Source organism: Bradyrhizobium sp. B039 (assembly GCF_038965675.1).
In the GTDB taxonomy this organism is placed as follows: domain Bacteria; phylum Pseudomonadota; class Alphaproteobacteria; order Rhizobiales; family Xanthobacteraceae; genus Bradyrhizobium; species Bradyrhizobium diazoefficiens.
The window spans coordinates 8466263-8578950 of sequence record NZ_CP152416.1 but is presented as its reverse complement, the minus strand read 5'-3'; the positions used below and the strand labels follow the sequence as shown (position 1 = coordinate 8578950).

104 protein-coding genes and 2 pseudogenes (2 of these 106 running past the window's edge) are annotated in these 112688 nt (G+C 65.3%); 53 read left to right on the top strand and 53 right to left on the bottom strand.

Going from position 1 to position 112688, the window contains the following annotated elements:
* Positions 1-299, bottom strand: the start of a protein-coding gene (locus tag AAFG50_RS40505; RefSeq protein WP_028172664.1) for an AMP-binding protein. 1252 nt of this gene lie to the left of the window's left edge; the window shows 299 of its 1551 coding nt (coding positions 1-299); its start codon is at positions 297-299; its stop codon lies off the left edge, out of view.
* An 18-nt stretch (positions 300-317) separates the two neighbouring features.
* The gene (locus AAFG50_RS40500; RefSeq protein WP_028172665.1) at positions 318-1475 is read right to left on the bottom strand and encodes an iron-containing alcohol dehydrogenase; all 1158 of its coding nucleotides are present in this window, start codon (positions 1473-1475) and stop codon (positions 318-320) included.
* Between the two features lie 403 nt (positions 1476-1878).
* Between AAFG50_RS40500 and AAFG50_RS40495 the strand changes: the two genes are divergently transcribed.
* The 3 genes from AAFG50_RS40495 to AAFG50_RS40485 all read left to right on the top strand — a co-directional run bounded on the left by AAFG50_RS40495 (position 1879) and on the right by AAFG50_RS40485 (position 7725).
* The gene (locus AAFG50_RS40495; RefSeq protein WP_028172666.1) at positions 1879-3096 is read left to right on the top strand and encodes an efflux RND transporter periplasmic adaptor subunit; all 1218 of its coding nucleotides are present in this window, start codon (positions 1879-1881) and stop codon (positions 3094-3096) included.
* Positions 3093-6257 carry a multidrug efflux RND transporter permease subunit gene (locus AAFG50_RS40490; RefSeq protein ID WP_011083817.1) on the top strand — a complete coding sequence of 1055 codons (3165 nt, stop codon included), beginning with the start codon at positions 3093-3095 and terminating at the stop codon, positions 6255-6257. The genes AAFG50_RS40495 and AAFG50_RS40490 overlap by 4 nt, the downstream gene beginning before the upstream one ends.
* 274 nt (positions 6258-6531) lie before the next feature.
* Positions 6532-7725, top strand: a complete 1194-nt coding sequence (locus tag AAFG50_RS40485) for an ABC transporter substrate-binding protein (RefSeq protein ID WP_028172667.1) — start codon at positions 6532-6534, stop codon at positions 7723-7725.
* 106 nt (positions 7726-7831) lie between these two features.
* Here AAFG50_RS40485 and AAFG50_RS40480 read toward each other — a convergent pair whose 3' ends face one another.
* The 4 genes from AAFG50_RS40480 to AAFG50_RS40465 are packed head-to-tail and all read right to left on the bottom strand — an operon-like array spanning position 7832 to position 12430.
* Positions 7832-8218, bottom strand: a complete 387-nt coding sequence (locus AAFG50_RS40480) for an MAPEG family protein (protein WP_028172668.1) — start codon at positions 8216-8218, stop codon at positions 7832-7834.
* 27 nt (positions 8219-8245) lie between these two features.
* A complete protein-coding gene (locus tag AAFG50_RS40475; RefSeq protein ID WP_028172669.1) occupies positions 8246-9328 on the bottom strand; it encodes a lipocalin-like domain-containing protein in 1083 nt (360 codons plus the stop codon).
* Complete coding sequence (locus AAFG50_RS40470) at positions 9318-11780, bottom strand: FtsX-like permease family protein (RefSeq protein WP_028172670.1); 2463 nt, start codon at positions 11778-11780, stop codon at positions 9318-9320. The genes AAFG50_RS40475 and AAFG50_RS40470 overlap by 11 nt, the downstream gene beginning before the upstream one ends.
* Positions 11777-12430 carry an ABC transporter ATP-binding protein gene (locus AAFG50_RS40465; RefSeq protein ID WP_011083822.1) on the bottom strand — a complete coding sequence of 218 codons (654 nt, stop codon included), beginning with the start codon at positions 12428-12430 and terminating at the stop codon, positions 11777-11779. The genes AAFG50_RS40470 and AAFG50_RS40465 overlap by 4 nt, the downstream gene beginning before the upstream one ends.
* A gap of 145 nt (positions 12431-12575) precedes the next feature.
* On the opposite strand from AAFG50_RS40465, the gene AAFG50_RS40460 reads away from it, so the two are divergent.
* On the top strand, positions 12576-13910 hold the full coding sequence (locus AAFG50_RS40460) for an MFS transporter (protein WP_028172671.1): 1335 nt from the start codon (positions 12576-12578) through the stop codon (positions 13908-13910).
* A 206-nt stretch (positions 13911-14116) separates the two neighbouring features.
* Here the strand turns inward: AAFG50_RS40460 and AAFG50_RS40455 are convergent, their stop codons facing one another.
* From AAFG50_RS40455 to soxX, 11 genes and pseudogenes are all read right to left on the bottom strand, one after another.
* A complete protein-coding gene (locus tag AAFG50_RS40455; protein ID WP_028172672.1) occupies positions 14117-15835 on the bottom strand; it encodes an amidohydrolase family protein in 1719 nt (572 codons plus the stop codon).
* A gap of 195 nt (positions 15836-16030) precedes the next feature.
* Positions 16031-17239 (bottom strand): MFS transporter, encoded by a 1209-nt coding sequence (locus AAFG50_RS40450; protein ID WP_028172673.1) that lies wholly within the window; start codon positions 17237-17239, stop codon positions 16031-16033.
* A gap of 306 nt (positions 17240-17545) precedes the next feature.
* A complete protein-coding gene (locus AAFG50_RS40445) occupies positions 17546-17728 on the bottom strand; it encodes a hypothetical protein (RefSeq protein WP_028172674.1) in 183 nt (60 codons plus the stop codon).
* 89 nt (positions 17729-17817) lie between these two features.
* On the bottom strand, positions 17818-18855 hold the full coding sequence (locus tag AAFG50_RS40440; protein WP_011083827.1) for an MBL fold metallo-hydrolase: 1038 nt from the start codon (positions 18853-18855) through the stop codon (positions 17818-17820).
* Between the two features lie 286 nt (positions 18856-19141).
* Positions 19142-19583: pseudogene (locus AAFG50_RS40435) on the bottom strand (hypothetical protein).
* On the bottom strand, positions 19580-21331 hold the full coding sequence (gene soxB / locus AAFG50_RS40430) for a thiosulfohydrolase SoxB (RefSeq protein WP_028172675.1): 1752 nt from the start codon (positions 21329-21331) through the stop codon (positions 19580-19582). The pseudogene AAFG50_RS40435 and the gene soxB overlap by 4 nt, the downstream one beginning before the upstream one ends.
* Before the next feature lie 44 nt (positions 21332-21375).
* On the bottom strand, positions 21376-21681 hold the full coding sequence (locus tag AAFG50_RS40425) for a hypothetical protein (protein WP_011083830.1): 306 nt from the start codon (positions 21679-21681) through the stop codon (positions 21376-21378).
* On the bottom strand, positions 21678-22541 hold the full coding sequence (gene soxA / locus AAFG50_RS40420; protein ID WP_342714108.1) for a sulfur oxidation c-type cytochrome SoxA: 864 nt from the start codon (positions 22539-22541) through the stop codon (positions 21678-21680). Before soxA ends, AAFG50_RS40425 begins: the two co-directional genes overlap by 4 nt.
* Complete coding sequence (gene soxZ, locus AAFG50_RS40415; RefSeq protein WP_011083832.1) at positions 22541-22852, bottom strand: thiosulfate oxidation carrier complex protein SoxZ; 312 nt, start codon at positions 22850-22852, stop codon at positions 22541-22543. Before soxZ ends, soxA begins: the two co-directional genes overlap by 1 nt.
* Positions 22853-22862: 10 nt before the next feature.
* The gene (soxY, locus tag AAFG50_RS40410) at positions 22863-23354 is read right to left on the bottom strand and encodes a thiosulfate oxidation carrier protein SoxY (RefSeq protein ID WP_011083833.1); all 492 of its coding nucleotides are present in this window, start codon (positions 23352-23354) and stop codon (positions 22863-22865) included.
* A 25-nt stretch (positions 23355-23379) separates the two neighbouring features.
* On the bottom strand, positions 23380-23733 hold the full coding sequence (soxX, locus tag AAFG50_RS40405) for a sulfur oxidation c-type cytochrome SoxX (RefSeq protein ID WP_028172677.1): 354 nt from the start codon (positions 23731-23733) through the stop codon (positions 23380-23382).
* Between the two features lie 261 nt (positions 23734-23994).
* On the opposite strand from soxX, the gene AAFG50_RS40400 reads away from it, so the two are divergent.
* Positions 23995-24669, top strand: coding sequence for a DUF938 domain-containing protein (locus AAFG50_RS40400; protein WP_028172678.1), 675 nt, complete (start codon positions 23995-23997; stop codon positions 24667-24669).
* A gap of 118 nt (positions 24670-24787) precedes the next feature.
* Here AAFG50_RS40400 and AAFG50_RS40395 read toward each other — a convergent pair whose 3' ends face one another.
* A complete protein-coding gene (locus tag AAFG50_RS40395; protein ID WP_028172679.1) occupies positions 24788-26857 on the bottom strand; it encodes a prolyl oligopeptidase family serine peptidase in 2070 nt (689 codons plus the stop codon).
* A 197-nt stretch (positions 26858-27054) separates the two neighbouring features.
* On the opposite strand from AAFG50_RS40395, the gene AAFG50_RS40390 reads away from it, so the two are divergent.
* Together AAFG50_RS40390 and AAFG50_RS40385 are read left to right on the top strand one after the other, a co-directional pair.
* A complete protein-coding gene (locus AAFG50_RS40390) occupies positions 27055-28302 on the top strand; it encodes an MFS transporter (protein ID WP_028172680.1) in 1248 nt (415 codons plus the stop codon).
* A 220-nt stretch (positions 28303-28522) separates the two neighbouring features.
* The gene (locus AAFG50_RS40385; protein ID WP_028172681.1) at positions 28523-29767 is read left to right on the top strand and encodes an MFS transporter; all 1245 of its coding nucleotides are present in this window, start codon (positions 28523-28525) and stop codon (positions 29765-29767) included.
* 74 nt (positions 29768-29841) lie between these two features.
* On the opposite strand, the gene AAFG50_RS40380 is transcribed toward AAFG50_RS40385, so the two are convergent.
* Both AAFG50_RS40380 and AAFG50_RS40375 read right to left on the bottom strand, forming a co-directional pair.
* Positions 29842-30336 (bottom strand): VOC family protein, encoded by a 495-nt coding sequence (locus AAFG50_RS40380; RefSeq protein ID WP_011083839.1) that lies wholly within the window; start codon positions 30334-30336, stop codon positions 29842-29844.
* Between the two features lie 90 nt (positions 30337-30426).
* The gene (locus tag AAFG50_RS40375; RefSeq protein WP_028172682.1) at positions 30427-30972 is read right to left on the bottom strand and encodes a carboxymuconolactone decarboxylase family protein; all 546 of its coding nucleotides are present in this window, start codon (positions 30970-30972) and stop codon (positions 30427-30429) included.
* A gap of 136 nt (positions 30973-31108) precedes the next feature.
* Here AAFG50_RS40375 and AAFG50_RS40370 point away from each other — a divergent pair, with 136 nt between their 5' ends.
* The gene (locus tag AAFG50_RS40370; protein ID WP_028172683.1) at positions 31109-32308 is read left to right on the top strand and encodes an acyl-CoA dehydrogenase family protein; all 1200 of its coding nucleotides are present in this window, start codon (positions 31109-31111) and stop codon (positions 32306-32308) included.
* Between the two features lie 123 nt (positions 32309-32431).
* Positions 32432-33571: an acyl-CoA dehydrogenase family protein gene (locus AAFG50_RS40365; RefSeq protein WP_028172684.1), complete on the top strand. Its 1140-nt coding sequence runs from the start codon at positions 32432-32434 to the stop codon at positions 33569-33571.
* Between the two features lie 276 nt (positions 33572-33847).
* Here AAFG50_RS40365 and AAFG50_RS40360 read toward each other — a convergent pair whose 3' ends face one another.
* The 10 genes from AAFG50_RS40360 to AAFG50_RS40315 all read right to left on the bottom strand — a co-directional run bounded on the left by AAFG50_RS40360 (position 33848) and on the right by AAFG50_RS40315 (position 45453).
* Positions 33848-34885: an amino acid ABC transporter substrate-binding protein gene (locus AAFG50_RS40360; protein WP_011083843.1), complete on the bottom strand. Its 1038-nt coding sequence runs from the start codon at positions 34883-34885 to the stop codon at positions 33848-33850.
* Between the two features lie 57 nt (positions 34886-34942).
* Positions 34943-35536 carry a L,D-transpeptidase gene (locus AAFG50_RS40355; protein ID WP_028172685.1) on the bottom strand — a complete coding sequence of 198 codons (594 nt, stop codon included), beginning with the start codon at positions 35534-35536 and terminating at the stop codon, positions 34943-34945.
* A gap of 454 nt (positions 35537-35990) precedes the next feature.
* The gene (locus AAFG50_RS40350; protein ID WP_028172686.1) at positions 35991-36965 is read right to left on the bottom strand and encodes a hypothetical protein; all 975 of its coding nucleotides are present in this window, start codon (positions 36963-36965) and stop codon (positions 35991-35993) included.
* 103 nt (positions 36966-37068) lie between these two features.
* The gene (locus AAFG50_RS40345; RefSeq protein ID WP_028172687.1) at positions 37069-37632 is read right to left on the bottom strand and encodes a thioredoxin family protein; all 564 of its coding nucleotides are present in this window, start codon (positions 37630-37632) and stop codon (positions 37069-37071) included.
* A gap of 30 nt (positions 37633-37662) precedes the next feature.
* Positions 37663-38361, bottom strand: coding sequence for a cytochrome c biogenesis CcdA family protein (locus AAFG50_RS40340; protein WP_028172688.1), 699 nt, complete (start codon positions 38359-38361; stop codon positions 37663-37665).
* 489 nt (positions 38362-38850) lie between these two features.
* Positions 38851-39462, bottom strand: coding sequence for a sigma-70 family RNA polymerase sigma factor (locus AAFG50_RS40335; protein WP_011083848.1), 612 nt, complete (start codon positions 39460-39462; stop codon positions 38851-38853).
* A gap of 447 nt (positions 39463-39909) precedes the next feature.
* Positions 39910-40647, bottom strand: a complete 738-nt coding sequence (locus AAFG50_RS40330; RefSeq protein WP_011083849.1) for a response regulator — start codon at positions 40645-40647, stop codon at positions 39910-39912.
* A 10-nt stretch (positions 40648-40657) separates the two neighbouring features.
* Complete coding sequence (locus AAFG50_RS40325; RefSeq protein WP_028172689.1) at positions 40658-42403, bottom strand: DUF3369 domain-containing protein; 1746 nt, start codon at positions 42401-42403, stop codon at positions 40658-40660.
* A complete protein-coding gene (locus AAFG50_RS40320) occupies positions 42373-44451 on the bottom strand; it encodes a HAMP domain-containing sensor histidine kinase (RefSeq protein WP_028172690.1) in 2079 nt (692 codons plus the stop codon). Before AAFG50_RS40320 ends, AAFG50_RS40325 begins: the two co-directional genes overlap by 31 nt.
* A 6-nt stretch (positions 44452-44457) precedes the next feature.
* Positions 44458-45453 (bottom strand): TRAP transporter substrate-binding protein, encoded by a 996-nt coding sequence (locus AAFG50_RS40315; RefSeq protein ID WP_011083852.1) that lies wholly within the window; start codon positions 45451-45453, stop codon positions 44458-44460.
* Positions 45454-45640: 187 nt separating this feature from the next.
* On the opposite strand from AAFG50_RS40315, the gene ugpB reads away from it, so the two are divergent.
* The 12 genes and pseudogenes from ugpB (at position 45641) to AAFG50_RS40255 (ending at position 58375) form a co-directional block, all read left to right on the top strand.
* Positions 45641-46981: a sn-glycerol-3-phosphate ABC transporter substrate-binding protein UgpB gene (gene ugpB, locus AAFG50_RS40310; RefSeq protein WP_028172691.1), complete on the top strand. Its 1341-nt coding sequence runs from the start codon at positions 45641-45643 to the stop codon at positions 46979-46981.
* Between the two features lie 205 nt (positions 46982-47186).
* Positions 47187-48218, top strand: coding sequence for a M4 family metallopeptidase (locus tag AAFG50_RS40305; RefSeq protein WP_011083854.1), 1032 nt, complete (start codon positions 47187-47189; stop codon positions 48216-48218).
* A gap of 35 nt (positions 48219-48253) precedes the next feature.
* Positions 48254-48520, top strand: a complete 267-nt coding sequence (locus tag AAFG50_RS40300) for a protealysin inhibitor emfourin (RefSeq protein ID WP_028172692.1) — start codon at positions 48254-48256, stop codon at positions 48518-48520.
* Positions 48521-48586: 66 nt separating this feature from the next.
* Positions 48587-49522: an aminoglycoside 3'-phosphotransferase/choline kinase family protein gene (locus tag AAFG50_RS40295; RefSeq protein WP_028172693.1), complete on the top strand. Its 936-nt coding sequence runs from the start codon at positions 48587-48589 to the stop codon at positions 49520-49522.
* 406 nt (positions 49523-49928) lie between these two features.
* Positions 49929-51549, top strand: a pseudogene (locus tag AAFG50_RS40290) (ABC transporter substrate-binding protein).
* 245 nt (positions 51550-51794) lie between these two features.
* On the top strand, positions 51795-52808 hold the full coding sequence (locus AAFG50_RS40285; RefSeq protein ID WP_011083857.1) for an ABC transporter permease: 1014 nt from the start codon (positions 51795-51797) through the stop codon (positions 52806-52808).
* Between the two features lie 3 nt (positions 52809-52811).
* Positions 52812-53711: an ABC transporter permease gene (locus AAFG50_RS40280; RefSeq protein ID WP_028172695.1), complete on the top strand. Its 900-nt coding sequence runs from the start codon at positions 52812-52814 to the stop codon at positions 53709-53711.
* Between the two features lie 110 nt (positions 53712-53821).
* The gene (locus AAFG50_RS40275; protein ID WP_028172696.1) at positions 53822-55657 is read left to right on the top strand and encodes an ABC transporter ATP-binding protein; all 1836 of its coding nucleotides are present in this window, start codon (positions 53822-53824) and stop codon (positions 55655-55657) included.
* 15 nt (positions 55658-55672) lie between these two features.
* Positions 55673-55852, top strand: coding sequence for a DUF4089 domain-containing protein (locus tag AAFG50_RS40270; RefSeq protein WP_028172697.1), 180 nt, complete (start codon positions 55673-55675; stop codon positions 55850-55852).
* Positions 55853-55859: 7 nt separating this feature from the next.
* Positions 55860-57254, top strand: coding sequence for an AtzE family amidohydrolase (locus AAFG50_RS40265; RefSeq protein WP_028172698.1), 1395 nt, complete (start codon positions 55860-55862; stop codon positions 57252-57254).
* Position 57255: 1 nt separating this feature from the next.
* Complete coding sequence (gene hpxZ / locus AAFG50_RS40260) at positions 57256-57648, top strand: oxalurate catabolism protein HpxZ (RefSeq protein WP_028172699.1); 393 nt, start codon at positions 57256-57258, stop codon at positions 57646-57648.
* A gap of 4 nt (positions 57649-57652) precedes the next feature.
* Positions 57653-58375 carry a GntR family transcriptional regulator gene (locus AAFG50_RS40255; RefSeq protein ID WP_028172700.1) on the top strand — a complete coding sequence of 241 codons (723 nt, stop codon included), beginning with the start codon at positions 57653-57655 and terminating at the stop codon, positions 58373-58375.
* A 114-nt stretch (positions 58376-58489) separates the two neighbouring features.
* On the opposite strand, the gene atzF is transcribed toward AAFG50_RS40255, so the two are convergent.
* Together atzF and AAFG50_RS40245 are read right to left on the bottom strand one after the other, a co-directional pair.
* The gene (gene atzF / locus AAFG50_RS40250) at positions 58490-60298 is read right to left on the bottom strand and encodes an allophanate hydrolase (RefSeq protein ID WP_028172701.1); all 1809 of its coding nucleotides are present in this window, start codon (positions 60296-60298) and stop codon (positions 58490-58492) included.
* A 217-nt stretch (positions 60299-60515) separates the two neighbouring features.
* Positions 60516-61010, bottom strand: coding sequence for a MarR family winged helix-turn-helix transcriptional regulator (locus AAFG50_RS40245; RefSeq protein WP_028172702.1), 495 nt, complete (start codon positions 61008-61010; stop codon positions 60516-60518).
* Positions 61011-61178: 168 nt separating this feature from the next.
* Here AAFG50_RS40245 and AAFG50_RS40240 point away from each other — a divergent pair, with 168 nt between their 5' ends.
* The gene (locus tag AAFG50_RS40240; protein ID WP_028172703.1) at positions 61179-63035 is read left to right on the top strand and encodes a feruloyl-CoA synthase; all 1857 of its coding nucleotides are present in this window, start codon (positions 61179-61181) and stop codon (positions 63033-63035) included.
* A gap of 409 nt (positions 63036-63444) precedes the next feature.
* Here the strand turns inward: AAFG50_RS40240 and AAFG50_RS40235 are convergent, their stop codons facing one another.
* Positions 63445-63951 carry a MarR family transcriptional regulator gene (locus AAFG50_RS40235; RefSeq protein WP_028172704.1) on the bottom strand — a complete coding sequence of 169 codons (507 nt, stop codon included), beginning with the start codon at positions 63949-63951 and terminating at the stop codon, positions 63445-63447.
* Between the two features lie 83 nt (positions 63952-64034).
* Between AAFG50_RS40235 and AAFG50_RS40230 the strand changes: the two genes are divergently transcribed.
* Genes AAFG50_RS40230 through AAFG50_RS40220 form a run of 3 tightly spaced genes read left to right on the top strand, consistent with a single transcriptional unit; the run spans position 64035 to position 66843 of the window.
* Positions 64035-65243 carry a cytochrome P450 gene (locus tag AAFG50_RS40230; protein ID WP_028172705.1) on the top strand — a complete coding sequence of 403 codons (1209 nt, stop codon included), beginning with the start codon at positions 64035-64037 and terminating at the stop codon, positions 65241-65243.
* A gap of 12 nt (positions 65244-65255) precedes the next feature.
* Positions 65256-65579: a 2Fe-2S iron-sulfur cluster-binding protein gene (locus AAFG50_RS40225; RefSeq protein ID WP_028172706.1), complete on the top strand. Its 324-nt coding sequence runs from the start codon at positions 65256-65258 to the stop codon at positions 65577-65579.
* 52 nt (positions 65580-65631) lie between these two features.
* Positions 65632-66843, top strand: a complete 1212-nt coding sequence (locus AAFG50_RS40220; protein WP_028172707.1) for an ABC transporter substrate-binding protein — start codon at positions 65632-65634, stop codon at positions 66841-66843.
* A gap of 290 nt (positions 66844-67133) precedes the next feature.
* Here the strand turns inward: AAFG50_RS40220 and AAFG50_RS40215 are convergent, their stop codons facing one another.
* Entirely contained in the window at positions 67134-68399 is a 1266-nt protein-coding gene (locus tag AAFG50_RS40215; protein ID WP_028172708.1) for an NAD(P)/FAD-dependent oxidoreductase, read from the bottom strand.
* A 300-nt stretch (positions 68400-68699) separates the two neighbouring features.
* On the opposite strand from AAFG50_RS40215, the gene AAFG50_RS40210 reads away from it, so the two are divergent.
* Positions 68700-69872: an ABC transporter substrate-binding protein gene (locus tag AAFG50_RS40210; protein ID WP_028172709.1), complete on the top strand. Its 1173-nt coding sequence runs from the start codon at positions 68700-68702 to the stop codon at positions 69870-69872.
* Between the two features lie 301 nt (positions 69873-70173).
* Here the strand turns inward: AAFG50_RS40210 and AAFG50_RS40205 are convergent, their stop codons facing one another.
* The 9 genes from AAFG50_RS40205 to AAFG50_RS40165 form a co-directional block, all read right to left on the bottom strand.
* Positions 70174-72045 (bottom strand): sugar phosphate isomerase/epimerase and 4-hydroxyphenylpyruvate domain-containing protein, encoded by a 1872-nt coding sequence (locus AAFG50_RS40205; RefSeq protein ID WP_028172710.1) that lies wholly within the window; start codon positions 72043-72045, stop codon positions 70174-70176.
* Positions 72042-72779, bottom strand: a complete 738-nt coding sequence (locus tag AAFG50_RS40200) for an ABC transporter ATP-binding protein (protein WP_028172711.1) — start codon at positions 72777-72779, stop codon at positions 72042-72044. The genes AAFG50_RS40205 and AAFG50_RS40200 overlap by 4 nt, the downstream gene beginning before the upstream one ends.
* Before the next feature lie 11 nt (positions 72780-72790).
* Positions 72791-73534 (bottom strand): ABC transporter ATP-binding protein, encoded by a 744-nt coding sequence (locus AAFG50_RS40195; protein WP_028172712.1) that lies wholly within the window; start codon positions 73532-73534, stop codon positions 72791-72793.
* Complete coding sequence (locus AAFG50_RS40190) at positions 73531-74529, bottom strand: branched-chain amino acid ABC transporter permease (RefSeq protein ID WP_011083876.1); 999 nt, start codon at positions 74527-74529, stop codon at positions 73531-73533. The genes AAFG50_RS40195 and AAFG50_RS40190 overlap by 4 nt, the downstream gene beginning before the upstream one ends.
* Positions 74526-75401: a branched-chain amino acid ABC transporter permease gene (locus AAFG50_RS40185; protein WP_028172713.1), complete on the bottom strand. Its 876-nt coding sequence runs from the start codon at positions 75399-75401 to the stop codon at positions 74526-74528. The genes AAFG50_RS40190 and AAFG50_RS40185 overlap by 4 nt, the downstream gene beginning before the upstream one ends.
* A 161-nt stretch (positions 75402-75562) precedes the next feature.
* On the bottom strand, positions 75563-76693 hold the full coding sequence (locus AAFG50_RS40180) for an ABC transporter substrate-binding protein (protein ID WP_011083878.1): 1131 nt from the start codon (positions 76691-76693) through the stop codon (positions 75563-75565).
* A 60-nt stretch (positions 76694-76753) separates the two neighbouring features.
* The gene (locus AAFG50_RS40175) at positions 76754-77632 is read right to left on the bottom strand and encodes a shikimate dehydrogenase (RefSeq protein WP_011083879.1); all 879 of its coding nucleotides are present in this window, start codon (positions 77630-77632) and stop codon (positions 76754-76756) included.
* A 144-nt stretch (positions 77633-77776) separates the two neighbouring features.
* Complete coding sequence (locus AAFG50_RS40170; RefSeq protein WP_011083880.1) at positions 77777-78715, bottom strand: LysR family transcriptional regulator; 939 nt, start codon at positions 78713-78715, stop codon at positions 77777-77779.
* A gap of 249 nt (positions 78716-78964) precedes the next feature.
* Positions 78965-79141 carry a hypothetical protein gene (locus AAFG50_RS40165; RefSeq protein ID WP_053815098.1) on the bottom strand — a complete coding sequence of 59 codons (177 nt, stop codon included), beginning with the start codon at positions 79139-79141 and terminating at the stop codon, positions 78965-78967.
* 166 nt (positions 79142-79307) lie between these two features.
* Between AAFG50_RS40165 and AAFG50_RS40160 the strand changes: the two genes are divergently transcribed.
* From AAFG50_RS40160 to AAFG50_RS40130, 7 genes are all read left to right on the top strand, one after another.
* Entirely contained in the window at positions 79308-80036 is a 729-nt protein-coding gene (locus AAFG50_RS40160; RefSeq protein WP_028172714.1) for a LuxR family transcriptional regulator, read from the top strand.
* An 83-nt stretch (positions 80037-80119) separates the two neighbouring features.
* The gene (locus AAFG50_RS40155) at positions 80120-80779 is read left to right on the top strand and encodes an acyl-homoserine-lactone synthase (RefSeq protein WP_028172715.1); all 660 of its coding nucleotides are present in this window, start codon (positions 80120-80122) and stop codon (positions 80777-80779) included.
* A 1-nt stretch (position 80780) separates the two neighbouring features.
* A complete protein-coding gene (locus AAFG50_RS40150; protein ID WP_028172716.1) occupies positions 80781-80999 on the top strand; it encodes a hypothetical protein in 219 nt (72 codons plus the stop codon).
* A 312-nt stretch (positions 81000-81311) separates the two neighbouring features.
* Positions 81312-82229: a branched-chain amino acid ABC transporter permease gene (locus tag AAFG50_RS40145; RefSeq protein ID WP_011083884.1), complete on the top strand. Its 918-nt coding sequence runs from the start codon at positions 81312-81314 to the stop codon at positions 82227-82229.
* A complete protein-coding gene (locus tag AAFG50_RS40140) occupies positions 82226-83170 on the top strand; it encodes a branched-chain amino acid ABC transporter permease (protein WP_011083885.1) in 945 nt (314 codons plus the stop codon). Before AAFG50_RS40145 ends, AAFG50_RS40140 begins: the two co-directional genes overlap by 4 nt.
* Complete coding sequence (locus tag AAFG50_RS40135) at positions 83163-83930, top strand: ABC transporter ATP-binding protein (protein ID WP_028172717.1); 768 nt, start codon at positions 83163-83165, stop codon at positions 83928-83930. Before AAFG50_RS40140 ends, AAFG50_RS40135 begins: the two co-directional genes overlap by 8 nt.
* Complete coding sequence (locus AAFG50_RS40130; RefSeq protein ID WP_028172718.1) at positions 83923-84636, top strand: ABC transporter ATP-binding protein; 714 nt, start codon at positions 83923-83925, stop codon at positions 84634-84636. Before AAFG50_RS40135 ends, AAFG50_RS40130 begins: the two co-directional genes overlap by 8 nt.
* A gap of 200 nt (positions 84637-84836) precedes the next feature.
* On the opposite strand, the gene AAFG50_RS40125 is transcribed toward AAFG50_RS40130, so the two are convergent.
* The 3 genes from AAFG50_RS40125 to AAFG50_RS40115 form a co-directional block, all read right to left on the bottom strand.
* A complete protein-coding gene (locus tag AAFG50_RS40125; protein WP_028172719.1) occupies positions 84837-85250 on the bottom strand; it encodes a hypothetical protein in 414 nt (137 codons plus the stop codon).
* Between the two features lie 333 nt (positions 85251-85583).
* Positions 85584-87020 carry a glutamine synthetase family protein gene (locus tag AAFG50_RS40120; RefSeq protein ID WP_028172720.1) on the bottom strand — a complete coding sequence of 479 codons (1437 nt, stop codon included), beginning with the start codon at positions 87018-87020 and terminating at the stop codon, positions 85584-85586.
* 136 nt (positions 87021-87156) lie between these two features.
* On the bottom strand, positions 87157-88515 hold the full coding sequence (locus tag AAFG50_RS40115) for an aromatic ring-hydroxylating dioxygenase subunit alpha (protein WP_028172721.1): 1359 nt from the start codon (positions 88513-88515) through the stop codon (positions 87157-87159).
* Positions 88516-88630: 115 nt separating this feature from the next.
* Here AAFG50_RS40115 and AAFG50_RS40110 point away from each other — a divergent pair, with 115 nt between their 5' ends.
* Together AAFG50_RS40110 and AAFG50_RS40105 are read left to right on the top strand one after the other, a co-directional pair.
* Positions 88631-89416, top strand: a complete 786-nt coding sequence (locus AAFG50_RS40110) for an IclR family transcriptional regulator C-terminal domain-containing protein (RefSeq protein ID WP_028172722.1) — start codon at positions 88631-88633, stop codon at positions 89414-89416.
* Positions 89417-89487: 71 nt separating this feature from the next.
* Entirely contained in the window at positions 89488-89820 is a 333-nt protein-coding gene (locus AAFG50_RS40105; protein WP_028172723.1) for a PRC-barrel domain-containing protein, read from the top strand.
* A 91-nt stretch (positions 89821-89911) separates the two neighbouring features.
* Here AAFG50_RS40105 and AAFG50_RS40100 read toward each other — a convergent pair whose 3' ends face one another.
* The 5 genes from AAFG50_RS40100 to AAFG50_RS40080 all read right to left on the bottom strand — a co-directional run bounded on the left by AAFG50_RS40100 (position 89912) and on the right by AAFG50_RS40080 (position 92905).
* Positions 89912-90346 carry a VOC family protein gene (locus tag AAFG50_RS40100; RefSeq protein WP_028172724.1) on the bottom strand — a complete coding sequence of 145 codons (435 nt, stop codon included), beginning with the start codon at positions 90344-90346 and terminating at the stop codon, positions 89912-89914.
* A gap of 89 nt (positions 90347-90435) precedes the next feature.
* Positions 90436-90942, bottom strand: coding sequence for a helix-turn-helix domain-containing protein (locus tag AAFG50_RS40095; RefSeq protein ID WP_231166605.1), 507 nt, complete (start codon positions 90940-90942; stop codon positions 90436-90438).
* A 176-nt stretch (positions 90943-91118) separates the two neighbouring features.
* A complete protein-coding gene (locus AAFG50_RS40090; protein ID WP_231166604.1) occupies positions 91119-91268 on the bottom strand; it encodes a hypothetical protein in 150 nt (49 codons plus the stop codon).
* A gap of 69 nt (positions 91269-91337) precedes the next feature.
* Positions 91338-91730, bottom strand: a complete 393-nt coding sequence (locus tag AAFG50_RS40085; protein ID WP_028172725.1) for a group II truncated hemoglobin — start codon at positions 91728-91730, stop codon at positions 91338-91340.
* A gap of 266 nt (positions 91731-91996) precedes the next feature.
* Positions 91997-92905: a helix-turn-helix transcriptional regulator gene (locus AAFG50_RS40080; RefSeq protein WP_011083896.1), complete on the bottom strand. Its 909-nt coding sequence runs from the start codon at positions 92903-92905 to the stop codon at positions 91997-91999.
* Positions 92906-93026: 121 nt separating this feature from the next.
* On the opposite strand from AAFG50_RS40080, the gene AAFG50_RS40075 reads away from it, so the two are divergent.
* The 5 genes from AAFG50_RS40075 (at position 93027) to boxB (ending at position 99323) form a co-directional block, all read left to right on the top strand.
* Positions 93027-94568: a benzoate-CoA ligase family protein gene (locus AAFG50_RS40075; protein ID WP_011083897.1), complete on the top strand. Its 1542-nt coding sequence runs from the start codon at positions 93027-93029 to the stop codon at positions 94566-94568.
* Positions 94569-94698: 130 nt separating this feature from the next.
* Positions 94699-95517: an alpha/beta hydrolase gene (locus AAFG50_RS40070; protein WP_171463734.1), complete on the top strand. Its 819-nt coding sequence runs from the start codon at positions 94699-94701 to the stop codon at positions 95515-95517.
* A 21-nt stretch (positions 95518-95538) separates the two neighbouring features.
* Positions 95539-96057: a DUF309 domain-containing protein gene (locus AAFG50_RS40065; RefSeq protein ID WP_028172726.1), complete on the top strand. Its 519-nt coding sequence runs from the start codon at positions 95539-95541 to the stop codon at positions 96055-96057.
* A 111-nt stretch (positions 96058-96168) separates the two neighbouring features.
* Positions 96169-97857, top strand: a complete 1689-nt coding sequence (gene boxC / locus AAFG50_RS40060) for a 2,3-epoxybenzoyl-CoA dihydrolase (RefSeq protein ID WP_028172727.1) — start codon at positions 96169-96171, stop codon at positions 97855-97857.
* Between the two features lie 14 nt (positions 97858-97871).
* Positions 97872-99323 carry a benzoyl-CoA 2,3-epoxidase subunit BoxB gene (gene boxB, locus AAFG50_RS40055; RefSeq protein ID WP_028172728.1) on the top strand — a complete coding sequence of 484 codons (1452 nt, stop codon included), beginning with the start codon at positions 97872-97874 and terminating at the stop codon, positions 99321-99323.
* 189 nt (positions 99324-99512) lie between these two features.
* On the opposite strand, the gene AAFG50_RS40050 is transcribed toward boxB, so the two are convergent.
* A complete protein-coding gene (locus AAFG50_RS40050; RefSeq protein ID WP_028172729.1) occupies positions 99513-100313 on the bottom strand; it encodes an SDR family NAD(P)-dependent oxidoreductase in 801 nt (266 codons plus the stop codon).
* Positions 100314-100435: 122 nt separating this feature from the next.
* The gene (locus AAFG50_RS40045) at positions 100436-101494 is read right to left on the bottom strand and encodes a polysaccharide deacetylase family protein (protein WP_028172730.1); all 1059 of its coding nucleotides are present in this window, start codon (positions 101492-101494) and stop codon (positions 100436-100438) included.
* A 165-nt stretch (positions 101495-101659) separates the two neighbouring features.
* On the opposite strand from AAFG50_RS40045, the gene AAFG50_RS40040 reads away from it, so the two are divergent.
* The 13 genes from AAFG50_RS40040 to phoU form a co-directional block, all read left to right on the top strand.
* A complete protein-coding gene (locus tag AAFG50_RS40040; RefSeq protein ID WP_011083904.1) occupies positions 101660-103054 on the top strand; it encodes an OmpA family protein in 1395 nt (464 codons plus the stop codon).
* Between the two features lie 2 nt (positions 103055-103056).
* A complete protein-coding gene (locus tag AAFG50_RS40035; RefSeq protein WP_028172731.1) occupies positions 103057-103353 on the top strand; it encodes a hypothetical protein in 297 nt (98 codons plus the stop codon).
* Positions 103354-103555: 202 nt separating this feature from the next.
* Entirely contained in the window at positions 103556-104146 is a 591-nt protein-coding gene (locus AAFG50_RS40030; RefSeq protein WP_028172732.1) for a TetR/AcrR family transcriptional regulator, read from the top strand.
* Positions 104143-105075 (top strand): haloalkane dehalogenase, encoded by a 933-nt coding sequence (locus tag AAFG50_RS40025; protein WP_028172733.1) that lies wholly within the window; start codon positions 104143-104145, stop codon positions 105073-105075. The genes AAFG50_RS40030 and AAFG50_RS40025 overlap by 4 nt, the downstream gene beginning before the upstream one ends.
* A 10-nt stretch (positions 105076-105085) precedes the next feature.
* Positions 105086-105313, top strand: coding sequence for a SelT/SelW/SelH family protein (locus tag AAFG50_RS40020; RefSeq protein WP_028172734.1), 228 nt, complete (start codon positions 105086-105088; stop codon positions 105311-105313).
* A 17-nt stretch (positions 105314-105330) separates the two neighbouring features.
* The gene (locus AAFG50_RS40015; protein ID WP_028172735.1) at positions 105331-105762 is read left to right on the top strand and encodes a GNAT family N-acetyltransferase; all 432 of its coding nucleotides are present in this window, start codon (positions 105331-105333) and stop codon (positions 105760-105762) included.
* 422 nt (positions 105763-106184) lie between these two features.
* Positions 106185-107240, top strand: a complete 1056-nt coding sequence (locus AAFG50_RS40010; protein WP_011083909.1) for a lysylphosphatidylglycerol synthase domain-containing protein — start codon at positions 106185-106187, stop codon at positions 107238-107240.
* Positions 107241-107313: 73 nt separating this feature from the next.
* Positions 107314-108612, top strand: a complete 1299-nt coding sequence (locus AAFG50_RS40005; RefSeq protein ID WP_028172736.1) for an ATP-binding protein — start codon at positions 107314-107316, stop codon at positions 108610-108612.
* Between the two features lie 144 nt (positions 108613-108756).
* Positions 108757-109770 carry a phosphate ABC transporter substrate-binding protein PstS gene (gene pstS / locus AAFG50_RS40000; RefSeq protein ID WP_028172737.1) on the top strand — a complete coding sequence of 338 codons (1014 nt, stop codon included), beginning with the start codon at positions 108757-108759 and terminating at the stop codon, positions 109768-109770.
* 129 nt (positions 109771-109899) lie between these two features.
* Positions 109900-110889, top strand: a complete 990-nt coding sequence (gene pstC, locus AAFG50_RS39995) for a phosphate ABC transporter permease subunit PstC (protein ID WP_028172738.1) — start codon at positions 109900-109902, stop codon at positions 110887-110889.
* A 4-nt stretch (positions 110890-110893) separates the two neighbouring features.
* Complete coding sequence (pstA, locus tag AAFG50_RS39990; protein WP_011083913.1) at positions 110894-111739, top strand: phosphate ABC transporter permease PstA; 846 nt, start codon at positions 110894-110896, stop codon at positions 111737-111739.
* Positions 111736-112557 (top strand): phosphate ABC transporter ATP-binding protein PstB, encoded by an 822-nt coding sequence (gene pstB, locus AAFG50_RS39985; RefSeq protein WP_011083914.1) that lies wholly within the window; start codon positions 111736-111738, stop codon positions 112555-112557. Before pstA ends, pstB begins: the two co-directional genes overlap by 4 nt.
* A gap of 11 nt (positions 112558-112568) precedes the next feature.
* Positions 112569-112688, top strand: partial view of a phosphate signaling complex protein PhoU gene (gene phoU, locus AAFG50_RS39980; RefSeq protein WP_011083915.1) — the 5' end (the start) only. Its footprint extends 597 nt past the window's final position; 120 of the gene's 717 nt are visible here — the first part of the coding sequence; the start codon lies at positions 112569-112571; its stop codon lies off the right edge, out of view.

Genomic DNA, 112688 nt, shown 5'->3' with positions numbered 1-112688 from the left:
AGGATTTTGGACTGGCTGTTGACCAGGAGATAGGCGAGCTCGCCGGGCGTGAGGAAGGAGTTGATGCAGGTGTAGTACAGCCCGGACCGCTCACCGGCGCCGCAGGCCTCGAGATAGCGCGAATTGTTCTCCATGAAGATCGAATAGTGATCGAGCCGCTTCAAACCGTGCTTGCGGAACAGGTGCGCCAGGCGGTTGCTGCGCGCCTCGAGCTCACGATAGGTGACGGTCTCGCCGGTCGCCGCCATGATGAAGGCGGGCTGGAGCGGGCGCAGGCGGGCATGGAGACCAGTGTACATCGATCCTCCGGCTTGAGATTATGCGGCGAGAAGCAGGATTTCGCGCAACTGCGCGGGGCCGTCGATCCTGCGCGGGTTGCGCGGCACCCAGGGCGTGCGCATCGCCTGCTCGGCGATGGCGTCGAAATGCTCGGGCGACACGTGCACCTCCGCGAGGCTGCGCGGCATGCCGAGCGAGCGGATGAAGGCGTCCAGCACGTCGGCGGCGTTGTTGTGGCCGGGAAAGCCCATGGCGGCGGCCACGATCATCTGGCGCTCGGCATTGTCGCGCGCATTCCAGCGCATTACCGCCGGCAGCATGATGCAGGAGGTGTAGCCATGCGGCACGTCGAAGGCCGCACCCAGCACGTAACCGATGCCATGGCTCGCGCCCATCGGCACGCCGGCCGCAAGCGCGCCCATCGACAGCCAGGTGCCGATCTGCGCATCCATTCGTGCGTCGAGGTCGGCAGGATCGGCCTTCACCCGCGGCAGCGCGTCGGCGAGCATGGCGAGGCCCTTGACCGATTGCGCGTCGGCATAAGGGTGCGTCTCGCGCGAGCAGATCGCCTCGACGCAATGGTCCACGGCGCGGATGCCGGTGGACAGGAACAGCCATTCCGGCGTGTGCACGGTGATGGCGGGATCGAGGATGGTCGCGCGCGGCACCGTGAGCGGATGCCGCAGCATCTGTTTCACATGCGTGCTGCGGTCGGTCACGCCCGCGATCGCGCTGAACTCGCCGCCGGCAATGGTCGTCGGCACGCTGATCTGTCGTACGGTCGGCGCGTTCATCTCCGGCGCGACGCCCTTGTGCACGCGGATGCGCTCGATGCCGTCGACATCGTCGATGCCGTTGGCAAGGCAGAGCTGCACCGCCTTGGCGCCGTCGGTGATCGAGCCGCCGCCGACCGTGACGATCAGGTCGGCGCCCACCTCGCGGGCCGCATTGGCGGCGGCGATCACCGCCTCGCGCGGCGTGTGCGCCGGCATGGCGTCGAACACGCCCGCACAGCGTGCGCCGAGCGCCTGTCTGATCTTCTCGATTTCGTCGGTCTGCCGGTTCAGCGTGCCGGAGACCATCAGGAAGGCACGGCGCGTCCCCAGCCGGTCCATCTGCGCGACGATGGCGCCTGCCGCAGGATGGCCGAAGACGACCTCCTCGATCGCGCCGTAAACGACACGTCCCTGGTGCACGTCTGTCCTCCCGGACAATTCGTCTTGTTCTTGTAGAGGTAATCTAGCCGAGCCTGCCCCGCCCGTCATGCGCGAAGACGCTGGCTACTCTTCTCCCTCTCCCCGCCTGCGGGGAGAGGGTTGGGGTGAGGGGGGCTCTCCGCAAGGGAGGTGACAGTTGGACTCGCGGAGACTCCCCCTCACCCGGATCGCAACTTGCGATGCGATTCGGCCTCTCCCCGCAAGCTGGGAGAGGCGAAGGAGCGCCATCTCCCTCCCTGTCAACCCATCATCAGGCTAGGTCCTCTCGCCGAGCGTTGCGCGAGCCATCGTCTTGAAGATTTCATTATGGCAGCCCATCTTGTGTCCCCCGCGGGTAGGCGAGTACCCTGCGTTTTCTGCGGCTTTTATGCGAGGACCTGGGATGAGCGGACCGGATGGAAGCGAGCAACTTGTCAAAACGCACGATTTCGTTCGGCCGCGGCCTTACGCCATCGCCGGCCTTCTCGCCGCGGCGTTTGCACTCACCGGTTGCGGACAGCCGACCTCGCAGGCCGCGGCCCCGCCACCTCCGCCGGTGACGGTCGCCCAGCCGGTCAAGCGCACCGTCACCGATTGGGACGAATTCACCGGCCGCTTCGAGGCCGTGGAGGAGGTGCAGGTGCGCCCCCGTGTCGGCGGCTTCGTCAACTCCGTCGAATTCCAGGACGGCGCCATCGTGCACCAGGGCGATCTGCTCTACGTCATCGACCCGCGTCCGTTCGAGGCGGTGGCGGAGCAGGCGGACGGTCAGCTCTCCGATGCGCGCGCCAAGGTGGAGCTTGCCAAGCGCGAGCTCGATCGCGGCCTCAACCTGGTGCAGACCAGCGCCGTCTCCGAGCAGGTCGTCGATCAGCGCCGCCAGGCCTTGCAGGCCGCGCACGCGGCGGAAGTGCAGGCCGAAGGCGCGCTCAAGGCCGCCAAGCTCAACATCGAATTCACCCATGTGACCGCGCCCCTCACGGGCCGCGTCAGCCGCCATCTCGTCAGCCCCGGCAATCTCGTGCAGGGCAGCGATACCGGCACTTCGACGCTGCTCACCTCGATCGTCGCGCTGGATCCGATCTACGTCTATTTCGACATGGATGAGACGACGTTCATCAAATACAGCAAGCTCTGGTTCGAAGGTAAGCGCCCGAGCTCGCGCGATACGGCGAACCCGGTGCAGGTGACGCTGGCCGGCGAGACCAAGCCCTCGCATGAGGGCACCATCAACTTCCTCGACAACCGCCTCGATGTCTCCACCGGGACCCTGCGCAGCCGCGCCGTGATCAAGAACACCGATCTGTCGATCCTGCCCGGCCAGTTCGGCCGCGTCCGCCTGATCGGCAGCGCGCCCTACGAGGCGCTGCTGATCCCGGATGTCGCCGTTGCGACCGACCAGTCCCGCAAGATCGTGTTCGTGGTCAAGCCTGATGACACCGTCGAAGCGCGTCCCGTGGTGCTTGGGCCGATCGACGATGGCCTGCGCGTGATCCGCGAAGGGTTGAAGGCTGACGACCGCGTCATCGTCAACGGCATCCAGCGCGCCCGCGTCGGCGCCAAGGTCGCGCCGTCTCCCGCGCCAGCGCCGGCCGGCGGCAAGCCCGGTGACAAGTCATGAACCTTGGCCGCCTCTCCATCAACCAGCCCATCCTGGCGATGGTGCTGTCGATCGTGCTGCTGATCGTCGGCGCGCTCGCCTATACGACGCTGCCGGTCTCCGAATATCCGCAAGTCGTGCCGCCGACCGTCGTCGTCACCACGCAATATCCCGGCGCCTCCGCGCAGACCGTGTCCGACACGGTCGCCGCTCCAATCGAGCAGCAGATCAACGGCGTCGAGGACATGCTGTATCTCTACAGCCAGGCGACCTCGAACGGGCAGCTGACGATCACCGTCACCTTCAAGCTCGGCACCGACCTCGACAAGGCGCAGGTGCTGGTGCAGAACCGCGTCGCGATCGCGCAGCCGCAACTGCCGGACGAGGTGCAGCGCAACGGCGTCGTCACCCGCAAGAACTCGCCCGACATCCTGATGGTCGTGTTCATGCTGTCGCCCGACGACAGCTTCGACCAGCTCTACATCTCCAACTACGCGCTGCTGCAGGTCCGCGACCAGCTGCTCCGCATCGACGGCGTCGGCGACATCCAGATCTTCGGCGCGCGCGATTATTCGATGCGGCTGTGGCTCGATCCCGACCGGATCGCAAATCTCGGTCTGACCTCGACCGAGGTGCTGGCGGCGATCCGTGCCCAGAACGTGCAGATCGCGGGCGGACAGATTGCCGAGCCGCCGATCGCCGATCGCGCCTTCCAGCCGAACCTCACCTTCACCGGACGCCTGAAGGACCAGAAGCAGTTCGAGGACATCCTGATCAAGGCCGGCTCCGACGGCCGCACGGTGCGGCTGCGCGACGTCGCCCGGATCGAGCTCGGGGCGCTGGCGTATTCCACCAACAGCTTCCTGTTGCGCAAGTCGGCGGTCGCGATGCTGGTGACGCAGCGACCGGGATCGAACGCGCTCGCGACGGCCAAACACATCTCCGACACGATGACGAAGCTCAAGGAGAGTTTTCCAAAAGGCCTCGACTACAATATCGGCTACAACCCGACCGAGTTCATCGCGCAGTCGGTCCACGAGCTGATCAAGACCATCTACGAGGCCATGCTGCTCGTGGTTATCGTGGTGCTGGTGTTCTTGCAGGGCTGGCGGCCCGCGATCATTCCGATCATCGCGATCCCGGTTTCGCTGGTCGGCACCTTTGCGGTGATGGCGGCGCTCGGCTTCTCCATCAACAATCTCACGCTGTTCGGTCTCGTGCTCGCGGTCGGCATCGTGGTCGATGACGCCATCGTGGTGGTGGAGAATGTGGAGCGCCATCTTGAGCACGGCCTGAGCCGGCGCGATGCCGCGCTGAAGACCATGGAAGAGGTCGGCGGCGCGCTGGTCTCGATCGCGCTGGTGCTGTGCGCGGTGTTCGTGCCGACCGCATTTCTGGGCGGCATTTCCGGGCAGTTCTTCCAGCAATTCGCCGTCACCATTGCGGTTGCGACCGCGATCTCCTGCTTCTGCTCGCTGACGCTGTCACCGGCGCTGGCCTCGCAGATCCTGACGCCGCACGAGGAGAAGCGGCCGCCGGCGAGCTGGAATGTCGTCGCGCGCGGCTGGAATGCCTTCACCGGCGTCTTCAACCGCACGTTCGACCGTCTCGCGCATGGCTATGCCGGCCTTGCCAATTTCGTGATCCGGCACTCGGTGGTGATGCTGCTAATCTATGTCGTGCTAATCGGCAGCGCAGGCTGGCTGATCGGGACGACGTCGCAGGGCTTCATCCCGGCGCAGGACCGCGGCTACGTCATTATCTCAGTGCAGTTGCCGGGTGCGGCATCGCTGGCGCGGACCACCGAGATTGTCCGAGAGATCGAGCGGATCTCGCTGGACACGCCAGGCATTATCCGCGTGGCCGCCTTCGCCGGCTTCTCGGGCGCGACACGAACGCAGGCCGGCAATGCGGCGGCGCTCTTCCCTGTGTTCGATGAGCCCGAGGTGCGGCTGAAGAAGGGCCTGACCGCGAATGCCATCACGGCCGAGCTGCGCAAGCGCCTCGCCGCGATCCAGGGCGCCTTCATCATCGTGATTCCGCCACCCGCCGTGCCCGGAATCGGCACGGGCGGCGGCTTCACCATCCGCATCCAGGACCGCCAGGGCCGAGGGCCCGAGCTGCTGGCATCCGCGACCGACGAGCTCGTCGCCGCCGCCCGCAAATCGCCCTCGCTGCTGGCTCCGACGGTGTTCTCGCCGTTCTCAGCCAACACGCCGCAGCTCTTCGTCGACATCGACCGCACCAAGGCGCAGAAGCTCGGTGTACCCATCGCCAACATCAACGACACGATCCAGACCTATTTCGGATCGACCTATGTCAACGACTTCAACCTGTTCGGCCGCACCTACCACGTCACCGCGCAGGCCGATTTCCCGTTCCGCAAAGAGCCGAGCGATCTCGCGCGGCTGCGCACGCGCAACGCCTCCGGCGACATGGTGATGCTCGGCAGCGTGGTCGACTTCAAGGATGTCTCGGGGCCCGACCGCGTCGCGCGCTACAATCTTTACGCGGCGTCCGAGCTCCAGGGCGAGCCGGCGCCTGGGACGAGCTCGACCACCGCGCTCAACGCCATCAAGAAGCTCGCCGACGACACCCTGCCGAGCGGCTTCACCTTCGAGTGGACGGATCTCTCGTACCAGCAGGTCACCGGCGGCAACGCGGGCCTGCTGGTATTCCCGATCTGCGTGCTGTTCGTCTATCTCGTGCTCGCCGCGCAATATGGCAGCTGGACCCTGCCGTTCGCGGTGATCCTGATCGTGCCGATGTGCCTGCTAGCGGCCACCATCGGCGTCCGCATCATGGGGCAGGACGTCAACATCCTCACCCAGATCGGCTTCGTCGTGCTGGTGGGACTGGCGGCGAAGAACGCGATCCTGATCGTCGAGTTCGCGCGCGACATCGAGAACGAAGGCAAGCCGCGGTTGGAGGCCGTGATCGACGCCTGCCGCCTGCGTCTGCGGCCGATCCTGATGACCTCCTTCGCCTTCATTCTCGGCGTGCTGCCGCTGGTGGTCTCGACGGGCTCCGGTTCGGAAATGCGCCAGGCCGTCGGCGTCGCCGTCTTCTTCGGCATGCTCGGCGTCACCCTGTTCGGGCTTCTGTTCACGCCGATCTTCTATGTGGTGGTGCGCAACCTGGCTGAGGGGAAGAACGACGGGAAGCCGAAGGTCGCAATGTGATGTTTCTCCAGCGTCGTCCTGGCGAAAGCCAGGACCCATTACCCCAGGGAGAAGTTGCGGCGCGAGCAGGTTGCGACCACCGGTCTTCGCCAAATTGCTCCCTGGGGTATTGGGTCCTGGATCTACGCTCCGCTTCGCTGCGCTTGTCCAGGACGACGGTTTTTTGTGGTGCCGCCCTTCATACTAACGACCAACACGCAATGGATGGGCATTCCCGGGGTTCTTCACTAGTATCCGCGCGATTTCAAAACAGAACACTGCTGGGAGCCAACACATGAAATCAGCCCTTTTGGCCGCCGTCGCAACCTCGGCCCTGCTGCTGGCAGCACCGGCCTCCGCGCAAGGCGTCAAGATCGGCATCCTCAACGACCAGTCCGGCGTCTATGCAGACTACGGCGGCAAATGGTCGGTCGAAGCGGCCAGGATGGCGATCGAAGATTTTGGCGGCGAGGTGCTCGGTCAGAAGATCGAGCTCGTCACCGCCGACCACCAGAACAAGCCGGATCTGGCGAGCTCGATCGCGCGGCGCTGGTACGATGTCGAGAACGTCGACATGATCACGGAGCTGACGACCTCTTCGGTCGCGCTCGCGATCCATGAGCTCTCCAAGGAAAAGAAGAAGATCGACATCGTCGTGGGCGCCGCGACCTCGCGCCTCACCGGCGATGCCTGCCAGCCCTACGGCTTCCACTGGGCCTATGACACCCGCGCGCTCGGCGTCGGTACCGGCGGCGCGCTGACCAAGGCCGGCGGCGACACCTGGTTCTTCCTCACCGCCGACTACGCCTTCGGCTACGCGCTGGAGAAGGACACCAGCGAGATCGTCACCGCCAATGGCGGCAAGGTGGTCGGCTCGGTGCGCGTGCCGCTCAATTCCTCGGACTTCTCTTCCTTCCTGCTCCAGGCGCAAAGCTCGAAGGCGAAGATCGTCGGGCTTGCCAATGCCGGCCTCGACACCACCAATTCGATCAAGCAGGCGTCCGAGTTCGGCATCGTCGCCAGTGGTCAGAAGCTCGCGGGCCTCCTGATGACGCTGGCCGAAGTGAACGGCCTCGGCCTGCAGGCCGCGCAAGGCCTGGTGCTGACCGAGGGCTATTACTGGGATATCAACGACAAGACCCGCAATCTCGGCGAACGTTTCCTCAAGCGCACCGGGCGGATGCCGAGCATGATCCATGCCGGCACCTATTCGGCGACGCTGAGCTATCTGAAAGCGGTCAAGGCCGCCGGCACCAAGGATACGGAAGCCGTCGCCAGGAAGCTGAAGGAGCTGCCGGTCGACGACGACTTCGCGCAGGGCGGCAAGGTTCTCGAGAACGGCCGCATGGTCCACGACATGTATCTGTTCGAGGTCAAGAAGCCCTCGGAGTCGAAGAAGCCCTGGGACTACTACAAGCTGCTCGCCACCGTCCCCGGCGACAAGGCGTTCTTCACCGCCAAGGACAGCGGCTGCCCGCTGACGAAGTGAGGCGTAGCGTCATTCCGGGGCGATGCGAAGCATCGAACCCGGAATCTCGAGATTCCGGGTTCGGCGCTGGCGCGCCGCCCCGGAATGACGGCTTGCAATTCATCCCTCACACCAGCCGCGACACCACCGCCCCGATCGCCCCTACCCATAGCGCTATGGCGGCCAGCGCCTGGACCGCAAAGCCCGGGCCGCGCTTTGCGGCGGCCTGCGAATAACCGATGAAATAGACGATGCGGCCGACGATCCAGACCGCGCCGATCCCGGCCGCGACGGCGTCGCTGATATAGATCGCGAACAGCCAGAGCGACGGCAGGAAGATAGGCATCCATTCCAGCGTGTTGACCTGGATGCGGAAGGCGCGCTCGAAGTCCGGGTGTCCTGAGGTCGCCGGCACCTTGATGCCCGTCCTCGCTCGCGCGCGCGAGACGTTGATGGTGGCGAAGAAATAAAACGCAATCGCCAGCAGCGTGACGAGGGCGGTGAGGTGATACATCGCTCGCTTCCTTGAAGAGGTCGCGCTTCAATACCCGGTCAGCTCGAGATAGCCAACACCGTCATGCGTGCCGGCAAAGCTGATCGGCCCTTCCCAATAGGAGAAGCCGGTCCCCATCCAGGCCTTTGGATTGAGCGGCTTGCATTGGATTGAGAACGAGCGCGAGGGGATGGCGATTTGCCACTCCACCGGCAGCTTGCGCCCCGCGACCTCGGCGGTCGCCTTCGGCGTCATCTGGATGTCGCTGCCCGAGATCATCTGCGTGCTGCCGGTGGCGGTGATCCAGTTGCCGAACGGATAGTCCCGGCCGTCCTTCTGCCGCAGCCGGTACAGCATCAGCTTGTCGCCGGATGCAAGATGCAGCGACAGCCAGTCCCAGCCGGTCTGGTCGGCGTCGAGCGGCTGGCTGCTCCACTCGCGGTCCATCCAGGCCTGCCCCGACACATCGACCGGCTTGTCGTCGATGGTGAGCGTGCCGCGCGCGCGGTAGAACGGCTGGCTGTAATAGTAGGAGGCCTGGCCGCGCTCCGACTTGCGGCTGAAGCCGCCGTCACCCTGCAACACCACCGCACGATCGGCCTCCAGCGTCAGCGCATAGCTGAAGTTCGTGCCGGAGGCCTTCAGCGTCAGGGGCGCCAAAGTGCGATCGTTGGTGCGCTCAAGACCCTTCATCTCCCAATCGTCGATCCACGCCGCGAAGGGCTTCGCTTCGACGCCGGCCTGTCCGATCCCGCCGCGCGAAAACAGCTCGCTGAAGCGATGGGTGTCGGCACGCGTCACCGCGGCATGCGCCATCCAGATTTGCTGATTGGCCCAGCCTTCGCCTTGCGGTCCCGGCTGCGCCGCCTGACGGAACAGCGTCCATTGCAGGCCGCAAGCCGCGCCGCTGCTGTCGACGAGGTTCGCCGTGAGATACCACCACTCGATGCGAAATTCCGGATGCGGCCCGTGATCGGCGGGGAAGGCGAACGTCTTTCCCGGCGTGACCTTCGCAAAGCCGTCGGCCGTCTCGCCGAGCCCGGCATAGCCTTGCGCGCCGGCGCGGCGCGCAAGAGCGAGCGCGGCTATGCCGCCGGCAAATGCGCGCCGCGAGATCTTGTCAGCGCTCATTGGCAAACACCTTGACGAGGTTCGCCGGCTGCATCCGCGCCAGCCGTGCGACCGGCAGCAGCGCGGCGAGCAGCGAAGCGATCAGCGCGACCGCGACCAGCTCGACGAGTTGCAGCGGAAACACATGGAACGGCAGCCGCCAGCCGAATGCTTTCACGTTAACGATCGCAATCAGGCACCACGCCACCAGCAGCCCGAGCGGCACGGCCAGCAGCGAGGTGAACAGCGCCACCGACAGCGTCTTGGTCAATTCGATCGCGGCGAGGCGCGGCCGCGTGACGCCGATCGCCCACAGCGGTGCGAGCTGCGGCAGGCGGGAGTTGGCCAGCGTCAAAAGGCTGGTCAGCAGCGCGATGCCGGCGACACCGAGCGTGAAGGCGTTCAACGCCGATGTCACCGCAAAGGTGCGGTTGAAGATGCGGATCGATTCTGCCTTCACCGTCGCCTGGTCGGCGACGCTGCGGTCGTCGAGCGCAAACCGTTTCTGCAAGGCCGCGATCAAGTCCGGAATCTTGTCCCGCGCGACGATGAGGCCGATCCGCGTCTGTGGCGTCTGCGGAAAGTGACGGATCAGCGCCGCGACATTCACGGCCAGCTGTCCCTTGGGATTGCCGTAATCGGCATAGATGCCGACGATGTCGAGCTCCCAGGTCCCGCCCGGCGCCGGCACCTCGACGACGTCGCCGACGCGGACGTTGAGGCGGCGGCTCAATTGCTCGCTGATGAAGGCGGCATTGCCCGGCACCAGCTGGGTCCAGGCGCGTGGCGCAGTCTCCAGCAGCGGCCAGCGCTCGCGATAGAGTGCGTGATCGGGCAGGCCGAACAGCTCCACCGGCTGGCCCTGGACTTGCGTCTCGGCGCGGCCGCCCGACAGGATCGCCTGGACTTCGCTGCGCTCCTTCAGCCAGTTCCGGATCGCGACGCCGTGCGCATTGTCGGAAGCGCTGATGTAGACGTCGGCCGCGAGCCGCCCGTCGAGCCAGCCGACGAAAGTGCGGCTGAAGGTTTCCACCATGGTGGAGACGCCGACATTGACGGCGAGCGCGAGCAGCAGCGCCATCAGTGCCAGCGACAGCCCGGAGAGCTGCTGCCGGCTGTCCGCCCAGAACCACAGCGCGAGCGGTCCTCGCGCGCCGCGCTGGCCTATGAGCAGGATGATGTCGAGGAAGGCCGGCAGGATCAGTGCCGCGCCCAGCATCAGCGCCGCCAGCACGCCGAAGCCTGCGATCAGCGATTCGCCATAGTGAAGCAGCAGCAGCGCAACCGCGAACACCATGCACGCCGCAATGCTTTGCAGGATCAGCCAGCGGCGCTGCCTCTGCTGCCAGGCGTACGGCTGCGCGGTCGCCAGCACCGGCATCCTGATCGCCTTGATCAGGCTGGTCGCCGCCGCAACGAGCGCGCCGGCAACGCTGATGCCGATGCCGGCGAGCCACCATTCGGGCTGCAAGCTGAGTTGCCCCGGGATCTGCGCGCCATAGAGCCCGCGCAGCGACGCCGCGACGTCGGGCAACAGCGCTGCCGCGATGAAATAGCCGCAGACGAGCCCGATCAGTCCGGCGACCAGCGCCAGCGCCACCAGCTCGATCACCAGCACCGTGTTGACGAGGCGCGCCGAGGCGCCGCAGGCCCGCAACGTGCGCAGCATCGGCAGCCGCTGCTCGAAGGCAAGACCCACGGCCGAATTGACGATGAACAGGCCGACGAAGAACGACAACAGGCCGAAGGCGGTGAGGTTGAGATGGAAACTGTCGGTGAGGCGCTCCAGCTCCGTCTCGGCGTTCGGCTCGACCCGTTGCAGCCGGTCGCCGACGACGCTCGCCAGCGGCGCAGGCTTGCCCTTCGGCTTGCCGATCAGCAACCGCGAGATTTGGTCCGGCTTGTTCAGGAGCTTCTGCGCCACGCCGATATCGACCACCAGCACGTCGGGCACGAGCTGCGGCTGCACGTGCAGCGGCGGCAGTGTTGCGCCGCTGCTGATCGGCGGCGCCGCGCCTTCCTGCTCCTGCAAGTCGGCCAGCGTCTCCTTCGCCACCAGCGTCCGGCCGGGCGGCGCGACGAAGCGCGTCAGGTCCGCGGCACCAAGGCGCGGCGCGTTGCCGACATCCACCGGCAGCGTCACCGGCTCGATGCCGAGCAGCCGCACCGAGCGCCCGTTGATCTGGACGCGGCCTTCCAGCACCGGCGAGACCGGCCAGCCCGCGCGGCGGAGCCTGACGAACAGGTCTTGCGAAAAGGTCGCCGCATTGGGTGCGACCAGCATCGGCGTCCGCACGCCGCCGAACGTCGCCGCGGCGCGGTCATAGGCATTGCGGGCCTGCTGGTTGATCGCCTGCACGCCGCTCCACAGCGCGGTCGCGGCGATCAGCCCGATCAGAAGTGTCGCGAACTGCATCCTGTGCCGCCGCCAATGGCTCAGGAGCACCGCGAGGACCCACAGCGCGCGCCTCATGCGATTCGCCCCGCATGCAAAGTGAGGTGGCGGTCGAGCGTACCGGCCAGATGCAGGCTGTGCGTCACCATCAGGAAGCCGCAGCCGGTGCGCGTGACGAGGTCGCGCGTCAGCGCCAGCACGTCCTCGGCGGTCGCTTCATCCAGATTGCCGGTCGGCTCGTCCGCGAGCAGCAGCGAGGGTCTTGTCGCCAGCGCCCGGCCGATCGCGACCCGCTGCTGCTGGCCGCCGGACAATTGCTCGGGATAGCGCTTCAGGAGGGCGCCGAGCCCGAGCCGTTCGACCAGTTCACTGGACCAGGCCGCGTCGTGCCGGCCGGCGATCCGCGCCTGGAAGGCCAGATTGTCGGCCACCGACAGGCTCGGAATCAGGTTGTACTGCTGGAACACGAGGCCGATCCGGTCGCGCCGCAGGCTGGCGCGTCCCGCGTCGGACAGCTTGGTGACCTCGGTGTCTTCCAACCGGATCGAGCCGCCATCGGCGGCATCGAGCCCCGCGATCAGGTGCAGCAGCGTGCTCTTGCCGCTGCCGGATTCGCCGGTGAGCGCGACGCGTTCACCGGCCTTGAGGTCAAGGTCGACGCCGCGCAGCACGTGGACCGGTTCGGCGGCCGAGGAGAACGTCTTGGAGAGATTTCGGATGCTCAGCACGATGAATGGCGCCGGACGGAATTAACGGAAATGCTGCGTAGCACACCTGCCGCGGAAATGCCGGGGTTGCGTTGCCGTCGAAGCCGTTGTTAGCTCCAACAACGGCCAAATCAAAAAACTGCCAAAAAGACAGACGGGGAGAACGATGAGCGCTCAGGGAACGCCCATGGTGGCGGGCAAGACGACGACATCCAGGGAAACACCGAAGGGCGCCTGGACGGTCACCTTTCTGCTGTTTCTGTTCATGCTGGTTAATTTCGCCGACAAGATCGTCGTCGGCCTCGCCGGCGTGCCGATCATGGCGGACCTGAAGCTCTCCCCGGAGCAGTTCGGCCTGCTCGGGTCTTCGTTCTTCTTCCTGTTCTCGATCTCGGCCATCGTGGTCGGCTTCATCGTCAACAAGGTGCCGACGCGCTGGGTGCTCCTGACGCTGGCGGTGGTCTGGGCGCTGGCGCAGTTTCCGATGGTCGGCACCGTCTCCTTCACCACGCTGCTGATCTGCCGCATCGTGCTGGGCGCCGGCGAAGGCCCGGCCTTCTCGGTCGCCGCGCACGCCATCTACAAATGGTTCCCCGACGAGAAGCGCACGCTGCCGACTGCGATCCTGTCGCAAGGCTCGGCTTTCGGCGTCATCCTGGCGGTGCCGGCGCTGAACTGGGTCATCGTCAATCACTCCTGGCACTACGCCTTCGGCGCGCTCGGCGTCGTCGGCCTGATCTGGGTCTGTGCCTGGCTCGCGCTCGGCAAGGAAGGCCCGCTGGAGGACACGCACACCCTTGCGGCCACCGAGGCGAAAATTCCCTATCTTCAGCTTCTCACCTCGCGCACCTTCGTCGGCTGCGTCGCGGCGACCTTCGGGGCCTATTGGGCGCTGTCGCTGGGGCTGACCTGGTTCACGCCGTTCATCATCAAGGGCCTCGGCTTCTCGCAGAGCCAGGCCGGCTGGATTTCGACCCTGCCCTGGGTGTTCGGCGCCACCATCGTGATCCTGACGGGTTGGATCTCGCAACTGATGATGGCCCGCGGATCGACCACGCGCGTCGCCCGCGGCGTGCTCGGCTCGGTCCCGTTGATGGTCGGCGGCCTGATCCTGGCTGCGATGCCGTATGTTCAGGGCGCCGGCCTTCAGCTCGCCTTGCTCGTGGTCGGAACGGGCCTGTGCGGCGCGATCTACGTCGTCTGTCCGCCCATGCTCGGCGAATTCACGCCGTCGTCGCAGCGCGGCGCGATCCTGGCGATCTACGGCGCGCTCTACACGCTCTCGGGCATCATCGCGCCCGCCGTGATGGGCACCGTGATCCAGCGCGCCGGCAGCATGCTCGACGGCTACATGACCGGCTTCACCATCAACGCCGTGATCATGGTCGGCTCCGGCCTGCTCGGCCTGGCCCTGCTCTGGCCGAACAGCGAAAAGGCTCGGCTGACGCGCGCTGCCGCCCCGCAGGCAGCGGCGCTGAAAGGCGCGGTGTCGCCGACGTAAGGGGTGGCAGGCGTTCAAGGCCCGCCACAAACACCGCTGTCGTCCCGGCGAAGGCCGGGACCCATAACCACAGGGAGTGGATTGAGGCGAAGCTGATAACTCCAAGTCTTCGCAAAACAATTGCCGCGGCGTATGGGTCCCGGCCTTCGCCGCGACGACACCGAATGTGAGGCGCTGCCTTCGCGTCTCACATGCATCCTACCGCGCTAGTTCACCACCCCCTGCGCGCCACGAATCAACTTCCCCGGCCGGCGCCCCGTGGCCGCGCCATGCCGCCGCGTCACCACGCCCGACACGATGGTCGCTTCATAGCCGTCGACGTCCTGCAACAGCCGCCGCCCGCCGACCGGCAGATCGTAATGCACCTTCGGCGGATGCAGATGCAGGCGGTCATAGTCGATCACGTTGACGTCGGCCTTGTAGCCGGGCGCGATCAGCCCGCGATCGGTGAGGCCGACCGAGAGCGCGGTCTTGCGTGACTGTGCCGCGACCACGAACGGGATCGACAGCTTCTCGCCGCGCTTGCGGTCGCGTGTCCAGTGCGTCAGCAGATAGGTCGGGAAGCTCGCATCGCAGATGATGCCGCAATGCGCGCCGCCGTCGGACAGGCCCGGCACCGATTGCGGATCGATCAGCATCTCGCGCGTCGCATCGAGATTGCCGTCGGCATAGTTGAGGAACGGCACGTAGAGCATGCCGCGGCCTTCGTCCGACAGCATCGCGTCATAGGCGAGCTCCTCGGGCTTCCGGCCCTGCTTGCGCGCCCGCGGCCCCAGCGCGTTCTCCGGCGGCTGCTCGTAATCGGGAGGATCGCCGAGCAGGAACATCTTGTCGTAGTTGGGCCGGAAGAACAGCGGATCGTCGGTCGCGGTCGCCGTCTCGCTCAGGATCGCCTGACGGATCTCGCTCTGATGCAGCCGCGCCAGCCGCTCCTTCAGCGGCAGATGTGCGATCGCCTTGTAGCTCGGATGGGTCTGGAATGGGTTGCGCGACAGCTCGAGCCCTAGCAGCAGGCCGACCGGGCGCGCCGCGATCTGCGCGGTGATGGAGAGGCCGCGCTGTGCGGCGGCATTGATCTCGTCCAGCGTCTGGCGCCAGCGCTGCGGCGCCTTGTCGTTCTGCGTGATCGAGAACGAGATCGGGCATTTCGTCGTGTCGGCGACCCGCAGCATCATCGGCAGGTCTTCGTCGATGGTGGAGAGATCGAGCACGAATTGCAGCACGCTGCGGCCCTCGCGATGCATCGCACCCGCGATCGCGGTGAGCTCGTCTTCGCCGGCCTTCAAGGTCGGCGTGAAATCGCCGGTGGAGGTGCGGTGGTTGAGCGTGCGCGAGGTCGAGAAGCCGAGCGCGCCGGAGCGGACCGCTTCGCCCGCGAGCTTTGCCATCGCCGCATTGTCTTCCGCCGTGGACGGATCGCGGCGCGCGCCGCGCTCGCCCATGACATAGACGCGCAACGCCGCATGCGGCAATTGCGCGCCGACGTCGATGTCGAAATCGCGCTTCGACAGCCAGCCCATGTAGTCCGGAAAGCTCTCCCAGGCCCAGGGAATGCCGGCGCTCAGCACCGGCTCGGGAATGTCCTCGACGCCTTCCATCAGCTGGATCAGGCGGGTGTGGTCGGCGGGCTTGCACGGCGCAAAGCCGACGCCGCAATTGCCCATGATCGCGGTGGTGACGCCGTTCTGCGAGGACGGCGTGATATCCTGGCTCCAGGTGACCTGCCCGTCATAATGGGTGTGGACGTCGACGAAGCCCGGCGTCACCAGTTTTCCGCGCGCGTCGATTTCTTCTTTGCCCTTGCCGGAGATCTTCCCGACCTCGCTGATTCTGCCGCCGGTGATGGCGACGTCGGCCTCGAACAGCTCGCCGCCGTTTCCATCCGCGACCGTGCCGCCGCGGATCACGAGATCAGGATTGGTCATGGTGTTTCTTCCCGTTTTGTTTTTGTTACACGCAGTTCTCTCGACTCGTCGTCCCGGACAAGCGTCAGCGCAGATACGGGACCCATAACCACAGGGAGTAGTTTGGCGAAGACTCGGAGTGACCAGTCTCGCGCGACAGATTCTCCCTGGGGTAATGGGTCCTGGCTTTCGCCAGGACGACAGTTGAACTTGTGGCTACGCCGCAGCCTGCCGCTTCCGCTCGGTGAACGGCGACAGCACCACCGTCGCCAGCATGAAGATCACGGAGGCGCCGAACACCCAGTGTGGCGCGCTCTGGTCCATGATCCAGCCGAACAAAAGCGGGCTGACGATGCCGCCGAGATTGAAGCCGGTGGAGACGATGCCGAAGGCGCGCCCCGCAGCGCCGGCGGGAGCGGCATTGCGCACCAGCATGTCGCGCGAGGGGGCGATCACGCCGGAGAGGAAGCCCGCCGCCGTCATCGTCGCGGTCAAAGCCCAGCCGGGCAATGTCACCAGTGCGATCAAGAGCACGATCGCCGCATTCGCGGCAAAGCAGGCGGCGGCGACATAGCCGTGACGCTCGGTGTGATCGGCGAGGAAGCCGCCTGCGAGCACGCCCGCGGCGCTGGCGCCGAGGAATGTGGTCAGCGCGATGTTGGCGATCGAATAAGAGGCGCCGTAGCCGCTCATCAGCGCCACCACGCCGAAATTGTTGATGCCGGCCACCGACAGGCTGAGCAGCATGAACAGCGCGGTCAGCGTGATCAGCGCCGGCGTGATGACGGCCTGCTTCGGCGCGCTCTCGTGACCGGGCTTTTTCTTGTGCGCGCCGGCCTCGGGAATGCTCATGGCGACCAGCAGCAGCGCCACCAGCACGCCGATCGCGCCCGATGCGATCAATGCGCCGACGCCACCCGATACGGTGACCAGCGCGGCGACGATCGCCGGCGTCACGGCGCCGCCGAGATAGCCGGCAAAGGTGTGGATCGAAAAGGCGCGGCCCATCCGCGCCTCGTCCATGTGCTCCGCCAGGATGGCGTAGTCGGCGGGATGATAGACGCTGTTGGCGAGCCCGAGCAGCACGGCGCAGGCGATCAGCGAGGCGTAGCTGAGGTGCAGGCCGAGCAGGATCAGCGCGCAGCCGCCGAGCGTCAGCCCGATCAGCAGGATCTTCCGCGCGCCGAAATGGTCGACGAGATAGCCGGTCGGCGCCTGCGTCAGGCCCGATACGACGGCAAGGGTGGTGAGCGCGAAGCCGAGCTCGACATAGCCGACGCCGAGCCTGTCCTTCAGGAACGGAAACAGCATCGGCAGGACCAGCAGATGGAAATGGCTGACCCAATGCGCGATCGAGATTCCCGTCAGCGTGCGCAGCGCGCTGTCCGCCTTGCCTTGCTGCGGTGCGGCGAGAGCATCGACCATTGCAGTTCCGTTTCACTCCCTGAAGGGAGCGCAAACTATCGGGGACAGCGGTTATTTGTCCATGAACGCAGGCGCATGGCAGGTAGTGCGGGTGGCGCCGCTGTCTCAATCATTACCCGACGATGCGATCGGGCACACTGCGCTCCCTCCGCCCTTGCGGGGGAGGGCGGGAGAGAGGGGTAGCCCAGCAAAAGGTCTATCCGTGGTCGATGCAAAGATCGTCGCGCTCTCGAAAGAGTGTGCCGTGTGGCACCCCTCTTCCCGCAAGGGGGGAGGGAACGCACCATTCGTGGGGCAGGCTTCAACTCACAACGGCTCGTCATCGGGACCGTACCGGTCACGCTTCGGTGTTGCGATGTCGCCGTCTTCGTAATCGTCGTCGTCGGTGTCGCGCGGCGGCGGCTTCTTCGCCTTGTCGTCCGCCGGCTTCTCGCTGGCGGTTTTGGGCGGCGCGCTCGGCTTGGCGGTCTTGTTGGCGATCTTGGCCATGGCTGTTCCCGGATGGTGATGCTGCATCCGATCCTAGTCCCAATATGTGGGCGGTTCCTGACTTATCTCAAGAACGGCGCGCCGGGGCGTCAGTGCACCACCGGTCCGCCCGCCTTCTTCCAGGCATCGATGCCGCCGGCGATATGGGCGGTATTGGCGAGGCCCGCCTCCTTCGCCGCAGCGACGGCCATCGCCGAGCGTTCGCCGAAGGCGCAGAAGAACACGATGCGGCGGCCGGTGGCGGCCGCGACCTCGCGCAGCATGCCGCCGGGCTTCAGGCTCTCCTCGACGGACGGATAGGGCGTGTGCAGGGCGCCCTCGAGCATGCCGTGTTTCATCCGCTCGTTGGTCTCGCGCAGATCGACCAGCAGGATGTCAGGCCGGCCCAGGACGCGGATCGCCTCGCTGGCGGTCAGCGCGCGGCCCTCCTTCTCCAGCTCCTCCTGATGCAGGCCGACGCGCATGTTGGCGGGCACCGCCACGTCCATCATCTTCGGATTGGGCAGCTTCAGGTTCGCCATCAGCTCGATATATTCGTCGACCGAGCGCACCTGGAGCCGCGGATTGTAGCGCTTCTCCTCGCCGATGGTGGAGACGGTGTCGCCCTTGTAGTCATGCGCCGGGAACACCATCGTCTCGTCCGGCAGCTTGAGCAGGCGATTGAAGATCGAATCGTACTGCGCGCGCGAGGAGCCGTTCTGGAAATCGGTGCGGCCGGTGCCGCGGATCAGCAGCGTGTCGCCGGTGAAGACGCGGTCGCCCATCAGGTAGGAATAGGAATCGTCGGTGTGGCCGGGCGTGTACATCACGTCGAGCGACAGCCCCTCGATCGTCACCTTGTCGCCGTCGGCGACGCGCATCGCCACCACGTCGGCCTTGGTCTGGTCGCCCATCACGGTCATGCAATGGGTGCGGTCGCGCAGCTCGCCGAGGCCGGTGACGTGGTCGGCATGAAGGTGGGTATCGACCGCCTTGACCAGCTTGAGGTCGAGCTCGCGCAGCAATTGGCAATAGCGGTCGACCTTCTCCAGCACGGGATCGAGGATCAGCGCCTCGCCGCCGTGGCGGCTGGCAAGGACGTAGCTGTAGGTGCCCGAAACACTGTCGAAGAGCTGGCGGAAGATCATGGCAAGACCCGGCGTGGAACTGATTGCAAATTCTACTACGGTTCTGGTCGAAAAGAGAAGCAATCCACTGTGAAGATGGGAAAATTTAGAAGATCTTTATTGTGAGGTAATGGGCCCGCGCGCTCCTCGTCACATACTCACTGTCATCGCCCGCCTTGTGCGCAATTGCGCACTGGGGCGGGCGATCCAGTATTCCAGAGACAGCGAGAAGTACGGAGAAGCCGCGGCGTACTGGATTCCCCGCCTGCGCGGGGAATGACAGCGCCGGGTGAGGCGTCGGCGCCCCCTACGGCCGCACCACCGTGTACCCATTCTCCGCCAGGAACAGGATCTGCCGGCGTCGCGGCGGGGATGAACTCCGGCCGCTTGCCTGTCTCCCGCTCGACCGTGTCGACGGTGTTGAGGCAGATGTCGAAGCGCACGCCTTGCGCGATCAGGCTCTCGACCTGCTTGCGGCGCTCGCTGTTCGACAGCAGCAGGTCGATGCCGGGTCCGAATGCCACCACCTCGATCGCGACCTTGTCGGGGGCGTAGGCCTTCAGGAGATTGTTGGCGACGCTGAGCACCAGCGCCTGCTTCCTGGCGTCGCCGTCGGAGAGCTGCAGCACGATCTTGTGCTCGGCGAACGGCTTGTCCTGAAGCGGCACCTGCTGCGCAAAAGCCGGCGGCATCGCGGCCAAGGCGAGCAGCGCCAGCATCATCGCGCGAAACATTTGCGAGCGCGTCATCCCTGTCCCGCAATGCCCGGATTGTTCTCGACGCCCTTCAGCGTGACGCCGGAGCCGAGCCGCTCCGAAAGCATCCGGCCCGAGCGCAGATATTTGGCCACCACGTCCCACACCGGTGCGCCCTGCTGGCCGTTGACCGAGGCCCAGCCCGCGACCTTGTAGCGGTGGTTGGCGCTGATCGCCTTGCCGTTGTTGAGCTTCAGCTCAGAGATGCGGCCGCCGATCGCACCCGCCGGCGTGCAGGTGTAGCTGAGGCCGCCGGCGCGCACCATGTCGCCGCCCTGCTGGTAATAGGGATCGGCGTTGAAGAGATTGTCGCAGATGTCCTCCAGCACGTCCTTGATCTGGGCGCCGGTCATTTCCTGCACATAGGTCTCGGGATAGCTGATCGCGGTTTCCGCGAGCACGTCCTCCATGGTCAGCGCCTGGCCGGACAGCGCGGTGACGCCCCAGCGGAAGCCCGGCGACAGCGCGATCTCGGCGTCGAGCTCGCTGCGCAACGCGGTGCAGATCAGCTCGTCGACCGGGCCGGAGAAATTGCCGCGGCGATAGAGCAGGCGGTCGAGCGTTGCGATCTTCTCCGACCAGTCGGCCACGTGCGGCGCGCGAACCCGGCCGATCAGCTCGGCCATCGCCGGATCAGGCTTCAGCAGCTCGGAATAGACCGGCAGCAGGTGATATTTGACGCCACTGACCTTGCCCTTGTCGAGCGCGAGATCGAGCACGCCCAGAAATTTCCCGTTGGAGCCGGCATTGGTGACGAGTGTCGTGCCGCCGGCGTTCGTCACGGGAATCGGCTGCGGCACGGCGTCGTGGGTGTGGCCGCCGAGGATGACGTCGATGCCGGTGACGCGGCTCGCGAGCTTGAGGTCGACGTCCATGCCGTTGTGCGACAGCAGGATGACGGCATCGACCTTCTCGGCGGTGCGCAAGGCATCGACATGCTTCTGGAGCTCTTCCTCGCGGATGCCGAAGGTCCAGTCCGGCGTGAACCGCTTTGGATGCGCGATCGGCACGTAAGGGAAGGCTTGGCCGACGATCGCGATGCGGTGACCGCCGAGCTCCTTGATCACGGAGGGCTTGAAGACGCGCCCCGTCGCCTTGTCGAAGGCGCGGGCGTCGTTGAACGCGGCTTCCTCGGTCAGGAACACGTTTTGCGCCAGGAACTCGCCCTTGAAGCGCTCGAGATTGTCGCGCAGCGCCTGCTCGCCATAGGTGAACTCCCAATGCCCGGTCATCGCCTCGATGCCGAGCAGATTGGCGACCTCGACCATGTCGCGGCCCTGCATGACGTTGGCAAGCCCCGTGCCCTGCCAGAGATCGCCGCCGTCGACGAGCAGCGAATCTCTTTCGCCGACATCGCCGCGCAAGCGATCGACCAGCGTCTTCAGATGGGCAAAGCCGCCGAGCTTGCCGAAGCGCGCCGCAGACTTCTCGAACTCGAAGCAGGTGAAGGCATAGGCATCGGCGCTGTCGGGCCGGATTCCGAACCGCTCGAGAAAGGCGCGGCCGACCAGATGCGGCGGCCGTCCCGCCATCTCCCCGATTCCGATATTGACGCTGGGCTCGCGGAAATAGACCGGGTTGAGCTGCGCATGCGTGTCGGTGATGTGGAGGATCCGGGCATGGCCGAAACGTTCGAGGTCGTAAATGCTCGCCGCTTCAGTGCCGCGCGCAAGCCGCGGCAGGCCGAGCGATGCTGCGGCAACGCCTGCACTCTTCAGGAAATCACGGCGGCGGATCGCCATCCAGAATCCTCCGCGCCTCATCGGCAGTTCAACTGAGGTCCAGTCTAGCGGATTTCCATCGCCTTCCAGGCCTCTTTTTCGGACGTGGCCTGGAAGATCGACGCCTTCGCCAGCGCCTCGGCCTCCTTGGCTGCGGCCAGGGCGCGGTCGAAATCGCCGCCATCGGCTGCCTTCTTCGCCGCCGCCAGCGTCGAGACGGTCACGGTCCACTGATTGCGCATGCCGGCTGCCTCCTTGGAGGCGGCTTCGGCGGCGGCATAGGCCGCCTTGTAATCCGCCTCATTCGCCGCGCGCGCCGTTGGCGCGAGGCTAAGGGCGAGCAGCATGGCGAGAGGAAGTGACCGCTTCATGGCCGCGCTCCCGGTCCTGATATCGGCAGTCCGTTGGCGACGTAGGACAGGAAATATTCGACGTCGCGATATTCATCTGCCTGCGGCTCCAGCGGAACCGCCCGGGTCTGGCTGTTGCAGGTGACGAAGCGGCGGCTGGTCGTGCCCATGCCGCTCCATTCGGAGCGGTAGATCGGCATCGCGTTCAAAATGCCGAGCGCCGGCGCCACGATCTCGGCGCGGATGCGCTCGCCCGGGCTCTGCACATGGCAGCTCGCGCAGGAGAAATTCATCTGGCCGCGCCGCGTGTAGAAATAGCGCTTGCCGTTCTCGAACGCGGCGAGCGCGCGGGGATCATCGGGAATCTTGATGTCCATCAGCTTGCCGCGTGAGGTGAAGGCCATATAGGCGGTCAGCGAGGCCATCTCGTCCTTGACGTAGGAATAGGGCGCCTCGCCGTTGGCCTCGCGGCAGCGGTTGAGCGCGAGCTCCAGCGTGACGACCTTGCCCTCCTTCTCATCGAAGTAGGGATAGTTCTGGCGGATGCCGATGCCGCCATTCGGGAAGCAGTCGGCATAGGTCTTGCCGTTCTTGAACGGGGTGGCGAACATCTCCTTGCCGGCGTCGAGCGCGAACTCGTAGGGCGGGAATTCCTCCTTCTCCTGCCACTGCCGCTTCATGTCCTCGTTCATGGAATAAGGGCCGTTGACGAAATCCTCGTGCTTCACGGTCGGAAACTTCTGGAAGAAGAAGTTCTGGAACGCTTTTGCGTCGGCAACTGGATCGACCTTGTCGGCCGCGATCACGCGCGGCGAGGTGAGGGCGACCGCGACGAGCGCGGCGCTGAGCGAACCAAGCAGGAGGGCGGAGCGGGCCTTCATCACGCGATCTTCGCGGTGGTCGTATCCGACCCGCCCTTGTTGTCGGTCCAGGAGATCTTGATGTCGTCGCCCTTCTTGGCGCCCTTGAAGCTGAACTTCACATAGGGGTCCTTGGAGATGGCGGTGCCCCAATCGGCGACGAAGACGTCCTTGCCGTTACATTCGAACTTCAGTTGCTGGATGAAATGCGCGGGGATCACCTCGCCCTTGGCGTCCTTGACCAGGCCGGTGTCCATGGGGTGCTGGATCAGCGCCTGCACTTCGGTGATGTCGCCGTTTGCGGTCGCGCGCACGCGAATGCTGGATGCCATGTCGATCTCCTTAGCCGCCGCAGCCGCCGACGGTGACTTTGACTTCCTTGGTCGCGCTGTAGAGCTTGCCGTCGGCTTCCACGATCGCGGTCACGTTGGTGGTCTTCGCCATCTTCAGCCGGTTGGCGACAGCAGGGATCGTGCCGTCGGGAATCTTGTAGGACGCGGCGAGCGCGTTCGGGTTCTCGGCCACGAAGAACGAGATCGAGGTCACCTTCTCCAGCGTCGTCGTCACCGAGATCGGAACCACGCCGCCATTCTCGGCGATCTCCGGCGCATCCAGCTTGACCTTGTCGGAGGGCTCGGCGGTCTTGCCGTAGAGCGCCTTGATCGCGTCCGCTTCGTTCTTCAGCTTGAACGCTTCTTCCGGATATTTGTCGTTGGCCGCGGCGTACGCGGGCGCCACGCCGAACGGTAGATTGCCGAGGCCGAGCAGCGCGACGGAGGCTGCGCCCTGAAGGATCAGGCGCCGCGTCGCAAGGGGGCCGGTGGTCGTGGTCATCTGAGCTCTCCTGGCGTGCCTGAAGTCACAGGGTTTGCAGGAAATCAACGATTGCGCTGATCTCCTGGTCGGTCAAAATCCGGTTCCGGCCGAACGGCGGCATCATGGTCTGCGGATTGCGTTTGGTCTCGTCGAAGATGATCGCGGCCAGCTCGTTGCGATCAGGGTATTTCGCCTTGAGGTCCTTCAGCTCCGGGCCGATCGTTCCCGGCAGGTCGCCGCCCTTGATGACGTGACAGGTCAGGCAATTGCCCTTGCCACGGTCGAAGGCGAGCTTCTGGCCCTCGGCCACGGCGGATTGCGCCCGCGCCGGGCTGGCGAGGCCGGCGGCGAAGGCCAGCAAAAGGAGCAGGGCAGGCATCCGGGAAAAGGCGGTCAAGGCGTCATTCCGAGGCGTTATGGCGATGCACTCGATCGCGGAAATAGCAGCGTTCCAAAGCACAAAGGGCATCACCTGACAATCAGGACTATGCACGCGGCAAAATGGAGTTAATATCTTCCGCATTGCAACTAAAGAGATTATTTGTTCGGCCGATTTGGCCGCGAGAGTAAGGTCCGTGAGCGCGGGCCGGCTGTTTCGAGGGCGTTTGGGCGCTCCTACTGTTTTCATCGTGTTCTCGTTTTTTCAAGGGGACGTCACTTGGCTGAATATGTCGTCGAATTTGGCAGGGACGGCGGACGGGTCGAGCCCGATGGGCGGCTCGATGCACCGGCATTCCATCGCAATCACGAGCCGCTCCGGGCGGCTCTGGAAAAGCACCTTGCCGGCTGTTCCGGAAACGTTGTCGAGGTCGGCAGCGGAACCGGCCAGCACGTGGTCCATTTCGCCCGCCATACGCCCGACCTGGTCTGGTGGCCGAGCGACCTCAACCAGCGGCACGTGAAGAGCATCGAGGCCTGGCGCGTCCATTCGGGCCTGCCAAACATCCGCTCGCCGTTGCGGATCGATCTCTCCGATCCCGGCTGGTGTCCGGAAATGCGAAGCGGGCAGGGGCCGACGAACCTCGCCGCCGTGTTCTGCGCCAACGTCATCCATATCGCGCCATGGACCGTGGCCGAAGGCCTGTTCGCCGGCGCCGGCCGCTATTTGCGGGCCGACGGCAAGCTGTTCCTCTACGGCCCGTTCAAGCGCGACGGCAAGCATACCGCGCTCAGCAACGCCGTGTTCGACACCTCATTGCGCGAAGGCAATCCCGACTGGGGCGTGCGCGACATCGGCGATGTCGAGACGCTCGCGCGAGGCGCCGGCCTTGGTCTCGTCGATACGATCGAGATGCCGGCGAACAATCTGACGCTGGTGTTTGCGCGGGGGTGAGTCACTGCTGATCTGGGTGCACGCCGCGAAGGCGGTGCGCTCCCTCCCCCCTTGCGGGGGAGGGAATGAGAGAGTGGTGCCCGGCTCACGTCGTGCTTCGATCGAAGCGACGTTGCGGCTACGCCTCCCCATCCTTCCAACCGATCTTGTCCCTGAGGAATCGAAAGCCCAGCACCTCAAAACCGGCGCGCTCCTTGTTGTCCTTGCCGTAGCCGTGACCGCCCGCTGCCGGCTCGTAGAACCAGGCCTCATAGCCCATCGCCTGGAGCTTTGCCGCCATCTTGCGGGCGTGGCCGGGATGGACGCGGTCGTCGCGCCGCGTGGTGGCGATCAAGATCGGCGGATAGGCCTGGCCGGGCTTTGCGTGGTGATAGGCGGAGTAGGTCTTCAGCCACTCCCATTCGTCGGGCTTGTCGGGGTCGCCATATTCCGCGATCCAGCTCGCGCCTGCGAGCAGCTTGGTGTAGCGGCGCATGTCGATCAGCGGGATGGTGCAGAACAGCGCGCCGAAGCGTTCGGGGTAGCGCACCAGCATGTTGGTGATGAGGATGCCGCCGTTCGATCCGCCCTGCGCTGCGATGCGCTTCGCGCTCGTCACGCCGCGGCGGACGAGATCGGCGGCAACGGCCGCGAAATCGTCATGCGACAGCTTCTTGCCGGCGAGCCGGCCGGCATCGTGCCAGCGCGTGCCGAACTCGCCGCCGCCGCGCAGATTCGCCTGCACCGTGGTGCCGCCGCGCTCCAGCCACAGCTTGCCGAGCGATGGATTGTAATACGGCTTCACCGCGACGGCGAAGCCGCCATAGGCGCTCATATAGACCGGCGCATCGCCGGTCTCCTTGGCAGGACCGGTCTGCACATAGGGAATGCGCTCGCCGTCGATCGAGATCGCCTCGTGTTGCGTCACCACGAGGCCGTCGGCGGTGAACGTCTTCGGCGCCTGCTTCAGCACGGTCGGGCTTGCGACGCCGCGCTCCAACAGCAGCAGCGAGGGCGGCGTGAGCGGATCCTGCACGTTGGCGAGCAGGTCGCCATTGCTCTCGGAGGGATGACGGTCGAGCGGCCAGATATCGACGACGCCGATCTGCGGTAGGCCGGGAAGCGTGGCGCGGCTCCAGCCCGCGGCGGACGGCGTGCAGATCTCGAATTGCGGCTTGAGCTCGTCGAGGATCGACAGCACCAGCTTGCTGCCCGCCCAGAACAGGCCCTGCAATGCGCGCCGCGGGCCGGGCTCGAACAGGACCGCGAAATCGCGGCTGCCGGCGAGGAACGCCGAGAGCGAGATGCCGAGCACGGTGTCGGTGGCAAAGGTTCGGCCTCCGGCCGACCAGTCCTTGCGCAGCTTCATCGCGAACCAGTCGCCATGCGCCTGCATCCAGACGCCGGTCGGCAGGTCGAGCTTCGTCGTCGCACCGGTCGCATCGCGCAGCCAGATCGCGTGATTGAAGAAGTCGATCTGATCGACGATCCAGACCCGCGGCGCCGATCCGGTGTCGTCGGCCATGCCGGAGACCGCCATGTGATCGGCGGTGGTCTCGATGATCACCTGCGCCTGATCGGCAGGCTGGCCACGCCGCCACAGGCGAACGGTCCGCGCATATCCGGAGCTCGTCGCCATGCCCTCGCCATGCGCGCTCGACAGCAGCAGCGTGTCCTGATCGAGCCAGTCAACGCCGCCCTTGGCTTCCGGCAGCGTAAAGCCGTCCGCCACGAAGCTCTTCGTGTCGAGGTCGAATTCCCGCAAGGTGACGGCGTCGCTGCCGCCGCGCGACAGGCTCAGAATCGCCCGCGAGCTTGCCGGCATCGTGACGATCGAGCTCAGCAGCCAATCCTCGCCCTCCTTTGCCGCGAGCTGGTCGATGTCCAGCACGATCTCCCACGCCGGGCTTGCTTTGCGAAACTCCGCCAGATTGGTTCGCCGCCACAGGCCGCGCGGGTTGGTGGCGTCCTTCCAGAGGTTGTGCAGATCGCTGCCGCGCCGGCTGACATAGGGGATGTTGTCGGGACGATCGTAGATCGCCGCGAGGATATCGCGGTCGCGCGCGAAGGCCGCTCCGCCGAATGCGTCGAGCGTCAGGCTGTTCTGCCGCTCCACGAAATCGAGCGCGTGCTTGCCTTCGATCTCCTCCAGCCAGAGCCAGGGATCGTCGTCGGGAGCGCTGAGCGTAGGCCTGTCGTCGACCGTCATGAACGAAACTCCCAAAAGTCGCGGCGGATAGGATTTGATCGAGCGCAAGCCGTCAAGAGCGCAGCCCGCTATCATCTGCCCGATTGCGTCAGAGGCATGGCCTGCGCCCGTTTGCGCCGGTTGCCCGCCCTCCCGCGCCGCTCCATAGTGCCGGGAATCAACAAAGCCCTTGTGAGCCCGTTGGGGCGGAAATGCCGATGCTTGACGTGACTTCAGCCAATCAGATCGCCGCCGACGCCCGCGTGCGTGCCAACGTGGTGCGCCTTGCTGCCGCGCAGGCGCTGACCGGCGCCAACTCGGCTGTGATCTTCGCCACCGGCGCGATCGTCGGCGCCACGCTCGCGCCCGACATGTCGTTCGCGACCGTGCCGATCTCGATGTATGTGGTGGGCCTTGCCGCCGGCACGCTGCCGACCGGCGCGATCTCGCGCCGTTTCGGCCGCCGCGCCGCCTTCGTCATCGGTACCGGTCTGGGCGCGCTCACCGGCCTGCTCGGCTCGTTCGCCATCCTGCGCGGCTCGTTCGCGCTGTTCTGCATCGCGACCTTTCTGGGTGGCCTCTATGGCTCGGTGGCGCAGTCCTATCGCTTCGCCGCCGCCGATGGCGCCAGCGCGGTCTACCGGCCCAAGGCGGTATCCTGGGTGATGGCGGGCGGCGTGTTCGCCGGCGTGCTCGGTCCGCAGCTCGTGCAGTGGACCATGGATGTCTGGCAGCCCTATCTGTTCGCCTTCAGCTTCCTGGTGCAGGCTGCGGTGGCGCTGGTCGCCATGGGCATCGTCGCCGGCGTCGACATGCCGAAGCCGGCGCCGGCCGATCTGCACGGCGGCCGGCCGCTGCTCACCATCGTGACCCAGCCGCGCTTCATCGCGGCGGCGCTGTGCGGCGTCATCTCCTATCCCATGATGAATCTGGTGATGACCTCGGCGCCGCTCGCCATGAAGCTGTGCGGCCTCAGCGTCAGCGATTCCAATTTCGGCATTCAATGGCACATCGTCGCCATGTACGGGCCGAGCTTCTTCACCGGCGCGCTGATCGCGCGCTTCGGCGCACCGAAGATCGTCGCCGCCGGCCTGCTGCTCGAGGCCGGCGCGGCCACCATCGGTCTCTCCGGCCTCACGGCGATGCATTTCTGGGCCACGCTGATCGTGCTCGGCGTGGGGTGGAATTTCTCCTTCATCGGCGCCTCCGCCCTGGTCTTGGAGACGCACCGGCCGCAGGAGCGCAACAAGGTGCAGGCCTTCAACGATTTCCTGGTGTTCGGCATGATGGCGATTGGCTCGTTCTCGTCGGGGCAATTGCTCGCCAATTACGGCTGGTCCGCGGTGAACATGGTGGTGTTCCCGCCGGTCGTGCTGGGGCTTGCCGTGCTCTCGCTCGTCTCCTGGGCGCGCCGCCGCAAGGCGCGGCTGGACGCCGCCATGGGCGAGTTCCCGGACGCGGTCTGATGGCGGGAGGCTGTCAGCAACGTTGATACTTCGATCCAGGTCGAAGTGATTTTCGGGAGCCGCGTTGTTACATGATGCTCGTCATGAACAGGCTCGTCAGGCCAGCAACGTCCTTCATTTCCTGCCGTCATTCCGGGGCACCCGAAGGGTGAACCCGGAATCTCGAGATTCCGGGTTCGATGCTTTGCATCGCCCCGGAATGACGGCGAGGAGCAAAGAAATGCTCGACAATCCCCGCCACGCAGCTCCGATCGACGAATCCTCCCTCCGCTATGAAGGCTGGCGCATCGTCGCGGTCTGCTTCCTGCTCGCGACCTTCGGCTGGGGGCTCGGCTTCTACGGCCAGAGCGTCTATGTCGCCGAGCTCCAGCGCGCGCGGGGCTGGCCCGCCTCGCTGATCTCCGCAGGGACGACGTTCTTCTATCTGTTCGGCGCGCTGCTCGTCGTCTTCGTCGGCGAGGCTGTCCGAAAATACGGCCCGCGCCTCTGCCTGATCGCGGGCACGCTGGCGATGGCCGCCGCCGCGGTCGCGATCGGCGCGGTGCGCGAGCCCTGGCAGCTTTATCTCGCCGACGCCGTGCTCGCCTTCGGCTGGGCCGGCACCAGTCTCGCCATGATCACCAACACGATCAGCCTATGGTTCGACCACAAGCGCGGCATGGCGATCAGCCTCGCGCTGAACGGCGCGAGCTTCGGCGGCATCGTCGGCGTGCCGCTGCTGGTGACCATGATCAGCCATGTTGGATTCGCGACCGCGATGTACGCCACATCAGGCGCCATGCTGGTGCTACTCGTGCCGGTGATCCTGCTCGCCGTCGGCCGGCCGCCCGAGCACCATGGCTGGCATGCGGCAGCGAAGGCAAAGCCGCAATCGTCGGCGCAAATCCGCGCGCACGCGCTGCGCGACGTCGGCTTCCTCACGGTGACGATTGCCTTCGCGCTGGTGCTTTTCGCGCAAGTCGGCTTCATCGTGCACCTGATCTCGTTCCTCGACCCGGTGATCGGCCGCGAGCGCGCCGCCGTGGCGGTTGCGGTGCTGACGGCGATGGCGGTGGTCGGCCGCGTGCTGTTCTCGATGGTGATCGACCGGCTCAATCAGCGCCTCGCCTCGGCGCTGTCGTTCCTCAGCCAGGCCGCGGCGCTCCTCGTCGTCATCAACCTGCACAACGACTACGTGCTGATCGCGGCCTGTGCCGTGTTCGGCTTCTCGGTCGGCAACCTCATCACGCTGCCCTCGCTGATCGTGCAGCAGGAGTTCGATTCCGCCTCGTTCGGCGTGCTGATCAGCCTGAACACCGCGATCAACCAGGTGACCTACGCGTTCGGCCCCGGCGTGGTCGGCTTCCTGCGCGATTTCTCCGGCGGCTATGCGCTGCCGTTCTATCTGTGCATCGCGCTGGAGGTGGCGGCGGCGGCGCTGATCATGGTGCGGGGGAAGCCTCATAGGGTGGGCAAAGGCGCATAGCGCCGTGCCCACCATCTTCTCAACGAGTGCCGCGAGAATTGGTGGGCACGCTTCGCTTTGCCCACCCTACGACATCACGCCTCCCGCTGCCGCAACAACGCCTCGACATCCAGCCGCTTCGTAATCATCGCAAGCTTGCCATCCGGCCCGAACGGCCATTGCTCCCTCGGCCGATCCCAGTACAGCTCGACGCCGTTCTGGTCGGGATCGCGCAGGTAAAGCGCCTCGCTGACGCCGTGGTCGCTCGCGCCGTCGAGCGCAATGCCGGCCGAAAGCACCCGGTGCAGCGCATCCGCCAGCGCGGGGCGCGTCGGGTAGAGGATCGCGGTGTGAAAGAGCCCGGTCGTGCCCGGCGGCGGCGGCGAGCCGCCCTTGCTCTCCCAGGTGTTGAGCCCGATGTGGTGATGATAGCCGCCGGCCGAGATGAACGCCGCGCCCGAGCCCATGCGCTGCATCAGCTCGAAGCCGAGCACGCCGCAATAGAAGCCGAGCGCGCGATCGAGATCGGCGACCTTGAGATGAACGTGGCCGATCCGGGTGCCGGCATGGACGGCTGGGTTCTGCGACATGACAATGCTCCGTTGATCAACCCCACATAGGCCGCGCCCCGGGACAGTGCCACTGGCCTATCCCGAAACCCAGCGTTTCCGGATGCGAAACTAAGACAGCTCCGGCACCTCGCCCTCCGGCAGCCCGAACTCGAACGTGTTCAGCGTCATCGACACCATTGTGTAGTAGCCGCACAGCCCGATCACCTCGACCACGCCGCGTTCGCCGAGCAACTTCACCGCCTCATCATAGAGGCCCTTCTCGACGCCGCGGCCCTCATGCAGCGACTTCGCGACGTCGTAGATCATCCTGGCCTTGGGGTCGTCGAACTCAGGCGTGCGGCGGTCGCGGATCGCGTCGATGATTTTTGGATCCATGCCGCCTGCAAGCGCGAGGCGCTTGTGCGCATACCATTCGTAATGCGCGGTCCAGTGCCGCGCGGTCACAAGGATCGCGATCTCCGAGAGCTTGGCGGGGAATATCGTGTCGAAGCGCAGGACTTCGCCGAGCCGCGTGGCGTGGCGGGCCATCTCCGGGCTGCTCAGCCAAGCCATCATCGGTGCCGGCGGCTTGCCGCGCTTGCCGGCAATCGACTCGTCATAGGTCTGCCGCTGGCTCTCGTTCATTTCGCCAGGCGAAAGAAGTGTCAGGCGCATTCTCGTTTCCTCTTTGTTTTCAAGCACCGTCGTGGTCGCGACTATAGCCGAATGCGCCTGCGGAAGTGGTTGAATTCCACGGTGCGATGGCCCAGAGTCGCGCCCAACAAGTCGATTTTGATTGATGGAAACGACCATGAGCGATTCTGAAACGGCCGATCTCGAAACATTCCGCAACGAGACGCGCGCTTGGCTTGAAGCCAACTGCCCGCCGGAAATGCGCAGGCCCGCAACGTCGGACGCCGACGTGTTCTGGGGCGGGCGCAATGCAAAATTCTCGTCCGAGCCGCAGCGCATCTGGTTCGAGCGCATGCGCGACAAGGGCTGGACCGTGCCGGACTGGCCGAAGGAATATGGCGGCGGCGGATTGAGCGCTGCCGAGCACAAGGTGCTGCGCGCGGAGATGGCCAAGATGGGCGCTCGGCCGCCGCTGTCGAGCTTCGGCATCTGGATGCTCGGGCCGGCGCTGCTGAAATACGGCAACGAGGCGCAGAAGAAGGAGCACCTGCCAAAGATCGCGGCGGGCCTGATCCGCTGGTGCCAGGGGTATTCCGAGCCGAACGCCGGCTCCGATCTCGCTTCGCTCCAGACCCGCGCCGAGAGCGACGGCGATGATTTCGTCATCACCGGCTCGAAGATCTGGACCTCCTACGCCAACTATGCCGACTGGATCTTCTGCCTCGTCCGCACCGATCCGGCCGCTAAGAAGCACGACGGCATCAGCTTCATCCTGTTCGACATGACCTCGAAGGGCGTGACGACCAAGCCGATCCTCCTGATCTCCGGCTACTCGCCGTTCTGCGAGACCTTCTTCGACGGCGTCCGCGTGCCGAAATCGCATGTGGTCGGCACCGTCAACCGCGGCTGGGACGTCGCGAAATATCTGCTCCAGCACGAGCGCGCGATGATCTCGGGCATGGGCGAGCGCGGCGTCGGCCGTCCGCTCGGCCAGATCGCAGCCGATTCCGTCGGCAGCGATGCGCAAGGTCGCCTCGACGATGCGATGCTGCGCGGCAAGATCGCGAGCTTCGATGTCGATGAAGCCGCGCTAGCCGCCTGCGCCGAGCGTGCCGTCGATCTCGCCAAGGCGGGGCAGGCGCATCCGGCGTTCTCCTCCGCGATGAAATATTACGGCACCGAGCTCAACAAGCGCCGCTACGAGATCCTGATGTCGGCCGGCGGCGTCGATGCGCTGGAATGGGAGAGCGAGCGCTCCAAGCAGGGCGCCCGTCCGCGCGCCTGGCTGCGCACCAAGGCCAACTCGATCGAGGGCGGCACGTCCGAAGTGATGCTCGGCATCGTCGCCAAGCGCATCCTCGATCTGCCGGGGGCCTAACTCCGCCGTCGTTCCGGGGCGGTCCGCAGGACCGAACCCGGAACCTCGAGATTCCGGGTTCGCGTCTTCGACGCGCCCCGGAATGACACCAACAGATTTACAAAGACGCTAGAGACTGAAGCCATGGCCCTCGTCCTCACCGAAGAACAATCGATGCTCCGTGACTCTGCGCGCGGGCTGATCAGCGACAAGGCGCCGGTGTCGCACCTGCGCCACTTGCGCGACTCCAGGGATCCGACCGGCTTCTCCAAGGAGTTCTGGCATTCCTTCGCCGAGATGGGCTTTGCCGGCCTGCTCGTGCCGGAAGAGTTCGGCGGCTCCGGTCTCGGCTTCGTCGAGGCCGGCGTCGTGATGGAGGAGATCGGCCGCACCTTGATGCCGTCGCCCTTCCTCGCCACCAGCGTGGTCGCAGCCTCGGCGCTGAATCGCGGCGGCAATGCCGCGCAGAAGTCGGAATATTTGCCGAAGGTTTCCAACGGCTCGCTGCTGGCGACGCTCGCGATCGACGAGGGCGCCAAGCATCGCCCGCTCCGGACCAGCCTCCAGGCCGTGCGTGCCGGCAACGGATTCAAGCTCTCCGGTGCCAAGGCCCTGGTCGTCGACGGTCACGTCGCCGATCTCCTCATCGTCGCCGCACGCACCGCGGGCTCCGCCGGTGAGCGCGACGGCCTGACGCTGTTCCTGGTCAACCCCAAAGCCAAGGGCGTCGCGATCGAGCGCACCATCATGGTCGATGCGCACAACGCGGCGCGGATCGAGCTTGCCAATGTCGAGGTCAATGCCGACAGCGTGCTCGGCGAGGTCGATCAGGCTGCCGGTCTGCTCGACGGCGTGCTCGACATCGGCCGCGGCGCGGTGGCCGCCGAAATGGTGGGCCTCAGCGACGAGGTGTTCAATCGCACCGTCGAGTACCTGAAGAGTCGCAAGCAGTTCGGCAAGCTGATCGGCGAATTCCAGGCGCTGCAGCATCGCGCCGCCGAGCTCTATGTCGACATCGAGATCACCCGCGCCGCGGTGATGAAGGCGCTCCAGGCGCTGGATGCTGACGTCGCCAAAGCCACGTCAGCCGTCGCGGTCGCAAAAGCCCGCGCCGGCACCACCGCCACGCGCGCGGTCCAGGAAGGCGTGCAGATGCATGGCGGCATGGGCATGACCGACCAGTTCGACATCGGCTTCTTCATGAAGCGCGCACGGGTGTGCGAGGAGCTATTCGGGGATGCGAATTACCACACCGAGCAGCTGGCAAGGGCGCGGGGATATTGAGGCGGGTGGACGTGAGGCGCAGGACGCCGCCTCACAATCAGTGTCGTCGCCCGGCTTGACCGGGCGACCCAGTACGCCGCGGCGTCTCGATCAATAACAACTGGCTCTGGAATACTGGATCGCCCGCCTTCGCGGGCGATGACGGTTGAGAGTGTGGAAAGCTCGTGCCTCATCTCGTCATTGCGAGCGCAGCGAAGCAATCCAGACTGTCACCGCAGAGGGATTCTGGATTGCTTCGTCGCTGCGCTCCTCGCAATGACGGCGGAGGAACCGCCGTTACCGCATCGGCGGCGCGTACTGCACGCCGCCGGCGTTCCACAGCTGGTTCATGCCGCGCGGGATCTTCAGCTTCGACTTCTCGCCGATATTGCGCTCGTACATCTCGCCGTAATTGCCGACATTGCGGATGATGCGGACGACCCAGTCCTTGGTGAGGCCGAGCTGCTCGCCGTAATTGCCTTCGGTGCCGACGAGGCGCATCACTTCCGGCTTTTTCGACTTCAGCGCCTCGTCGATGTTCTCCGAGGAGACGCCGAGCTCTTCGGCGTTGATCATCGCGTACAGCGTCCACTTCACGATCATCATCCAGTCGTCGTCGCGCTGGCGCACCACGGGGGCGAGCGGCTCCTTGGAGATCATGTCCGGCAGGATCATGTGATCGCCGGGCTTCGACAGGTTCAGCCGCAGGGCGTAGAGCTGCGAGACGTCGGCGGAGAGCGTATCGCACTTGCCCGTGTCGTAGGCCTTCACCACGTCGTCCAGCTTGTCGAACTTCACCTCTTCGTACTTCATGTTGTTGGCACGGAAGTAGTCGGAGACGTTGAGCGCCGTCGTGGTCCCGGTCTGCACGCAGACCTTGCTGCCGGTCAGGTCCAGCGACGTTTCCTTGTTGCGCGAACGCGGCAGCATGAAGCCCGCGCCGTCGTAATAGGCGACCGCCGGGAAATAGAGGTCGTAGTCGAGCTCGCGCGCCATGCTCCAGGTCGAGTTGCGCGAGAGGATGTCCACCTTCCGGCTCTGCAATTCCTTGAAGCGCTCGCTGGCGTCGAGCGCGACGAACTTCGCCTTGGCCGGATCGTTGAAGATCGCCGCCGCCACCGCGCGGCAGAAATCGACGTCGAAGCCGGTCCAGTTGCCCTTGTCGTCGGGGATCGAGAAGCCCGGCAGGCCCTTGTTGACGCCGCACAGCACTTCGCCGCGGCGAACCGTACGCTTCAGGGTGCGGGTGTCGTAGAACTCGTAGATGACGGCGAGCACGCCGACCAGCACGGCGACCGCGAGCCCGATCAGCAGGCCGCCTCGAAAAGTGCGCATGATGTCTCTCTCTCGAAATAATCGGGAAGAAAAGGAAGTGTTGCGAAGGCGGGGAACTTAGAGTTCGGGCTTCTGCCGGATGACCACCTTGGTGCCGACAGGGACGCGATCGTAGAGATCGGCGACGTCGTTGTTGACGAGACGGAAGCAGCCCGAGGACACCTTGGTGCCGATCGTATCGGGACGGTTGGTGCCGTGAATGCGGTACACGGTGGTGCCGAGATACATGGCGCGGGCGCCGAGCGGATTGCCGGGGCCGCCGGCCATGAAGCGCGGCAGATATGGCTGGCGCTGGATCATCTCGGGCGGCGGCGTCCAGTCCGGCCATTCCTTCTTGTTGGTGATGTTCACCAGCCCCTGCCACTGGAAGCCGTCGCGGCCGACGCCGATGCCGTAGCGGATCGCGCGCCCGCCCGGCTGCACCAGATAGAGGTGGCGCTCTGCGGTGGAGATGATGATGGTGCCCGGCGTCTCGGTGGTGCGGAAGTAGACCACCTGCTTCTGCCATTCCGGCTCGAGCTGGTAGGCGTCGTCAGCGACCAGACCCGGCTCGTCGCCGCGGTCGGGCTGCTGCGCGATGGCCTGTGGTGCGGACAGGATCAGGCCGATCGCAGCCGCGAATATCCCGGTCAGGCGACGAAAATCCGTCATTTCAAGCTCTCCCCGCTGCCACAGCGCAAATCATTCAAAGCCATCAAATCTCAGGGGCATGTTCATGGCAAGTTGATGGCGCGCCCGGCTGGTATGTCACGAGAATGCTTTGCTTTTTTGACGGGCCCACGGCAATGCCACAAACAGGGGATGGCGCGAAAAGCCTAGATGGCGGCCGCGAGGCCGGTGCGCTCCCTCCCCCGCTTGCGGGGAGGGCTATCGCATGTGGTGTGCATGATGCGGCGGCATCGGCACTCGGCTCCCTCTCCCGCTTGCGGGGGAGGGCTGGGGTGGGGGTGTCTCCGCGTCGGGATTGCCTGGGATTGCGGAGAACGTCCCTGCGTGGCGAGAGCCCTCACCCGCCGCGCTCGGGACGATGCTTCGCATCGCCCGGGGCGCGTCGGCCTCTCCCGCAAGCGGGAGAGGCAAAGGGACCTCGCCAGGCGGCGACCCGTCAGATCTTGTTATTCTCCGCCGCGATCCCGAGCCGCCGCACGATTTCGGCCCCCACGGCGCGGGCCTCGAGCCGCGAGCCGATGCGGGGGCTGCGAAAGCGTCGGCCCGAGCGCAACCGGATCGTGACGATGCAGTGCTCGTCCTCGGACCGGCCGCGGCGGTCGACGGTGATCGTCTTCACCTCGTGGCCCTCGATATGGTCGGTGCGCGGCTGGCCGTCGCCCCACAGGCGTTCGACGCGGATGTCGCCCTCGCGGATGATCCAGAACGCGCCGGTCACGAGGTTGGCGTAGCGATACACGGCGAACGCCGCGATCGCGCCGAGCGGCAGCAGCAGGATATCGACATGGCTCGGCGGCCATCCGCGCCAGAGCTTGTAGGCGTAGGGCACGGCGGACAAGGCGACGGCGATCAGTGCGACGATCCTTATGTCCCGTGCGGAAAACGCCTCGAGCGGCTCGCCGAGATGCATCTCGGAATTGCTGGCATCGAGCGGATTGACCGGCTCCTCGACGTGGGGAACGTCGAATTGCGTGGCGATCCGTGCCACGGTGTCGCGCACATGCGTGACGTCCGAGATCGGCGGCGACGTCAGGCGCTCGCCCGAGACAAGCGTGAAGACCAGCTGAAAGCGGGCCTTCACCCGCTTGCTGCCGGGAACTTGCAACCCCGTGATGTCGTCCTTCGGAACGATCCGCGTCTGGAGTTTTCCGAAGGGACGCTGATGCCCGATCAGGATCTCGTCGGGTGTGATGATCCACACCACCGCCGGCGCCATCATGATGCCGACGACAAATCCCGCTCCCACCAGCAGCGCGACCACCGAGATGATGATTTCCAGCGTGTCGTGCGTGAACAGGCCGGGCGTGAAGCAGAGCGCAACGGCCGCCGCAGAGCCGGCCACGACCAGCCGCTGCGCGATCGAGGAGCCTTCACGGAGGCGGATGTCGTTGCTGGTGGGCGCGTCGTCCATCGCGGGCGGCTGATTTCGAGGCTCGCGAAACTCCACGGACCGGTCCGTGGAGTCAAGCAACAAGGCCGTCAGGCGAAACCAGCCGCGTGATGTCCGCGCCGCATCAGCTGCTGGCGTTCAGCAGCCTTGCCACCGTGCGGTCGATCTCGTCGTAGCGGCCTTCGCCGGCGTGCTGGAACACGATCTTGCCGGTCTGGTCGATGATGTATTGCGCCGGCCAATACTGGTTGCCGTAGGCGTTCCAGGTCTTCGAATCGTTATCCTGCGCCACCGGATAGGTGATGCCGTGACGCTTCAGGGCGGCCTGCACATTGGAGGCAGAGCGCTCGAACGGGAATTCCGGCGTGTGCACGCCGACCACGACCAGGCCCTTGTCCTTGTATTTTGCATAGAGGTCGGTGACGTGCGGCAGCGTGTTGACGCAGTTGACGCAGCCATAGGTCCAGAAATCGACCAGCACGACCTTGCCGCGCAGGTCGGCGATGCTCAGCGGCTTCGAGTTGAACCAGGTGTTGATGCCGGTGAAGTCGGGCGCGGTCTGCTGGCTTGCGGCGGCGGTGACGAGAGGCGCTGCGCGTGCGGCGTCGTCGCAGATGCCGGGGATGACGGCGCCGGTCACGGCCATGCCGATCAGGGCGGCGGATACGGCGAGCAGTTTCAAGGTCATGGAAGCGTCCTCCGGTGAGTTTTGTGGTGATCACAGGCCGATCTGGCCGGTGGGATAGAAGCCGGTGAGCCACGCCACGATCAGCGTGTCGTATTGGAAGTAGGCGGCGACCGCGAAGCCGATCACGACGACGCCAAAGCCCTGCTGCAGGCGCGGCGAGATGCGCGCGAGGCTGCGCACGCGTGTCGTCGCGGCCTGTCCGCCATAGGCGATCGCGAGCATCGGGATCGCCGCGCCGATGGCGTAGGCGACCAGCAGCGTGCCGGCCCAGGTCGCATTCTTCGTCGTCGCCACCAGCGTCAGGATCGAGCCGAGCACGGGCCCTGCGCAGGGCGTCCAGACCAGGCCCAGCGTGGTGCCGAGGATGAGCCCGCCAAGCGCGCCCTCGCGCTGCGCGGCGCTCGCAGCACCAAGATCGAGCCAGCCATTGAGCCGGATCGACAGCCATTCGAACGGCGCCGGCCACAGCATCAAGAGGCCGAAGCCGAGCAGCAGGATGGACGCCGCTTCGCGCAGCACGTTCGGATCGAAGTCGAACAGCCGCGTGATCGCGCCGAGCAGCAGCGCAGTCGCCGAGAACGAGATGACGAATCCGAGCGCGATCATCGCCGGCCGCAGATGCCCCGCGCGTCCGATCGAAGCGCCAAGCAGGATCGGCAGCATCGGCAGCGTGCACGGCGCAGCGATGGTGAGGACGCCGGCAAAGACGGCGAAGATCAGGTCGAGCATGGGCCACTCGCGAGGGAGGTCACGAGGGCAGTTCGGGATGGGAGGGGCAGTCGTTACGTGGCGTCACGGCTTCGTGACGGGGTGCCCATCAGGGTGACGGTGCGCTCCCTCCCCCGCTCGCGGGGGAGGGTTGGGGAGAGGGTGTCTCCGCAACGGGACACTCCCCGAGAGGAGAGAGCCCGCCCTCACCCGCCGCGCGCGGGACGATGCTCCGCATCGCCCGGGCACGTCGGCCTCTCCCGCAAGCGGGAGAGGCCGGGCTCGCGCTGGCGACCTCAGGCCCAAACACAAAACGACCCGGAGGGGGGCATCCCGTCCGGGTCGTTGGAAGTCTTGGGAGGTTTAAGCAAAACCGTATGTGAGCTTTATAGGAGGGAAGTTTTTCCGCCTGATGTTGTGGTTTGTTTCAATTGTTTCGTCCGCGGTAACACTTCCGTGTCCGGGAATAGGGCCGCTGGTCCGGTCCTATCCCTTTGAAATCATGAGCTTTCAGGCAGCGAATCGGTCGACGCCGCAGCCCTTAAGCAAATCCGCCAATTGCTTGCGGGCATAGAACATCCGCGTCTTCACCGTGCTCTGGGGGATGCCGATGATCCGACCGACCTCCTCCACGGACTTCTCGTGGTAGTAGACGAGGGTGATGATCTCGCGATGCGCGGGCGACAGTTTCTGCACGCAGGCGCGCAGGATGGCGCTGGTGTCGCTGCGGTCGAGCGAGGTCTCCGGGGTGTCGGTGTCGTCAGGGATCTGGCGCACGTCTTCCTGGTCGATGTCCTCGAAGCGGCGCTGGCGCATCGCGGTCAGCGCCTTGAAGCGGGCGATCGACAGCAGCCAGGTCGAGACCTGCGAGCGGCCCTGGAACTGGCCGGCGGTCCGCCACACGTCGAGGAACACCTGGCTGACAAGGTCTTCCGCGGTGGTGGCATCACGCACGATACGCAGGATGAAACGGTAAACCCGCACATTGTGCCGGCAATACAGGATGTGCATCGACGTCCGGTTGCCGTCGGCAATGCTCTCCAGAAGCATATCGTCCGAAGTCGCCTGAGCAGCGATGATGCTCTGGCTGGCCTGGGCGTTGATGGCGATGACGTTCGGCATAGACTTGGCTCCCCGTAGCGCCGCAACCGAGCGGCGTTTCCTTGGACCAAAGTGTTAATCAGCCACCGTTTCGGGACGTCTGCGCGAAAAGCGGAAAATGGTTTCGTGCGCCGCCAAATTGTTTCGTCGGACAGGGCGCGACGAAACATTCGGGGCAAAAAAGCGTGGAATTTCAATGTACGGAAAATACGGGGGTGGGGATTTGGCAGCGAGCGGAGGCGCCGGGAACGAATTTTCGGGGTTTGCGTTCAGTCGCGCCCCGCACTCCGCCGTCGTCCCGGACAAGCGCGCCAAAAGCGCGCGCCGATCCGGGACCCATAATCACAGGGAGGCGTTGTGGCGCGAAGCTGGTAACTCCGAGTCTTCGCCAAACCCAATTTCGTGGCTATGGGTCCCGGATCTGCGCTGGCGCTTGTCCGGGACGACAGCTGTATTTGCAGCGCGCCCCTACGTCTTCTCGCCAGCCGGCGAGAACAGATAGCCGCCGCCGCGGATGGTGCGGATCACGGCGGGTTTTGCCGGGTCGGGCTCGATCTTGCGGCGGATGCGCATGATGCGCAGGTCCACGGCGCGGTCGAAGGCTTCGGCGTCGCGCGCATTGGCCAGTTCGAGCAGACGTTCGCGCGACAGCACGCGCTTCGGATTGGCCGCGAACACCTTGAGCAGCCCGAACTCGGATGCGGTCAGCGGATGCTCGTTGCCCTCGTCGTCGCGCAGCGCCTGGGCTTCGAGGTCGAGCCATTTGGTGCCGAAGCGGACCAGCTGATCCTTGTCCGATTTCGCCGCCGCAGCCTCCGGCGCCGCGGCCTTGGCCGGCCCGCTTCTGCGCAGCACCGAGCGGATGCGCGCCATCAGCTCGCGCAGCTCGCAGGGCTTTGCCACGTAGTCGTCGGCGCCAAGCTCAAGCCCGACGACGCGGTCGATCGGGCTCGCGGTCGCCGTGAGCATGATGACAGGCACGTTGATGCGGCTCTTGAGGTCGCGGATGATCGACAGCCCGTCTTCCTCGGGCATGTTGAGGTCGAGCACGACGAGATCGGGCATGCCGCCGTCGATCGCGGCGCGCAACGACTTGCCGCCGTCGCACAGCGTCACGGTGAAGCCGTGCATCTTGAGGTAATCGCCGACCATCTCCCGGGCCGGGGCCTCGTCGTCGACGATCATGATGTGCTGGCTTTGGGTCATGGTCTTGAGATCACGGCAGTTCGGTCGCGGGGAGGGTGATGGTGAAGGTCGAGCCCCTGCCGGGGCCGTCGCTGTCGGCGGTCACCTCGCCGCCATGCATGTCGATAATACGCTTGACGATGGAAAGCCCAAGCCCCGTCGAGCTCTCGCCGGCGGTCGGTTTTGCCGACAGCCGCTGGAACCGGCCGAACAGGCGGCCGAGATCCTCCGGCGACAGGCCGGCGCCCTCGTCGCTGACGCGGACGATGGTCTCGCTGCCCTCATGGGCGACGGCCACGCTGATCTTGCCGCCGATCGGTGAGTACTTGATGGCGTTGCTGATGAGGTTGTCGATCGCCTCCCGGATGCGGTCGGTGTCGCACATGGTGACGATGTTGGACGGCGCGGCGACGCTGATCGCCTGCTGCTTGTTGACGGCGAGCGGCTGGTTGGCGTCGGCGACCTCCTTGACCAGGGCGGCGACGTCGACCGGCTCGCGGCGGATGGTGATGTCGAAGGCATCGGCCATCGCGTCCGAGATCAGGTGATCGACCATCGTGGTCAGGCGCTTGGTGGCGTCGCGGATGTGATCGACCTGGGCGACCACGCCGCTGGACGAGGCGCCGGTCGAGATCAGCTCCTTCAGCATCTCGGTGCGGCCGAGGATGACGCCGAGCGGATTCTTCAGATCGTGCGCGACGGTACCCAGGATCTCGTTCTTGAAGCCGTTGGCGCGCTGCAGCCGCAGCCACTGCGCCGAGAGGCGGCGGTTGGCCTGCATCAGGGCGCGGGTGCGCTGGGCGACGCGGTCTTCCAGCTGCGTGTTGGCGTCCTGGAGCTGCTGATAGAGGATGACGTTGTCGAAGGCGATCGAGAGCCGGCTGGAGAAGATCTCGACCAGCGAGCGGTCGGTCTCGGACAGCTCGCGCTCGGCCTGCAGCAGCACGACCACCTCGCGGCCGCTTCCGGTGCGCAAGTAAATCACGCTGCGGTGGTCGGCGAATTCGTTCTTGCGGCGCTGGAAGGCGGCCTCGACCATCTCGCGCAGGTCGGGGTCGAGCGCCTTCGACGTCGTGGTGCCGATGAAGCGGCTGTAGCAGCCGCTGCCGGCGAGCACCGAGAGCTCGGGGTCGACGCCGCCATTGTCGCGCAGGACCAGTATTCCGGCGCAATCGACATTGAGCAGCGAGGCGAGCTGGGTCAGCACGCCCTCGGCGAGCCGCTGCATCGACTTGAAGTCGTACAGCGTCGAGGCCGCGTCGATGATGATCTCGAGGCCGCGCCGCGTCTGCACCATGCGCTCGAGCTGCTGATAGGAGCGCAGCGCCGCGGTCAGCGAGGTGAACAGCTTGTCGGCGGTGAGCTCGGTCTTGGCCTTGTAGTCGTTGATGTCGTACTGCACGATCACGCGCCGCTCGGGCGCCTGGCCGGGCTGGCCGGTGCGCAGGATGATGCGCACGGTCTCGTTGCGGATCTCGTTGCGGATGAACTCGACCAGCTCGAGGCCGGCGACGTCGGTCTCCATGATGACGTCGAGCAGCACCGCGGCGATGTCGTTGTGCGAGGCCATCAGCTTGCGGCCTTCGGCCGCGGAATAGGCGGAGAGGATCTCCAGGCCCTGGCCGTTGAGGCTGTAATCGGACAGCGCGAAACGGGTGCCGTCATGCACGGCCGGATCGTCGTCGATGACGGCGATCTTCCATTTCCGGGCGTCCGTATCCTCCGACGCGGTGCCGGTGTCGTCGATCAGGTGGAGGACATCGTCCTGTTCGGCCATTGAGAAGTCCCGTCAATCTCTGTGCTTTGCGCGCCGCCCTTGGCGACCCGGGGCATGATAATGCGAAAAGTAGTGCCTTGTCCCAGCTTGGATTCCAGCATCATCCGCCCGCCGAGCTGCTGGGTGACGAGGTTATAGACGATATGGAGGCCAAGTCCCGTACCACCTTCATTGCGCCGGGTGGTAAAGAATGGGTCAAAGGCCTGGCGCTGCACGTCCGGGGTCATGCCGGCCCCGTCATCGGTGAAGATGATCTCGATGTCGTCGGCCCCGCGCGGCCGCGCCGAGATCGTGATCGTGCCGGCGCGCCCGTCGGCGAAGGCGTGGTTGGCGGCGTTGAGGAAGAGGTTGGTCAGGATCTGGCCGTAGGAGCCGGGGTAGCCGTCGAGCAGCAGGCCCTCGGGTACGTCGACCTGGAGCGTGATCGGCGAGCGCTTCAGCACCGGGCGCAGGCTGGCGATGATCTGGTCGGTGGCTTCGCTCAAGCTGAACTGCCGCCGCTCGGCATGGGAGCGGTCGACCGCGACCTGCTTGAACGACTGGATCAATTCGCCGGCGCGCTGGAGGTTGGCGACCAGCTGCTGCGAGGCATCGCGCGAGGCCTGCACGAACTCTTCGAGCTGCGAGCGGCGCAGGCCGCCCTCGCCCTTGAGCTGGGCCTCGAAGATATCGCTGCGCCGGGCAAAGCTCGACGCAACGGTGAGGCTGATGCCGATCGGGTTGTTGACCTCGTGCGCGACGCCGGCAACGAGGCCGCCGAGCGCCGCGAGCCGCTCGGCGTCGATCAGGTTCTGCTGCGCGGTGTTGAGCTCGAGCAGCGCGCTCTCGGCCTTCTCCTTGGACGCGCGCAGCTCGTCCTCGGTCTCACGCTTGGCGATCGCGTTCTCGCGGAACACCTCCACCGCGCGGGCCATGGCCCCGACCTCGTCGCGTGCCTTGGTGCCCTGCACCTCGCGGTCGAGGTCGCCGAGCGTGATCGCGCGCATCGCCGCCATGATCTGCTGCAGCGGCAGGCGGATCGACAGCGCGATCAGCACGCCGGCGGTAAGGATGATGCCGAGGAAGATCACCGCGATCGACAGCACGCGCCGCGAAATATCCGCCAGCGTGCGGTCGAACGTCTCCTGCGCCTTCTGCTCGCGCTGGCGCATCTTGGTCGAGAGGTCGTCGATGGCGCCGATCGCCTCGGCCTGGCTGGCGTCGATGGTGTTGCGCAGCAGCTCGGTGCGGCTCATCAGCTGCTCGGAGAGTTTTGCAAAGCCCTCGCGCAGCGCCACGGTGCGGGTCGCGAGCCGTTGCAGCGCCATGCGCTGGAGGTCGTTGTCGGCGAGGTCGATCATCACGGGGATGGTCTTCTCGATCGTCTCGGTGTTGTGGCGCGCGTCGTCGGCCGCGCCTGACGACTGCGACAGATAGTAGGAGTTGGCCGCGACCAGCATCGCGGTGAAGGCCTCGCGCGACTTGCCGAGCGAGGGCCAGATCAGCGCGTCGCGATGGCCGGTGGCGCCTTCGATGATGGAATACAGGCCCGCCATGTCCCTGGCCGGGCCCTGGACCTGGTCCTCATAGGTCTTGGCGATGGTGGCCTGGACGCTGCGCAGCTCGCCGAAGCCGTTGAGGAAGCGGTCGGTGGTGCGCTCCAGCTCCTCGACCGAGCCCGACAGCATCGGGTCCTTGGCGGCGCGGTTGGCGAGGGTGCCCAGCACCGCCTCGCGCAGCAGCAGGATTTCCGCGAACAGGTCCGGGCTCGGCTGGTTGATGTAGCGGTGGATCAGATTGTGCAGCCGCCCGGTCTCGCTTTCGAGCAGCGCCAGGATCCGGTCGGACTCGCGCACCTGGCGCACGTCGTCCCAGGCCGAGCCCAGCACCTGCGAGCCGTTCCAGATCAGCGCCACCAGCACCACGACCACGGCGGAGTTCAGCGCCGCGATCGACAGGATGCGCCAGCGGATCGGCACCGCCCGGAGCGCGCCGACAAGGCGCGCGCGCAGCCGCCCGAGCGGCCCGGGCTGCCTGTCTGCGTGCTCGCTGTGTCCAGACGCGGGCAACGAGGCTCACTCCACCTTGCGAATGCGTTCGATCAGTGCGGCCGCGGCGGGATCGCGCCCGGCCTTGGCGTAGATCGCCGCCATCGCGCCCTCGAACGGCTTGCGATCGATATCCCTGACGATGGTGACGCCGGCTTCCTCCGCCTTGCGCTGCGACTGCTCCTCGAGGTCGCGCCACTTCTCGCGCATGAAGCGGCTGGAGCGCTGCGCGGCCTCCCGGAAGATGGTCTGGTCGTCCGCCGACAGGCTGCTCCAGGCCTTGAGCGAGATCACCAGCACTTCGGGGCTCATCGTGTGCTCGGTGAGCGCGAGGTAGCCGGCATGTTTGTAATGGTCCGTCGTCACGAAAGATGGCCAGTTGTTCTCGGCGCCGTCGATCAGATGATTGGCAAGCCCGGCGAGCACCTGCCCATAGGGCATCTCGATCGGCTCGGCGCCGAGCGAGCGCATCATCTCGCTCATCAACTCCGATTGCTGCACCCGGATCCGCAGGCCCCGGAGGTCTGCGATGCTTTTGACGGGGCGGGCGCCGTTGTAGATCGAGCGCGCCCCGGAATCGTAGAAGGCGAGCCCGACGAAACCGTAGGGCTCGAAGCTGCCAAGGATCTCGCTGCCGATCGGCCCGTCCAGCACCTTCTGCATGTGCTCGATGGACCGGAACAGGAACGGCATGGCGAGCACGTTCATCGCCGGGACGAAATTGCCGATCAGCGCCACATTGGTCCGGTTGAGGTCGATCGCGCCGGCCCGGGTCTGCTCGATGGTCTCCTTCTCCTCGCCGAGCTGGCGGGAATGAAAAACCTTGATCTCGTGCCGGCCGCCGGTGCGCTCGGCGATCAGCGCGCCCATGTAGCGCAGCGCCTGGACGGTCGGGTAATCCTCGGTCTGGGTGTCGGCGGCGCGAAATTCACGCGCAACGGCGCTCGTCGCGCAAATGGCGAACAAAAGCGCGATGAAAATCACCCCGGTCCGTGAGAGTTCGGCACGGTTCAACACTGGCACACTCAACCCCTCAGTGGTGGAGTCTATGGCGAGACCAAAAGGTTCAATGCAATCTAGCAGATGGTTAAGGGAAGGCCATCCCGCCGCGGCCCGCGGGGTGATTGTGCGGCGCGGCCGGCCGTCATTCCCGGTTGAAACTGGAAATGCCGCGCCGTAAGCAGGACGGGGTCGCCTTTTGCCGCGCGACATGGAAAGAGCCATCGTGATTTCAGCATTGCGCTGTTTGCAGGTCGTTGCCACCGCCGCGGCCTTCACGTTCACCGCGCAGGCCAACGCCGCCACCGACATCGCGTGGTGGCACGCCATGTCGGGCGAGCTCGGCCGGCAACTGGAAAAGCTCGCCGCCGACTTCAACGCCTCGCAATCCGATTACCGGATCGTGCCTGCCTACAAGGGCAACTATACCGAGACGGTGACGGCGGCGATCTTCGCCTTCCGCTCGCGCAGCCAGCCCGCGATCGTCCAGGTCAACGAGGTCGCCACCGCCACCATGACCGCGGCCAAGGGCGCGATCTATCCGGTGTTCAGCCTGATGCGGGACCAGGGCGAGCCGTTCTCGCTCAACGACTACCTTCCCGCCGTCTCCGGCTACTACACCGATGCGGCCGGCAATCTGTTGTCGTTCCCGTTCAATTCGTCGACGCCGATCCTCTACTACAACAAGACCATGTTCCGTGACGCCGGCCTCGATCCGGAGGCGCCGCCGAAGACATGGCCCGAGCTTGGCGCGATCGCAAAGCGTCTGCGCGACCGCGGCGCTCCTTGCGGCTTCACCACGTCCTGGCCGTCCTGGATCCACATCGAGAATCTCTCCGCCTTCCACAACCTGCCGCTCGCGACCCGCACCAACGGTTTTGCCGGGCTCGATGCCGAGCTGACCATCAACAATCCGGTCGTCGTCAAGCACGTCGCCCAGCTGGCTGAGTGGCAGAAGACCAGGCTGTTCGACTATGGCGGCCGCGGCCAGTCGGCCGAGCCGCGCTTCCAGAACGGCGAATGCGGCATCTTCATCGGCTCCTCGGCGACGCGCGCCGACATCAACGCGAACTCGAAATTCGAGATCGGCTACGGCATGATGCCGTACTGGCCCGAGGTGAAGGACGCGCCGCAGAACTCGATCATCGGCGGCGCCACGCTGTGGGTGCTGCGTGATCGGCCGCGCGCGGAATACAAGGGCGTTGCGCGGTTCTTCGCCTATCTGTCGCAGCCCGGCGTGCAGGCGGCCTGGCACCAGAACACCGGATATCTGCCGATCACCCGCGCCGCCTACGAGCTGACGCGCGCGCAAGGCTTCTACGAGCGCAATCCGGGCTCGGCGATCTCGTTCGAGGAGATCACGCTGCATCCGCCGACGTCGAACTCGAAGGGCATCCGGCTCGGCTCCTTCGTGCTGATCCGCGGCGCGATCGAGGACGAGCTGGAGCAGGCCTTTGCCGGCCAGAAGAGCGCGCAGGGAGCTCTGGATTCCGCCGTCGAGCGCGGCAACAAGCTGCTGCGCCAGTTCGAGCGCGCCAGCCCGGAGCGATAGGCGCTGCTCGGCCCGCTGCGCGCGCACGCGACTCCACATCACGAAATTTGAAGCGATGCACGGATCCGCGGGCGGGCCGCAAATCCACGCTCTCGAAACAATGACGCCCGTGTGAGCCACATCACTTGTGCCGCGGGCGCGCAGCGATAATCTTGAGGTTGTTTCAACTATCATTTTTCCGGAAAAGTTGTGATGGAGATCGCTTATGCCTTGCTCATGTTGCATCATCCCGAACGACGTTCTGACCAGACTTTCCCAGGACAAGAAGCTGTCCGCCGTGCTTCGCAAGCAGATGGTCGACACCGTCCAGGTCAGTCATGAACTGCGCGAATTGCGGACGCAGACGGCGAAATTGACCAGCGTCGTGGCGGCGCGCGCCGCAGGTCTGGTCACGCTGGCCGCGGCGCCGACGGTCACGGTCTACGACTGCAAGCACACGCAGACGCTGCCCGGCACGCCCGTGCCGAAGCCGAAGACGTCCTCGGACGGCTCCGTCAAGCGCACCTTCAACCAGACCACCAAGGTGGCCAGGTTCTACCAGCAGGTCTTCAACCGGAATTCGATCGACGATCACGGCATGACCATGATGTCGTCGGTTCATTTCGGCGAGAAGTACAACAACGCGATGTGGAACGGCTCGCAGATGGTCTATGGCGACGGCGACGGCAGCATCTTCGTCGACTTCACCCGCGGCAACGACGTCATCGGCCACGAACTGACCCATGGCGTGACCCAGCATAGCCTCCAGCTCGCCTATAGCGGCGATGCCGGCGGCCTGAACGAGAGCATCTCCGACTGCTTCGGCTCGATGTTCCGGCAATGGGAGGCCAAGCAGGACGTCAAGAAGGCTGACTGGCTGATCGGGCGCGACATCATGGGGCCGGCGGCCAAGAAGAAGGGGTTCGCCTGCCTGCGCGACATGGCCGATCCCGCCGCCAAGCACTGCCTGGCGCCGCAGCCGACCAAATATTCGCAAGTGACGCCCGGCATGGACCCGCATTACGCGAGCGGGCCGCCGAACCTCGCCTTCTACACCGCCTGCACGACGCTTGGCGGATACAGTTGGGCCAGGATCGGGCAGGTGTGGTATCATTCGCTCACTGGTTTCGGGCCGGCGCCGAACATGACGATGAAGGCATTCGCGGCGCGGACCCGGCAGGGTGCCCACACGTTGTATCCTGGCGATGCCGCAGTCCTCGCCGCCGTCGATACCGGATGGAAGAAGGTCGGGCTCTAAAACGTGCGATACGGAAGGAAGGAAGCGTGGATCGCTTGAAGATCGAGCGCGTCGGAGGGTTCGCCGGCTTCGGCGGCCCTCACCTCAAGAGCCGCGGTGAAGTGGCATTGTCGGATCTGTCCGCCGCCGATCAGAAGACGGTGGAGCAGCTGTTTGCCGATCCGAAGAAGGTCGCGCCCGCTCATCCAGGTCAGGCCGACGCGTTCAGTTACCGGATCACGCGCGGTGCGCAGACCATCGAAGTCCCCGAGCATGCGGTCCCCTCGACCATCAAGAACAGCGTCAAGGATGTCCTGGAATAACACCGGACGGAGCCGGGCGCTGTGATGGAGGAGTCGCTGCCGCCGGATTCAGTCGGTGCTTGGGGCATGTCCGCGTCGACGAGCCTCGAGGCCTACCGTGCCTTGCGCGCCGACCAGTCCCGATGGCTGCCGATCGCGCTCGACATCGCGCGCAGCCACGGCCTCGACGTCGGCGCGCCGCAGGTGTTTGTAACAGGTACCAATCTCGTGGTCGGCCTCGGTGAGCGCCTGATCCTGAAGATCTTCCCGCCGCTGCTCCACGCGCAATTCGTCTCCGAGCGCGGTTCGCTGACGCAGCTTGCGGGACGTCTTTCCTTGCCAATTCCGCAGGTCGTCGCGGAAGGGATGCGCGACGGCTGGCCCTATCTCGTCATCACGCGTCTTGTCGGCACGCTCGGCTCGGAGGTCTGGCCGTCTCTGCCGGAACAGCAGAAGGAGCGCCTGCTGCGCCAGATCGGCGAGACCATCGCGGCCGTGCAGCGCGCGCCGCTTGGCCCTCTCGCAGCAATAGAGCCGCGCTGGGACGAGTTCATGCGCGCCCAGATGCAGGGGTGCCGCGCCAGGCACCAGCGTCTCGGCCTTGCGCCCAAATTCCTTGGAGGCCTCGACGATCTCCTGCGCGATGCGGCCCGCCTCGTTCCGATGGACGCGCCGCCGGTGCTCCTGACCGGCGAATACATTCCGGAGAACTTTCTGCTCGCCTGCCATGACGGGCAATGGTCGCTCGCCGGCCTGTTCGACTTCGGCGACGTGCGGGCGGGATGGCGCGACTACGACCTGCTCGGCCCCGGCGCCTTCATGGCGGCGGGCCGGCCGGGGAGGGTGCGCAGCCTGCTCGAAGGGTTTGGCTATGCGAAGCTGGACTATGCGCTCAAGCGGCGCCTGATGGCCCTGATGCTGCTGCACCACGCCAGCGATCTCAACAGCCACATCTGCATCGAGGGCTGGCAGGACAAGGCGAGGGATCTCGTCGAGCTGCAGGACCTGATCTGGGCGGAGTGAGTGCTCCGGCCCCACCCCTCTCCGTCATTCCGGGGCGCCGCGAAGCGGCGGGACCGGAATCCATTTTCCCACGCATTCTGTGGCCCGATGGATTCCGGGCTCGATGCTGCGCATCGCCCCGAAATGACGGCCGGGCCTAGTGGCTTCAGCACGGGCGCCCGGCTATCTGCGCGATGAGTCCTGCCGCCGCCTCCCGAATGGGCTCTCACGTTTCATGGATGAAATTTTGAGCAATTTTCCGTCTTTGTATGCAAATAGGAGGTGCGCCGCTCTCCGGAAAGTCAGACAAAAATCAAAAAGATCAAGTGATATCAGTTGATTAGCGCGAGACTAACGTCTCGTTAAGCTCTGGCACGAACCTTGCGAATCTAGTTCCAACCAGAAACTTTTGTGTTGGAGCGATTTCATGAAGCGCCGCGATTTCCTCAAGTCCGTTTCCGGATTGGCCGCAGGCGCGGCGCTTCCGGCCATGCCGTCGGTGATGTCCTCCGCCAGGGCCGACGCTCGCTCGGAGACGCTGCTGATCGTCTCGGAGGGCGGCCCCAACAATCTCGACATCCACGGCGTCGGCACCAACGTGCCCGGATGAGGTGTCCTGGAATTGCTACGACCGGCTGATCAGCCACGAGATGAAGAGCGGCCCCGGCGGCGTGCCCTATTACGATCGCGACAAGTTCAAGGGCGAGCTCGCCGAGGACATGAAGATCGACGACATGTCGGTCACCTTCAAGCTGAAGAAGAACGCCAAATTCCACGATGGCGCGCCGGTCACCGCCAAGGACGTGAAGTGGTCGTTGGACCGTGCCGTCAGCGTCGGCGGCTTCCCGACCTTCCAGATGAGCGCGGGCTCGCTGACCAAGCCCGAGCAGTTCGTCGTGATCGACGACTACACCGTGCGCGTCGATTTCCTGAAAAAGGACAAGCTGACGATTCCCGATCTCGCGGTGATCGTGCCCTGCATCGTCAACTCCGAGCTGGTGAAGAAGAACGCCAGCGAGAAGGATCCCTGGGGTCTCGAATTCACCAAGCAGCAGACCGCGGGCTCCGGCGCCTACAAGGTGACGAAGTGGACCGCCGGCACCGAAGTGATCATGGAGCGCAACGAGGATTGGGTCGGCGGGCCCTTGCCGAAGATCAAGCGCGTGATCTGGCGCATGGTGCCGCAGGCGGGCAATCGCCGTGCGCTGCTGGAGCGCGGCGACGCCGACATCTCCTACGAGCTGCCGTTCAAGGATTTCCAGGAGATGAAGGCGAGCGGCAAGCTCAACGTGGTGTCGCTGCCGTTCTCCAACGGCATCCAGTATATCGGCATGAACGTCACCAAGCCGCCGTTCGACAACGTCAAGGTGCGGCAGGCGATCGCCTATGCGCTGCCCTACCAGAAGATCATGGACGCGGTGCTGTTCGGGCTCGGCAATCCCATGTTCGGCGCCGCCAAGGACAAGGCCACCGAGGTCGCTTGGCCGCAGCAGCACAAATACAACACCGACATGGAGAAGGCGAAGGCGCTGCTGACGGAGGCCGGCTACGCCAACGGTTTCGAGACCACGATCTCGTTCGACCTCAATTTCGCCGGCGTCAACGAGCCGCTCTGCGTGCTGGTGCAGGAATCGCTCGCCCAGCTCGGCATCAAGACCACCATCAACAAGGTGCCCGGCGCCAACTGGCGCACCGAATTGAACAAGAAGGAGATGCCGCTCTTCACCAACGTGTTCTCGGGTTGGCTCGATTACCCCGAGTACTTCTTCTACTGGTGCTATCACGGCAACAATTCCGTCTTCAACACCATGAGCTACAAGTCGGCGGAGATGGACAAGCTGATCGACGGCGCGCGCACTGCGGCCGCGAGCGGCGACACCGCGGCCTACGACACCGACGTGAAGGGTTTCGTCGATCTCGCCTACAGCGACATCCCGCGCATCCCGCTGTACCAGCCCTTCGTCAACGTCGCGATGCAGAAGAACATCAGCGGCTACCAATACTGGTTCCATCGCCGCCTGGACTACCGCGCGATGGCAAAGGGGTGAGGTGTCATGCTGATGGTCGGCGACGCATCGGCATGTGTTGGTCTCTTCCACTGGAGTGAGGTGGGCACTGTCATCTCATTCCCTCCCCCCTTATGGGGGAGGGGCAGGGAGGGGGGTAGCCACGAACTCCGACCCCTCCCGGAGCCACCCCCCTCCCTAGCCCTCCCCCACAAGGGGGGAGGGAACGCAGCTGAGCAAGTCGTTCGAATTTGCTTCCAATGGCTAGGCAGAAGGAGAGCACTCCCATGCTGACCATGATCGGCAAGCGCCTGATGTTCGCGATACCCTCGCTGATCGGCGTCGTCATCGTCACCTTCCTGCTGACGCGCGCGCTGCCTGGTGATCCCGCCGCGTATTTCGCCGGTCCCGCCGCGACGAAAGAGGCCGTCGAGCAGATCCGGAAGAAGCTCGGTCTCGACCGGCCGCTGATCGAGCAGTTCTTCCGCTATACCAACGACCTCGCCCATGGTGATTTCGGCAACTCGCTCACCACAGGCCAGCCGGTCGCGGCCGAGATCCGCAACCGCCTGCCGGCCTCGGCCGAGCTGACGCTGCTCGGCCTCATCGTCTCGATCGTGATCGCCATTCCGCTCGGCGTGCTGGCGGCGACGCGGCCGGGGTCATGGGTCGATCACCTCTGTCGGGTCACGACGACGGCGGGCGTCTCGCTGCCGGTGTTCTTCACCGGCCTCGTTCTCGTTTACGTTTTCTATTTCCGGCTCGGCTGGTCGCCCGCGCCGCTCGGCCGTCTCGATGTATTCTACAGCGCGCCGCCGACGGTGACCGGCTTCTATCTGATCGACACCCTGATCGCGCGCGACCTCGAGGCGTTCCGCTCGGCGCTGAGCCAGCTCATTCTTCCGGCGACGACGCTTGCGATCTTCTCGCTGGCACCGATCGCGCGCATGACCCGCGCCTCGATGCTGGCGGTGCTCGCCTCCGAATTCGTCCGCACCGCGCGCGCCAGCGGCCTGTCGCCGGCGACCGTCATCGTCACCTATGCCTTCCGCAACGCGATGCTGCCCGTGATCACCACGCTCAGCATGGTGTTCTCGTTCCTGCTCGGTGCGAACGTGTTGGTGGAAAAAGTGTTCGCCTGGCCCGGCATCGGCTCCTACGCGGTGGAAGCGCTGATCTCGTCGGACTTCGCGCCGGTGCAGGGTTTCGTGCTGACCATGGCGGTCATGTACGTGCTGCTCAATCTGGTGATCGACATTTTGTACGGCGTGATCGATCCGCGCGTCAGGTTGGAGGGCTAAATCATGAGCTCCGTTGCGCCTGCGGTTGAACCGGTCGGTCCCGCCCGTACCTCGGGACTGGTCGCGATCCTCGAACAGACCCGCTACGTTCTCGGCGAAAACAAGGTCACGGGTTTTGCCTTCGCCCTGCTGATTGTGATCCTCATCGCCGCGATCTTCGGTCCCTATGTGGTGCCGTATGATCCGCTTGCCTCCGATACCGCCGCGTCGCTGAAGCCGCCGTCGGCGGCGCACTGGTTCGGGACGGATCAGCTCGGCCGCGACATCTTCAGCCGCGTCGTCGTGGCGACGCGTCTCGATACCTTCATCGCGATCGCCTCCGTCGTGCTGGTGTTCCTGATGGGCGGCCTCGCCGGTATCGCAGCGGGCTACTTTGGCGGCTGGACCGACCGCATCGTCGGCCGCATCGCCGACACCATCATGGCGTTTCCGCTGTTCGTGCTGGCGATGGGCATCGTCGCGGCGCTCGGCAACACGGTGCAGAACATCATTCTTGCGACCGCGATCGTGAACTTCCCGCTCTATGCCCGCGTCGCGCGTGCCGAGGCCAATGTCCGCCGCAATGCCGGCTTCGTGCAGGCCGCGCGCCTGTCCGGCAACGGCGAATTCCGCATCGTGCTGGTGCATATTCTCCCGAACATCATGCCGATCATGATCGTGCAGATGTCGCTGACCATGGGCTACGCCATCCTCAATGCTGCCGGCCTCTCCTTCATCGGCCTCGGTGTCCGCCCGCCGACTGCCGAATGGGGCATCATGGTCGCGGAAGGCGCGGGCTTCATGGTCTCAGGCGAATGGTGGATCGCACTGTTCCCGGGCCTCGCTCTGATGATCGCCGTGTTCTGCTTCAACCTCCTCGGCGACGGCCTCCGCGACATCGTCGATCCGCAGCGGAGGACGTAGGTGATGGTTCCTTCACCTCCAAATTCCCCGTCGAAGTTGTCCAATGAATCCAACGCCCTTCTACTGTGCATGGGGTTGTTTTCGACCTTTTTGAGTGACGGGAGCCATCCATGACCGCCCAGCCGCTGCTCGACGTCCAGGACCTCACGGTCGAATTCACCACCCGCCGCGGCACCGTGAAGGCGGTGCAGCACGTCAACATCTCCGTCGCCAAGGGCGAGACGCTCGCCATCGTCGGCGAGTCCGGCTCCGGCAAGTCGGTGACGTCCTATGCGGTGATGCGCATCCTCGACCGTGCCGGGCGGATCGCCGATGGCTCGGTGATGTTCTCCGGCATCGACGTGAAGGCTGCGACCGAAGACCAGATGCGCGACCTGCGCGGCCGCGAAGTCTCGATGATCTTCCAGAACCCGCGCGCCGCACTCAATCCGATCCGCAAGGTCGGCGACCAGATCGAGGACGTGCTGCGCACCCATGTGCAGCAGGCCCAGGTCGCCGATCACGGTGAGAAGGCGATCGAGGCGCTGGAGCAGGTCAAGATCGCCCGCCCGCGCGAGCGCTACCACGCCTATCCGTTCGAACTGTCCGGCGGCATGTGCCAGCGCGTCGTCATCGCGCTGGCGCTGGCCTGCAACCCGCAACTCCTGATCGCGGACGAGCCGACCACCGGCCTCGACGTCACCACCCAGAAGGCGGTGATGGACCTGATCGTCGAGCTGACTAGGCGCCGCGCGATGTCGACCATCCTGATCACGCATGATCTGGGTTTGGCCGCCGCCTATTGCGACCGCGTCGTGGTGATGGAGAAGGGCCGCGTGGTCGAGACCGCCAAGGCCGCCGATATCTTCGCCAATCCGCAGCACCCCTATACGAAGAAGCTGATGCGCGCGACGCCGCGGCTCGGCGTGAGCTTGCGGGATCTGTTGCCGGAGGAGGAGGGGGCTTCCTTCGCCTCTCCCCGCGTGCGGGGAGAGGCCGACGCACGAAGTGCGGGGGGTGAGGGGGACTCTCCAAGCACCGTGCTCGCGGAGACGCCCCCTCACCCCAACCCTCTCAGCGCGAGCGAAGCTCGTCGCGACCCCGCAAGCGGGGAGAGGGGGAAGAGCGAACAGCCTCTCCTTCTCATCGAAAAGCTCGTGAAAGAGTATCCCCGTCAGGGCGCCACCGCCACGCTCGGCAAACTGTTCGGCCGCAAGCCGCCGGTGGAGCCGGATGTATTCCGCGCCGTCGACGGCATCAGCTTCTCGATCGGCCATGGCGAGAGCGTCGGGCTCGTCGGCGAATCCGGCTGCGGCAAATCGACCACCTCGATGATGGTGATGCGGCTCCTGGACCAGACCTCCGGCCTGATCCAGTTCGACGGCGAGGACATCGGCGGCATCGCGCCGGCCTCGTTTGCCCGGCTGCCGCAGCGCAGCCGCATCCAGATGGTGTTCCAGGACCCGACCGACAGCCTCAATCCGCGCTTCACCGCCGCGCGCGCCATCGCCGACCCGATCATGCAGCTCGGCGACGTCAGGGGCCGCGATGCGCTGCGCGCCCGCTGCGAGGAGCTGGCCACCATGGTCGGCCTGCCGCACAATCTGCTGGATCGGTTTCCGCACCAATTGTCCGGCGGCCAGAAGGCCCGCGTCGGCATCGCCCGGGCGATTGCCCTGCACCCGAAACTCGTCATCCTGGACGAGCCGACCGCGGCGCTCGACGTCTCGGTCCAGGCCGTGGTCCTCAATCTGCTCCAGGACCTCAAGGCGCGGCTAGGTATGAGCTATCTGTTCGTCTCGCATGATTTGAACGTAGTGCGCTTGCTGTGCGATCGTGTCATTGTGATGCGGACGGGTCGAATCGTCGAGGAAGGCTCTTCCGAGAGGGTTTTGAGCGATCCGCAGGACGACTACACCAAGGAGCTGCTGACGGCGATCCCGCATCCGCCGTTGCCGGTACACTGATTGTTTGGGAGCGTGATGGCCGAGCCGCTGGACGATTATATCGACGCCGTATCGAAAGCGCTGGCATTGCCGATCGAGGAGGCCTGGAGGCCGGCGGTTCGCGCCAATCTCGAAGTGTCGCTGCGGCTCGCCCGCCTCGTCGACGAATTCGCGCTGCCGGACGAGACCGAGCCGGCGCCGATCTTCTCCGTCTGACGCCGCCATGACCACCAAGCCAGAGATGAGTGCTGCCGACATCGCGAAAGCGGTGGCAGGCGGCAAGATGTCCGCCCTCGCTGCCACCGAAGCCGCGCTCGCGCGCATCAAGCAGCACGACACCATCCTCAATTCCTTCACCGACGTCACCGCCGAGCGCGCCCGCGCCAAGGCGCGTGCGATCGACGCCGACATTGCCGCCGGCAAGGAGGTCGGCCCGCTCGCCGGCGTGCCCTTCGCGGTGAAGAACCTGTTCGATGTCGCGGGCCTCTCGACCCGTGCCGGCTCGAAGATCAACCGCGACCTCGCACCCGCCAAGCGAGACGCCACCTTGATCGAGCGGCTGGAAGCGGCCGGCGCGGTTCTGGTCGGCGCGCTCAACATGGGCGAGTACGCCTACGACTTCACCGGCGAGAACATTCACGACGGTCCATCGCGCAATCCGCACGATACGACGCGCATGAGCGGCGGCTCCTCCGGCGGCTCCGGCAGCGCCGTCGGCGGCGCGCTGGTGCCGATCGCGCTGGGCTCGGACACCAACGGCTCGATTCGCGTGCCGTCCTCGTTCTGCGGCATCTTTGGCCTGAAGCCGACCTATGGCCGGCTGTCGCGGGCGCGGTCGTTTCCGTTCGTCGCGAGCTTCGATCATCTCGGCCCGTTCGCGCGCTCCGTCACCGATCTCGCGCTCGCCTACGATGCGATGCAGGGGCCGGATGCGGGCGATGCCGCCTGCACCACACGCGGTCTGGAGCCGACGGTGCCGCTGCTCGCCAATCCGGTCTCGGACCTGCGCATCGCGATCGCCGGCGGCTACTTCCAGAAGAACGTGTTTCCCGAGGCCGTCGAAGCCGTGAGCCGCGTCGCCAAGGCGCTCGGCGCGACGCAAATCGTGGATGTGCCCGAAGCCGCGCGTGCCCGCGCGGCGGCTTACGTCATCTCCACCACCGAAGGCGCTTCGCTGCATCTCGATCGCCTGCGCAAGCGTCCGAACGATTTCGATCCCGCCGTGCGCGACCGCCTGATCGCGGGCGCCATGGTGCCCGCGCCGCTGGTCGATCGCGCGCAAAAATTCCGCCGCTGGTATCGCGCGCAGTTTTCCGAAATCTTCAAATCGGTCGACGTGCTGCTGGCGCCGGCGACGCCGTGCACTGCGCCAAAGCTCGGGCAGGTGAATTTCAATCTCGACGGCGTCGAACTGCCGGTGCGCGCCAATATCGGCATCCACACCCAGCCGATCTCCTTCATCGGCCTGCCCGTGGTCGCGGTGCCGGTGCCGCTCGAGCCGCTGCCGATCGGCGTGCAGATCATCGCCGCGCCCTGGCGCGAGGACATCGCGTTGCGCGTCGCGCATGCGTTGGAACGGATGGGCGTTGTCGCGGCGCCAGCCCCGAGAGGATTCTGAGATGGAGATCGATCTCCCAGAGGTGATCGCGGAAGTCAAAGCCGCATTCGATCGTTATGAGCAGGCCCTGGTCACCAACGACGTAACCGTGCTCGGCGAGCTGTTCCGCAACGATCCCCGCACGCTGCGCTACGGAATCGGCGAGAACCTCTATGGCTATGAGGCGATCTCCGGCTTCCGCGCCGGCCGCTCGCCGGTCGGCCTCAACCGTCGCACCGCGAAAACCGTCATCAGCAGCTATGGCCGCGACACGGCCGTCGCCTCCACCCTGTTCTATCGCGACACGGCGCCCGGCAAGGTCGGCCGGCAGATGCAGACCTGGATTCGCTTCCCGGAGGGCTGGCGCGTCGTCGCCGCCCATGTCAGCATCATCGACGAGTCGAAAGAGAACTGATCGTATGACGCTTGACGACCTTCCGCAGGGAACACTGCCGGCCGAGCCGGTGGTGCCCCGCGTCGACCGGGCCCTGCCGTCGGTGCAGAAGGTCACGCGCGCCGAGGAGCTGCGCCTTCAGCTCGCCGACGAGATCGTGCGCGGAGCCCTGGCTCCCGGCTCGCCGCTGGACGAGACCGACATCGCGCGGCGTTTCAACGTCTCGCGCACGCCGGTGCGCGAGGCCCTGCGCCAGCTGGTGGCGAGCGGCCTCGTCGAGGCCCGGCCGCACCGCGGCGCGGTGGTGGCGCAGCCGTCGATCGAACGGCTGAAGAGCATGTTCGAGGCGATGGCGGAGCTGGAAGCGCTGTGCGCCGGCCTTGCCGCCGAGCGCATGTCCGCCGCCGAACGCCACGGCCTGGAGGCCATCCACGAAGAGCTGCGTGTCCTCAGCTACACCGGCAATCCTGATCGGTTCCACGAGGTCAACGAGCGCTTCCACAACGCGATCTATGCCGGCTCGCAGAACGGTTACATCGCCGAGATCACGCTGGCGACCCGCGTCCGCGTGCAGCCGTTCCGCCGTGCCCAGTTCCGCAACCTCGGCCGTCTCGCCAAGTCGCAAGCCGAGCACGACCGCGTCGTCGTCGCCATCATGCGCGGCGACAAGCAGGGCGCCGCCGCCGCCATGCGCGCCCATATCGAGTTGGTGCGCGGGGAGTACGAGATCTACGCGGTGTCGGTTTAGCGCCGCGCATTCCGTGCCGTAGGGTGGGCAAAGGCGCAACGCGCCGTGCCCACCACCCATCCGCAATGATGTTGGAATTGGTGGGCACGCTACGCTTTGCCCACCCTACGAGAGCTACGCCGTGGCCGCCTCCGCCATATACGCGCGCCAACCGCCGTAGCTTGTGATGTCTCGCGCTTCGCCGAGCACTTCCGGCTCGACGAGAAAGCCCTTCACGCTGCGGCCGTCGGCGAGCCTGATGGTGCCGATCGCCATCGGCGCCGGAATCGCGTTGACGAACTTGCCGAACGCAGCCGCAGAAAGCGACCAGATCTCCAGCTCGATGGCCGCGCCTTTGCCGGCTGCGACGCGCAGCATGCCCGGCTTCGGTGGCGTCGTCGGAAGCGCATAGAGCTTGTAGTCCGGTGCGGTTTTGGTCGCCTCGATCAGCTTTCCGTTCAGCGCCTTCAACTCGCCGTTCAGCGCCATGCCGGACAGATGCGCGCCGACGACGGCGATCGGAATCTCGTCGATGCCGCCTGCGGCAAGCGGCGCGAGCGCGGGTTGCGCGACGCCCTTCGCGCCGACGCTCAGCCTGGTATCCGCATGGAATACGCGGCCGATGCTCGCCAGCAGCGCATCGCGGCCGGCCGGCGCCAGCAGCGTGATGCCGAACGGGATGCCGTCGGCGCGCATCGATGCCGGCACGGCGAGGCCGCAGAGGTCGAGCAGGTTGACGAAATTGGTGTAGGTGCCGAGCCGGCTGTTGAGCTCGATCGGGTTGGCCAGCACCTGCGCGGTCGTATACGCGGTCGGCGCCGTCGGCAGCACCAGCGCGTCGATATTGGCAAAGGTGCGCTCGGCGATCTTGCGCAGGCCCTGCAGGCGATAGAGCGCGGAGAAGGTGTCCGCCGCCGTCAGCCGCGCACCGGCCGCGGTGATCTCGCGCGTCACCGGATGGATCATATCGGGCGCGGACGCCAGCAGGTTCTTGATCACGAGATAGCGCTCGGCAACCCAGGGCCCTTCGTAGAGCAGTCGCGCCGTCTCGTAGAACGGCTCGAGGTCGAATTCGACCAGCGTCGCGCCAAGCGCGGTCCAGCGCTTCAGCGCCTCGCCATAAGCGGCTTCCGCCTTCTTGTCGCCGAAGAAGATCAGCTGCCCGTTGCGCGGCACGCCGAGGCGCAGGTTTGCGGGGAACGGCGTGAGCGCGCCGAGCGGCCGGTCGCGCGAGAATGGATCGGCCTGGTCAGGTCCCGCCATCACGGAGAGTGCGAGTGCAGCATCGTCCACCGTCAGGGCGAATACCGAGATGCAGTCGAGCGTGCGGCAGGCCGGCACGAGGCCCGCGGTCGAGATCATGCCGAGGCTTGGCTTCAGCCCGACGATGTTGTTGAGCATGGCCGGCACGCGGCCGCTGCCGGCGGTGTCGGTGCCGAGCGACAGCGGCACGAGGCCGGCGCCGACGGCGGTCGCCGAGCCTGAGCTGGAGCCACCGGGAATCAGATCCTCGCGAATCGAATTTTTGGGAATGCCGTAGGGCGAGCGCACGCCGACGAGGCCGGTTGCGAACTGGTCGAGATTGGTCTTGCCGATGATGATGGCGCCGGCTGCGCGCAGGCGCTCCACCGCGGTCGAGTCATGGGTCGGTGTGTAGGAGAAGGCGGGGCAGGCCGCCGTGGTCGGAAAGCCCAGCGCGTCGATGTTGTCCTTCACCGCGACCGGGACGCCATAGAGCGGTATGCTGGCGGCATCCGCGCGCGCGGCAAGCTTTTCAGCTTCCGCGATCGCGTCCTTCTCGTCGCGCAGGCTGATGAAGACGGCGGGATCGTTGTGGTCGCGGATGCGTTGATAGGTGCGCGCGATGGTCTGTGCCGGCGTGAGCGTGCCCGCGCGATGCGCGGCCACAATCGCGGCGATCGTTTCAGGCTGTTCAGCCCCCATTTTCAGCCCTCATGGCGACAAAACTCCGGCAACATGTCCTCACCCGGATTGAAGCAAGCGATGTGCCATTGTGTACAGAATCGTACAGAATCCGGGCAGCGCGGCTGCTCCGGATATTATCGGGAGATCAGTAGGTTGGGGGATATTTCGGCGGCCGGGCGGGGCATCGCGCCAACGCCTTGTTCCGGGCATTTGCGCAAATTTTGGGCAGTCTGGATCAGGTGAAGCCAGCGAGGATCTGGAGCAGCCGCTCCCGGTTCTCCTTGCCGATCTTCGCCTCGACATGGCGCTCGTGCTCGTCGGCGAGCCGCTTGAACTTCGCCAGCGCCGTCTCGCCCTGGGCGGTCAGGTGCAGGGCGTGGGAGCGCCGGTCCGCCTTCGACTTGACCCGTTTCACCAGCTTGCGCTGTTCGAGGCTGTCGAGCAGATGCACCAGCCGGGCGCGCTCGATGCCGAGGCGCTTGGCCACCGCCATCTGCGACAGGCCCGGATTGGCGCCGATTACCGTCAGCACCGAATATTGCGTCGGCCGGATGTCGACCCCGCCCAGCGTCTTGATGAAGTCCTGAAAGATCCAGATCTGGAAACGCCGCACCGCGTAGCCGGCGTGTCCGACCAGCGCGTCGAGCCCTATCTCGTCCGCGTCGTTCCGCCGCGCCGCGCCGTTGCCGGCGCGTTTGCGTGGGGAAGTTTGGGCTACCGTGGCTGTCACGTCGCGTCTCCTGCCATGCATCCCTTGTAGCGCCTCGGACGGCCGTGCGGAAGATTGTTGTTGACGACAACAATTGTCGTGCCCAACATTATGGCCAAGGCAGAATGGCCAAGGCAGTCCGGAACGAGGCTGCGGCCGATCCGGACATCCGGGCGGAGGAGGAAACACATGACAGCCGCCTTACGCGGTGACGCGTCAAGTCTGTTCGCAGCGCCCAAGACGATCGCCGAGCATCGCACCGACGGCAGCATCGTGCTGCGCTCGCCGGAGCCGTTGCGCGACAGCGCGCGCTGCATCGGCGACTGGCTGGAGCAATGGGCGCGGCAGACGCCCGATGCGATCTTCCTCGCCGAGCGCGGCAATGCCGAAGCGCCATGGACCACCGTCACCTACGCGCACACCTTGCGCCAGGTGCGTGGTGCGGCGTCGTGGATCCTGGCGCAAGGCCTCAGCGCCGAACGCCCGCTCGTGATCCTCTCCGATAACAGCATCGACCATGCGCTGCTTGCGCTTGCCGCGCAGCATATCGGCGTGCCCTCCGCCGCGATCTCACCGGCCTATTCGCTGATGTCCAGAGATTTCGACAAGCTCAAGAGCATGATCGCGCTGCTCGAGCCGGGCGCGATCTACGTCTCCGCGACGAAGCCGTTCGCGGCGGCGCTGGCTGCGATCGAGCCGCTGCACAAGGCGCAGATCATCAGCGGCAACGGCGCTGACGCCGACGCACTCGCCTTCAGCGCCGTTGCGGCAACGCCCGAAATTGTCGACGTCGCAAAAGCCTTTGCCGCGGTGACGCCGGACACGATCGCAAAGTTCCTGTTCACGTCAGGCTCGACCGGCACGCCGAAAGCCGTCATCAACACCCAGCGCATGCTGACCTCGAGCCAGCAGGCCAAGGCGCAGACCTGGACCTTCCTCGAACAGGCTGGCAGCGATCTCGTCATTCTCGACTGGCTGCCCTGGAGCCACACCTTCGGCGCCAACCACAATTTCAACCTGGTGCTGCGCAACGGCGGCTCACTCTATATCGACGGCGGCAAGCCTGCGCCCGGTCTCTTTGCGACGTCGCTCGCGAACCTGAAAAGCGTGATGCCGACGGTCTATTTCAACGTGCCGCGCGGCTTCGACATGCTGATCGCGGCATTGCGCGGTGACGAAGCGTTGCGCCGCCGCTTCTTCAGCGAGGTGAAGTTCGCCTTCTATGCGGGCGCAGCGCTGCCGCAGAACCTGTGGGACGCGCTCGAACAATTGTCCGTCGAAACCGTCGGCCGCCCGCTGCCGATGGTGTCGGCCTGGGGCTCGACGGAAACCTCGCCGCTGGCGACCGACTGCCATTTCCTCGCCGAGCGCTCCGGCAATATCGGCGTGCCGATACCCGGTACCGAGCTGAAGCTCGTCACCTCCGGCGACAAGCTGGAAGTGCGCGTGCGCGGCCCCAACGTCACGCCGGGTTACTGGAAGGCGCCCGAGCTGACCAGGCAGGCGTTTGACGACGAGGGCTTTTATCTCATCGGGGATGCGGTGAAGCTTGCTGATAGCGCGCGGCCGGAGCGCGGCCTGTTCTTCGACGGGCGTGTCGCGGAGGACTTCAAGCTCAATTCCGGCACCTGGGTCAGCGTCGGCACGCTGCGGCTCGCCGGCATCGCCGCGCTGGCGCCGCTCGCGCAGGACATCGTCGTCGCCGGTCATGGCGGAGACGAAGTGCGCTTTCTGGTGTTCCCGAACATCCCGGCGTGCCGTGGGCATGCCGGTTTGCCGGAGACGGCCGATGTGAATGATGTGCTGGCACATGACAAGGTCAGGACTGCGATCGCTCAGGGCCTCGCAAGGCTGAAGCAGCAGGGCGCCAATTCCTCCGGCCACGCCACCCGTGCGCTGCTGCTCGCCGAACCGCCATCGGTGGACGGCGGCGAGATCACCGACAAGGGCTACATCAACCAGCGCGCGGTGCTGACGCGGCGTGCGGAGGCGGTGGCGCGGTTGAATGACGATGCGTCGGGGGAATGGATTGGGTGCGTCGGGTGAATTGACCGCGGAGGCGGCGCCTCATCGAGACGATGAAGCAACCGCGTAATAGCGCAGTCGAGGTCGTCTCGCCGTCATTCCGGGGCGCGCCTCTTGGCCCGAACCCGGAATCCGTTTCACTGCAGGGGCTGTTGCACGATGGATTCCGGGTTCGCGCTACGCGCGCCCCGGAATGACGAGCTGAGTGTGAGACAGACTGCCCATAGGCCAGCCAACCTGCCGCAATATCCTGCCAGATTCTTTTGTTGCCTAAGCAACTAATTTGTGCGAACCGTTCCGGACAAGGATGACGGTGGACGAACCGCCGCGCCTGATCTCGGAGGAAACGATGCTCGGCAGGAATGGTGCCGCGGGCAAATGCCGGCGCATGCCTGAAAGCGGCGATGCGGCGCGCTTCACGCGCGGTGCGTCAGGCGGTGCTGCTGCCCGTCACCGCGCCGAGATTTTCGTGCAGCCGGCGGAGCAGATCGATCAGCACCTCGCGCTCGTCCTTGCTCAGGCAGGACAGCAGGCGCCGTTCGCGCTCGAACGCTGCGACGATCACCTTGTCATGGGTGGCGCGTCCTCTCGCCGTCAGCGCGATCGAATGGGTGCGACCGTCATTCGGGTCGGTGCGGATCGACACCAGCCCGCGCTTCTCGAGGCCGGCAAGCGTCCGGCTCACCGGCCCCTTGTCGAAGCCGATGACGTGGCAGATGCGCGAGGCGGGAATGCCGGGCTCGATCGCCAGCAGCGACATGATCCGCCATTCCGTGACGTTGACGCCGAACTCGCGCTGGTAGAGCGCGGTCGCGCTGTTCGAGAGCTTGTTGGCGATGAAGGTGATGAACGCCGGGACGTAACGATCGAGATCGAGCGTCGGCCCGGTCTCGGCGGGCGCGGGCTTTTGGCGGGCTCTGGTCGAAGACGTCGGCATATCGGGCTTTTGACTCGCGTGGTGCCCGGAGACCTAAGGGCAAGCGCGGCCCTTTCACAAGATCAAAATGAGGGAGGACTTCCATGAGCGTACCCGGCTCCGCCGCATCAGGCGTCCCGCATCTCGACGTCGATCCCTTCGACATGAATTTTTTTGCCGACCCCTATCCCACGCACGAGCTGCTGCGGGAGGCGGGGCCGGTGGTCTATCTCGACAAGTGGAACGTCTATGGCGTGGCGCGCTATGCCGAGGTCCACGCCGTGCTGAACGATCCCGCGACGTTCTGCTCCAGCCGCGGCGTCGGCCTCTCCGATTTCAAGAAGGAGACGCCGTGGCGGCCGCCGAGCCTGATCCTCGAGGCCGATCCGCCCGCGCACACCCGGACCCGCGCCGTGCTGTCAAAGGTGCTGTCGCCGACGGTGATGAAGCAGGTGCGCGACCGCTTTGCCGCGGCGGCCGAGGGGCGGGTGGACGCGTTGATCGAAAAGCGCAGCTTCGATGCGATCGCCGACCTCGCCGAGGCCTATCCGCTCTCGATCTTCCCGGATGCGCTCGGGCTGAAATCCGAGGGGCGCGAGCATCTGATTCCCTACGCGAGCGTCGTGTTCAACGCGTTCGGGCCGCCCAACCAGCTGCGCCAGGAGGCGATCGCGCGCTCGACGCCACACCAAGCCTATGTCGCCGAGCAATGCCAGCGCGAGAACCTCGCGCCCGGCGGGTTTGGTGCCTGCATTCATGCCCAGGTCGACGAGGGCGCCATCACGGCGACCGAAGCGCCGCTGCTGGTGCGCTCGCTGCTGTCGGCCGGCCTCGACACCACCGTCAACGGCATCGGCGCGGCCGTCTATTGCCTCGCGCGCTTTCCGGAGCAATGGCAGCGCCTGCGCGGCGATCTCTCACTCGCGCGCAGCGCCTTCGAGGAAGCGGTTCGTTTCGAAAGCCCGGTGCAGACCTTCTTCCGCACCACCACACGTGAGGTCGAACTGTCGGGCGCGACGATCGGCGAAGGTGAGAAGGTGCTGATGTTTCTCGCCGCCGCCAATCGCGATCCGCGCCGCTGGGACAAGCCCGACAGCTATGACGTCACCCGCCGCTCGTCCGGCCATGTCGGATTCGGCTCCGGCATCCACATGTGCGTCGGCCAGCTCGTCGCGCGCCTCGAAGGCGAAGTGATGCTGACGGCGCTGGCGCGGCGCATCGCGAAGATCGAGATCACGGGCGAGCCGAAACGCCGCTTCAACAACACGCTGCGCGGGCTCGACAGCCTGCCGGTCACTATCACCCCGGCCTGACGAGGAGCCTCGATGCCTGCCATTACTTTCATTCGTGCCGACGGCAAGTCCGATCGTGTCGAAACGTCAGCCGACGAAAGCGCCATGCAGGCCGCGACCCGCCATGGCCTCGACGGCATCCTGGCCGAGTGCGGCGGCAATGCCATGTGCGCGACCTGCCACGTCTATGTCGATGAAGCCTGGCTCGCGCGCCTGCCCGCGATGGCAGATGACGAAGACGCGCTGCTCGACGGCACCGCCGCCGAGCGGCTGCCGAACAGCCGGCTGTCCTGCCAGATCATGATCACGCCCGCGCTCGACGGGCTCGTGCTGAGACTGCCGGAACGACAGGTCTGAATTCCAAACGTGCCGGCGACGACCGGCGCGACACACATAAGGGGAGGGAACAATGAAACACCTGAAATGGACGCTCGCGCTGGCCGCAAGCCTCGTGAGCGGCGCAGCAAGCGGCGAAATCTCCGACAATGTCGTGCGCATCGGCGTGCTCAACGACATCTCCGGCATCTTCCAGGACACCAACGGCATGGGCTCGGTCGAAGCCGCGCGCATGGCGGCCGAGGATTTCAACGGCGGGGGTAAGAACATCAAGGTCGAGATCGTCTATGCCGACCACCAGAACAAGGCCGATGTCGGCAATGCGATTGCGCGCAAATGGCTCGATGTCGAGGGCGTCGATGCCATCGTCGACGTGCCGAATTCTGCGGTCGGCCTCTCCATCAACACGCTGCTGCGCGACAGCCGCATGACTTTCCTGGCGTCGTCCACGGCGAGCTCGGATCTGACCGGCAAGGCCTGCTCGCCCAACACCATCCAGTGGGTCAACGACACCTGGGCGACCGGCAACACCACGGCGGCCGCGATGGTGTCGCGCGGCGGCAAGGACTGGTACTTCCTCACGGTCGATTTCGCGCTCGGCAAGGGTATCGAGGCCGAAGCGCAGAAATATATCGAGGCGCATGGCGGCAAAGTGATCGGCTCCTCCAAGCACCCGCTCGGCACGTCTGACTTTGCCTCCTTCCTGTTGCAGGCGCAGAGCTCGAAGGCGCAGGTGATCGGCCTTGCCAATGCCGGCGGCGACACCATCAATGTGGTGAAGCAGGCCGCCGAGTTCGGCATTCAGCAAAGCGGGCAGAAGCTCGTCGCCTTCCTGCTCTTCATCAACGACGTCCACGGCATGGGCATCAAGGTCGCGCAGGGGCTCCAGCTCATGGAAGCCTTCTACTGGGACATGAACGACGACACCCGCGCGTTTGCCAAGCGCTTCGGTGCGCGGCCGGGGATGAACGGCAAGATGCCGAGCGGAAACCAAGCCGGCGTCTATGCCTCCACGCTCGCTTATCTCAACGCGGTTGCCGCCACCGGCAGCGACAATGCGAAGGACGCCGTGCCCGAGATGAAGAAGTTCAGGGGCAAGGACAAACTATTCGGCGACACCGCCATCCGTCAGGACGGCCGCGTCGTGCATCCCATGTATCTGTTCGAGGTGAAGAGGCCGGAGGAGTCAAAATACCCTTACGACTATTACAAGCTGGTCTCGACGATTCCGGCGGAGCAGGCGTTTCGCCCGCTTGCGGAGGGCGGGTGCGAGTTGGTGAAGTAATTGCTCTTTGCCTCTCCCCGCTTGCGGGGAGAGGCCGGATTGCATCGAAGATGCAATCCGGGTGAGGGGGTGCTTCCGCGAGTCACATGTCCGCGGGAACGACGATCTTTCAACGCGTCATTGCGAGCGCAGCGAAGCAACCCAGAATTCCTCCGCGGGAAGACCTGGATTGCTTCGCGGCGCTCGCAATGACGGTGGGGGAGCATCGAAGGATTCGACTCCTACTGTCCCCGCGGAGACTCCCCCTCACCCCCGACCCTCTCCCCGCAAGCGGGGAGAGGGAGAAGCCGTCACCCCACCACCTTGCTCGATCCCTGCGTAATCAGCCTCGCCGCGCGCTGATCTCGCGCGTAGATCCAGAGCCAGCTCAGGGCGACGCTGAGGCGGTGGCGGAGGCCGATCAGGAAGTAGATGTGGGCGATGCCCCAGATCCACCACGCGATGGTGCCGCGCAGCTTGATGCGGCCGAAATCGATCACCGCGAGGCGCTTGCCGATCTGCGCGAGGCTGCCAGAGTGCTTGTAGCGGAACGCTCCCTTCGTCTCTCCGCGCAGGCGCGCCTTGACGGTCTCGGCGACGTGCCGCCCCTGCTGTTTGGCGGCGGGCGCGATTCCGGGCACCGGCTTGCCCTCCCAGGCACTGATCGTCACGGTGTCGCCGATGGCAAAGATCTCGGGATGGCCGGGGATCGTCAGGTCGGCCTCGACCTGCACACGGCCGGCGCGATCAGCCGGCACGCCCAGCCATTCGGCGGCGGGCGAGGCGCGCACGCCCGCGGCCCAGATCTTGGTCTTCGCGTCCAGGCGCGTGCCGCCATAGACCACGCCGTCGCGGTCGATCTCGGTGACGGGCTGGCCGAGCACGACCTCGACGCCGATCTTCTCCAGCGACGCCTGTGCATAGGCCGAGAGCTCGTCGGCGAAGCCTGCGAGCACGCGCGGCCCCGCCTCGATCAGCACCACGCGCGCCTTGGTCGTATCGATGTTGCGGAAATCTTCCGGCAGGGTGTGATGCGCCATTTCGGCGATGGTGCCGGCGAGCTCGACGCCGGTGGGGCCGGCGCCGACGATGACGAAGGTCAGCCGCGCCGCGCGCTTGGCCGGATCGGTCTCGCGCTCGGCGCGCTCGAACGCCACCAGGATATGCCGGCGCAGCGTGGTCGCGTCCTCCAGCGTCTTCAGGCCGGGCGCGAACTGCTCCCATTCGTCATGGCCGAAATAGGCGTGACGCGCACCGGTGGCGAGCACCAGCGTGTCGTAGGGCACCTCGCTGCCGTCGTCGATCAGCACGCAGCGCCTGTTAGCATCGACGCCGCTGACCGTCGCGAACAGCGTCGTCACCTCGCGCCGGTCGCGCATGAGATGGCGGACCGGCCAGGCGATCTCGCTGGTCGCAAGCGATGCGGTCGCGACCTGGTAGAGCAGCGGCTGGAACAGATGATGGTTGCGGCGGTCGATCAGCGTGATGTCGACCGGGGCGCCCGCCAGCCGGTAGGTCGCCTCCAGCCCGCCGAAGCCGGCGCCGACGATGACGACACGATGGGGTGTGGTGGTCATGATGCGCCCTCGACTCTTGCTGCTTCTCCGCTTCATTTAAGTGCGGAAAGTGACCCGCGGTCCAATAGCCGTCATCAATCGCGGAATAGGCTGGGCGTATCGTCGTGCCGCGAAAAAGCGCCGCAGCCTCCACCGAAGTGAGTAGAATTATATTTCTTGCCATCGCCGATGGGGGCGAAATATGGTGCAGGGACGGGTGCTGAGCCATTGGCGGCTCGACAGATTTTGCGTTCAATAGAGACAGGCCCCGGGGCGGCGATCACCCCGTTTCCGGGATCAATAATAAGGAGGGGAGTGGTTATGAGGACGGCATTCTGGCTGGCGGGCGCAGCGGCGCTGGTGCTGGCAAATCCGGCATTCGCCGGCGACACCATCAAGATCGGTTTCGTCTCGACCTTCAGCGGCCCGACCGCCGTGATCGGCAACGACATGCGCAACTCGTTCGAGCTGGCGCTGGATCATCTCGGCCGCAAGATGGACGGCAAGCCGGTCGAGGTGATCTACGAGGACGACGGCCAGAAGCCCGATGTCGGCAAGCAGAAGACCGAGAAGCTGGTGCAGTCCGACAAGGTCGATTTCATCGTCGGCTATATCTGGTCGAACGTGCTGCTGGCTTCCTTGAAGACCGCGGTGGACTCGCAGACCTTCCTGATCTCGGCCAATGCCGGCCCGTCGCAGCTCGCCGGCGAGCTCTGCTCACCTTACGTGTTCTCGACCTCCTGGCAGAACGACCAGACGCCGCAGGCCATGGGCCTCTACATGAACCAGAAGGGCGTCAAGAGCGTCTTCCTGATCGGGCCGAACTACGCGGCCGGCAAGGACATGCTCGCGGGCCTCAAGAACACCTTCAAGGGTGAGATCAAGGGCGAAGAATACACGGTCTGGCCGAGCCAGCTCGACTTCTCCGCCGAGCTCTCCAAGGCCCGCGCTTCCGGCGCCGAGTCGATCTTCGTGTTCTACCCCGGTGCCGCCGGCGTGCAGTTCCTCAATCAATATACCCAGGCCGGCCTGAAGAGCACGATGCCGCTCTACACCGCCTTCACCGTCGACGAGCTGTCGTTGCCGCTCCAGAAGGAGAACGCGTTAGGGGTTCCCGGCGCGCAGCAGTGGGTGAACGACCTGCCCAACGAGCAGAACAAGCGCTTCGTTGCCGACTACCGCAAGAAGTACCCCAATCTGCGTCCGACCTATTACGGCGCCCAGACCTACGACGCCGCCCAGCTCATCAACAGCGCCGTCGTCGCGGTGAAGGGCGACACCAGCAAGAAGGACGCGATGAAGGCCGAGATGGAGAAGGCCAACTTCAAGTCGCTGCGCGGTGCGTTCAAGTACGGCAACAACCACATCCCGGTGCAGAGCTTCTATCTCCAGGACGTGGTCAAGGACGCCGATGGCCAGCTCGCGCTGAAGACGGTCGCCACCATCGTCGAGAACGACCAGGATCGCTTCCATCAGAAGTGCGCGATGAAGTGAGCTGGTTGGGCGAGCTCTCTCCTCTCCCTCTCCCCGTTGTTACGGGGAGAGGGGCGGGGTGAGGGGCTGTCTCCGCGAGGACGGAGCGAGTCGAATTCCTCGAAATTCCCCACATCGTCATTGCGAGCGCAGCCAGAGCCTTTCCGCGGAGGGATTCTGGATTGCTTCGCTGCGCTGGCAACGACGTATTGAGAGAGTGGTGCTCCCGATTGTCATGTCTCTCGCGGAGACTCCCCCTCACCCGGAATCCGCGCTACGCGCGAATTCCGGCCTCTCCCCGCGAGCGGGGAGAGGTGAAGAGCTACACCCGCGGCATGCTCGCGGGCCGCACTTCGCGTGATTGCGCCGCGAGCCTGATCCCGGCATTGGCCGCGCCGAAGCCCTGATAATTCCTTCGTTCGACGATCTCAAAGAAGAAGCGCTCGTCGAAGATGTGGGTGTAGACTTGGAAGAACTCGCCGTCGCCCTCGCGGTCGTAGAGGATGTGGTTGGCGCGCAGCTGCGCCATCAGGTCGGGCGCGAGGTCGTATTTGGCTTCGATGTCGTCGTAGTAATTGTCGGGAATATCCAGAAAGCCCGCGCCGCGGGCGCGCATCGCGGCGACCGCTGCAAAGATGTCCCGGCAGGCAAACGCGACGTGCTGCACGCCCGAGCCGAAGAACTCCGAGATGAAGCGGGCCGGCAGGGTGCGGTTGGCGGAGGAGCCGTTGAGCACGAAACGCAGGCTCTGGTCGCCGTTGATGATGGCCTGGCTCTGCACGAGGCCCCTGGGATCGGCGATCTCCATCTGCGGCAGGCGCTTGAGGTCGAGGATGCCGGTGTAGAACAGCAGCCAGGACAGCATCTCGTCATAGGGCATCGACTGCGCGATATGGTCGACGGCGAGCAACGCGTCCGCGCTCGCCTCGCTCGCAACCGGTTCGAAATCGGTGTCCCAGTTCTTGCCGGCCTGATCGAGGAAATAAAGCAGGCTGCCGCCGACGCCGTGGATCGCGGGAATCTCCAGCTCGCCCGGCCCGACCGGCTGATAGAAGGTGCGCGCCTTCAATGCCTCGGCGCGCTGCATGGCAAGGCCCGCATTGTCGACGTCGAGCGCGATGGCGCAGACGCCGGGGCCATGCGTGACGTAGTGCGAATGCGCAAAGCCGTCGGTCTCGCAATTGATGACGAGCTCGACCTTGCCCTGCGACCAGCGCTCCACCGCCTTGCTGCGATGCTTGCCGGTCTTGCGGAATCCGAGCTGCGACAACAGGCGGGCGAGTTCGCCGGCCTTGGTCTCGTTGACGGCGAACTCGATGAAGCCGGTGCCGTGACTTTTGGCCTTCGGCGCCAGTGGTTCGCTGACGAGCTTCGGCCAATCCGGTGCAAGCTGGTCCTCCAGCAGGATCAGCGACCGCAGGCCGTCGATCGCGGTCTGGGCCGCCGAGCCGGCGCGGAACTGGTCGTTGAAAATCTCCAGCGACAGCGGTCCGGCATAGCCGGTCGCCGCGACCGCCGCCATGAATTCGCCGACCGGCAGGTCGCCCTGGCCTGGAAACGAGCGGAAGTGCCGGCTCCAGGACAAAATGTCGAGCTCGAGCTTCGGCGCGTCGGCGAGCTGCACCAGAAAGATCTTGTCGCCGGGGATCGAGGCCATCGCGCGGACCGGAAAGCCCGGGGCGAGTGCATGAAAACTGTCGAGGATGACGCCGATCGCGGGATGATCGGCGCGCCGCACGATCTCCCAGGCATCGCGGTAGTCGTTGACGTGCCGTCCCCAGGCCAACGCCTCGTAGCCGACGCGCAAGCCCCGCTTGGCCGCGCGATCGCCGAGCTCGCGAAAATCGTCCGCGGCGCGGTCGATGCCGCCGAGCGAGCTGGGGGAGACGTTGGAGCAGATCAGCAGCAGGTCGGTGCCGAGCTCCTGCATCAAGTCGAACTTGCGCTCGGCGCGGGCAAAGTTGCGCGCGCGCTGCGGCTCCGGCATGCCCTCGAAATCGCGGAACGGCTGGAACGCGCAGATCTTGAGGTTGAGATCGCGGCAGAGCTTTGCGATGTCGCGCGGGCCCGCGCCGAACGACAGCAGGTCGTTCTCGAAGATCTCGACCTCGTCGAAGCCGGCGGCTGTGATGGCGCGCAGCTTTTCGTCCAGCGCCCCTGAGAGAGAGACGGTCGCGATCGAGCGCTTGTTCATGCTGCTGTCTCCTCCATGGCTCCCCCGAGGAAGAGCTGGCCGATGCGGGGGTCGTTCAGGATGCGCTTCGCGCCGTCGACCATGCGGGTCTGGCCGAGCTCGAGCACGATGCCGATATCGGAGATCTCCAGCGCCGAGCGCGCGTTCTGCTCGATCATCAGGATAGTGACGCCGCGGTCGCGCAGGCTCTTGAGGATGTCGAAGGTCTGCTGCACCATCAGCGGCGACAGGCCGATCGAGGGCTCGTCGATCAGCACGAGCTTCGGCTCGAGCAGCAGCGAGCGGGCGATCTCGAGCTGCTTCTGCTCACCGCCCGAGAGCGTCGATGCCTGCTGTGCCGACTTGCGACGGAGCGCCGGAAACAGGTCGAGTGCCGCCTCGATCCGCTTGGGCAGGTCGAGACCCTTTCCGGCGGCGACGCCGCCGAGCTCGACATTGTGGCGCACCGACAGCTCGGGGAAGATGTTGCGGCCCTGCGGAACGTAGCAGATACCGGCATTGAGCAGCGCGCGCTGGCTTAAGTTCGTGACGTCGCGACCGGCAAAACTGACCTTGCCCTCGCGCAGCCTAAGCAGGCCGAAGATCGCCTTGAACACGGTCGACTTACCGGCGCCGTTGGGGCCGATGATGGTGGTGATGGTGGCCTGCGGAACGGAAAACGTCGTGCCGTTCAGGATCGTCATCTTGCCGTAGCCGCCGACGAGATTGTGAACCGAGAGGATCGGGTCGCTCATGGCTCGTGCCCTCAATGTCCCAGATAAGCTTCGATCACGGCCGGGTTCTTGCGGACCTCGTCCGGCCGTCCCATCGCCAGCACCTTGCCTTCCGCCATCACCATCACGCGCGAGCACAGCGTCATCACGAACTCCATGTTGTGCTCGATCACGACGAAGGTCGCGTTCTTCTCGCGGTTGATCGCGACCAGCCGGTCCTTCAGGTCCGCCAGCATCGACGGGTTGACGCCGCCGGCGGGCTCGTCGAGCAGCACGAGGCGCGGGCCGCCCATGAAAGCCATGGCGGCATCGAGCAGCTTCTGCTGGCCGTAGGAGAGGCCGCCGGCAGGTTCAGCCGCGAGGTGATCGAGCTTGAAGAAGCCGATCATCTGGTTGGCGGCCTCCGTCAGCCCGGCATCGGAGCGGCCGACCAGGCGCGAGGCCATGTTGCCCTGGTGCTCTTGTCCCGCGAGGATCAAATTCTCGCGCACCGACAGTTTTGGAAACACCTGCAAGAGCTGGAAGGTGCGGCTGACACCGAGCTTGTTGAGCTCGGAGGGGCGCATCCCCGTGACCACCTTGCCGTCGAGCTTCACTTCGCCGCCTGATGGCGTGAGCTGGCCGAGAATGCAGTTGAATAGCGTGGACTTGCCGCAGCCGTTCGGTCCGATCAGACCGAGGATCTCGCCCTCGCGCACGTCGAAGCTGACGTCGGCGACGGCGCTGATGCCGCCAAAATTCTTCTTGATGTTGGTGACTTCGAGGACCGCACTCATTGCACCGTCTCCAGCCGGGATTTTGCCACGGCGCGCAGCGCGGAAGCCGCCTTGGTGCGGCGCTCGGCGAGATAGCGGTCGAGGATTCCCAAAATGCCGGTCGGCGACCAGATCAGCAGCAGCATCACCGCGATCGCATAGAGCATCAGGTAATACCCTTCCGTGAAGCGCAGCCATTCCGGCAGCAGCACCGCGATCATCGCACCCAGGAAGGGACCGAAATAGAAGCCGGCGCCGCCGACGATCACCATCATCAGGAGATCGAGCGAGAGCGACAGGTTGAACGGCACCGGATCGATATATTGCGTCAGCGGCGCGTAGAGCGCGCCGGCAACGCCGCCAAGCGCCGAGCCGATCGCAAACGCCATCAGCGTGTAGCGCCTTGTGTCGATGCCGAGCGATTGCGCGCGCAGCGGGTTTTCGCGCAGCGCCATGAAGGCGCGGCCCCAGGGCGAGCGGATCAGCCACCACACCGCGAGCGAGACGATCGCGAGCGAGCCGAGGCAGACATAGTAGAAGGGCAGCGGCTTGTTGGTCGCGATTCCGAAGAAATGCGGGCGCGGAATGTTGGAGATGCCGTAGATGCCGCCCGTCAGCCAGCTCTCGTTGCGGAACACCAGAAAGGCCAATGTCGAGAAGGCGAGCGTGACGAAAGCGAGGTAGTGGTGCTGCACGCGCAGCGCGGGATAGCCGAGCACCCAGCCGACGCCGAAGCTCAAGACGATCGCAACCAGGATCGCGACCGGCAGCGGCCAGCCATGGGTGGTCATGATCGCCGCCGCATAGGCGCCGATGCCGACGAAGGCGCCCTGGGCAAGCGAGACCTGGCCGGCATAGCCGAGCGTGAGGTTGAGGCCCATCGCGGCGATGGTCATCACCGCCCACTGGCTCAGGATGAACAGGCCGTAGCGGTTGAAGTTCATGGGGACGATGATCAGGCCGGCGATGACGATGAGGCCGAGCGCGATCTTCAGGGGTTTGCCAAAGCTGCTCATACCGTGCGCTCCTCGGCGCGGCCGAGCAGTCCTTGCGGCCGGAACAGGATGACGACGATCAGGAAGATCAGCGGCACGGCCGCGCGGTATTGCGTCGAGACGTAGCTTGCCGCGAGATTGTCGAGCACGCCGATCAACAGGCCGCCCGCGATCGCGCCGCGCACCTGGTTGAAGCCGCCGACGATCGCCGCGATGAAGGCGGCCTGGCCCAGCACCTCGCCGGACGAGAATTTTGCCAGATAGATTGGCGTGATCAGCAGCGAGGCCAGCGCGACCAGGAAGGCGTTGATCAGGAAGGTCAACAGGATCATGCGCTCCACGGGCACGCCGATGATGCGCGCCACCGTCGGGTTCTGCGCCGCCGCCTGCATCTGGTGGCCGAGCGAGGTGCGGTTGAGGAGCGAGGTCAGGCCGAAGACTGCAAGAATGGCGACGACGAGGACGCCGATGCTTTGCAGCGAGACGGCGTGGCCGAGGATGGAGATATCGCCGGTCGGCACGATCGAGGGGAATGGCGAGGCCTCCGCGCTGAAGAACTGCTTCACCGATTCCTTGATGCCGATCGCCAGCGCCATGGTCGCGATCGCCAGCGGCAGCACGCCATGGCGCATCATCGGATCGACCAGCAGCATCTTGAAGGCGAGGCCGAGCAGGATCATCGAGAGCAAGATGCCGAGGATGATCGCGAGCCAGAACGGCGCGCCGGCATGCATCGTCGCGAGCATCAGGAACGCCGGCAGCATCACGAACTCGCCCTGCGCGAAATTGATGGTCTGCGAGGTCTGCCACAGCAGCGTGAAGCCGACCGCGACCAGCGCGTAGATGGCGCCGGTGGCAACTCCTGCGACCAGAAGATCGAACAGATTGGACATTTTCCCCTCTCTCCTCTCCCTCTCCCCGCTTGCGGGGAGAGGGTCGGGGTGAGGGGGAGTCTCCGCGAAGTCAGTGACAGTTGGACTCGCGGAAGCTCCCCCTCACCCGCCGCGCTTCGCGCGTCGGCCTCTCCCCGCGTGCGGGGAGAGGCAAAGAAGCCTCACTTCACCTTCGGCAGCACCTGCTTCACCACCTGCTTGCCTTCGACCACTTCGACCAGAAAACTCTGGCGGTCGATGTCGCCGGTCTCGCTGAAGGTGACGTCCATCAGGATGCCCGGCTCGTCGGCGGCCTTGATGGTCAGGCCATGCAGCGTGTCGGCGAACGCCTTGGAATCGACCTTGCCCATCTTTTCGGTGGTGGCCTTCACCATGTAGACGGCGAGGTAGCCCTTCAGGCCGTTGTGGTCCGGCACGTAATTGTACTTCTTGGAAAACTTCTCGCGGAACGCCTTGATCAGGTCGACCGGTGCGTCCGTGGTGAGGCCGACATGGCCGCGCGCGCCGTTGGCGGCATCGCCGGCAAGCTCGATCACCTTCTGGCCGATCAGCGTGGTCTCGCCCATCAGCGGCGCGGTGACGCCCTGGCGCTTCAGCTCTTTCAGGATGCGCGCGCTCTCTTCCTCGTTGAGATAGACGAACACGGCATCGGGATTGGCGGACTTGATCTTGCCGACGTCGGCGGCGAAGTCGGCCTGGCCTGCTTCGGTGGAGAGATCGGCGACGACCTTGGAGCCGAGCCGGTCGAGCTCCTTCACGACGACGTCGCGTCCGCCGCGGCCGAAGTCGTTGTTGACCCAGACCACCGCGACCGACTTCGCCTTCATCTCGTCGTGGATGTATTTCGCGACCTTCGGCATCGAGGATTGCTGGCCGAACGAGGTGCGGAACAGGAACTTGTTGCCGGCTTGCGTCAGCTCGGCGGCTTCGCCGCCCATGATCTGCGCGATGCCGGCTTCGGCCGCGAGCGGTGCGGTGACCTTCACCGAGCCGGAATAGCCGGGTCCGAGCAGCACATAGGGCTCGGCATCGAGTGCCTTCTGCACTTGCGCGCGGGCAACGCCCGGATTGGATTGCGAGTCGGCATGGGTGACCTCGAGCTTGCGGCCGAGCACGCCGCCCTTGGCGTTGATCTCCTCGATCGCGAGGTCGATGCCGTTCTTCCAGTTGGTGCCGACGGTGGCGCCGCCGCCCGACAGCTCGGCGACGTCGGCGAGCTTGATCGCCTGTGCGTGGACGCTGGTTGCAGTCGCGAAGGCAAGCAGGGCGCCTGCCAGAATAGTCGATTTCATCGTCTCTCCTCCCGTTCCCTCTGATGTTGTTGTCCGCGGCCTTGTGTCCGGCCGCTTCGGTTACGCTGCGTGATAGGCTGAGCTTCGTGCCGCCATCACCTCGTCAAAAGCCTCTCCCATGACTTCGGTCGATGGGGCAAGGCCGGTGAACAGTTCGAAAGCGTCGGCGGCCTGGTAGATCGCAAGCTCCCGCCCGGTCATGATCTTCGCGCCGCGCTCCTGCGCCGCGGCCAGCAGCGGCGTGATCAGCGGCGAATAGACGGCGTCGGCCACCCAGAGCTTCTCGTGCAGCAGCGCAGCCGGAACAGGCATGCCGCGGTTCGGCAGCATGCCGACCGGCGTGCCGTTGACGAGGCCGGTCGCGCCGTCGAGCGCGTCCTCGACGCTTTTCGCGACCCTGGCGCCGCCGTGCTTGGCAAGCAGTGCGGCAAGTTTTTCGGCCCGCGCCGGTTCGGAGTCGAAAATGCGGAGGTCGGCGACCTCAAGGCTCGCCAGTGCGAAGGCGATCGCCTTGCCGACGCCGCCCGTGCCGATCACGGCAACCGCATTTCCAGACGGCGCCAGCAGCGGCGCCACCGCGCGCGCAAAGCCGGTGGTGTCGGTGTTGTGGCCGGTCAGGCGGCCGTCCCTGACAACGACGGTGTTGACCGCGCCCATCGCGGCGGCGCCCGGCGCCAGTGCGTCGAGCAGTGGGACCACCGCTTCCTTGTAAGGATAGGTCACGTTGACGCCGGCAAAGCCGAGCCGCCGCACGCCTTCGAGCATCAGCCTCAGTCCGGCCGCGTCGGCGCCTGCGACCTCGATCAGCTGGTAGTGACCGCGCAGGCCGAGCGCCTCGGCGGCGCGCTCATGCATGGCGGGGGAAGCGGAATGCGCGATCGGCGCGCCGATCAGGCCGGTGAGGAGTTTCTTGCTGGCGGCGTATCCGCGCTTCGACATGGTTCGCTATCGTCTCGTTGGGAGCGTTCGGTCCCGGCCATTAGCGGGGAAACCTGCGCAATTCCAAGGGGGCTTCCGCGTGCGACGATAGCCTTTCCCTCGCCTAACACAATTACCCTTATGCCCCGCAAACCTAACATCATGTTATTTCTTCCGTCCGCGCGCAGGCGCAGCCCTGCCGTTGCCGCGGGACGGCTCGACCGCGCGCATCTCGGCGCGCAGGGATTCGATGAAATACTCGACGTGAAGCGACAGCGGTGCGCCGCGCTTCACCGCGATATAGGTGTCGAACCGCGTCGGCTCGGTGATCTTGAGCAGCTCGATCCCGGGATAGCCGCCATGGGCCACCGTGAACTGGTCGATGACGGCGATGCCGAGCCCCGCTTTCACCAGCGCGCAGACCGTGGTGCCGAAGCGCGCGCGGATGGTGATGTTGTAATCGAGCCGGTTGCGCGAAAAGATCCCGGCCATGATCCGGCCGTAGGGGTCGTTCGGATCGATGCCGATCAGCGGATAGCGGGTGATCTCGGCCGCCGACACCTGCTTGCGGCCGGCGAGCTCGTGGCCGGGCGGCACGATGCAATAGAGCTCGCCCGAGGCGAGCGGCAGGAAGTCGAGCCCGGAATGCTCGAGCCGGTAGCTCATCGCCACGCACTCGCCGCGGCCGAGCAGGAGATAGTCGATGGCCTCCTCGAGCTTGAGGATGTTGATGTCGATGCCGAGATCGGGATAGCGGCGCCGGACGCGCTCGATCGCGCGCGGCACCATCACCTGCGAGATGCTCGGCACCGAGCCGATGCGCAATTCCGACAGGCCGCCGCGGCCGATCTTGGAGATGATCTCGGAGAGGTCGTCGACCTTCTTGTAGACGCCGTTGATCTGCTCGAAGATGTTCTCGGCTTCCGGCGTCGGGAAGTAGCGGCCGTTCTGGCGCTGGAAGAAGCGGATGCCGAGCGAGCGCTCGGTGTATTTGACGAGGCGGCTGATCCCCGGCGCCGAGACGTTGAGCAGCTTCGCCGCACCGCCAATGGTGCCCGTCACCATAACGGCACGGATCACTTCAACCTGGCGCAGCGTCATCATGTCCCGGGCTTCCGAAGGAGGATCGTGCGGCGATCATCTCACGAGAGAAGCGAGGTCAGCCAGCGGCAAATGGCGAACCATGGCAGCGCAGCGAGCGATTCCCCTGCCCTCCAGGGGAGGGTAAGGGCGCCGCTCATTCGCTGACGATGATGGCGGAGTAATTTCGCGGTTGGCGTGTTTCGACTAAAATCTGCGCGTTCAAATGGAAGGGCGGCGGCGTGGCGCGATCTGTTGCATCGGCGTCGTCTGCTAGCTCGCCGGCCCTTCGGGCGATACGCTGTTCGCGAACTCGGCGCGCTCGCTTTGTAGCACCTCGCGCGCGAACTCGATGATCTTCTGCTTGTTTGCCGTTTCACGGACGGCGAAAAACACGCGGTTCAATTCCAGGCCGAGCACGCTGTTGAGGGCGATGTTCTCGTCGTCCATCGTGGTTTTCCCGCTTTGTACGCCACAGGTGTAACTTGACGTCCCTTCTTCCACAAGTAGATTAAAGCTTCGGAGCAGGCGGATACCGGAGAACTACGGAAGCAGCGAATTGAGGCAGCCCCCAAATACGTGCTATAGCGGACGGCGAGAGTCAGGAAACGCACCGATGTCCGCCGTCGATTATGGCCGGGAAGCGCTCGACTTCATCGAAGGCCTGGGTGTCTATCGCAAGGTACCGGACGCCATGAGCGCGCTTGAAGCGGCCTTCGGCCGTTTCGGCTTCGAAACTATCATTGTGACGGGATTGCCGAATCCCGATCAGCGGTTTGCGCAGATGGTGCTCGCCAAGCGCTGGCCGGCGGGATGGTTCAATCTCTACACTCAGAACAACTATGACCGCTTCGATCCCGTGGTGCGGCTGTGCCGGCAATCGGTCAATCCGTTCGAGTGGTCGGAGGCACCCTATGATGCCGAGCTCGAGCCGAGCGCGGCCGAGGTAATGAACCGCGCCGGCGATTTTCGTATGTCGCGCGGCTTCATCGTGCCGATCCACGGGCTCACCGGCTATGAAGCCGCGGTGTCGCTCGGCGGCGTCCATCTCGACCTCAATCCCCGCAGCAAGCCGGCGCTGCACCTAATGGCGATGTATGGCTTCGACCACATTCGCCGTCTGCTCGAGCCGACGCCGTATCCGTCGACGCGTCTCACCCCGCGCGAGCGCGAGGTGATCTCCTGGGCTTCGCAGGGCAAGTCGGCCTGGGAGATCGGCGAGATCCTGCACATCACGCAGCGCACCGCCGAAGAGCATCTTGCAACTGCTGCGCGCAAGCTCGGTGCGGTCAACCGTACGCATGCGGTTGCGCTGGCGATTCGCCACAAGATCATCAATCCCTAAGCGACGTACTGGGAAATTTCCCAATATCGAACCTGCCTCTTTTCGCAGAGGCTGCCCCCCATTGAGGCTGAATGGGGGTTTCCATGATTCACGCAATTTCCGCGGTCAATCGCCACTTATACGAGGACGTACTCGAGCAGCATTTCCGGCTGCGTCATGACATCTTTGTCGAGGAGCGGCACTGGGAGACGCTGCGCAGGCCGGATGGCCGCGAGGTCGATTCCTATGACGACGAGGATACCGTCTATCTGCTTGCGCTGGAGGGACGGCGCGTCGTCGGCGGCCACCGGCTCTACCCCACGACCAAGCCCTCGATGATGAGCGAGGTCTTCCCGCATCTGGCGGCGGTTCGCGGCTGCCCCTCGGATCCGCTGATCTGGGAATGGTCGCGCTACTTCGTCGTCCGCGATCGCCGCGACGGCGCGCTCAACCTGCAACTGATGGCGGCGGTGCAGGAGTTCTGCCTCGACCAGGGAATCGCGCAGGTCAGCGCGATCATGGAAACCTGGTGGTTGCCGCGCTTCCACGAGGCCGGCTTCGTCGTGACGCCGCTCGGCCTGCCGGCTCTGGTCGAGAACGCCTGGACCATGGCGGCCACCGTCGACATTCGTCGCCAGACGCTCGATGTCCTGCATGATCGCATCGGCATGCCTTCCATCGTGCAACAGGACGGCCCGCGTCTGGACGCCGTCGCCCGTGCCAACCTTTGCGGCCTCGCTGCCGCGCAACGAAAGAGCGCCTGAAATGTCGAATATGATGCGGGACAGCCAGATCATGGCGCAAATCAACGACGAGAATCTCGGCTACATGTCCGACATGGCGCTCGAGCTGGCGCAGATGGCGGACGACTCCGGACTGACGACGCTTGCCTATCTGTTCCGGATGGCCGCACTGGAGGCCTCGACGGCAAACAGCGTGCTCGCCGAGCCGGGCGATCTTCCCCGGCAGATGACGTCGCACTAGACGCAACCTTCTTCACTTCTTTCATTCCGACGACGTCCTCACCCTCTCCCCGGCCTACCCGGGGGGAGGGTGATCGTTTGGGTGCGGCAGGTTGCCCCATGCTGCGCGGCAGCCTTCTTGCATCGCAGGACAGGTTTCGGCCGTGTGCGCCGGGATGCAACAAAGTGCATGTTTGGTGTCAAATCGCTCTTGCCTCTGAACGATACTGCCATTACCCATTTTTCGGCCTTGAAGAGGCAGGGGGAGCTCTTTCACTGATGGCGACCGTGTTCGAACATCGGCGCGACGCTGCGTGCGCCTGAAAGAGTCTTGATGCTGCTCGTCGTCGAACAGTTTCTGAACGGATTGCAGTTCGGCCTGCTGCTGTTCCTGCTCGCCGCCGGCCTGACGCTGGTGTTCGGGATCATGGATCTCGTCAACCTCGCGCACGGCTCGCTCTACATGATGGGCGCCTATTTCGCCGCGACCTTCGCGGCCTGGACCGGCAGCTTCCTGCTCGGTGCGCTGATGGCGCTCGGAGCAACGCTCGTGCTCGGCATCGTGCTCGAGATGACGGCGCTGCGGCATCTCTACGGCCGCGACCATCTCGACCACGTGCTCGCGACCTTCGGCCTGATCCTGTTCTTCAATGAAGCCGTGCGGCTGATCTGGGGCCCGGCAGGCCTGGCGCTGCCGCTGCCGGCCTGGCTCACCGTGCCGGTGCCGATCCTGCCCGGCATTCACTATCCCGCCTATCGCCTCGCCATCATCGTGGTGGCGCTGCTGGTCGCGCTGCTGCTCTATCTCGGCGTGATGCGCACCCGCATCGGCATGCTGATCCGGGCCGGCGCCTCCAACCGCGAGATGATCGGCGCGCTCGGCATCAACATCAAGCTGCTCTACACGCTGGTGTTCGGTCTCGGTGCCGCGCTCGCCGGCCTTGCCGGCCTGATGCAGGCGCCGATCCTCACCGTGCAGATCGGCATGGGCGAGAACATCCTGATCCTGGCCTTCGTCATCATCGTGATCGGCGGCATCGGCTCGATCCGCGGCGCGTTCCTGGCCGCGATCTTCGTCGGCATGATCGACACGCTCGGCCGCGCCTTCCTGCCGAACCTGCTGCGGCAGGTGCTCAGCGGCGCCGCTGCCTCCACCGCCGCGCCCGCGCTGTCGTCCATGCTGATCTATCTTGTGATGGCGATCGTGCTGGTGGTGCGGCCGGAGGGGCTGTTTCCGGCCAACCGTCGATGAAGGCTTTCACGGTGAGCAAGGCCGTCACGGCCCTGATGCTGGCGGGCCTCGTGCTGCTGCCGCTCTATTCGCAAGCATCCGGCAACGTCTTCATCCTGACGCTGTTCACCCGCATCGTCATCCTGGCGCTGGCCGCCGCGAGCCTCAACCTCATCATGGGTTTTGGCGGCATGATGAGCTTTGGCCACGCCGCCTATCTCGGCATCGGCGGCTACGCCGTCGGCATGCTCGCGCAGGAAGGCGTAGGTTCCGGCTTCATCCAGTTTCCAGTCGCGCTGGCGGCCTCCGCGATCTACGCGCTGGTGATCGGCGCGCTCTCTTTGCGCACCCGCGGCGTCTATTTCATCATGATCACGCTGGCCTTTGCGCAGATGGCCTATTACGTCGCCTCGGGGCTGGCGCGTTACGGCGGCGACGACGGCCTCACCGTCTACAAGCGCAGCGACTTCTCCGGGCTGATCAATCTCGGCAATCGCGTGCAGTTCTATTATCTCTGCCTCGCCTGTCTTCTCGGCGTCCTGTTCCTGATCTGGCGCATCGTCAATTCGCGCTTCGGTCTCGTCGTGCAGGGCCTGCGCTCCAACGAGCAGCGCATGCAGGCGATCGGCTTTCCCGCCAAGCGCTATCAGTTGGTCTGCTTCGTCATCTCCGGCATGATGTGCGGACTTGCCGGCGCGCTGCTCGCCAACAACACCGACTTCATCAGTCCGGCCGTGATGTACTGGACGCGTTCCGGCGACCTCATGGTGATGGTGATCCTCGGCGGCATGGGTACGCTGTTCGGCCCGGTGATGGGCGCGGTGGTGTTCCTGCTGCTGGAGGAATTCCTGTCGCAGATCACCGAATATTGGGCGCTGATCATGGGGCCGCTACTGCTGCTGATCGTGCTGTTCGGGCGCGGCGGCATCATGGGCATGCTCGGGAGGGCTGGCCGTGGCTGAACCGTTGCTCCGCGTCGAGAAGCTGGTTCGCCGCTTCGGCGGCATCATTGCAACGGACAACGTCTCGCTCGACGTCGCGGCCGGCGAGCTGCACGCCATCATCGGCCCGAACGGCGCCGGCAAGACCACGCTGATCAGCCAGCTCACCGGGCATCTCGAACCGCATTCCGGCAGCGTCTCGCTCGGCGGGCGCGACATCACCTACCTGCCGGCCTATCGCCGCTGCGCGCTGGGGCTGGCGCGGTCGTTCCAGATCACCTCGCTGCTGCTCGACTTCACCGCCGCCGACAACGTCGCGCTGGCGGCGCAGGCCCATGCCGGCACCTCGTTCCGCTTCTTCGCCAGCGCGCGCAAGGAAAAGGGCCTGCGCGACGCCGCCCATTCGGCGCTCGATCGCGTCGGCCTGTTGCATCGCGCCGACGTCGTGGTGTCGAGGCTCAGCCATGGCGAGCGCCGCGAGCTGGAGCTTGCGGTCGCGCTGGCCAGCAAGCCGAAATTACTCTTGCTCGACGAGCCCATGGCCGGCCTCGGCGTCACCGAATCCCAGCGCATGGTCAAGTTGCTCCAGGAGCTGCGCAGGGAGGTCTCGATCGTGCTGGTCGAGCACGACATGCCGGCGGTGTTCGCGCTGGCCGACCGCATCTCGGTGCTGGTCTATGGCCGCGTCATCGCCTCGGGCGATCCGGCCGCGATCCGCGCCAACGAGGACGTCAAGCGCGCCTATCTCGGCGACCAGCATGTGGTGACGCACCATGGCTGACACGCTGCTCGACGTTGACGGCATCGAGACCTGCTACGGCCTCTCCCAGGTGTTGTTCGGCCTGTCGCTGTCGATCAAGCCGGGCGAGATGGTCTCGCTGATGGGCCGCAACGGTATGGGCAAGACGACGACCATCCGCTCCATCATGGGCCTGACACCGGCGCGCGCCGGGAGCATCCGTTTTGCGGGCTCCGAGGTGCGAACGCAGCCGTCCTACAGGATCGCAAAACTCGGCGTCGGCCTGGTGCCCGAGGGACGCCAGATCTTCCCGAACCTCACCGTGCGCGAAAACCTGGTCGCGGCGGCGGCCGACCGCTTCGGCAGCAGCAATCCCTGGACGCTCGCGGCCATCTACGTGATGTTCCCGCGCCTCGCCGAACGCGCGTCGAACATGGGCAACCAGCTCTCCGGCGGCGAGCAGCAGATGCTGGCGATCGGCCGCGCGCTGATGACCAATCCGAAGCTCCTCATTCTGGACGAAGCGACCGAGGGCCTTGCGCCATTGATCCGCGAAGAAATCTGGAACTGCCTGTCGCTGCTCAAGAGCCGGGGCCAGTCGATCCTGGTCGTCGACAAGAACGTCGATCACCTCGCCCGCATCTGCGATCGCCACTTCATCATCGAGCGCGGCAAGACGGTGTGGAGCGGCACGTCGGATCAGCTGATGGCCGAGCCGGATCTGCAGCACAAATATCTGGGGATCTAGCGAGCTCGGCGAGGTGAGGGGCAGAGCGCTCCCGCCGATCTCTCGGTGTCGTCCTGGCGAAGGCCAGGACCCATACCGCGAGGTCTATCTATTTCATGTGGTATCAGTTCCGAACCGCCAGTCTTCGCCAAACCCCTCCCTGGGGTAATGGGTCCTGGCTTTCGCCAGGACGACGCCGGGGAGAAAGCGTCGCACCTCGATCACCAATAAATCCCATGCCGGTGCAGCTCGCGGATCACGCGGGCCTCGGTGGACGGCTGGCGGCGCTTTGGCTTCGCCGTTTCGGTCGTGCTGGCCACCGGTGCGGCAGTGGACTGAGTGGGGGGCGTGGCAACCGGGGCGGTCGCGACCGATGCGGCTGCCGTCGGCGGCGTCGTAGCAGTGATTGCGGCTGGCGGTGTTGAGGTCGGCGCGGTCGTCGCCGTCTGCAGATTCGGCGCCTGCGTTGCCGCTGGAGCCTGCGTCGTCTGCGCCGGCACGGTTGCCGTCGCGGCCGGCGGCTCGGTGGCCTGCTGGTTCGAATTGGTTGCCGCAAGGCTCAGGCTCCGCGGACCACCGGCATAGGCCTCGGTTGCGAGCAGCGACATCACGGCGATCAGGATCAGCTTGCGCATGAGAACCCCCGTTATCTGGCCAATATGTCTTACCCAATTCGCATGCGCCGGCGCCTAACGCGACAGGTGGTGCGTGCCGATTTCGATCAGGGTGGCCCGGCAGGACAAGCGATAGATCAGACTGAACAATCGACCCAACATGACCGAACTCCGTTGTTGATCATCGGCAGGAACTCTAGACCCCGTGTCTTTCCGGCGGTTTTCGAGGGGGGAGGAAAATGGCTTCGTCGGATGGTGGTGAGATGTCGTCGGAACAGGCGGGACGAAGTCGCCTCACAGCGGCGTGAGCCGTGCGCTATGGTGCTCCCCAGGGCCGCCCGTCGAGAGGGGGTGTCAGAATATCTCGAAATATTCGCGGTGCTCCCAGTCGGTGACCTCGGCGAGGAAGCGGTCGATCTCGGCGTTCTTGATGTGGGTGTAGTAGTCGACGAACTCCGCACCGAACTTCTCGCGGAAGAACGGATCGTCCTTCAGCGCCGCAACCGCATCGCGCAGTGACTTCGGGAGCAGCGGCGCCTTGGTCTCGTAGGGGGTGTCGGCCGACGGGCCGGGATCGAGCTTGCGATCGACGCCGTCGAGGCCGGAGAGGATTTGCGAGGCCATGTAGAGATAGGGATTGGCAGCCGGCTCGCCGATGCGGTTCTCAAGGCGCGTGGCGGCATCGCCGGCAGCCCCGAGCACGCGGATCATCACGCCGCGATTGTCGCGGCCCCAGATCGCGCGGTCGGGCGCCAGCGAATAGGAGCGATAGCGCTTGTAGCCGTTGATGGTCGGGGTGGTGAACACGGCGGACGCGCGGGCGTGGTCGAGCAGGCCGGCAAGGTAGGCGCGGCCGAACGCGCTGAGCGGCTCGCCGCCTGCCTGCGCCATGAACTGGTTTTCGCCGCTCGTGCGCGAGACGATCGACTGGTGCAGATGCCAGCCGCTCGCGAACAGGTTCGGCAGTTTGGGGCGGCACATGAAAGTGGCGTGATAACCGTGGCGCCGCGCGATCTGCTTCACGGCCGAGCGGAACAGCACCATGTTGTCGGCGGGCTCGATGCCCTTCCTCGGCGCGAAGGTGAACTCGCACTGGCTTGGCCCGAACTCGACCTCGACCGAGCGCAAGGGCAGGCCGAGTGCGACGACGTCGCGGCGCAGGATCTCCAGCACCGGCTCCATCTGATCGAAGCGCTGCTCGGTGAGGTACTGGTAGCCGTGGCTGAGCAGGCTCACCGAGGGCGGCGTCCCGGGCTGGCCGGCGTCCTCCGCACGCATATGCGGATCGTCGAGCTTGAAGATGTGGAACTCGACCTCGAGCCCGGCGACGAAATCGTGGCCGCGGCCAGCAAGCTCATCGAGCACCTTGCGATAAAGCCCGCGCGTTGCGAACGGCACGGGGCGGCCGTCATTGAAATGGAGATCGCACAGCACCCAGCCCGTGGTCGGCGCCCATGGCAGCACGCGGAAGGTGGTGGGATCGGCAACCATCAGCACGTCGGCTGCGCCCTCCATCTCCTTCATGCCGAACCCGCCGCCCGATGTGAACACCGGGAACACCGTGCGGTGCGAGGTGTCCTTGGCGAGCATGGTGGTGGTGATGGAGCAGCCGCTCTCCAGCGAGGCGATCGCCTCCGCGGCGATGATGGTCTTGCCGCGCAGGATGCCGTGCTGGTCGGGGAAGGCGAGGCGGATGACCTCGAGGTTCTTCTCCTCGACGATGCGGCGCATGCGTTGCGCCGCGTCCTTCTGTTCATCCGACCACAGCGCATGACGCGCGACGAAAGTCACTGCTATTGCTCCCCGATAGCTGTCGTTCCGGGATGGTCCGAAGGACCATGCCCGGAACCTCGAGATTCTCAGGTGCGCAAGTGCGCACCATAGTTCGATGCTATCGCATCGCCCCGGAATGACGATGCCCCAAAAATCACTCCGCCGCCGTCAGCCGATGCACCTTGCCTTCGATCTCCTTCGGCACCGGCGCGGTCCACGGCGCGCCGCGGCGGCGCTTGACGTCGACTTCCATCCAGTAGGTCTCCCAGCCCCGCGTCGGCCCGATGCCGTCCATGGTCGCCGGTCCCTGGATGCTGCGCGCGTTGGCCTCGTCGAGGAACAGCATCGGCTTCTCGCCGCCGCCGACCTTCTCGATCTCCTGCCGCAGCAGGCGGCGGTATTGCACGATCGCTTTATCGCTCTGGCCGAGATGCTCCTTGGTGCGGTCCTGGATCGCGCCCATCGACTCCACCGCCCACTGGTCGTGGACGTTGATGTCGTTGCCCATGCCGGTATAGGTCGCGGTCTGCTGCTCGTGCGGATCGAAACCGTAGTCGTTGCCGCTGTTCTTGCGCGATTTGTAGTCGGGCAGCTCATAGAGCTCGAGCCGCTGGTCGCGCATCTTCTTTTTGTCGACGGGGTTCGTGTAGCTGGTGAAGATCGCGTACCAGTAGCAGTTCTCGTCGTCGACCGGCACGTGCCACTGCGTGATCGTCATCTCCGTGCTCATGGGGATGACGAAGCCGTGCGGGAACAGCTGGTTGGTGACGCGCACATGCGTGCGCTCCTCGTCGATCTCGCGCAGCGCGATCAGCCGGAGGCCGTATTCGGTGTGCTCGACATTGATGATCGGACGGTCGTATTCGCGCAGGATCTTCGTCATCGGCAGGTCGCTGCCCGCAGAGGCGCCGCGGAACTGCTTGCCGTAGGCGGTGGAGGTGTCCTCGTCCTCGAAGAAGCGATGCAGGTAGGATGCATGCGCGGGATCGATCCCGACCTCGAGCGCCTGGAGCCAGTTGCAGGCCATGTGGCCCTTGAACGCGAACGTGTGAGTATCAGGCGCGACGAAGCAGTCGATCTCGGGGAATGCAGGCGGCTCACCCTCGCCGAGATAAGCCCAGAGGATGCCGCTCTTCTCCACGACCGGATACGAGCGCTGGCGGATGTTCTGGCAGAGCTTTGAATCCTTCGGCTCTGCCGGCGTCTCGATGCACTGGCCGGTGGCGTCGAACAGCCAGCCGTGGAAGGCGCAGCGCAGGCCGCCATGCTCGAGCCGCCCGAAGGCGAGGTCGGCGCCGCGATGCGCGCAGTGGCGATCGATCAGGCCGTAGCGCCCTCGCTCGTCGCGGAACAGCACGAGGTTTTCGCCGAGCAGTCGCACGGGGCGGATCGGCCGCGCGCCTTCCAGCTCGTCGACCAGCGCCGCCGGCTGCCAGTAGCTCCGCATCAGCTTTCCGCAGGGGTCCTTGGGCCCGGTGCGGGTGATCAGGTCGTTCTGCTCCTGGCTCATCATGGTGAGTGCATCCCATATCTCGGAGTGGCGTTTGTTCGCCTATTGAACGAATGGGCGAATTATGACATGCCTTGGATCGGCGGCAAGCACTATTTTGCAGGAAAGTCCCGACGCCATGCCCAAGCTGAAGCGAAGCGAGACCGATGAGCGTGCGACGGATTTCGTCGAAAGCCTCGATCGCGGCCTGCGCCTGCTTCAATGCTTCGGCACGACGGTCGGCCCGATGACCCTGAGCGACCTCGCCCGCGCCGCCGATCTTCCGCGCGCCACCGCCCGGCGGATGCTGTTCACGCTCCAGCGCGGCGGCTTCGTCGGTGGTGACGGCAAGCTGTTCACGTTGACGCCGCACGTGCTGACCCTTGCCGCCTCGTATCTGCGGTCCAATCAGCTCGTCACGGTTCTGCAACCGGTGCTCGATCGCGCCGCAACCGCGGCGAACGAAATCTCGTCCCTCGCAGTGCTCGATGGCGACGACGTCGTGTTCGTCGCGCGCAGCAGTCCGGGGCGGATGTTTTCAGGCGGACTCGAGATCGGCTATCGCCTGCCGGCCTTCTGCACGTCGGTCGGCCGCGCCATGCTCGGCCAGCTCGACGATGCCGAACTTGCTGTGCGGCTGAAGGCGATGACGCGCGAAGTCCTGACGCCGCAGACGGTGGCCGATCCCAAGGCGCTGCTCGCGCGCATCGTGGCCGACCGCGCGCAGGGCTATTCGCTGGTCGACCGCGAGGCGGAGCCGCATTTCCGCTCGATCTCGGTTCCCGTGCGGCGCTACGATGGCGTGATCGTCGCCGCCATCAACATGGGCGCCCATGTCGACCGCGTGCCGGCGCAGGAGCTGATCGACCGCTTCCTGCCGCTGCTGCGCGAGGGCGCCGAAGCAGTGCGTTCGCAGTTGCTGTAGCTACAGCGCACTTCGCTCTTCCTGCCTGGCAGGCTATAATGCGCGCGGCACAAGAGAACAGGGAGGATGCCATGCAACATACCATGGTTCCCAGTGATCGCGTGGAGCACGTCGCCGTCTACGGGCGCGACGGCACGAAGCTCGGCACGATCGAGCGGCTGATGCTCGACAAGGTCAGCGGAATGGTCGCCTATGCCGTGATCAAGACCGGCGGGCTGCTCGGTGCTCATCACCATTATCCGGTGCAGTGGAGCGCGCTGAAATACGATCGCGGCCGTCAGGCGTTCCAGGTCGAGCTGACGATGGACGAGTTCAGCAGCGGTCCATGCGAGTTCGATGGCGACGAGTTCGATTGGGGCGACCGCTCGCGGTCCTACCCGCATCCGAATTACTGGTCGGTCTAGAGAGCAGGACGGGTTCGCAGCCGCATCGCTCTTGCGGGCTCAATTGAGCATTGCCCCGCCCACCGAGCGGCATCTGATGCGAGCGTCTGGCCTATCCCGGCAGCGACTCTTCGCCGACCTTGGGCCAATAGGTTCCAAAGCTCCAGAGGCCGCCCTCGGGATCGCGCGCCGCGAAATCGCGGCTGCCATAATCGGTATCGTAGGGCTCCATTTCGATCGTCGCACCGGACGCCTTCACCTTCTCATAGAGTGCGTCGGGATCATCGACAGCCAGATAAATGGCATCCGTACGGTGGCCGCCGATGTCGCCGACCCGCTTTGCGTACGCATCATCGCGATGCGCACCGAGCATGAGGATCGACGATCCAAATGCCAATTCGGCGTGAACGACCGTGCCCTCCTTGCGATAGACCACGCGCTCGGCGGAGCCGAGAACGTTTTTCAGCCAGGCGATCATCGCCTCCGGATCCTTGCAGCGCATGGTGTGGTACAGGCGCGGCGCTTCATAGCCATTCCGCTGGTTCATGAAATTCTCCAGGAAATTATCCAGGTCTATTGCAACGCCAAGCCTAGTTCGGATCGCGCCAGCCGGGCTTGAACAAATGGGACCGGACGCTATCCGCCGCCGTCCCGCATCAGGCGTGGATCCGCAAGATCGAGCCGCGCGGCCCATCCGGTCGGCGTCTCGCCGCTGAGTAACCGGAAGTCGCGGGCAAGATGCGCCTGGTCGGCATAGCCGGCGTCTGCCGCGACGGCTGCCCAGCCGCCTGTCCCGTCCGTGCGGGCCAGTGAGCAGGCCCGATGAAAGCGCAGCATCTGGGCCATTGTCTTCGGCGGTACGCCGATCTCGTTGTGGAAGCGGCGCGTGAGATGCTTGCGGCTCCAGCCTATGTCGGTGGCAAGCTCGGTGATCCGGACCGCGCCTGCCCGTCGCCAGAGCGTATCGAGGGCGAAGGCGATCGCCGGCGAGGGCTCATGCACGGCGCGACGATGCACGAAGTCTTCCACGATCTCAAATCGTCGCTGCCATCCGACCGCCTCGGCAACCCTGGCGCGGAGGTTCTCGCCATTCCGTCCCAGAATGTCGTCCAGACCGACCATGCGCGCGGTCAGATCCGGCACCGCTCCTCCGAAGAAGCGATACGCCCCAAGCGGGGTGAAATCGACCTGAACGCATTCGGCGCGGCCATCGGATTCGATAAGGACCGGTCCGGGAAAGAGACCAGCCGCGAAACTCGGCTGAGCGTCGGCAACATCCGGCTCGCGCCCAAGCGCAATGCGGAAGGGTGTCCCCAAATTCACGAGAAGAGGCAGCGCAAGCGGCGCTGCGTGCCGGAAGCCGGCCCATCGACGCCGCGCTCGCGATAGAACGAGATGCTGGAGACCAGCCGCGCAAGGCGTGGCGAGGCGGGCCGACGGATGACATCGGGGTTTGCGGCAGCGTCCATCGCGCGCAGCATAGCGCCGCAGCGGTGCCCCTCCAAGTGGACGGCGCGCCCCGCCTTGCCTGTGGGTGGCTAGCGGTTGCGCATCCAGTCGGCGAGGCCGGACAGCGCCTTGTCGAGGTCCTGCCGTGCGGCAGCGTCCGCGACCGTCTCCCCCAGCGCGCCGCGCATGCAGGTGAGCCACGCATCGCGTTCGGCATCACCGATGGCAAAGCCGATGTGACGCTGGCGCAGCCGTGGGTGTCCCTTTTCGACGGAATAGAGTCTTGGGCCGCCGGTCCATTCGGTGAGATAGCGCTTCAGCACGTCCCTGATCAGGCCGAGATCGGCTGCATGCATGGCGCGGATGACTTGCGCCTCCGGCAGCGTATCCATCCGTTCGTAGAAGCGATCGACCAGAAGGTCGATCGTGGCACTGCCGCCGATCCGCTCGAACATGGAGATTGCGACGTCGCTATCGGTCATCATTTGTCTCGAGGCTTGCTTGCTGGTCGTTGATACAGTGTTGCCGGAGGTCGCGCAAAATCCTTGCTGTCGTCCCGGACAAGCGCAGCGAAGCGGAGCGCTGATCCGGGACCCATAACCACAGGGGGTAGTTTTGCGATGACTCGTGGTTACCAGCTCGCGCAACAACTTCTCCCTGGGGGTATGGGTCCCGGATCGGCGCGCGCTTGTGGCGCGCTTGTCCGGGACGACAGTGGAGTGTGTAGCTGTAGCGAGCTCGAAACGACCTACAGCGCCACGCTGCGCAGACCAAAGCTGCGCGCTTCGTTCTGGAGCACCGGGCGCACCGCGTCGATCAGGCGCGCGGCGGCGGCATCGACGGAGAGGCCCGCCGTGTCCACCACCGCCGTCGCACGCGAATACAGCGGCTCGCGGCTCAAGAGGATGTTGCGCAGCTCGGCCATCGCGGAGCGATCATCCGCCATCGGGCGCAGGTCGCCCTGGCGGCGGACGCGGGCCATGTGCTCCTCGGGCTCGGCCTTCAGCCAGATCGTGTAGAACGACGACAGGATCTGGTCGAAGGTCAAAGGCTCGGAGACGATGCCGCCGCCGGTCGCCAGCACCATCAACTCGTTGCGCGCGAGCAGCTGTTGCAGCGCCGCCTGCTCCATGCGGCGAAAGCCTTCCTGGCCGTAGAGCGCGATGATCTCGGCGACCGAGAGGCCGTTCTGCTGCTCGACCTCCTTGTTGAGCTCGACGAAGCTCCAGCCGACCTTCTTCGCCAGGATCTTGCCGAGCGTGGACTTGCCGGCGCCGCGCAGGCCGATCAGCGCGATGCCGCAGAACGGCGCGCGCCGCGGCGCGGATGCGCTGCCGCCGGCGAGCACGTCCTTGGCCTGCGCGATCTGCGCGGGCGTCGCCTTGCGCAGGAGATCGCGAAACATCTGCCAGTCCGGCGTCGGATCGGCGCTGGGCAGCAGATCTTCGAGATGCGCGCCCATCGCGTCGGAGACGCGGCGGAGCAGCACGATCGAGACATTGCCCTTGCCGCTTTCGAGCTGCGCGATGTAGCGCTCCGAGATTCCTGATACCTTGGCGAGCACTTTGCGCGACATGCCGCGCAGTGCGCGCGTGGTGCGCACACGCTGGCCGAGCTGTTCGAGGAAGCGGGATTCGGCGTCGGGACTGTCGGTCATGAGCCTTCTTTACAGATGTCCTGCGGCGCGTTTTAATGAAACATAATGCCTGCTGGCATTGACAGCAAGCCGCCGCGGTGTCTTTCTATGAATTATAATTCTAAATTCAGGGGAGAAGTCCGTGAGCGAGGGATCCTATAACGCGGTGACCTGGCTGCTCGACCGTAACGTCGAGGAGGGGCGCGGCAACAAGCTCGCCTTCGACGACACCGTCTCGCGGCTGACCTATGGCGAGCTCCAGCGCGAGAGCCGCCGCGCCGCCAACATGCTGCGCCGTCTCGGCGTCCGCCGCGAGGAGCGCGTGGCGATGATCATGCTCGATACGGTCGATTTCCCGATCGTGTTCCTGGGCGCGATCCGCGCCGGCATCGTGCCGGTGCCGCTCAACACGCTGCTGACCGCGGACCAGTACGCCTACATCCTCGCCGACTGCCGTGCCCGCGTGCTGTTCGTTTCCGAAGCGCTCTATCCCGTCATCAGGGACGTCGTCGGCCGCATGCCGGATCTCGAGCATGTCGTCGTCTCCGGCGCCAAGCAGAATGGCCACAAGCAGCTCGCCGAGGAGCTCGCTGATGAGAGCGACCAGTTCACCACCGCCGCGACTCATCCGGACGAGCCGGCATTCTGGCTGTATTCGTCCGGCTCGACCGGCATGCCCAAGGGCGTGCGCCATCTGCATTCGAACTTGCAGGCGACTGCGGACACCTACGCCAGGCAGGTGCTCGGCATTCGCGAGAGCGACGTCTGCCTCTCCGCCGCAAAGCTGTTTTTCGCCTATGGTCTCGGCAATGCGCTGACCTTCCCGATGTCGGTCGGCGCAACCGTCGTGCTGAACAGCGAGCGCCCGACTCCGGCGCGCATGTTCGACCTGATGAACCGCTATAACCCGTCGATCTTCTACGGCGTGCCGACCTTGTTCGCGGCGATGCTCAACGACGAGACGATGAAGAGCGAGCGTGGCGGAAAGAGCTTGCGCATCTGCACCTCGGCCGGTGAGGCATTGCCCGAGTCTGTGGGCAACAGCTGGAAGGCGCGCTTCGGCGTCGACATTCTCGACGGCGTCGGCTCGACCGAGCTCTTGCACATCTTCCTGTCGAATGCGCCCGGCGACATCAAATACGGCTCCTCCGGCAAGCCGGTGCCGGGCTATGCGGTGCGGCTCGTCAACGAGGCCGGCCAGGACGTCGCCGACGGCGAGGTCGGCGAGCTGCTGGTCGATGCGCCCTCCGCCGGCGAAGGCTATTGGAACCAGCGCCACAAGAGTCGCCGCACCTTCGAGGGCCCGTGGACCCGGACCGGCGACAAATATGTCCGCGACGCCGAGGGCCGCTACACCTTCTGCGGCCGTGCCGACGACATGTTCAAGGTCTCCGGCATCTGGGTCTCGCCGTTCGAGGTCGAGAGCGCGTTGATCACGCACCCGGCGGTGCTGGAAGCCGCCGTCGTGCCCGAGGCCGATCCGGAAGGCCTCTTGAAGCCGAAAGCCTTCGTCGTGCTGCGTCAGGGCGCGAAGACCGCGAACTTGCAGGAGATGCTGAAGGAGCACGTCAAGCAGAAGATCGGCCCGTGGAAATATCCGCGCTGGATCGACGTGGTGGACTCGCTGCCGAAAACGGCGACGGGGAAGATCCAGCGGTTCAAGCTGCGGGAAGGGGCGAATTGATTGGCTTCGTCATTCCGGGGCGCGCGAAGCGCGAACCCGGAATCTCGATCCGCAGACTGCAATCTCGGGATTCCGGATCAACTCGCTTTGCGAGTTGTCCGGAAATGACGGAATGAATGGAACCGACAGCATGACCAACCTCACCCCCACGGGCTTCCTCAGCGTCAGTGGCGCCAGCCTCGAATATAAATGGCTCGCGCCGCAATCAGCGGAGGCACCGACCATCGTCATGCTGCACGAAGGTCTCGGCTCGGTCGGGCTCTGGGGCGACTTCCCGGAACAGCTTCGAGAGGCGACCGGTGCCGGCATCTTCGTCTATTCGCGTGCGGGCTACGGGCAGTCGAGCCCGGTCGCGCTGCCGCGGCCGCTGGATTACATGCACCGCGAGGCGCTGGAGGTGCTTCCGAAACTGCTCGATGCGATCGGCTTCAGGCGCGGCCTCCTGCTCGGCCATTCCGACGGTGCCTCGATCGCGACGATCTACGCCGGCGCGCACCAGGATCATCGCCTGAACGGCCTCGTGCTGATCGCGCCGCATTTCATCGTCGAGGACATCTCGGTGAAATCCATCGCCGCGATCAAGACCGCCTATGAGACCACCGATCTCAAGCCGAAGCTCGCGCGCTGGCACAAGGACGTCGACAACGCCTTCTACGGTTGGAACGGCGCCTGGCTCGATCCGAAATTTCGCGACTGGGACATCTCCGAATACCTCGCCTATATCCGCGTCCCTGTCATGGTCCTGCAAGGCGTGGACGACCAATATGGCACACTGCGCCAGGTCGAAATCGCGCAGGAAGAGTGTTATTGTCCGGTAGATTTGAAAATTATTTCAGGCGCGGGCCATTCCCCGCATCGTGAAGCGCCGGGGGCGACGCTTGACGCAATTGAGCAATTTGCAAAGGCGGCCCTGCGCGACGATCAGGGACTTCAGGGACGCGCCGCATGATGTTGCGGAGGCGCACCTCGCATGAGTGCGCCGCCGAATGCGAGCGGCCCGCTACCGTGGCCGCAATGGGCCTATGTGCCGGGCGAGGCCGGGCTCGATGCCGACTACGAGACGCTCGCCATGGCCAAGGCGCTGGTGCCTTCGGCCTTTCGCGGCCATGTGCCGGCGCGCCATCCGGCGCTGCGCTACGGGCTCGCGCTCAACGACCGCGGCTATTTCTGGGAAGCGCAGGAGGTGCTGGAGGCGGTGTGGGCCGCAGCGCCCCAAGGCGGCCGCGAGCGCATTCTGCTGCGGGCCTGTATCCACATCGCCAATGCGAATTTGCGGCTGCGCATGCAAAGGTCGCATTCGGCGGCACGGCTGTTTGGCGATGCGCTGGCGGAACTGCGCGCGCTGAGCTCGCGCAAGGCGGCGGCCGGCGACGGCTTTGTCGAGAGCTTTCCCATTGCTGCGCTGACGGCCTTGCTCCAGGCCAAGCTCGGTCGTCCCCAGCTCTCCAAGGCCGACTGGATCGCACTCGGCGCCATCGTGCGGTCCTAGGCGTTGGCATGAAACAAAGTGCATGTATTGGCTGTTAAGGACTAGACGCGCTCTGAAATATGCACTATTGTGCATCTAACGTTAAAACCAAGACGAACTCAAGGGTGGCCCATGGCCGGGGAAGATCGGCGCCTCGCAGGCGGCGCGACATTCATCGATTTCCAGACCGAACCGTCCCGCTACAAGCACTGGAAGCTCGCGGTCGACGGTGACGTCGCGACCCTGACCATGGACGTCGACGAGAACGGCGGCCTGTTCGAGGGCTATCTGCTCAAGCTCAATTCCTACGACCTCGGCGTCGACATCGAGCTTGCCGATGCGATCCAGCGGCTGCGCTTCGAGCATCCCGAGGTGAAGGTCGTGGTGATGCGCTCGGCCAAGAACCGCGTTTTCTGCGCCGGCGCCAACATCCGCATGCTCGCGGGCTCGACCCACGCCCACAAGGTCAATTTCTGCAAGTTCACCAACGAGACCCGCAACGGCATGGAGGATTCGTCCGAGAATTCCGGCCAGCGCTTCATCACCGTGGTGAACGGCTCGGCCGCCGGCGGCGGCTATGAGCTCGCGCTCGCGACCGACCACATCATCCTCGCCGACGACGGTGCCTCTTCGGTGGCGCTGCCCGAAGTGCCGCTGCTCGCGGTGCTGCCGGGCACCGGCGGCCTCACCCGCGTCGTCGACAAGCGCAAGGTGCGCCGCGACCATGCCGACTTCTTCTGCACCATCGAGGAAGGCGTGAAAGGCAAGCGCGCCGTGCAGTGGCGTCTCGTCGACGAGATCGCGCCGAACTCGAAGCTGGAAGGCAAGATCGCCGAGCGCGTCAAGGAATTTTCCGCGGCCTCCAGGCGCAGCGGCAGCGGCAAGGGCATTGCGCTGACGCCGCTCAGGCGCATCATCGACGAGACCAGCCTGCGCTACGGCTTCGTCACCGTCGACGTCGATCGTGCCGCCCGCATCGCCACCATCTCGATCAAGGCGCCGGAGGCAGCGCCGCCGGCCGACATCGACGGCATGATGGCGCAGGGCGCCTCGTTCTGGCCGCTGCAGGTCGCGCGCGAGCTCGACGATGCCATCCTGCACTTGCGCATCAACGAGCTCGAGATCGCCATGCTGGTGTTCAAGAGCCATGGCGACCGCGCCCATGTGCTCGCATCCGATGCCTTCCTTGAAGCCAACAAGGCGCACTGGCTGGTCAACGAGATCAGGCATTACTGGAAGCGCGTGCTCAAGCGTATCGACGTCACCTCGCGCACGCTGGTGACGCTGGTCGAGCCCGGCTCCTGCTTTGCCGGCACGCTCGCCGAGCTCGTCTTCGCCGCCGACCGCTCCTACATGCTGATCGGCACCCGCCAGGGCGACAACCGCCCGCCGCCCGCGATCGAGCTGTCGGCGATGAATTTTGGCCCGTATCCGATGAGCCATGGTTTGACGCGGCTTCAGTCTCGCTTCCAGGCCGACCCGGCCGATCTGGAACGCGCCGAAGCCACCATCGGCACGAGCCTGGACGCCGAAGAGGCCGAGGAGCTCGGCCTCGTCACCTTCGCACTCGACGACATCGACTGGGACGACGAGGTTCGCGTGTTTCTGGAGGAGCGCGCCAGCTTCTCGCCCGACAGCCTCACCGGCATGGAAGCGAGCCTGCGCTTCGTCGGCCCGGAGACGATGGAATCAAAGATCTTCGCGCGCCTCACCGCCTGGCAGAACTGGATCTTCCAGCGCCCGAACGCGGTCGGCGAGGAGGGCGCGCTCCGCCGTTACGGCAGCGGCCAGAAGCCGAAATTCGATATGACAAGAGTTTAGGGAGAAGCACGGCCATGAACATGAACATCATGAACGTCGACTACTCGACCAAGATTCCGAACAACGTCAACCTCGCCGAAGACCGCCAGGTGCTGAAGGCACTCGAAGGCTGGCATCCCGGCTACATGGACTGGTGGAGCGACATGGGGCCGGAAGGCTTCCAGGAGTCGCTGGTCTATTTGCGCACCGCCTACTCCGTCGATCCGCGCGGCTGGGCCAAGTTCGACTATGTCCGCATGCCCGAATATCGCTGGGGCATCCTGCTTGCGCCGCAGGAAGAAAATCGCGTCGTTCCGTTCGGCGAGCATTATGGCGAGCCGGCCTGGCAGGAAGTGCCGGGTGAGCATCGCGCCATGCTGCGCCGCCTGATCGTGATCCAGGGCGACACCGAGCCCGCCTCGGTCGAGCAGCAGCGCCATCTCGGCAAGACGGCGCCCTCGCTCTACGACATGCGCAACCTGTTCCAGGTCAACGTGGAAGAGGGCCGTCACCTCTGGGCGATGGTGTATCTGCTCCAGAAATATTTCGGCCGCGACGGCCGCGAGGAGGCCGACGATCTGCTCCGCCGCCGCTCCGGCGATGCGGACGCGCCGCGTATGCTGGGTGCCTTCAACGAGGCGACGCCGGACTGGCTGTCGTTCTTCATGTTCACCTACTTCACCGACCGCGACGGCAAGATGCAGCTGCACAGCCTCGCGCAGTCGGGCTTCGATCCCTTGTCGCGCACCTGCCGCTTCATGCTGACCGAAGAAGCGCACCACATGTTCGTCGGCGAGACCGGCATCACCCGCGTCGTGCAGCGCACCTGCGATGCGATGCGCGAAGCCGGCATTACCGATCCCACCGACATCGCAAAAGTCCGCGCGCTCGGTGTGATCGATCTTCCGACCATCCAGAAGAAGCTGAACCTGCACTACACGCTGTCGCTCGACCTGTTCGGCTCGGAGGTCTCGACCAACGCGGCCAACGCCTTCAATGCCGGCATCAAGGGCCGCTATCACGAGACCCAGATCGAGGACGATCACCAGCTCAAGAACGCCACCTATCCGGTGCTCAAGTTCATCAACGGCGAGATCAAGCTGGTCGACGAGCCGGCGCTGACCGCGCTCAACATGCGCCTGCGCGACGATTACAGCCAGGATTGCGTCAAGGGCATGCTGCGCTGGAACAAGGTGATCTCGACCGCTGGCTACGACTTCAAGCTGACGTTGCCCAACGTCGCCTTCCACCGCCACATCGGCGAGTTCAAGGACGTCCATGCGACGCCCGACGGCATTTTGATCGACGATGCGACCTGGGCGAAGCGCAAGGACGAGTGGCTGCCTTCGACAGCCGACGGCGACTTCATCACCTCGCTGATGCAGCCCGTCACCGAAACCGGCAAGTTCGCCTCCTGGATCTCGCCGCCGAAAGTCGGCATCGACAACAAGCCCGGCGATTTCGAGTACGTGAAGATCGAGTCGTAGGACTCTTTAACCTCTCCCCGCTTGCGGGGAGAGGTCGGATCGCTCTTGCGATCCGGGTGAGGGGGTACAGGTGCGTCGGCTGTCTCTCCCGTGGAGAGAGCCCCTCACCCCAACCCTCTCCCCGCAAGAGCGGGGCGAGGGAGCGCACCTCCCGCGCAGCGTACAGCGCGACCTTGCAGCCCGCTTCAGCTACCCCGCGATCTCCAGCCCGGCATTGGCGTAGACCACGCCGCCGTCGACGGCGATGGTGTTGCCGACCACGTAATCGCCCGCACGCGAGGCGAGATAGATCGCGACCCCTGCCATGTCCTCGTCGGTTCCGATGCGCCGCGCCGGAATGCGCTTGGCGACGTCGTCCGCATGGTCGCGCGCGGCCCGGTTCATGTCGGACTTGAACGCGCCCGGCGCGATCGCGGTGACGTTGATGTTGTCCTTGATCAGTTTCGTCGCCATGCGCCGGGTCAGATGGATCACGGCGGCCTTGCTGGCGGCGTAGGAATAGGTCTCGCTCGGATTGACGAAGATGCCGTCGACCGAGGCGATGTTGATGACCTTGGCCGGACGTTCCGCGCTTGCCGCCGCGCGCAGCGGCTTCGCCAGCGCCTTGGTCAGGAAGAACAGCGACTTGACGTTCAGGTCCATCACCTTGTCCCAGCCGCTTTCCGGGAATTCGTCGAACTCAGCGCCCCAGGCGGCGCCGGCATTGTTGACGAGGATGTCGAGCTTCGGCTCCAGCTTGATGATTTCGCCGGCGAGCTTGTCGCAGCCTTCGACGGTCGAGATGTCGATCGGCAGCGCGATGCACTCGCCGTCATAGAGAGCCGAGAGCTCTTTCGCCGTCGCCTCGCACGGGCCGGCCTTGCGCGCGGTGATGTAGACCTTCGCCGCGCCTTGCGCGAGGAAGCCCGACGCGATCATCTTGCCGATGCCGCGCGAGCCGCCGGTCACGAGTGCGATGCGGCCTTTGAGCGAGAACAGATCGTTGAACATGGTACCTCCCTTTGGTGGCGCTCGTTTTGGGCGGGGAGGGGGAGGGAGTCAATCTTGTCGTCGTCCTGGCCTTCGCCAGGATGACGGCAGAGATTGCGGTGACAGCGGTGGACGACAGAAACTTAAGCCGCCGCAATCCGGCGAAAGCCGTTCCACATCGCGGTCGCGGCGCCCGAAGTCAGCACCGGCAGGATCCGCGTGTCCTGGTAGTTGCCGTTGAGCGAGATGCGCGGCAGCGCGGTCATGTGGCCGGCGTTCTCGGCGAACAGCATGCCGGGCCGCGTCGTCACCGCGGTCTTGAAGCCGGCCGATGCGGCCAGCGCAAATTCGCGCATCCCGGCCGCCTCGCGGTCGCCATAGGGATAGGCGAAGTGCAGCACGGGACGCTCCAGCGCCTGCTCGATCCGCGTGCGGCTCACCGCCATCTCCTGCGCGGCGATCTCCTCGCTCTGCCTGGCGAGATTGCAATGGCTGATGGAGTGCGCGCCGATCGTGACCAGCGGGTCTGCGGCCAGCTGCTTCACCCCGTCCCAGGACAGGCACAGGGTGTGGCACAGCGCTTCCATGTCGACGCCGTGCCTGGCGCAGAGCGCTGCGATCTCGCGCGCGAGATCGTGCTCGCCCGGCAGCGCGCGCAGCCAGTCATGCAGGCGGTCGAACGCCGCCTGTTTCGCGGCAGGCGTCGTCGCGTCGAGCCGCAGCGCGGAATTGCCGATCTGCACCTCGATCTGCTCGGCCCTGGCGATCACGGTTTCCAGCGCGGTCCACCACAGCCGCCCCGTGCCCTCGGCGAAATCGCTGGCGACGTAGACCGCCAAAGGCGCGTCAAATTCGCGCAGCACCGGCAGCGCATAGTCCAGATTATCGCGATAGCCGTCGTCGAGGGTGAAGGCGGCGAAGCGGCGGGTGAACCTGCCCTGCACCAGCCGCTCATGCAGCTCGTCCATGCTGACGATGTCGATGTCGCGCGAGCGCAGATGGCTCAGCGTCGCGCGTAGGAAATCCGGAGTGACTTCGAGATGTCGGTTCGGCTGGAACGTGGCCTCGCGGGCCGGCCGCACGTGGTGCAGCATGAAAATGGCGCCGACGCCCGACAAAAGCGGGCGCAACAGGTGGTGCGCCCCGCTGAAATAGAGTGCTCCCAGCCCGGCGCGGATGACGTTGTTACGAAGTTGTTTCATGACCCGCTGGCGGACTCTGGCATTCCGTCCTCAACTTACGGAAGAACCCTTGAAGAAAAAGTTATTCCAATTGTCCACGCAAAGGCCTTGCGAGGGCCGCCATTTCCGGTTTGACAGCCTGCCAAGGGTTTGTTTTGTCTCCGGTTCCAGAGTTCGGGTCGTCGAATGCAGAAGCTTTTCAGGTGGGCCAGCAAATGGTGGCCAGGGCTGATCCCCCTGGCCGTCATGTGGGGATTTGCGGCCTGGAATAACACCTTACCGGTCGAGGCGGACCTGTCCGCCCGCAGCTCGGCGGCGCTCAAGGAGACCGTTCTGGACAAGACCCGGATCGCGGTGGACGGCCGCGATGTCAGCCTGGCCGCGGACGCCTTTTCCGAGGAAGGGCGCCGGGACGCGGTAATGGCGGTGGAGATCGTCCCGGGCGTGCGCCTGGTCGACGACCGGACCCGCCTCGTTGCCGAGGCAAAACCCTTCGTCTGGAACGCCGAGCGTGACGTGGTGCGGGTGACGCTGTCGGGCTCCGCGCCCTTGCCGTCGATCAAGGCCCGCCTGACGGAGGCGGCACGCAAGGAGGTCGGCGGCGTCGAGGTCGCCGATCAGATGGGGCTGGCACGTGGCGCGCCGCCGCGCTTCGAGGCCGCCGCGATGCTGCTGCTCGACCAGATCGGCAAGCTCAAGGACGGCAAGATCACGATCTCCGACACCAAGATCAACCTGTCGGGCATGGCGCGCGATCTCGGCGGACGCGAGGCGATCGCGGCCGCGCTGAAGAACTTGCCGGAAGGGTTCTTGATCGCCGCCAACGACATCAAGGCGCCGCCCTATATCTTCCAGGCCTACAAGGATCCGGTTGCCGCGACCGTGACGCTGACCGGCTATGTTCCCGACAACAACGTCCACGCGGCGATCGCAACCAGCGCGTCGCGAAAATTCTTCAACGAGAAGGTCGTCGACAATCTCAAGGCCAGCCTCGGCGCCCCCGGCGCCTTCAACCCCGCCGTGGTCGCAGCGCTCGGGGCGCTGTCGCGGCTGTCGACCGGCACGCTCGTGGTGTCCGATCGCGAGGTGAAGCTGTCGGGCGATGCGCTCTATGAAGGCGCCGGCAACGATATCCGCGCGGGCCTTGGCAAGGACTTCCCGAAAAACTGGCAGTACAAGCCGGAAATCACGGTGAAGCCCGCGGCAGGCCCGGTCGACGGCACCGTCTGCCAGCAATTGTTCTCCGAGCTCCTGAATAAGGGCAAGATCCGCTTCGCCACCAAGCGCGCCGACATCGATCCGGACTCGGCGGGAATCCTCGACCATCTGATCGAGACGGCGCTGCGCTGTCCCACCACCAATATCGACGTCGCCGGGCACACTGATGCCGACGGTGAGGACGCGTTCAACCAGGCACTCTCGGAGAAGCGCGCGCAGGCGGTGATCGACTATCTGGTCAAGGCCGGCCTGCCCGCCAGCCGCTTCACCGCGATCGGCTATGGCAGCACGCAGCCCGTCGCCGGCAACGACACCGACGACGGCAAGGCGCAGAACCGCCGCATCGAATTTCTGGTGAGGTGACGATGCCCTATCTCGTTTCGTTCCATCTGGGCTGGCTGATCGGATCGCTGGTGCTGGGCTTTTGCATGGGCTGGATCTCGGTGGTCCAGCGCGGCAACGGCACCTCGAAGGTCACCGCGCGCTGGCTCGCCGCGCTCGCCGTAGCGCTGGTCGCGGCCTCGCTCGCGCATGTGGTCCCCGGCCGCTTCGGCTACTGGCTCGACCTCGGCCTCATCATGTTCGCCTGCTACCTGGTCGGCTGCACCATCGGCGCCTGGTTGCGCGACCGGGTGGTCTCGCGGAGCCAGCCGGCGGCTTGAGTCCTTGGTTCGCGTGAGGCCATCGCTCTCTCGCTCCCTCCCCCCTTGCGGGGGAGGGAGCGTACCGCCATCGGCGCGCTAGGCGAGGCTCATCCCATCAGTTCCAGATCCAACATTGCGATAACAGCCTGATCGGAGTGCGAAATCGCCGAGCGATGAAACTACGCTTGACATTAATACGTACGTACGTATTCTTTTGCTCATGCCAAAGCCTTCGCTCAAAGACGCCATCCTCGACGCCGGCCTCAAGGTCATGTTCCGAACCGGCTATCACGGCACCAGCGTGCGCGACGTCACCGCTGCGGCGGGCGCGCCGCAGGGGTCCTTCACCAACCATTTCCGCTCCAAGGAAGCGTTCGCTTCGGAGGTGCTCGACCGCTACTTCGACGTCACCAGGGGGCTGGTCGCAGAAGCGCTTGAGGACACGACGCTGACGCCGCGCGCGCGCCTCAAGCGCTATCTCGACATCATCACCGGCCGGCTCGAGGCCGACGGTTATGGCCGTGGGTGTCTGATCGGCGATCTCAGCCTGGAGGCGACCGGCAGCAGCGAAATGCTGCGTACGCGCCTGACCGAGATTTTTGCCGAATGGCGCGTGCCGTTCGCGGCCTGCATCGCCGAGGCTCAGGCGCGCGGCGAGATCGCATCCGATTTCGAGCCCGGGGAGCTTGCCGACTTCCTGCTCGCGTCCTGGCAGGGCGCGATCCTGCGCATGAAGGTCGATCGCAATCCGAAAGCGCTCGAACGTTTCAAGACCATCGCATTTCAGACCGTGTTCAAGGAGCTGACATGAGCAAGCCAATCGAGATCGAGATTCGCAGAGCGCCCGTGCTGGGAAGCAGCATAGCTTACCGCGAGACGGGTGCGCAGGATGCGCCGGTCGCGCTGTTCCTGCACGGCAACCCAACCTCGTCGCACATCTGGCGCAACATCCTGCCGTTGGTGTCACCGGTCGCGCATTGCATTGCGCCCGATCTCATCGGCTTCGGCCAATCCGGTAAGCCTGACATCGCCTACCGCTTCTTCGACCATGTCCGCTATCTCGATGCGTTCATCGAACAGCGCGGCGTCACATCGGCCTATCTCGTCGCGCAGGACTGGGGCACGGCGCTCGCATTTCATCTCGCCGCGCGCCGGCCGGATTTCGTACGCGGATTAGCCTTCATGGAATTCATCCGCCCGATGCCGACCTGGCAGGATTTCCACCATACCGAGGTCGCGGAGGAGCAAGATCATGCCGAGGCGGCGAGGGCGGTCTTTCGCAAGTTCAGGACGCCGGGCGAGGGTGAGGCCATGATCCTCGAGGCGAATGCGTTCGTCGAGCGCGTTCTGCCCGGCGGAATCGTCCGCAAGCTCAGCGACGAAGAGATGGCGCCCTATCGCACGCCGTTCCCGACGCCTGAGAGCCGTCGCCCCGTTCTTGCGTTTCCCCGCGAACTGCCGATCGCAGGCGAGCCTGCCGATGTCTATGAGGCGCTCCAATCCGCCCATGCGGCGCTGGCCGCATCTTCCTATCCGAAACTGCTGTTCACGGGCGAACCGGGCGCGCTCGTCTCGCCGGAATTTGCCGAGCGGTTTGCGGCCTCGCTGACGCGTTGCGCGTCGATCCGGCTCGGCGCGGGATTGCACTATCTGCAGGAGGACCACGCTGACGCAATCGGCCGATCGGTGGCCGGCTGGATCGCCGGCATCGAAGCGGTGCGTCCGCAGCTCGCCGCGTGAGGAGGATGAGATGTCGGATGTGACGATCGTCTATTGCCGTCCCTGCGGCTACGAGAAGCGTGCGAAGGAAGCCGCCGCAGCGCTGCGCCGGCAACTGGCGCTGGAGGCGGATCTCGTGGCTGGCAAGGGCGGCGTCTTTCAGGTCAAGCTCGGCGACAGGATTGTCGCCAGCCGCAGCAAGGGCCATTTTCCCGGCACCGACGAAATCGTCGCAGCCGTCACCGCGGCGCGGCATTGATCCGGGGAGGCACGCAGATGCCGGTCGTCTGGAACGAAGATCCGGCGGCAATCGACTGGAACGAGCTTTCCGCGCTCTACCGCACCGCACCGCTCGGCAACAAGACACCAGCCGATCTCGCGCTCGTGTTCGGCAACAGCATGTTCTGTGCCTTCGCTTACGACCAAGGCCGGCTGGTTGGTGCCGGCCGAGCGCTGGCGGACGGCCGCGACTGCGCCTACCTCTGTGATGTCGCGGTGCGCCCGGACTGTCAGGGGCAAGGCCTCGGCCGCGAGATCATCGAGCGGCTGCTGGCGCGATGCCGCGGACATCGCAAAATCATCCTCTATGCGGTGCCTGGCAAAGAGGGCTTTTATGAGCGTCTCGGCTTCCGCCGGATGACGACGGCCATGGCGATTTTCGACGACCAGGCCAGTGCCTATCAGCGCGGCTATCTGACCGCCCCTTAAGCTACTGTTGCGCCGCACCTGTTTGGTGCATCGGAAAATCCGTCCAGAACGACCCCGTCGCCCCTCTTTCAACAGCCGGGCGCGGCCCATAGATTGACGTCGGCTTAAAACGTGACGGAACATTGCGCGGCCGAAATCATCAAAACTTCATGGCGTCTGCGCAGGATTGCCATGGAGATTCGCGTCAGCCTTGCCGCCGAAAGCGCCAAACCGTGCATCCAGAGCCCGCAACCCTGCCTAAAATATTGAAGGCACGTGATTTTGTTCGAATTGGCGAATTCCACTCCGCCCCAAAACGCGCTAGTGGAGGGTTAGGGGGCATGCGCGATGCCGGAGCCGGCGGCGAGGGTTCGTTGAGTGCCTGTGCGTCGTTTGCCTGTTCGCCGGCCGTCCTGGCCGCTGAAGCGTTGTTCGAGGTCTAGATGCTGGAAGCCATACGCAGGGCGATGACGTTTCTGCGCCAGAAGCAAGTCCTGCATAAGCTTGGAGTTGTGATCAGCGTCGCGGTCATCGGCATCGCTTGCTATGTGCTCTACCACATGCTGCGCGGCATCGACTTCAACGAGGTGATCGAGGCGATCAAGAGCACCGAGCCGAGCCAGATTGCGATGGCGGCACTGTTCGTGGCCGCGGGCTATTTCACCCTGACCTTCTACGACCTGTTCGCCGTGCGTGCGATCGGCCACGCCCATGTGCCTTACCGCATCAATGCGCTCGCCGCCTTCACCAGCTATTCGATCGGCCACAATGTCGGCGCCAGCGTCTTCACCGGCGGCGCGGTGCGCTACCGCATCTATTCGGCCTATGGGCTGAACGCGATCGATGTCGCAAAGATCTGCTTCCTCGCCGGCCTGACCTTCTGGCTCGGCAATGCCGCCGTGCTGGGCCTCGGCATCTCCTACCATCCGGAGGCGGCGGCCTCGATCGACCAGCTTCCGCCCTGGCTGAACCGGACGCTGGCGCTGATGATCATCGTGGGACTGGTCGGCTATGTGGTCTGGGTCTGGACCCAGCCGCGGGTGGTCGGCCGCGGGCCCTGGACCGTGGTGCTGCCAGGCGGACCGCTGACGCTGCTCCAGATCGCGATCGGCATCATCGATCTCGGATTCTGCGCGCTCGCGATGTACGTGCTGGTCCCGGACGAGCCCAATCTCGGATTCGTCGTGGTTGCCGTGATCTTCGTCTCGGCCACCCTGCTCGGCTTTGCCAGCCACTCGCCCGGCGGCCTCGGCGTGTTCGACGCCGCCATGCTGGTCGGCCTCTGGCAGATGGACCGGGAGGAACTCCTGGGCGGCATGCTCCTGTTCCGCGTCCTCTATTATCTGTCCCCCTTCGTCATATCTGTAATCTTGCTGACGTTTCGCGAAGTTATAATCGGCGCCCGATCGAAGCGTTTGCAGCAGGCGGCGCTCAAGCTCGACCCCGGCCCGGCGCGTGAAGCCGCCTATGTGAGAGAGCGCAGCGACGGCACCGCCTGACGGCGCCAAGCCTTTAGGACCAAGCCTTTAGGACGAAGCCGTTAGGACAAGCCCCTAGGAGAAGCCCGCCCCGATGGCGATTGACGCCCCATCTTCTCCCACCGCGCAGCCCTGGTCCGACCGGCTGCGGCACTCGACGATCATCCTGATCGCCGCGGCGCTGGCGCTGTCGGTCGTGGTCTCGCTCGGCGAATTGTCGGTGTTGCACGCCGTTGCCGTGTTCCTCTGCATCGCCGCTGCGGCGCTGATCCCCTGGCGACTGCACGACACCGCCGCCTCGCGCGACGATGTCAGGCGCATCAACCCGGTCGAGAGCGCCGCAGTGGCCGCGGTCGTCGCCGGCATGCCGGATCCGGCGGTGCTGCTCGACCGCGCCGGCCGCGTCATCCATCTCAATGCGGCTGCCGCCCAGCTTGCCCCGGCGCTGCGCAGGAACGAGCTCGCCCAGTTCGCGCTGCGCTCGCCGGAGATCATCACCGCGCTGCGCGAGTCGATCGCGACCACCGAGCCGCGGCGCGCGACCTATCTCGACCATGTCCCGGTCGATCGCTGGATGGAGCTGATCATCACGCCGGTGCCGGTGCCGACCACCTTCGGCGGCGCCGACAAATGCATGCTGATGACCTTCCACGACCAGACGCCGCTGCGCCGGGTCGAGGAGATGCGCGCCGACTTCGTTGCCAATGCCAGCCACGAGCTGCGCACGCCGCTCGCCGCGCTGTCCGGCTTCATCGACACGCTCCAGGGCCAGGCCAAGGACGACCCCAAGGCGCGCGAGCGCTTCCTCGGCATCATGCACAACCAGGCCACCCGCATGGCGCGCCTGATCGACGATCTGCTTTCGCTGTCGCGGGTCGAGCTGTCGGCCCATGTGCGCCCCGACACCCTGGTCGACCTGCTGCCGATCATCCGCCAGGTCGCCGACGGGCTCGAGCCGCTGGCGCGCGAGCGCCAGGTCGAGGTCGAGATCCATCTGCCGGAGCCGCCGGTGATGATCGCGGGCGACCGCGAGGAGCTGCTCCGCCTGTTCGAGAACCTGATCGAGAACGCGCTCAAATACGGCGCCTCGGGCGGACGCGTCATCGTGTCACTAACCTCAGGCGCCGCCACTGATGGAACTCAGGAAATCCGGGTCATGGTCCGGGATTTCGGCCCCGGTATCGCGCCCGAGCACCTGCCGCGGCTGACCGAGCGGTTCTACCGGGTCGATGTCGGCGACAGCCGCTTGCAGGGCGGGACCGGGCTCGGATTATCGCTGGTGAAACATATTCTTAACCGGCATCGCGGCCGGCTTTTGATCGAAAGCGTGCCCAAACAGGGCGCCACTTTCACCGCCTGTTTTCCCCAGGCCAGGGCTCCGGCGACGACATGAAACTCAAGCGATTTCAATTGCTTGTAGTTGTCATCCGACTGTCACGAAACCTTCGTAAAAGCACAGCCGACCGCTCCTAAAGGGGCGGCACGGGGAGCGCGATCGGGCGCGGATGGCGCTTCGCTCCCCTGTATGGAGACCAGCATGAATTTCCTCAAAACGATCGTCGCTGCCGGCTTGGTCGCCGCATCGACGACGGCAGCCTTTGCTGCCGATATCACCGGCGCCGGCGCGACGTTCCCGTTCCCGATCTATTCCAAGTGGGCTGACGCCTACAAGAAAGAGACCGGCAACGGTCTGAACTACCAGTCGATCGGCTCCGGCGGCGGCATCAAGCAGATCCAGGCCAAGACCGTGACCTTCGGCGCCAGCGACGCGCCGCTCAAGGCCGAGCAGCTCGAGAAGGACGGCCTCGTCCAGTGGCCGATGGTGATGGGTGCCATCGTTCCGGTCGTCAACATCGAGGGCGTGAAGCCGGGCGAGATGGTGTTCGACGGCGAGACGCTCGCCAGCATCTATCTCGGCAAGATCACCAAGTGGGACGATGCCGCGATCAAGAAGCTCAATCCGAGCCTGAAGCTGCCCTCGGAGGCGATCACCGTCGTCCGCCGCTCCGACGGTTCGGGCACCACCTTCAACTTCACCAACTACCTCTCCAAGGCCAGCGCGGACTGGAAGAGCAAGGTCGGCGAGGGCACGGCCGTCGAGTGGCCGGTCGGCGTCGGCGCCAAGGGCAACGAGGGCGTGTCCGGCAACATCGGCCAGACCAAGAACTCGATCGGTTACGTCGAGTACGCCTATGCCAAGCAGAACAAGCTGACCTACACCGGTCTCGTCAACAAGGCCGGCAAGCCGGTGCAGCCGACCGTCGAGGCCTTCCAGGCGGCCGCCTCGAACGCCGACTGGGCCAAGGCGCCCGGCTACTACGTCATCCTGACCGACCAGCCCGGCGAGAAGTCCTGGCCGATCACGGCGGCGACCTTCATCCTCATGCACAAGGATGCCACCGACAAGGCGGCCTCGCAGGAAGCCATCAAGTTCTTCCGCTGGGCCTTCAAGAACGGCGGCAAGGCGGCTGAGGAGCTCGACTACATCCCGATGCCCGAGGGCGTCGTGACCCTGATCGAGAAGACCTGGGCTGCCGAGATCAAGAGCTAAGCGCTGCTGTCCCGGCCTGGGTGCCGGGATCTCAAAAGACCTCCGCTCCGGATCGGCCCCGTGCCGCATCCGGAGCGCAAGACCAACAACAAGCGTATATAACGGGTACAGGGGATCGGCGTGGCAGAGATGGCCGTTCAGAGCGATGTAATCGACGACGCCGGACCGTACGATCGCGCCAAGGCCTTGAGCGCGTTCAAGCTCGGCGACGTCACCTTCTACTGGATCACGCGGCTCTCCGCGATCTCGGTGCTGCTGATCCTCGGCGGCATCATCGTTTCGCTGATCGTCGGCGCTTTCCCGGCGATCAAGGAATACGGCTTCTCCTTCCTGTGGACGCAGCGCTGGGCGCCGTCGGCGGATCCGCCCGTGCTCGGCGCGCTCGGGCCGATGTACGGCACGCTCGTCACCTCGTTCATCGCGATGCTGATTGCCATTCCCGTTGGCCTCGGCATTGCGATCTTCCTCACCGAGCTCTGTCCGCAATGGCTGCGCCGCCCGATCGGCATGGCGATCGAGCTGCTCGCCGGCATTCCCTCGATCATCTACGGCATGTGGGGCTTCTTCGTGCTGGGCCCGTTCCTGGCCAACACCTTCCAGCCCTTCATGATCAAGATCTTCGACGGCGTTCCTGTCTTGGGCGCGATCTTCGCGGGTCCCCCGTCCTATCTCAGCCTGTTCAACGCCGCGCTGATCCTCGCCATCATGGTGCTGCCCTTCATCACCTCGATCTCGGTCGACGTATTCAAGACGGTGCCGCCGGTGCTGAAGGAGGCCGCCTACGGCGTCGGCTGCACCACCTGGGAAGTCGTGCGCAGCGTGGTGATCCCCTACACCCGCGTCGGCGTCATCGGCGGCGTCATGCTGGCGCTGGGCCGCGCGCTCGGCGAGACCATGGCGGTGACGTTCATCATCGGCAACTCGTTCCGCATCTCCTCCTCGATCTTCGCGCCGGGCACCACGATCTCGGCGGCGATCGCATCCGAGTTCGCCGAGAGCGACGGCCTGCACCAGTCCGGCCTGATCCTGCTCGGCCTGCTGCTGTTCGTGCTGACGTTCTTCGTGCTCGCAGCGGCACGGCTGATGCTGATGCGGCTGGAAAAGAAGGCGGGGAACTAACGCCATGAACCCGATCTATTCACGCCGCCGCCGCAAGGACATCGTCGTTCGCGGACTCTGCATCGCCGCCGCCGCCTTCGGCGTCACCTGGCTTGCGCTGATCCTGATCACGCTGCTTTACAACGGCATCGCCGGTCTGAACCTCGAGATTTTCGTGGCAGATACGCCGCCGCCGGGCTCGACCGAAGGCGGCCTGCGCAACGCCATCGTCGGTTCGATCATCATGACCGTGCTCGGCGTCGGCATTGGCGCGCCGCTCGGCCTGTTCGCCGGCACCTATCTCGCCGAATACGGCCGCAACGACCGCCTGACCTCGGTGATCCGCTTCATCAACGACATCCTGCTCTCGGCGCCCTCGATCATCATCGGCCTGTTCATCTACGGCGCGGTGGTGGTGCCGATGCGCGGCTTCTCGGCGATCGCAGGCAGCCTCGCGCTCGCCGTCATCGTCATCCCGGTGGTGCTGCGCACGACCGAGGACATGCTGCTGCTGGTGCCGAACGCGCTGCGCGAGGCGGCGTCCGCGCTCGGCCTGCCGCGCTCGCTGGTGATCAAGCGGATCGCCTATCGTGCCGCCCGCTCCGGCCTCATCACCGGCGTGTTGCTAGCCACCGCCCGCGTCGCCGGCGAGACCGCGCCGCTGCTCTTCACCGCGCTGTCGAACCAGTTCTTCAGTCTTGGCCTGAACAAGACGATGGCGAACCTGCCGGTCACCATCAACAACTTCGTCCAGAGCCCCTACGCCTATTGGAAGCAGCTCGCCTGGAGCGGCGCGCTGCTGATCACGATTACCGTGCTTGCCCTGAATATTGGCGCACGCATCCTTGGCGCCGAGAGGACCGCAAAATGAGTGAGCTTTCCGTATCGATGAGCGCGGCCGGTGGGCTGCCCCAGGCGCCGCTGCTGCCGGAAGCGCCGGCCAAGGTGACGGTGCGCAACCTCAACTTCTATTACGGCGAGCACCACGCGCTGAAGAACATCAACCTGACGCTCGGCACCAACCGCGTCACCGCGTTCATCGGCCCGTCCGGCTGCGGCAAGTCGACCCTGCTGCGCATCTTCAACCGGATGTACGACCTCTATCCGGGGCAGCGCGCCACCGGCCAGCTCATGCTCGACCAGACCAACATCCTCGACGGCAAGCTCGACCTCAACCTGCTGCGCGCCCGCGTCGGCATGGTGTTCCAGAAGCCGACGCCGTTCCCGATGACGATCTACGAGAACATCGCCTTCGGCATCCGCCTCTACGAGAAGATCTCGAAGTCCGAGATGGACGACCGCGTCGAGAAGGCGCTGCGCGGCGGCGCGCTGTGGAACGAGGTCAAGGACAAGCTCAACGCCTCCGGCCTGTCGCTCTCCGGCGGCCAGCAGCAGCGCCTCTGCATCGCCCGCACCGTCGCGGTGCGGCCCGAGGTGATCCTGTTCGACGAGCCCTGCTCGGCGCTCGACCCGATCTCGACCGCCAAGGTCGAGGAGCTGATCCAGGAACTGTCCGAGAACTACACGATCGCGATCGTCACCCACAACATGCAGCAGGCGGCGCGCGTCTCCGACAAGACCGCGTTCATGTATCTCGGCGAGCTGATCGAGTTCGACGACACCAGCAAGATCTTCACGTCGCCGAGCGACCGGCGCACGCAGGATTACATCACCGGCCGGTTCGGCTGAGGAGACGGGACATGGGTTCTGAACATACCGCAAAGGCCTTCGACACCGACCTCCAGGAGCTCACCCGGCTCGTCGCCGAGATGGGCGGGATCGCCGAGCGCATGATCGTCGATTCCGTCGACGCGCTGATC

Bases quoted from the DNA above. Each gene is read 5' to 3' on its own strand.
- AAFG50_RS40495 (WP_028172666.1), top strand. From the start codon at position 1,879: ATGAGCGGACCGGATGGAAGCGAGCAACTTGTCAAAACGCACGATTTC.
- AAFG50_RS40490 (WP_011083817.1), top strand. From the start codon at position 3,093: ATGAACCTTGGCCGCCTCTCCATCAACCAGCCCATCCTGGCGATGGTG.
- AAFG50_RS40485 (WP_028172667.1), top strand. From the start codon at position 6,532: ATGAAATCAGCCCTTTTGGCCGCCGTCGCAACCTCGGCCCTGCTGCTG.
- AAFG50_RS40480 (WP_028172668.1), bottom strand. From the start codon at position 8,218: ATGTATCACCTCACCGCCCTCGTCACGCTGCTGGCGATTGCGTTTTAT.
- AAFG50_RS40475 (WP_028172669.1), bottom strand. From the start codon at position 9,328: ATGAGCGCTGACAAGATCTCGCGGCGCGCATTTGCCGGCGGCATAGCC.
- AAFG50_RS40470 (WP_028172670.1), bottom strand. From the start codon at position 11,780: ATGAGGCGCGCGCTGTGGGTCCTCGCGGTGCTCCTGAGCCATTGGCGG.
- AAFG50_RS40460 (WP_028172671.1), top strand. From the start codon at position 12,576: ATGAGCGCTCAGGGAACGCCCATGGTGGCGGGCAAGACGACGACATCC.
- AAFG50_RS40455 (WP_028172672.1), bottom strand. From the start codon at position 15,835: ATGACCAATCCTGATCTCGTGATCCGCGGCGGCACGGTCGCGGATGGA.
- AAFG50_RS40450 (WP_028172673.1), bottom strand. From the start codon at position 17,239: ATGGTCGATGCTCTCGCCGCACCGCAGCAAGGCAAGGCGGACAGCGCG.
- AAFG50_RS40445 (WP_028172674.1), bottom strand. From the start codon at position 17,728: ATGGCCAAGATCGCCAACAAGACCGCCAAGCCGAGCGCGCCGCCCAAA.
- AAFG50_RS40440 (WP_011083827.1), bottom strand. From the start codon at position 18,855: ATGATCTTCCGCCAGCTCTTCGACAGTGTTTCGGGCACCTACAGCTAC.
- soxB (WP_028172675.1), bottom strand. From the start codon at position 21,331: ATGGCGATCCGCCGCCGTGATTTCCTGAAGAGTGCAGGCGTTGCCGCA.
- AAFG50_RS40425 (WP_011083830.1), bottom strand. From the start codon at position 21,681: ATGAAGCGGTCACTTCCTCTCGCCATGCTGCTCGCCCTTAGCCTCGCG.
- soxA (WP_342714108.1), bottom strand. From the start codon at position 22,541: ATGAAGGCCCGCTCCGCCCTCCTGCTTGGTTCGCTCAGCGCCGCGCTC.
- soxZ (WP_011083832.1), bottom strand. From the start codon at position 22,852: ATGGCATCCAGCATTCGCGTGCGCGCGACCGCAAACGGCGACATCACC.
- soxY (WP_011083833.1), bottom strand. From the start codon at position 23,354: ATGACCACGACCACCGGCCCCCTTGCGACGCGGCGCCTGATCCTTCAG.
- AAFG50_RS40395 (WP_028172679.1), bottom strand. From the start codon at position 26,857: ATGACGGTCGACGACAGGCCTACGCTCAGCGCTCCCGACGACGATCCC.
- AAFG50_RS40390 (WP_028172680.1), top strand. From the start codon at position 27,055: ATGCTTGACGTGACTTCAGCCAATCAGATCGCCGCCGACGCCCGCGTG.
- AAFG50_RS40385 (WP_028172681.1), top strand. From the start codon at position 28,523: ATGCTCGACAATCCCCGCCACGCAGCTCCGATCGACGAATCCTCCCTC.
- AAFG50_RS40380 (WP_011083839.1), bottom strand. From the start codon at position 30,336: ATGTCGCAGAACCCAGCCGTCCATGCCGGCACCCGGATCGGCCACGTT.
- AAFG50_RS40375 (WP_028172682.1), bottom strand. From the start codon at position 30,972: ATGCGCCTGACACTTCTTTCGCCTGGCGAAATGAACGAGAGCCAGCGG.
- AAFG50_RS40370 (WP_028172683.1), top strand. From the start codon at position 31,109: ATGAGCGATTCTGAAACGGCCGATCTCGAAACATTCCGCAACGAGACG.
- AAFG50_RS40365 (WP_028172684.1), top strand. From the start codon at position 32,432: ATGGCCCTCGTCCTCACCGAAGAACAATCGATGCTCCGTGACTCTGCG.
- AAFG50_RS40360 (WP_011083843.1), bottom strand. From the start codon at position 34,885: ATGCGCACTTTTCGAGGCGGCCTGCTGATCGGGCTCGCGGTCGCCGTG.
- AAFG50_RS40355 (WP_028172685.1), bottom strand. From the start codon at position 35,536: ATGACGGATTTTCGTCGCCTGACCGGGATATTCGCGGCTGCGATCGGC.
- AAFG50_RS40350 (WP_028172686.1), bottom strand. From the start codon at position 36,965: ATGGACGACGCGCCCACCAGCAACGACATCCGCCTCCGTGAAGGCTCC.
- AAFG50_RS40345 (WP_028172687.1), bottom strand. From the start codon at position 37,632: ATGACCTTGAAACTGCTCGCCGTATCCGCCGCCCTGATCGGCATGGCC.
- AAFG50_RS40340 (WP_028172688.1), bottom strand. From the start codon at position 38,361: ATGCTCGACCTGATCTTCGCCGTCTTTGCCGGCGTCCTCACCATCGCT.
- AAFG50_RS40335 (WP_011083848.1), bottom strand. From the start codon at position 39,462: ATGCCGAACGTCATCGCCATCAACGCCCAGGCCAGCCAGAGCATCATC.
- AAFG50_RS40330 (WP_011083849.1), bottom strand. From the start codon at position 40,647: ATGACCCAAAGCCAGCACATCATGATCGTCGACGACGAGGCCCCGGCC.
- AAFG50_RS40325 (WP_028172689.1), bottom strand. From the start codon at position 42,403: ATGGCCGAACAGGACGATGTCCTCCACCTGATCGACGACACCGGCACC.
- ugpB (WP_028172691.1), top strand. From the start codon at position 45,641: ATGGAAAGAGCCATCGTGATTTCAGCATTGCGCTGTTTGCAGGTCGTT.
- AAFG50_RS40305 (WP_011083854.1), top strand. From the start codon at position 47,187: ATGCCTTGCTCATGTTGCATCATCCCGAACGACGTTCTGACCAGACTT.
- AAFG50_RS40295 (WP_028172693.1), top strand. From the start codon at position 48,587: ATGTCCGCGTCGACGAGCCTCGAGGCCTACCGTGCCTTGCGCGCCGAC.
- AAFG50_RS40285 (WP_011083857.1), top strand. From the start codon at position 51,795: ATGCTGACCATGATCGGCAAGCGCCTGATGTTCGCGATACCCTCGCTG.
- AAFG50_RS40280 (WP_028172695.1), top strand. From the start codon at position 52,812: ATGAGCTCCGTTGCGCCTGCGGTTGAACCGGTCGGTCCCGCCCGTACC.
- AAFG50_RS40275 (WP_028172696.1), top strand. From the start codon at position 53,822: ATGACCGCCCAGCCGCTGCTCGACGTCCAGGACCTCACGGTCGAATTC.
- AAFG50_RS40270 (WP_028172697.1), top strand. From the start codon at position 55,673: ATGGCCGAGCCGCTGGACGATTATATCGACGCCGTATCGAAAGCGCTG.
- AAFG50_RS40265 (WP_028172698.1), top strand. From the start codon at position 55,860: ATGACCACCAAGCCAGAGATGAGTGCTGCCGACATCGCGAAAGCGGTG.
- hpxZ (WP_028172699.1), top strand. From the start codon at position 57,256: ATGGAGATCGATCTCCCAGAGGTGATCGCGGAAGTCAAAGCCGCATTC.
- AAFG50_RS40255 (WP_028172700.1), top strand. From the start codon at position 57,653: ATGACGCTTGACGACCTTCCGCAGGGAACACTGCCGGCCGAGCCGGTG.
- atzF (WP_028172701.1), bottom strand. From the start codon at position 60,298: ATGGGGGCTGAACAGCCTGAAACGATCGCCGCGATTGTGGCCGCGCAT.
- AAFG50_RS40240 (WP_028172703.1), top strand. From the start codon at position 61,179: ATGACAGCCGCCTTACGCGGTGACGCGTCAAGTCTGTTCGCAGCGCCC.
- AAFG50_RS40235 (WP_028172704.1), bottom strand. From the start codon at position 63,951: ATGCCGACGTCTTCGACCAGAGCCCGCCAAAAGCCCGCGCCCGCCGAG.
- AAFG50_RS40230 (WP_028172705.1), top strand. From the start codon at position 64,035: ATGAGCGTACCCGGCTCCGCCGCATCAGGCGTCCCGCATCTCGACGTC.
- AAFG50_RS40225 (WP_028172706.1), top strand. From the start codon at position 65,256: ATGCCTGCCATTACTTTCATTCGTGCCGACGGCAAGTCCGATCGTGTC.
- AAFG50_RS40220 (WP_028172707.1), top strand. From the start codon at position 65,632: ATGAAACACCTGAAATGGACGCTCGCGCTGGCCGCAAGCCTCGTGAGC.
- AAFG50_RS40215 (WP_028172708.1), bottom strand. From the start codon at position 68,399: ATGACCACCACACCCCATCGTGTCGTCATCGTCGGCGCCGGCTTCGGC.
- AAFG50_RS40210 (WP_028172709.1), top strand. From the start codon at position 68,700: ATGAGGACGGCATTCTGGCTGGCGGGCGCAGCGGCGCTGGTGCTGGCA.
- AAFG50_RS40205 (WP_028172710.1), bottom strand. From the start codon at position 72,045: ATGAACAAGCGCTCGATCGCGACCGTCTCTCTCTCAGGGGCGCTGGAC.
- AAFG50_RS40200 (WP_028172711.1), bottom strand. From the start codon at position 72,779: ATGAGCGACCCGATCCTCTCGGTTCACAATCTCGTCGGCGGCTACGGC.
- AAFG50_RS40195 (WP_028172712.1), bottom strand. From the start codon at position 73,534: ATGAGTGCGGTCCTCGAAGTCACCAACATCAAGAAGAATTTTGGCGGC.
- AAFG50_RS40190 (WP_011083876.1), bottom strand. From the start codon at position 74,529: ATGAGCAGCTTTGGCAAACCCCTGAAGATCGCGCTCGGCCTCATCGTC.
- AAFG50_RS40185 (WP_028172713.1), bottom strand. From the start codon at position 75,401: ATGTCCAATCTGTTCGATCTTCTGGTCGCAGGAGTTGCCACCGGCGCC.
- AAFG50_RS40180 (WP_011083878.1), bottom strand. From the start codon at position 76,693: ATGAAATCGACTATTCTGGCAGGCGCCCTGCTTGCCTTCGCGACTGCA.
- AAFG50_RS40175 (WP_011083879.1), bottom strand. From the start codon at position 77,632: ATGTCGAAGCGCGGATACGCCGCCAGCAAGAAACTCCTCACCGGCCTG.
- AAFG50_RS40170 (WP_011083880.1), bottom strand. From the start codon at position 78,715: ATGATGACGCTGCGCCAGGTTGAAGTGATCCGTGCCGTTATGGTGACG.
- AAFG50_RS40165 (WP_053815098.1), bottom strand. From the start codon at position 79,141: ATGGACGACGAGAACATCGCCCTCAACAGCGTGCTCGGCCTGGAATTG.
- AAFG50_RS40160 (WP_028172714.1), top strand. From the start codon at position 79,308: ATGTCCGCCGTCGATTATGGCCGGGAAGCGCTCGACTTCATCGAAGGC.
- AAFG50_RS40155 (WP_028172715.1), top strand. From the start codon at position 80,120: ATGATTCACGCAATTTCCGCGGTCAATCGCCACTTATACGAGGACGTA.
- AAFG50_RS40150 (WP_028172716.1), top strand. From the start codon at position 80,781: ATGTCGAATATGATGCGGGACAGCCAGATCATGGCGCAAATCAACGAC.
- AAFG50_RS40145 (WP_011083884.1), top strand. From the start codon at position 81,312: ATGCTGCTCGTCGTCGAACAGTTTCTGAACGGATTGCAGTTCGGCCTG.
- AAFG50_RS40140 (WP_011083885.1), top strand. From the start codon at position 82,226: ATGAAGGCTTTCACGGTGAGCAAGGCCGTCACGGCCCTGATGCTGGCG.
- AAFG50_RS40130 (WP_028172718.1), top strand. From the start codon at position 83,923: ATGGCTGACACGCTGCTCGACGTTGACGGCATCGAGACCTGCTACGGC.
- AAFG50_RS40125 (WP_028172719.1), bottom strand. From the start codon at position 85,250: ATGCGCAAGCTGATCCTGATCGCCGTGATGTCGCTGCTCGCAACCGAG.
- AAFG50_RS40115 (WP_028172721.1), bottom strand. From the start codon at position 88,515: ATGATGAGCCAGGAGCAGAACGACCTGATCACCCGCACCGGGCCCAAG.
- AAFG50_RS40110 (WP_028172722.1), top strand. From the start codon at position 88,631: ATGCCCAAGCTGAAGCGAAGCGAGACCGATGAGCGTGCGACGGATTTC.
- AAFG50_RS40105 (WP_028172723.1), top strand. From the start codon at position 89,488: ATGCAACATACCATGGTTCCCAGTGATCGCGTGGAGCACGTCGCCGTC.
- AAFG50_RS40100 (WP_028172724.1), bottom strand. From the start codon at position 90,346: ATGAACCAGCGGAATGGCTATGAAGCGCCGCGCCTGTACCACACCATG.
- AAFG50_RS40090 (WP_231166604.1), bottom strand. From the start codon at position 91,268: ATGGACGCTGCCGCAAACCCCGATGTCATCCGTCGGCCCGCCTCGCCA.
- AAFG50_RS40085 (WP_028172725.1), bottom strand. From the start codon at position 91,730: ATGACCGATAGCGACGTCGCAATCTCCATGTTCGAGCGGATCGGCGGC.
- AAFG50_RS40080 (WP_011083896.1), bottom strand. From the start codon at position 92,905: ATGACCGACAGTCCCGACGCCGAATCCCGCTTCCTCGAACAGCTCGGC.
- AAFG50_RS40070 (WP_171463734.1), top strand. From the start codon at position 94,699: ATGACCAACCTCACCCCCACGGGCTTCCTCAGCGTCAGTGGCGCCAGC.
- AAFG50_RS40065 (WP_028172726.1), top strand. From the start codon at position 95,539: ATGAGTGCGCCGCCGAATGCGAGCGGCCCGCTACCGTGGCCGCAATGG.
- boxC (WP_028172727.1), top strand. From the start codon at position 96,169: ATGGCCGGGGAAGATCGGCGCCTCGCAGGCGGCGCGACATTCATCGAT.
- boxB (WP_028172728.1), top strand. From the start codon at position 97,872: ATGAACATGAACATCATGAACGTCGACTACTCGACCAAGATTCCGAAC.
- AAFG50_RS40050 (WP_028172729.1), bottom strand. From the start codon at position 100,313: ATGTTCAACGATCTGTTCTCGCTCAAAGGCCGCATCGCACTCGTGACC.
- AAFG50_RS40045 (WP_028172730.1), bottom strand. From the start codon at position 101,494: ATGAAACAACTTCGTAACAACGTCATCCGCGCCGGGCTGGGAGCACTC.
- AAFG50_RS40040 (WP_011083904.1), top strand. From the start codon at position 101,660: ATGCAGAAGCTTTTCAGGTGGGCCAGCAAATGGTGGCCAGGGCTGATC.
- AAFG50_RS40035 (WP_028172731.1), top strand. From the start codon at position 103,057: ATGCCCTATCTCGTTTCGTTCCATCTGGGCTGGCTGATCGGATCGCTG.
- AAFG50_RS40030 (WP_028172732.1), top strand. From the start codon at position 103,556: ATGCCAAAGCCTTCGCTCAAAGACGCCATCCTCGACGCCGGCCTCAAG.
- AAFG50_RS40025 (WP_028172733.1), top strand. From the start codon at position 104,143: ATGAGCAAGCCAATCGAGATCGAGATTCGCAGAGCGCCCGTGCTGGGA.
- AAFG50_RS40020 (WP_028172734.1), top strand. From the start codon at position 105,086: ATGTCGGATGTGACGATCGTCTATTGCCGTCCCTGCGGCTACGAGAAG.
- AAFG50_RS40015 (WP_028172735.1), top strand. From the start codon at position 105,331: ATGCCGGTCGTCTGGAACGAAGATCCGGCGGCAATCGACTGGAACGAG.
- AAFG50_RS40010 (WP_011083909.1), top strand. From the start codon at position 106,185: ATGCTGGAAGCCATACGCAGGGCGATGACGTTTCTGCGCCAGAAGCAA.
- AAFG50_RS40005 (WP_028172736.1), top strand. From the start codon at position 107,314: ATGGCGATTGACGCCCCATCTTCTCCCACCGCGCAGCCCTGGTCCGAC.
- pstS (WP_028172737.1), top strand. From the start codon at position 108,757: ATGAATTTCCTCAAAACGATCGTCGCTGCCGGCTTGGTCGCCGCATCG.
- pstC (WP_028172738.1), top strand. From the start codon at position 109,900: ATGGCCGTTCAGAGCGATGTAATCGACGACGCCGGACCGTACGATCGC.
- pstA (WP_011083913.1), top strand. From the start codon at position 110,894: ATGAACCCGATCTATTCACGCCGCCGCCGCAAGGACATCGTCGTTCGC.
- pstB (WP_011083914.1), top strand. From the start codon at position 111,736: ATGAGTGAGCTTTCCGTATCGATGAGCGCGGCCGGTGGGCTGCCCCAG.